A 109860-nucleotide genomic window follows, 5' to 3' on the forward strand; every position below is an offset into this window, starting at 1 on the left:
TATTGCTATGAGGCAACAGGCATGGGATCTCGCTAGGTGGGATGCCGGATACTCGCGATGGCGGAACAGATCAGGCGGGGCACTGGTGGCGGTTCAGGTTAATTCGCCGCGCCGCCACGACCGGGCCGCCGCTTCGAGATCCTCCGCCGTCTTCACCAGCAGGTCGGCGTTGCGGGTCAATCGGGTGGCCCGGTCGGCGCTGGAGGTCTCGGAGGCGTCGGCGTGCTCGGCTTGGCCCAAGGAGATGATCCGGCAGAACGCGGCAGTACGTTCCAGAGCCACGTCGAAATCACCGTCGAAGGCTCCGGTCAGGATCGAATCGGTCATCGCCGAGACTTCGTCCGCTCCCGGAGGTTCGGCCACCCCGGCGACGACCCGTGAAACGTCGGCGGTCTGTTGCCCGGCGGCGAAATACGCGGCGTAGCGTTGGGGGTCGCGCCGGGTGGCCGTTCCGAGGGCGTAGAGCCGCCACAGGGCGCCGGGGAGCGAACGGGCCGGGCTCTTGGCCCACAGTTCGGCCAGCACCTCCAGACCCTCCTGATCGGCCAGCTTGATGAGCCGGGCGGTGACTGCGGGATCGGAGTTGGCCCGCCCGTGGTGGACCAACGCCTCGGCCGCCAATTGGCCGGCCTCCGAAATGCGGGCGGGGTCGATACCACTGGCGAAGGGCTCGAAATCTGCCGGGGCAAAAGGTGTCGGGCGGTGGTGTCGGCGTCCACCCGAGCCCGCTGCGGATGTCTGGGCGTCACTCATGTACTCGACGATACTCCGGGCCCAAACACCCCGGCCACGACCTCACTGCAACGGAGAGCGCGGATTGCGTTAGGATATATACCGGCCATCATGGTCGCAGGGGGCCTTTAGCTCAGGTGGTAGAGCATCGGACTTTTAATCCGCTGGTCACGGGTTCGATCCCCGTAGGGCCCACCCGCATCTCGCCCCGTCCCGCATCAGCGGGGCGGGGCGAGATCCGTTTCGGGGTGTCCCCGGGGTGAACCGAATTGGTCCATCGAGCGAAGATTTCAATACGGCAACGATGCTCAGGCCTGCTGTTTCGCCCAGCATGGGCTACCGACTGGTAGCCAGATCGCCGGTATCTCGCTGAAGAGCGGGCGTGGGGCTGATTCGCCGGTACGGACCCGAGTCGGATCTCCGGGGGCGGATCGTGCCCAGAAAGCCACAAGGCAGTTCCCGTCGGGGGCCGGACGTCCTACGCTGGTGGGGTGCGTGTCATCAAGAGGGCCCTGGGGGCCGGTCTGCTAGCCGTCGGCCTGACGGCTGCCTCCATGGTGCCTGCGCTCGCCGAAGGAGCGGATGCCCCGGACTTCCTGACCCCCGACTATCAGCGCTTCCAAGCCCAGTTGAAGCCCGCGGGAGACTTGGCGGCGCCCACACACGACGGCGCACTGCGAGCCGCCGCGTTCAACTCCTCACTCAGCCGCGGGTACGCCGGCGGGTTGGCCCAGGACCTGTCCCAGCCCGGCGACGAGGCAGCCTCGGCCGTGGCGGAAGTCATCCAGCGGACCAACCCCGATGTCGTGCTGCTCAGCGACTTCGACTACGACGAAGACCATGAGGCCGCCGAGGGTTTCCGCACCAATTACCTGCAGCAGGACCAGAACGAACGGCATGCCACCGACTACCCGTACATGTACGTGGCACCGACGAACCACGGGATCCCCACCGGTGCCGATCTGGACGGCAATGGGACCGTCGGGGATGCGACCGACGGATTCGGCTACGGCGAGTTCCCCGGACAACACGGCATGGTCCTGTATTCCAAACACCCGATCCAGCGCGACGGGATCCGGACCTTCCAGAACCTGCTGTGGTCATCGATGCCTGACAACGGACTACCCACCGGGGAGTATTCACCGCTGGTGCGCAGCATCCTGCGGCTGAACAGCTCCACCACGTGGGATGTTCCCGTGAAGGTCAAGGGACATACCGTGCACGTCGTGGCCGCAGATCCCAGTGCCCCCGTCGACGAGGAGGGCAACCAGCAACATCTGCGCAACACGGACGAGATCCGGTTGGTCGCCGACTACGTCTCCGGCGGCGAAGATGCTCAATACATCACCGACGATCAGGGGCAGAGCGGCGGCCTGCCCAAGAATGCGCGCTTCGTGGTCCTCGGCGATCTCGGCGTGGACCCGGGCCAAGACGATGCCGCCCGCGGGTCCGTGAACCAGTTGTTGAGCAATCCATCGGTGAGCGATCCGCGTCCGACGTCGGAAGGCGCCGCGGAAATCGGCACCGACGAGTCCGCTACCTCTGAAACAGAGAAGGCCTCGGCCCCGAAGGCGCGGACGTCGAATGACGATGCTGCCGGCGCCTTGCGCACCGACTATGCCTTGGCCTCGACGACGGTGGACGTCGCAGGGGCCGGCGTGTTCTGGCCCTCAGCCAGGCAGCCGGGACGGGCCCTGGTCTACGGCGACCCGGGTCCCAGCGGGAATCACCGTCTGGTGTGGGTCGATATTGACCTCCCCGGCGCGGACTAGGGACGAAATCCACCGATCGGTTGATCACTGATCGGCAGTTGGTGGGAATAGTTGAAGGCAGGCAATCAGCCTGAACCATCAACGAAAGGTCACCGAAGTGCTCCGCCTTCTCTACACCTCCTTCACCTTCGCGATCGTTGGCGTCTTCTCCGGACTGTTCTATCGGGAGCTGACGAAGGCCAACGACTTCACGGACCGCTCCGCCACGCAACTACCCCTGGTTCACACCCACTTCCTGGTCCTGGGGTTCATCGTCTTGCTGATCGTGATGGTCCTGGAGCGAGTCCTGCACGTTTCCGCGGCAGCACCGAAGCTCTTTAGCTGGTTCTTTTGGATCTGGACCGTCGGCGTGGCGATCACCGGAGGCATGATGCTCGTCAAGGGCACCCTGGCCGTCAAGGGTTCAGATGTTTCCTCCCCGGCGCTGAGTGGGATCGCCGGACTGGGCCACATGCTCCTCACCGCGGGTGTCGTTCTACTTTTCCTGGCGCTGCGCAAGGCAGTTCTTTCCGCGCAACAGGCTCCCCGCGCGTCGGTTTCGCTCTGATGTTCCGGCACGGACGGTCTGTGGCGCCTAAAATCGGGGGATGAAGGAAAAAATTACCGCAGCGGTCCTGGGCCCGGACGGAAAACCCGTAGCCGGTATCCAGGGGGCGATCATCCGGGCCATCGGCGTCCAACGTCCCCTGGTGGTGGCCTACCTGCGCCGATTGCAGCGTAAGCACCCCCGGGCGGACGGCCCGGAAATGGCCCGCCTGCTCCGACGCGACTACCTGGTTGCGGTCACTGGCGGTGGCGCGGCCGTCGGGGCATCGGCGGTGGTTCCCGGGATCGGGACGGCGGCATCGCTGGGCCTCTCGGCGGCCGCTACGGTCGGCTTTCTGGAAGCTAGTGCCCTCTACGCCCAGTCATTGGCCGAATTGCACGGCATCACCACCGAAGACCCGGAAAAGGCCCGGGTGATGGTGATGGCGATCCTGATGGGTGAGGAAGGCAGCGCGATGATCGCCGCCCTGACCCATCAGGCGGCAGGGCGTGGTGTCGGCCCGGTCAAGGGTTGGGGGTCGGTCTTCAGCAACGGAAAATCGTCGGGGGCCTGGGGCGCCATCGGCGCCCAGGTGCAGAAACGCTTCCTGCGCAAGATCCTGGCCACCCAAGGTGCCTCGATCATCGGCCGGGCCATCCCCTTCGGGCTCGGTGCCGCCGTCGGCGGGGTCGGAAACCGGTTCCTGGGCCGCAAGGTCGTCGAATCCGCGTCCCTGGCCTTCGGGCCAGTCCCCACCACCATTCCCGGGGAACTGGAACCACGAAAAGTCATCAGCCAGGTGGTGGAGCCGAGTCGCGTCGCGGACGGTGAGGACCTGGAAGCTGCCCGGACCGCCGTCGAACGCGCGATCGAACAGGAGCGGCTCCGCCGCACCTCCGGCACCCCCTAGACGGCCTCAGCCCAACAGCGTGTTGGCGGCAATGAAGATCGCCAGGCCCGCCAGGGAGCCGACGACGGTGCCGTTGATCCTGATGAACTGCAGGTCCCGGCCCACCTGCAACTCGATTTTCCGGCTCGTCTCGGGTCCGTCCCACCGGGCCACGGTGTCACCGATCAGCGCCGAGATCTGCTCACGGTAGGTGTGGATCAGGTAGCCGGCAGCGGTGGTGATCCACCGGTCGATCTTTTCCGCCAGCACGGTATCGGTGCGCAACCGTGACCCCAGGTCCATGACCGCCCGCACGAAACCGCGGCGCAGTTCGGATTCCGGGTTCTCCAGGGCATCGAGCAGCGCCGCCTTGATGGATTCCCATCCGGTAGCCACCGCCTCGTGCAGTTGCGGATCATCCAGAATGCTGTGCTTGAGCCCTTCCACCTTGGCGATCGTGTCCGGGCTGTGCTGCATATCGCGGGCGAATTCGGCCAGCCAGTCGTCGATGTTGCGGCGCAGCCGATGGTCGGGGTCGGTCCGGACGGCGTCGGTGAAAGCCGCCAACTCGCGGTGTAGCCGTTCACCCACGAAGGTATCCATCATCGACGGCAGCCAGGTGGGGGAGCGCTCGGCGACGAGTTTGACCACTGTCTGACGGTTCACCGCCACCCAGTCGGCAACCCGTTCTGCCAGCAGGTCCACGAAGGGGCGCTGGTGTCCGTCGCGCAGGACCAGTTCGAGCATGCGGCCCAGGGTCGGGGACCATTCCGGTGCCAACATGTGCTTGCGGGCCAGGGACTCGGCCAAGGCCAATACGTCCTCGTCGTTCACCACCGAAAGCAGGGCACGGATCGCCGTCGCCCCTTCCACGGCGACGCGTTCGGCATTCTTGGCCTCGGTGAGCCACGCCCCGGCGGGCGCGGCGAAGGACAGCGAAGCGAGTTTGCTGCCCACGACCTCATCGGAGAGGAAGTTCTCCTCGATGAAGCCGCCCAGGCTCTCACCGATCTGGTCCTTCTTGCGCGGGATGATGGCCGTATGCGGGATCGGCAGACCCAGTGGGTGGCGGAAGAGCGCTGTGACGGCGAACCAGTCGGCCAGGGCACCGACCATCCCGCCCTCGGCCGCCGCCCTGACGTATTGGAGCCACCCATGGGACTCCTGCAGGGCGAAGGACACGGCGAACAGAACCGCCATCCCGATCAACAGTCCCGTGGCAATGGTCTTCATGCGCCGCAACGCTGCGGACCGTTCGACGTCGGAGATCAGCTGCATGGTGGTCCAATCGGTGAGATGTCTCGGTGGCGCGCTTCCACGATAGTTCACCGGCTCGCCAGCGGATCGCAGAAACGAGTCCGGGGCATCGCGTAGCGTATGGAACATGCACCATGTCTACGCACATCGCGGGTCCAGCGCCGCCTACGCGGAAAACACCAGGGCCGCCTATCTACAGGCGCTCGCCGACGGGGCCGATGGGATCGAATGCGACGTCCACCTCACCCGTGACGGCCGGATCGTCTGCCATCACGACCAGACGGTGGACCGGACCTCGAACGCGTCGGGGCGGATCTCCTCGTTCACACTGCAGGAACTGCGCGAGCTGGACTTCGCCTCCTGGAAGGGCCGGGAGATTCCCGCCGACTACGGGACACTGCAGGAACAACTCCTGACGTTGGGCGAACTGGTGGAGCTGGCCGCCTCCGCGGGACGTCCGATCGGCTTGGCCATCGAGATCAAGCACCCCAGCGAATTCGGGCGCCGACTCGAAGACGCCGTATTGGCGGAACTGACCCGGCTGGGTTGGGAGGCGGCCACCTCGAAGATCGGAGACGTCACTCTCAGCTTCATGTGCTTCGATCCCGGATCGGTCCGCCACCTCTCCTCCCGGGTTGCCCCGGACTTCCTGTGCCAACTGGTGACCGGAGCGAACCCCCGAAAGGTCGCAGCCCTCGAAGAGCGCGGGGACCACCTCGGCGCCCAGGTCGCGTCCGTCGTCTACGGGGCCGAACAGGAAGGCGTTCCAGCCATCGAGGCGGGAACAGCCGGCGTTGCGGGCCCGGGCGTTGCCTGGGTGCGCCGCCACGAGGACACCGTCAGGGCGTGGCTCCATCACGGAACCCGGCTGCGCGTGTGGACCGTGGACCGGGAGGAGGACATCGAATTCCTCGCCGGCGTGGGTGTCCAGGAAATGACCAGCAACGATCCGAAGCACACGCGCGACGTTTTGAATTCACTGGCCCGGGCGTGAACACCGGGTCCGAAACGGTGCGGGCCGTCGGCATCGACCGGCTGACCGATGCCGCGGGCATCCATCAGCTTCGGCTGCCGGCCCCGGAATGTGGGGCCGACCAGGTGGTCCTGGCCGTGGAGGCCGTCGCCGTGAACCACGTCGACACCTTCGTCCGCTCCGGGGTCTACGCCACGGAACTGGAATTTCCCGTGGCGGTCGGCCGGGACGCGGTGGGGACCATCGAGGCCGTGGGCGCCTCGGTGACCGGCCTGCAGGTCGGGCAGCGGGCCTGGACCAACAGCCTCGGTTTCGCAGGCCGGCCCGGAGCGACCGCCGAACGGGTCGCCGTCGACGCCGAACAGGCTTATCTACTTCCCCCTGACGTGGACCCGGTCACCGCCGCCGCTGCGCTGCATCCCTGCACGACGGCGGTCCTGGCTGTTCAGCGGCAGGGGAACCTCCAGCCCGGGGAGAGTATCTACATTGCCGGGGGTGCCGGGCAGGTCGGCTCGGCGGCCATCGTGCTCGCCGTGGCCCGCGGGGCCCGGGTGCTGGCCTCCGCCTCGGCCGACGATGCAGGCTATTGCCGCGGACTCGGCGCCCAGACGGTGCTGGACTACCGCGACCCCGACCTGGTGCCGCGACTGCTCCAGGCCGTCCCCGATGGCATCGACGTGCACATCGACACCGCAGGACATAACGACCTGGCGGCGGCGGTGAAACTCGCTGCGCCCCGCGGGCGGATCGTTCTCCTGGCCGGGCCCACCACGGAAGCTGTCTTGCCCGTGGGACAGCTCTACATGCGCGACGCGAGCCTGCGCGGTTTCGCGATCAGCAACGCCACCGTCGGCGAACTGGCCGACGCCGCAGCAACCGTCAACATGCTGCTGGCCAGCGGGGTCTGGACGCCCCGGCAGGTGAGCCTCGGGTCCTTCGACGACGCCGGGTGGGCCCACGCGCGACTGGAATCGGGGCAGAACCGCGGCACCCGGATCGTTTTGCGGCCGGCACCCTGACTCGGGAGGCCCCGCGCGTGGATAGACTGCCGAGGTGAAGTTCAGCCAGTCCCCGGCCGTGAAGACGGGCCTGTCCATCGCCGTGGCGACGGGCCTCTACGGCATCTCCTTCGGCGCGCTCGCCGTGGCTTCCGGGCTGAGCTTCTGGCAGACCGTGGCCTTGAGCGCGCTGATGTTCACCGGCGGCTCACAATTCGCGTTCATCGGGGTCGTGGCCGGCGGAGGTGCCGGTTCGGCGGCCTTCGGTGCCGCCACCCTGTTGGGGATCCGCAACATCATCTACGGGATGCAGATGAACTCCATGGCCCGCCCCACCGGATGGCGCAAGGCGGCCGCAGCCCACGTGACCATCGACGAATCCACGGCCACCGCCGTCGTCCAGGAGGAGCTGATAGAGGTCCGCCGCGGGTTTTGGACCGCCGGGCTGGGGACCTTCATCCTCTGGAACCTGTTCACGATCGCCGGGGCCCTACTCGGCGACGCGCTGGGAGATCCGAAGGCCTGGGGGTTGGACGGGGCCGCGGTCGCAGCCTTCCTGGCCTTGTTATGGCCCCGGCTGTCCTCGCGTGAACCCGTGGCCATTGCCGTGGTCTGCGCGGCGGCCACCGTGCTGGCCATCCCGTTCGTGCCACCGGGCATCCCGATCCTCATTGCTGCACTCGTTGCCGGGGTGTGGGGTTGGGTTGGACACCAGGGACGGGAGGCCCGCGCATGAGTCTGTGGTGGTGGATCCTGGCCGCCTGCGTGGTGGCCTACCTGTCCAAGCTTTCCGGTTATTTGGTGCCAGCCAGGATCCTGGACAAACCGCGCATGGGCCGGGTGGCCGGGACGCTGACCATCGGGCTGTTGGCTTCACTGACCGCTGTGAACACTTTTGCCAGCGGTCAGGAGCTCGTCCTCGACGCCCGGATCGGCGCCCTGCTGGCAGCGGCGATCGCTCTGCTGCTGCGGGCCCCGTTCCTGCTGGTCGTGATGGTTGGGGCGGTGGCCGCGGCATTGCTCCGGCTGGCTGGAATGCCCTAGGACGACGGAGCAGCAACGTTCAGTCGTGCTGCGCCCGGCGTTGTCGGGCGAGGGACACCAGCACGAAGAACACGGCGATGAATCCCAACTCCAGCAGGCATAACACGATCAACGGGATCCACGCGGACTGGCCGATGAAGATGATGGCTCCCATCAGCAATAAGAGGGTGGCCATCACCAGCACGAACCAGGCGAAACCCAAGACCGTGCGGGCACTCCGCATGCCGGTGCGGAAACCGAAACCGTCAGGGACGGGCCCGGCGCCGTGGAACTCGGTGGACCCATTGGCGTAGTGGTCTTCGGCCGGCCTGGGCGGCTGCCCTGTTCGGGCTCCGTATCTTGGTTCATCCGGTTCATCGGGTTCGTCAGGTGAGCGCGGATGCTCCAGCCATGACGGCATGACGATCGCCTCCTTGGGTGGCGTGCTTCATGGTCCAAGTCTGCCTCATCGGCGCTTCCCTGGCACGGGCGCGGCTCAAGCCCAATCGGCCGGCTTGCCAACCCGGCGGAAGGCCGCGGAGGAGAACAACAGCAGCAGCGCGGAGCCGAACAGGGCCACCGTCGCGTAGAGGGCGATCTGGAGGTTTCCTCCGTGGATCAACCAGCCGGCGGCCAACGGGGAGAGTGCCGACAGGCCCATGTTCAGGACCGTGAGGGTCGATCCAGCGCGGCCCTGGAAGTGGATGGGGATCACCGTGAAGACGTAGCCGCTGATGGCCGCACCCGTGGCGGGGGTGGCCAGGCCCAGGATGGTGAACCAGAGGAAGAGGAACGCGTATTCATGGAAGAACACCAGCCCGACGATGCCCGCCATGGCAGTGGTCAAGGAAATCAAGACCAGCGTCGGGACGCGCATCTTCGGCACGACGATGCCACCGAGGATGGCCCCACCGAGCATGGATGCGGCCATGGCGCCATTGAGCCAGCCGATGAGCAGGGGGTCCACTTCCCGGGACACCAGATCCAGTTGGATGGTGAAGACCGCCAGCGTCGTCGCGGCGTTTAGCGCCGTCGCGGCCAGTGCTGCGGCACGCAATGCGGGGTTGGAGAACACGATGCGAAACCCAGAGGAAATATCCTTCGGGATGACCTTGATGCCGGCCCCGATCCGGGACATCCGCCCCTGCCGGGGGGTGTGAGAAGGATCCTTCGTCTCGTCGCCATAAGGGAACAGGTCGGCTTGGATTCGTTGGGCCGAGAGCAGCAGGACCAGGAGTGCGACGGCGGAGAAGGCAAAGGGAAGCCAGGGAGCGAAGGCATAGAGCACGGCACCAAAGGGGCCACCGGCGATCTCGATGGCTGCGTCGCGGCCCTGATTGACGGATTGGGCGCGAGCGAAGTTGCCGCCGCTGACGATCGAACGCAGGGCGGCATTATCTGCCATGCCGAAGAGTGACCTGCCGATCGCGCCGAGCGCGACAAACAGAATCAGGGCGGGAAAGGTCAGCAGGTCCATCGCCTGCAGCAGCGCCACGATCCCCCAGGTCAATGCGCCCAGGCTTGCGCGCCAGATCATGCAGACGCGTCGGTCGGTCCGATCCACCAGGACCCCGCCGACCAGTACGAGCGTCACGAAGATCGCCGAGCTGATGGTGATCAACGATCCGGCCAGGACCGCCGATCCGGTGAGAGCGAACGCAAGCAGCGGCAGGGCGAAATCACGGACCGACACCGTGAGGGAGTCGCTGGTGGTGCCGGCGATCCACCACCGGTAGTCCTTGATGCTGAGGAGCTTCTCTTCGGGGGCGGAGTCGGTACTTTGGGACGACATCTACCGGGCAGCCTCAAGAAGCGGGATAACAGAATGGTTGTGAGTCACAGAATTCACCTTATTGCTATCGTGAATTTTGTCAATGCTGTGGAAAAACTGTAAATAACCGAAGAGTCCAGTCCTTGACGCGAGAGGGCGCGCCCCGCGGTGTAGGTGAACTACTGCTGGGCGGTGGCCAAGGCGGCGGTCTGGGCGGCGATTTCGGACTCCTCGTCGGTGGGGACCACCAGGACGGGGATGGCCGACTCGGGGGCAGAAATGACCCGCGGCTGCTTGCTGCGCTCGACATTGGACATCTCGTCGAGCTTGACGCCCAGGGCGCCGAGACCACCGACCACGCGCTGGCGGAACAACCAACCGTTTTCCCCGATGCCAGCGGTGAAGACGATGGCCTGCGCGCCGCCCACGGCCACGTGGTATCCGCCGATGTACTTCTGCAGCCGGTAGGCGGCGACCTCCAGAGCCAGCTCCGCGCCGTCGTCGCCTTGGGAGGCAGTCTCGACGACCGAACGCATGTCGTTTTCGCCCGAGAGCCCCTTCAGGCCCGAGTCCTGGTTGAGGATGTGGTCCATCTGCTCGGCCGTGTACTCGCCGCGGATGACCAACTGGGTGACGATCGAGGCATCGAGGTCACCGGACCGGGTGCCCATGACCAGTCCCTCGAGCGGGGTGTAGCCCATCGAGGTGTCGATGCTCTTGCCCTGGCGAATGGCGGTGATCGAGGCGCCGTTGCCCAGATGGGCGATGACCGCACGGAAGCGCTGGCGTTCGATGCCCAGCAGTTCGGCGGCTTTGCCGGCCACGTAGTCGTGGCTGGTTCCGTGGAAGCCGTAGCGGCGGACGCCATGACGCTTATAGAGGTCATCGGGCACGGCATAGCGCCAGGCGTATTCGGGCATGGTGCGGTGGAAGGCGGTGTCGAAGACGGCCACCTGGGGGAGTTTGGGCCACTTCTCCAACAGGGCGCGGATGCCCAGTGCGGCCGCGGGGTTGTGCAGGGGAGCCAGCGGTGCCAACCGCTCAATGGCGCGGACGATCTCGTGGGTGATCAGCACCGGCTCGGCGAAGCGCTCGCCACCGTGGACCACCCGGTGTCCGACGGCCTCGATCTGGCGCTCACCCAGAACCCCGTGCAGGTGTTCCTGCACGGTTTCCAAGGCGGCGGCGTGGTCGGGAACCTCCGGACCGCCGATTCGTTCGACCAGCCCGGCGAGCAGGATCTCATCGGTTCCGGTTTCACGGACCTGGTATTTCAGCGAGGATGATCCCGAGTTGATGACCAGTACGAGCATGGGTGGGACTCCTAGTGTTCCTGGGCCTGGATGGCGGTGATGGCCACCGTATTGACGACGTCGTCCACGGTGCAGCCGCGGGAGAGGTCGTTGACGGGTTGATTCAGTCCCTGCAGGACCGGGCCGACCGCGACGGCGCCAGCCGATTGCTGGACTGCCTTATAGGTGTTGTTCCCGGTGTTCAGGTTCGGGAAGATGAACACCGTTGCCTGCCCGGCCACCGAGGACCCCGGCAACTTGGAGGCACCGATGGAGGTGTCCACTGCGGCGTCGTACTGGATGGGCCCATCCACTGCCAGCCCGGGTTCGCGCCGGCGCACCAGATCGGTGGCGGTACGGACCTCGTCGACGGATCCTCCGGTGCCCGAGGCGCCCGTCGAGTAGGAGAGCATCGCCACCCGGGGGTTGACCCCGAACTGCCGGGCCGTCTGTGCCGAAGCCAGGGCTATATCGGCCAGCTGGTTCGCATCCGGGTCCGGGTTGACCGCACAATCGCCGTAGACCAGAACACGGTCCTCCATGAGCATCAAGAAGACCGAAGACACGATATCCACTCCGGGACGGGTCTTGATGAACTCCAATGAGGGGCGGATCGTGTTGGCGGTGGTGTGGGCGGCTCCGGAGACCATGCCATCCACGTGGCCCAGATGGACCATCATCGTGGCGAAATAGGAGCGGTCGAGCAGGCGCTCACGGGCCGATTCAACCGTGACACCTCGGTGGGCGCGCAACCGGGCGTATTCGGCGGCGAACCCCTCCAACAGATCGCTGCGGGCCGGATCGGTGATGGGGATGCCGTCCAGGTCGATGCCATGGGACGCAGCCAGTTCGCGGACCTCGTGGGTATTGCCCAGGATGACTAGATCGCAGATCCCGCGACGGCTGATGATCTCCGCCGCCCGCAGGATCCGCAGATCCTCGCCCTCGGGCAAGACGATCCGCTTACGCTCCGATCGTGCACGTTCCACCAGCTGGTGCAGGAACCGCAGCGGGGTCATGGTCTCCGGTGCCGGCAGCGAGAGCCGGGCCAGCAGTTCGTCCTCGTCGACGTCCCGATACCAGGCACCCAGGGCGGCTGCCGTCTTGCGCGGCTGCCCCGCGGTCAACGCCCCCGAGACCTCCCAGACCCGGTGCGCCGTGGAATAGGTGTCCTCCTCGACGGTGAAGACCGGGAAGGGGGCGGCAGCCAACAGCGGCAGGACAGAGTCCTCGATCGGCCGGGGGCCGGTGAGCAACAACCCGGCGGTGGTGGGAAAACCGGGGGTCCTGGAGGTCGCCACGGCGGTGGCCATGACGTCGGAACGGTCAGCCGGGGCGATCACCAACGAATCGTCCCGGTAGCGGTCGAGCAGATAACCCACGTTCATGGCCGCGACCAGGACATGGTCGATGTCGCGGTCCAGTTCCGGGGCACCGGCGACCAGCCGGGCGCCCAACGCCGAACTCACTTCCCCGACCGTGGGCCGGATGATCTCCGCGATCTCGGGCAGCACATACACCTTGCGGTGCCGCAGTCCCGGACGCACGGACTCCCGGATCTGATCCGCCAGCTCCGGGTCGGCCCGGTTCACGATCATCGACAGGAGGGAGACGTTTTCCTCGTAGAAACCCTTGCGGGCCAGGTCGACGGCGTCCACGGCCTCGGTGACGGTATGCTCCGCCGCGTTGATCACGCCCACCACATGGCAGCCCAGATGGTTGGCCAGTTGGGCGTTGAGCCCGAATTCCAGGGCGGCATCGTGATCGGATAGGTCGGTCCCCTCCACGATGACGACGTCGACATCGCGGGCGATCCGGCTGTAGGTATCCAGGGCCCGGGAATGGATTTCGTCGAGATTCCCGGCGACGATGAGTTCGCGGGCCTGCGCTCGGGTCATCGCGACGCCGACATGGGACTCGTCCAGATCGAAGAGATCGCGGATCAACGCGACAACGGGGTCGGTGTCCACATCGGGGCCGTCGGTGATGGGACGGAAAAAGCCGATCCTGTCGGCGTGGCGGTGCAAGAGGTCCGCCAGACCCAGGGTGACCAGTGACTTCCCGCTGGCGGGGGTGGATGCACTGACATAAATGCCGCGGGCCATGGGTCTCCTTCGAAGGCGGTCGCTGTGCCTGACCCATCGTGCCACGCCGGACGCGGCAATGCCCACGACCCCGATCACATCCGGGCGTGGGCATTGCCGCAATTTTTGGCTCAGGCCGCGGTGGTCTCAGGAGCCGTGAGCCGACCATCGCGCATCGTGGCGACGGCATCGGTCAGCGGAACGAATTCGGTGTCGTGGGTGACCATGACGGTGGCGACCTGGAATTCGTCGGTGACCTGGCGCAGCAGCCTTACGATCGAGTCACTGCGGTCGTGGTCCAGTGCCGCAGTCGGTTCGTCCACGAGCAGCACCTTCGGGTCCCCCATGAGGGCCCGGGCGATGTTCACGCGCTGACGTTGACCCCCGGAGAGCTGGTGCGGACGCTTATGGGATGCCTCGTCCAAGCCGACGATCCCCAGCAGTTCGGCGGCCCTCACCCGTGCTTCCTTCACCGATTTGCCGCGTAGGTGGTCCACGATGACCAGTTGTTCCAGCGAGGTCAACGAGGCCAAGAGGTTCGGCTGCTGGAAGACGATGCCGATCTTCTCGCGTCGCAGGGTGGTCAGGTCCTGATCGGAGAGTCCGGTCGCTTCGGCCCCGTCGACGAAGACCCGTCCGGCGGTGGGACGGACCAATGTGGCAGCGGTGGCCAGGAGGCTGGACTTCCCCGAGCCGGAGGGGCCGACGAGGGAGAGCATCTGACCGGGGCGGACGGTGAGGTCGACGCCGTCCAGTGCCTTGACGGTACCCTCGCCGTCCGGGTATTCGAGAGTGACGTCGATCAGGCTCAGCGAGCCGGTGTTGGCGGTGGTGGCGGCGGGGTCGTATTCGGTGGTGATGGTCATGGGGCGTTTTCCTTTAGGCAAAGACGGAGGGGTGGTTCGGAGGGGCCGTGCCGGGACGGCCCGGGGCGTTAGTTGCCGCCCAGGGCGATTAGCGCGTCGACCTTGGTGGTGCGCCGGACGGCCAAGGCCGATCCGGCCAGCCCCAGGACGACGATCCCGAGAATGGGGAGCAGCGTCGTCGTGGCGTCCACCAGGAAGGGCGCGGCTTGGGCGGCAAAGAATCCGCCGGCGACCCCCACGGCGCCACCCAGTGCGGCGCCGGCGATCAGGACGATGGCGGCCTGGGTGATGGCATCGCGGAGGATGTATTTGCCGGAGCCGCCCAGCGCCTTGAGCACCGCGATATCGCGGGTCCGCTGGACGGTCCAGACGGTGAGGAAGGCGACGATGACCAGTGCCGAAATGCCGTACAGGAAGGCCTGCATCATCAGCAGCGAGCCGTGCTCGCTCTGGTAGGCGCCCAGGGCTTGGAAGGCGCCGGTGCGGGTAGTGGTCACGGTATCGGCGGCGGAGTTCGCTGCCGCCTCGTCGACGGTGGCACCGTCGTCGTAGGTGATCGCGGTGACGGTGCCGACCTGATCGGGGTTGGTCAGATGGGCGAGCTTGGTCCACGTCGGCAGGGCGGTCCAGACGACGCTGGTATGTGAGTACCACTGGTCCTCGACGACGGAGGCGACCCGGAGTTCGGTTCCACCCAGGGTGACCTGATCGCCGGTGCCGACCGACAAATCCTCTGCGGCGGTCTGGCTCAGCACCACGGTGTCGTCCTCCACGGTGGCCGGAGCGAGCTGGCCTGTGGTTTCGACGCCGAAGACGGCGACGTTGGTGGTACCTCCCGCGGTATCGGCGGAGCCGGACTGCAGGCGGGTTTGGCTGATGCCCAGCGGCTCGGCATCCTTCACGCCGTCAGCGCCCCTCCAGGTATCGACTTGGGCCGCGGTGACTTCACTTTCGGTGAAGGACGCCTGGGGCTCCGCATTTCCGGCGGCGCCGAAGGCGATGCTGTCCACCGGCTTGGACGTTCCGCTGGCGTGGATTGAACCCAGTTTGGCGATGGACGATGTCGACTGGTCACCCAGTCCGGCAGTCAGGCCCGAGAGCATGACCAGCAGCAGGGTGATCAGGGCGACGACGCCGCCCATCAGGGCGAAGCGGCCCTTGGCGAAGCGGATGTCACGGATAGCGAGGAACACGGTGTACTACTTTCGGGGGTCGTGGTGGCCGGATGGCCTATATATCCACTGTCCCGCGGAGCGTTCCCCGTTCCATCAACCGATCGGTTGATCCTGATCCAGCCCTAGATTTTGGAGGTCTCCAACTCGATCCTGCGGCGGCCCTCCGGCCCGACGAAACGGTAGGCGACGAGCAGCATGAGGGTCCAGACGGCGCCGACCACCAACGCCGTCCGTCCGGCTTCGCTGAAGCCCAGGATGAACACGATAAAGACCATGAAGGCCAACCCCAGGTAGCTCAGCACGGGCCAGAACGGCAGGACGTAGTTGCCCGGTGCCTGGCCGGTAGCCCGCAGTTCTAGACGCATCCGGTGGTGAGCCAGCAGGATGGTCCCCCAGGTGAATACGGTGGCGAAGGTGGCGATGGAGGCGACGATGAGGAAGAGCTGGTCGGGGATCCAGAAGTAGAGACCCAGACCGATCAGCAAGCACACCGAAACCATGGCCACCGGCCAGAGCGGGATCCCGTTGCGGGAAAGACGCCCGAAGGAAGCCGGCGCATTGCCCTGCTCTGCCAGCCCGTACATGGTGCGGGTCGCTGCGTAGAAGATCGAGTTCATGGCGGAGAGGGCGGCGGTGAGGACGACGGCGTTGATGATGTGTTCCGCAGCCGGGATGCCCAGACCGGCGAAGACCTGCACGAAGGGGCTGCCCTCGGAGCCGATCTCGTTCCAGGGGAACAGGCAGAGCATCACCCCGATGGAGAGCACATAGAAGATCAGGATGCGCATCGGCACGGTGTTCACGGCCTTCGGAATGGCCTTCGCCGGGTCACCGGTCTCCCCAGCGGTCATGCCCAGGGTCTCGATGCCACCGAAGGAAAAGACCACGATGCCCAGGCTCATCACGATGCCCCAGACACCGAAGGGCGCGAAACCGCCGTGATCGAAGAGGTTGTGCAGACCCGGCTGGTAGCCGCCGACGTTGACAGCGAAGACGATGAGGTAGAGGCCGCCGATGATCATGGCGATGATGGTGACGATTTTGACGAGCGTGAACCAGAATTCCAGTTCCCCGAAGACGCTCACACGCAACAGGTTCAGCCCGCCGATGAGCAGCATGGCGGCCAGCATCCAGATCCAGCCCGGTGCCTCCGGATACCACATCCCCATGTACTGACCCACGGCCGTCATATCGGCAATGGCGACGACCACCATCTCGAAGGCGAAGGTCCACCCCACCAGGAATCCGGAGAGGGGGCTGATGTACCGGTTCGCGTACTGGGCGAAGGATCCGGCCACCGGGTGGCGAACGGCCATTTCGCCGAGGGCGCGCATGACCGTGAAGACCACGCAACCGGCGATGATGTAGGCCACCAGCACCGCAGGCCCGGCCGCCTGGATCGTCTCGGCGGACCCGTAGAACAGGCCGGTGCCGATCGCCGAACCGAGGGCGATGAAACGGATGTGCCGGAGGGAGAGCTTCCGCTCGAGGGAGGGCCCCGACGTCGTCGGCGGGGTGGAAGTCCGTGATTCTTGCATGGTCCTGCCTGGGGTAGCGGCTAAGGGAAGGCGGTCCACGGTGTCGGCGAACCGCATTAACTGTGGCACAGGATGTGCGTCTGAACACAATGCATGGGTGACAACCGGCTCCCGTGGTGGGATCCTGAGAGCATGATCGTTGCCTTCTCTGTTTCCACCAACATGCCGAACACCGACGGGTCGGTCCACGAAGCCGTGGCCGCTGCCGTGCAGGTCGTCAGGGATTCCGGCCTGCCGAACAACACGTCCTCGATGTTCACCGAGATCGAAGGGGAATGGGATGAGGTGATGGAGGTAGTCAAACGGGCCACCGAAGCGGTCGCCGCTTACGGCAACCGGGTCTCGCTGGTCCTCAAAGCCGATATCCGCCCCGGCCATACCGGTGAACTCACCGGCAAGATCGACCGTCTGCAAAAGGCGTTGGAACGTAGCCACGGCTAACCGGTGGCCGCGGGGTCTGCCGGCGGCATTAAGCTGGTGGGGTGCGAATCAACGACTACACCATCCGTCAGGCCACGGCCGAGGACATTGACGCGACGCTGTCCATGAAACTCGCGGCCTGGCGCGAGACCTACGCCGATCAGCGCCCCGCCTCCTTCTTCGAACTGCAGGAATCACGCCACGAGCGCCAAGTGGACTGGTGGACCCGCGGCCTCGCGGCCGGCGCAGAGCTCTGGATCGCCACCGATCCAGCCGGCCGGATCGTCGGCTGTGCCGGCGGCGCCCCCGTCCTGGACGAGGACGCCGCCACCGGAGCCACCGCCGAACTGCAGATGCTCTACGTCCTCTCCGAGGCTTACGGCAGCGGTCTGGGCGCAGGGCTGATGCGCGCCGCGATCGGCAACCTCCCGGCGGCGCTGTGGGTGCTCGAGCACAATCCGCGCGCCCAAGCCTTCTACCGCAAGCACGGCTTTGACTTCGACGGCACCCGTGAACTGCTGGCCGACGAGTGGGAGGGCCTGTACGAGCTGCGCATGGTCCGGCCGGGACCCCGTGGCTAAATCCCGCTCCCGCAAATCCTCGACGCCGGCGACTGCCGCCGAGACCGGGCCGGTCGCCGGGGACTACCCGATCGACACCGGCACCGCCACACTGGAACGCGACCCCTACGACGACGACGGCTGGATCCTCAAGGTCAACGGCGTCCCTTCATCCCATGTCGATCTCGCCGACCCGTTGCGCTTGGACTTCGAGTACATGCGTTGGATGGCAGCCCTGGTGGGTGCCCGCTTCCCGCAAGGGCACGACGGCGGTGGCCACCGGTTGCGGGCCCTGCACCTGGGAGGGGGCGCTTGTTCGATGGGACGGTGGGTCGCCGCTGCCTACCCGGATTCCCGCCAGGTGGTCGTCGAGCTGGATGGGCGCCTGGCCGAGCTGGTGCGCGGTTGGTTCGATCTGCCGCGCGCACCACTGCTGCGCCTGCGCACCGGCGAGGCGGGCGAGGTCCTGCGGTCCCTGACCGATGACACCCGGGATCTGCTCATCCGTGACGTCTTCGCCGGGGATAAGACCCCTGCGGACCTGACCACCGTGGGCTTCACCCGCGAGGCGGCCCGCGTCCTGGCCGGGGACGGGCTGTACATCGTGAACTGCGGGGACACCCCGAAATTGGAGACGGCCCGCCGGGAGGCTGCCACCATCGGTACCGTCTTCGCCCACACAGCGATCGTGGCCGACCCGGCGATGCTCAAGGGACGTCGCTACGGGAACATGGTCATTGCCGCCTCCAACGCCCCCATCCCGGCGGGCCCGGGCATGTTGCGCGAGCTACTCGGCGGTGCAGTGCCAGCCCAGCATTGGGATGACGCCCGCGTCCGCTCCTTCGCCGGGACCTCGGCGGTCATCGACGATGGACCGGGAACCCCCGGCTAGGAGGCCTGGAAGTCGCCCGTGCGCACGTATTCGAGGTAGAGCTCCAGCACCCGGGCGGCCGATCTGCTCATCGGCTGCGGAGGCTCAGTGAGTGGGTGGAAGGCGATTTCGGTGACCTCGGATTCCTCGGCATGCGTCGGCCCCCGGGTCCCGCGCCAGAGGAAACACAGGGCGAAGGCGTGCACGCGGTCCCCGTTGGGGTAGTGCAATTCGTGGTATTGCGGATCCGACAGCGCAGCAAAGGGGACCAGTTCCGTCGGCGGGGCGATCAGCCCGGTCTCCTCGGCCAGTTCGGTGCATGCAACGCCCCGGAAATTCTGTCCGGGTTCGGCAGCCCCTCCCGGGAACTCCCAGCGCCCGGTGTCGACCCGGCGTTGGAAGAGGGCCTGGCCGTCGTCGTCCAGGACCACCACCTGCGCGCCGGGAACCAGCAGCAGTCGTGAGCCCACGTCCTGGCGCAGTTGCCACAGATACGACCCTTCATGTCCCATCCGGCCAGCCTAGACGCTCTCCGGTGGTCTCGAAGAGGGCCTGGCTAGAGGCCGATGGCCTGGTCGATGACGCCGATGCCGAAGAAGACCACGAAGGCCGCGGCGACGACCCACATCAAGGGGTGGATTTCCTTCGTCCTGCCCTGGATGGTCCGCATGAAGACGTAGGCCACGAAACCGGCGCCGATGCCGTTGGCGATGGAGTAGGTGAACGGCATGAGGATGAACGTCAGGAACGCAGGCAGGGCCACGCCCCAGTCCGTCCAGTCGATTTTGGTGATTTGGGTGATCATCATGAATCCGACCACTACCAGTGCCGGGGCGACGGCTTCGAAGGGCACCAGGTGGATCAGCGGGGTCAGGAACATCGCGGCAATGAACAGCACCCCGGTGACGATCGAGGCCAGGCCGGTGCGCGCCCCTTCGCCGATGCCGGCACCGGACTCGACGAAGATCTGGCTCGAGGAGGACGAGGCTCCACCGCCGGCGATGGCGCCGAGCGAATCGACGAGCAGCACGCGGTTGACGTCGTAGATGTTGCCGTCCTTGTCGACGTTCCCGGCTTCGTTGGCGAGTCCGACCATGGTGCCCATGGCGTCGAAGAAGATCGAGAGCAGGATGACGAAGGCCAGCAGTAGCGCGGAGGTGGCGCCTAGGTGCTGGAAGGGTCCAACCACGTTGGCCTGGCCGATCAGGCTCAGGTCCGGCGCCTGCCAGTTGGGCATGGAAGGAACCACCAGCGACCAGCCCTGCGGGTTGGCTGTGGTCCCGTCGAAGGAGGGGCCGATATGGAAGATGGCCTCGAGGATGTTTGCCAGCACCGAGGTGGCGACGATCCCGATGAGGATCGCTCCCTTGGTCTTGCGGACCACCAGTGCCATGGTCAGCAACAGGCCGAACACGAAGACCAGGGTGGGCCAGCCGATCAGTTCGCCGTCGAAGCCCAGCCCGACAGGCACCGTGGTCCCTGCGGCGTCGGGGATGCGCCGCACGAAGCCGGCATTGACCAGGCCGATCAGGGCGATGAACATGCCGATTCCCACCACGATGGCCGTCTTCAGGCTCGCGGGCACGGCGTTGAACACCGCCGTCCGGAAGCCGGTCAGGACCAGGACGAACATGGTGGCACCGGAAATGACGACCAAACCCATGACGTCCGGCCAGGTCAGGCCGGGGTTCGTCGCCACCGTCACGGCCACGAAGGCGTTCACGCCCAACCCGGTGGCCAGGGCGAAGGGGTGCTTGGCCCAGGCTCCCATGAGGATCGTCAGGACACCGGCGACCAGAGCCGTGGCCGCCGCCACGCGGGCCGAGCCGAGCTCGGCGCCCGTGGAGTCCGCGCCGCTGAGGATCAGCGGGTTGAGCACCACGATGTAGCTCATGGCGAAGAAGGTCGCCAGTCCACCACGGATCTCACGGGAGTAGTTGGAACCACGTTCGGTGATCTTGAAATATCGATCGACGGTGCCGAGCGCGTTTTTAGCCATGCGCAGAATCCTAATGTGTGCAGTCGGCTCCAATCCACGTGGAAGTAGGTAGTGTGAAGAGAACCACTACGGTGGACTTTTAGCCGGAAGACAACAGTGGCCGACTGCCAAGGAGTGACCGTCATGAGCGAAGCAAACGTTCCACAGGAGGCCGCGGTGACGGCGGAGGGCATCGTCGTCGGTGTCGACGGCTCGGACCCCGCGCTATGTGCCCTGGATTGGGCAGCCGTCGAGGCCAAGCGACGCGGAGTTCCGCTGAACGTGGTCACCTGCTACACGATCCCCGTTTTCGCCGCTTCCAGCATGGACGCCGGCTACGCCACCCTGGATGACCAGGTCATCAGGGACGGTGCGCAGGAAGTCCTTGACGCCGCTAGGGATCGTATCGGTGAAACGGATGTGGAGGTGCGCCTGCGCATCGAATCGGGAGACCCCTCGGGTGTGCTGCTGGAACTCAGTGAAGAGGCCGACCTCATTGTGGTCGGGACCCGCGGCCGTGGCGGTTTCGTCGGACGGCTCCTCGGATCGGTCAGTAGTGCCTTGCCCGCCCACTCCAAATGCCCCACCGTCATCGTCCCGGTGTGTACAGCCAAGCGCTCCGATGCCGGCTCGGAGGTCCGAGACATCGTCGTGGTGGGTATTGATGGTTCGGACCGGGCCCGGCGGGCCGTCCTGGTGGCGGCGGAACAGGCCATGTCCCGGGCGGTACCGCTGCGCGTGGTTTGTGCGCTACCCCCTGTCAGTGGATCGCTGGCCTGGATGCCGGCCACCGTTGATCAGGAAGCCCTGACCCTGGATGTGCGCCGTCAATTGAGGGTTGGCACACGCTGGCTGGCCAGCCACTTCCCGGATCTGGTCATCGAGACTGACGTCATCCAAGGTGCCCCGATTGAGGTGCTCATCGAGGAGTCCGCGACGGCGGAGCTACTGGTCACCGGTTCACGTGGTCGCGGCGGATTCGCAGGCATGCTGCTGGGCTCCACCTCGCAGGGTGTCCTGCACCATTCCAAGGGCCCGGTTCTGGTGGTCCCCGATTCACCTGATCCCCGCCTGGAGGATCGCGCCGATTTCGATACCGACGACGTCGACTGAACCACCCACAAAAAAGGCCCTCTTCCCGCGGTGCGGGAAGAGGGCCTTTTCAGGTCCTGCGGCGCCGGATCAGTAGCGCATTCCGTAGGAGTAGATGTTGTTGACCCAGCTCAGTGGGGTGGTCGAGATACCTGAAGAGGGGTTCCGTGCGTGGACGACCTGCCCACCACCGAGGTAGATGGCGACGTGGTAAAACGACGCGCCACCGTTGCTGGTGGAGAACACCAGGTCACCGCGCTTGAGCTGGTTCAGCGGAACCTTGGTGCCGTTTCCGCGGGCCTGCTGCGACGAGGTGCGCGGCAGTGAGATGCCGCTTTGGGAAAAGGCCTTCTGGGTGAAGCTTGAGCAATCCCAGGCCTTGGGGCCGTTGGCGCCGTAGACGTAGTAGTTGCTGTTATCGGAGGCGGTCCCCATAGCCCAGGCGATAGCTGACTCCTTGGAGGAACCGGAGGAAGACTGAGCGGCCTCGGCTGCGGCCTTCTCCTTCGCCTGCTTTTCGGCTGCGGCCTTCTCTTGTTGACGCTTTACCGCGGCCCTCTTGTCAGCGGCGGCCTGTGCCTTGGCCTGGGCTGCTGCTTGTGCCTTTTTATTTGCGGAGGCCTGTGCTCGGACTGCTGCGTCGTGGGCCTTCTGGTCGGCAGCGGCCTGCGCCGCGTCGGCACTGGCCTTCTGAGCTGCCGCCTGCTCCCGTTCCCGCTTCTCAGCGGTGGCCTTCTTCTGCGCGGCCGTGGGCCCGGACTTCGAGGAGGAAACGGCTGCCGGCTTGGGCTCCGACGTCTCGGTGTTGGCTGGCTCTTGAGGGGCTTCCTTCACCGGGGAGGGGGCCGATGCGGCGACCGGCTTCGGTTCGGCAACCGGGGCCGGGGCCTCGGCAGCCACCGAGGCCTGGCTGGACTTCTTGGCCTTCGGCTGGGGTGCCGGCGCCAAGGACGTCTTGCCCGTTGCCTGCTCGGGCACTGCCGCCGGAGCAGCGGCCAGGGCCTGTGGTTCTTCGGCCGGTTCCTCCGGCGCGGGCTTGGCCGGCGCGGCGGCGATTTCGGTCTGGAGGGCCTCTTCGCGTTGGGCATCCTCCATCGCGGTGATGCGCTTGGCTTCATCGGCGCGTTCGGTGTCGCGGAGGTAGGCGAGCTGGTCGATGAGTTCGCTGCGCAGCTCCTTCTGGTCAGTCACGCGGTCGGCGTAGGCTATGCGGGTTCGCTCGGCGGCCTGCAGGGCCGTCTCGTTCGCATCGGCAGCGTCGGTGGCGGCGGTCTCGGCCGCGTCGGCGTAGTTCTGCCAGTCGGCCCACAGGGAAGCCGCCTCCTGGGCGGTGGTGAGCGTATTCGACCGGTTGGTGGCCAGCGTGTTCATCGTCGCGGCCTTGTACAACACGTCATTGTTCTCGGAATCGTTCACCAGCGACGTGATGCCGGAGTTGACCCCGCCGTTGCGGTAGAGGTCGCTGGCCAGTTGCCCGACCTGCTTCTTCACCGAGTCGTAGTACTTGGTGGCCCTGGCTGCTTCAGTGCGGGCCGCGTCGGCCGCCTCGTTGCGCTTGGCCAGGGTTTGGGAGGTCGTTTCGTAGGCGTCCTGGTCGTTGGCCGCGGAGGCCTCGGCATCCGTCAGATCCCGCGTCGAATCTCCGATGAGGTCCTCAATGCTGGAGACCATGGCCTTCAAGGCTGCGGGGTCCTTCTTGGCGGCGGTGACCTCGGCCTTGGAAGGCAGGGTGCGGGCCGTGGGGACGGCCTTGGCGAACGTGTTGCCGAAGGCGGAGCTGTTGATGGTCGTCTCGACCGGTGCAGCCGTTGCTGCGCCCCCGGTCATCAGGGTTCCCCCGATCAAGGCGACCGTGCACGTGGCTACGCCCAGAAATTGGCCCTTGGCCATATCGAATCCTCACTGCGAGTGGTGAACCGAATCGAGTCTCAAACGCCACCCTTCGGGGCGTGCGTCAGGTCACGGTTCGGTTACTGCTTCACCCGAGACTAGAGGAGAACAGGTAACAGTGGCAACACGAGTCACGCCATCATCATAAATAACATCAGTGTCATTTCGTTGCAGATTTCACGGCGTTGCGCAAATTAGTGGCCAGTTGGGACATTTTCTTGGCTCGCGAGGAGGTCTCGATCAGCCCCAGCCCAGCTGGTGGAGTGTCTCGTCGTCGATGCCGAAATGATGCGCGATCTCGTGCACCATCGTGATCTGGACTTCGGCGATGACCTCCGCGCGAGACGAGCAGGCCGCTAAAGTGTCCTCCTGGAAGATGATGATCTTGTCCGGCAAGGCCCCGGCGCCCCAACCGTCATCGCGTTCGGTGAGGGGGACGCCGTCGTATAGTCCCAGCAGTGAGGTCTCTGGGTCCTCATTCGGCAGTGGGATGTACTTGTCCTCGATGAAAACGACCACATTGTCCATCATGTCCAGCAGGCGTTCCGGAATGTTGTCCAGCGCCTCGGAGGCGGCGTTCTCGAAATCTTCATTCGACATGCTGTAGGCCATGAGGTGACTCTATCCACTGCGTCCTGCCCGTGGTCGGGGCGCGGTTTTGCACGAGGCGAAAGGTGCCTTATAGTTGATGACGTCGCTGAAGGACTCTGATGTTCTTCAGCCGTCCGGCCCCCATCGTCTAGCGGCCTAGGACACCGCCCTTTCACGGCGGCGGCACGGGTTCGAATCCCGTTGGGGGTACCAGCAGGTCCTGATTTCACCAGTATGAAATCATCTGGTATTATTTAGGACTTGTGAAGCGAGGGTCAAACCTTGTGAAACTAGGCCCTGTAGCGCAGCTGGTTAGCGCGCCGCCCTGTCACGGCGGAGGTCGCGGGTTCAAGTCCCGTCAGGGTCGCTTTGGTTTTCCTTTTTGATGGAAGATCACGGTGATCATCGCCTAGATGATGCCAGGCTCTGTAGCTCAGTTGGTAGAGCGTTCGACTGAAAATCGAAAGGTCACCGGATCGACGCCGGTCGGAGCCACCAGCTAGAACCCCTCGGGTATCCCGGGGGGTTTTCTGCATCCGCTCCTTGCGCCGCTGACGGTAGGCTGGATACGGGTCCGTGCGCTTCGAATGAAAGGCCGTCACCGATGAACCAGCCCGAGCAGACCTCCGCGCAGCCGGCGGCAACGGGAACGACGACGATCACCGATACCGCGGCTGCCAAGGTCGCGGCCAGTGCCGCCCGAAGCGTCGTCGGCGTGCATTCACTTGGTGTTGGTTCCAGCCGGGCTATGGGGGCACTCCGTGGCGCTGTCGGCGCCGGGGACGTGGCGCAGGGAGTCACCGCGGAAGTTGGTCAGGCCGAGGTGGCCGTGGACATCACCCTGACCGCCGAGCATGGCCGTCCACTGCAACAGATCGCCGAAGAAGTACGGGCTGCGGTCTACACGGCCGTCGAAGCGCTGACCGGATTGCAGGTGATCGAAGTGAATATCGAAATCGCCGATGTACGCTCCGCCGAAGCCGCCGGGCCGGCCGCCGCCGGCCCTGCAGTACCCGAAATGCCCTCGAGGGCGCCCACCACCGGCTCCGGGTCCACCGATGACCCCGACACCCCCGAAAGGCTGGAGCAGCCATGAATCCCACAGCGCTTGGCCTCGCCGTCGCCGCAGTCCTCGGCTGGGCCGCCCTGACCCATGGTTTCGGGGGTTTCCTGCTGATGGCCGTCTTCTTGGCCGTCGGCTCACTGGTCGGACGCTTCCTCGACGGCCGTTTAGATATGCGCCGGGTCCGTGACGCCCTGACCGGTCGGCGTTCCTCATCGTGAGTGATCAGAGCACCAGAGCAGGGCGGAACCTCCTCGCCGGGCACACGCGCATCAGCACGCAGGCCTTGACCAGTTCCGCGCGGATCATCGCCTCCGAAGTCTTCGACGTCCAGCCCGGCAGCATCAAGGTCTCGCTGAATGACGAGTTCGGGGCGCTGGCACTACGGCTGAGTTTGCCCCTGCCCATTGCCCCGCTGGCCTATGACCGGCCCGAGAAGCCGGACGCCTCGGAGTCGGTCATGGACCGCGCCCGCGATGCCAGGTCCATACTGCGCGACCGGTTTGTGGAACTGACCGGCTCTCATGTCAGCCGCGTAGACGTCCGGGTCACCGGCGTCGTCCTGCGCAGAAGGAGGACGTCATGAACGACGAGGAACGCCGCAAACTCCAGTCCCACGAATTGCATAGCGCCCGATCGACGGCCTCCATCATCGCCGCAGTACTGGTGACGGCGATCTGCCTCTACTTCATGTTCGAGGCGGCGCTGAAGTCGCTGGGTCAGGAGGTGTGGATCCGTTCTCCGGGCGAATGGGGTGACTGGCTGACCCGCCTTCCGGAGTCGGCCAACCCCCTGGTGCTGGCCGCCGGCTCGCTGGTGGTGTTGGCCCTGGGGTTGTTCTTCCTGCTCCATGGGGTGCTGCCCGGACGTCGAGCCCGGCACGCGATCCCCAACGACCGGGCGATCGTGGTCATCGACGATGGGGTGCTGGCTTCCACGCTGGCCCGCCGGGCTCGAACTCAAGCCGGCGTGGCCCCCGAACAGGTCGTGGTGATCGTCAGCCGCAACCACGTCGACGTCCAACTGCGCCCCACCTCTGGTATCGGCATCGACGCCGCGGCAGTCCACGCTGCCGTCCAGGACGAACTGGAGGCCAATAGGATCGACCCGTTCCCCGATGTGAAGATCCAGATTGCCGAGACGGGGGTGGTTGGACAATGAATCGGACCCCACGGGCCACCAACCGCATCGTGCTCACCTTCCTGGGCCTGCTCATGACCGGGGTGGGTATACACGGTCTGCTTTTGGCAGGTATTCCCGCCTACGCCGCCGGATGGCGTGGACTCGCCGATGAGATGCGGGGTGGTTTCATGCAACTACTGGATAACACCACCCTGGACGGTCAGCGTGACTCCTGGTTATGGATCGTCGTCTCGGTGGTGATGATCGCTTTGATCCTGTTGATGATCTGGTGGGTCGCCGTCCAGGGGCAGGGCAAAACCGGGATCTTTGCCCGCGAATACCGTGAGGAAGGAACCCGTGGCGTGGTCGAACTCGCCGCGGCTGTTCCCGAACAAGCCTTTAAGGCCTCCCTCGCGGGGCGGTCGGATCTGGTGTCGATATCGGTGACGTCGTGGGCCTCGCCACGTTCCAGTGCCGGACTGCGGATCAAGGTCCAACCCCGCCTCGGAGCCGCGCCCTACCGGATTGCCGAAGACCTCTCGGCGCTGGCCGTTGATTTGGACGGGGTTCTGGGCGCCAGCGGCCCGGTGGTCATCCACCTGGCCACCGGCGCCCGCACCCGTATGTCACGGGCCGAACGGGTCCGCTGACTTACTGCTCGGGCACCAGCCATAGCGCGGCGTCGGGTGAGAGCAGGCCGTGCTCGGTGCGGACTGCCGGGCCACTAGCTGCCAGCACCGACATCCCCGCGGGAACCTCCACCGGCTTGGTACCCAAGTTGGCCAGGACCTGCAGGGGGCCATTGGTGTAGGAGAGCACACCCTCGGCCGGGTCATTGGCCGGCGCCCAGTCCAACCGGCCGCGTCCCAATTCCCGTTCGGCACGCTGCGAGAGCAGCGAACGGTACAGCTCGAAGGCCGAACCTTCCACACCGACCTGTTGGTCAGCCGCGTAGCGGCCGTAGCTCTCCGGCTGAGGCAACCACGGGTCGGCGGCAGTGGATTCCTGGGTTCCGGCGTCGTTCCTCACGGCGGAGAAGCCCAATCCCGGCTCGTCCGCGGCCCACGGCATGGGGATCCGGCAACCGTCACGGCCACGTTCGGCCCCCTGGGTGCGGAAGAAGCTGGGGTCCTGGCGCAGTTCATCGGCCAGCGTGGTGTGTTCGGGCAACGTCAACTCATCGCCCTGGTAGATGTACGCGGAACCGGGAAGGGCGAACATGATCAGGGCAGCGGCCCGACCTCGGGCGGCGCCCAGGGCCTCGTCGGGCTGTTCGTCCTGGGCGGCGATGCCCTTGGGGAACGAGGTGGGATCGGTCAGGCCGAAGCGGGAGCAATGGCGCACGGTGTCGTGGTTGGAGAGCACCCAGGTCGGCGGGGCAGCCACGACGGCCGCCTCGGCCAGGGTCTCGGTCACGTTCTCCACGATGTTTTGCGCGTTCCATCCGGCCAGCAGGAAGCCGAAGTTGAAGGCCTGCTGCATTTCGCCCTCACGGACGTAACGGAAGATCCGCTCCATCGGCTCGACCCAGGCTTCGGCGACCATCATGCGATCGCCGTCGTACTCGGCGAGCACGGCATTCCACTCCTCGTAGATCGCGTGGACGCCCTCCTGATCGAAATACGGTGGGGTGGCCTGTGCCGCGGCCTCTTCGTTGCCCTGCACCATGCTGACCTTCTCCGACCAGTCGGGCAGGCCTTCGGCCTTGACCATGCCGTGGGCAACATCGACCCGGAAGCCATCCACCCCGCGGTCCAGCCAGAAACGCAGGACGGAGCGCATCTCGGCGTGGACCTCTTCGTTATCCCAGTTCAAATCGGGCTGCTTGGTATCGAAAAGGTGCAGATACCACTGGCCCGGGCTGCCGTCGGCGTTGGTAGTGCGGGTCCATGCCGGTCCGCCGAATAATGACTGCCAGTTATTGGGTTCCACGTCGCCTGCGGGGCCCTGGCCGTCGCGGAAGATATAGCGGTCCCGTTCGGGGGAGCCGGGGGATGCGGCGAGGGCCTGCTGGAACCACAGATGTTCGTCCGAGGTGTGGTTGGGCACCAGGTCCACAATGATGCGGATGTCCTCGGCATGGGCCCGGGCCAACATGTCGTCGAAGTCCTCCAGCGTGCCGAACAGGGGGTCGACCTGGCGGTAATCGGCGACGTCATAGCCGGCATCGGCCTGCGGTGACTGATAGAAGGGGGAGAGCCAGACGGCGTTCACGCCCAGGTCCTTCAGATACCCGATCTTGGAGGCCACTCCGCGCAGGTCGCCCATGCCGTTGGCGTCGGCATCGGCGAAGGAGCGGGGATACACCTGATAGATGACCGCATCCTGCCACCAGGGGACGTGCTGGGCGTGCTTGGACATGGAACTCCTCAGTGGGTCTCTGCCGGGATCGGGGCAGTGGGTATCAGGAACAAATGAATCGCCCCCAGCCTAGTGCAAGCGGTTCCAGGCTCCGCCGGCATTTCGACGGCACAGGGCGCTGCCAGAACACAGTGATCGATCAATCTTCGGTGAGTACTCGTCGGCAGGCGGCGAGGGCATGCCTAGAGCATGAGGGGATCGTGCCCGAAAATGGTGGCTTGAATGCGATCCTCGATCTGTAGGAAAACAGACGTCGACGGGGCCGGAGTAAAGATGGCCGCATTTCCTTGGTGGAAGAGCCGCTGGTGACCTACCGTCCCGCCATTGAAGTAGGCGATGTCTTCTGGCTCGGAATCGGCACCCGCGCTCGTCAGGGTCCAGGAGAACCAGGGTTCGTCCCAAAGTGAGCGCATGGCTTCGTTGGATCCTTCCGGTGGTCTCCGGTCGCCCCGCCAGCCACGCGCCAGATCATCAACGGGCAAAGGGGCGGGCTCCAGCTGGAGGTTCCAGGCTGGTTGCAATCCCACCCAGCGGGCCATGAGTGTGGAGAGCATGGTCAGTGGCACCAGTTGGAGGTTGAAGTGCTCGGGAGAGGGGCGCGGAACGGGCTCCTCGCCTAGGTTGCGGTGATATCCGGGTTCCACAAGAAGCAGGGCGGTGGGCCCGTATGTCCAGGCTTGGAACCAGCATTCGCCGCCGGTATCGAAACCGGTGATGCGGTACGAAGACTGCGGGTCAGTCAAGTGGGCGCCTATCATTTCCCCCACATCAGTCAGCCTGGTTCCCTTGACGAGCTCGAGTGCATCTAGCTCGTCGAGTTGTTCGGAGTGCTCCGCTTTGTTCAATGCTCCGAGACGGAGGCCGTCCGACAGCGAAGTGAGAGTGTCTATGGTTCTCCCATGGACCCATACGCCGTCGAATTCGAAGGGCTGTGCTCCGGCGAGGCCGGCGATCTTTTCAACGTCGTGGCCGAAAACAGCGGAGGCTACTGGGTCGACCGCCCCTGGGGGCAAGGAGGCCGGCCGGGCCGTGGCTTCGTTCTCCGTGGGCTGCCGGTTCAATCGTACGGTGGCAACAATTTCGCTCAGGAGAGGCCCGGCCGACTGCCAGTGGTTCACCGCCGTTGATGCCGTCACTTGTATGGCTAGTCCGGCTTCGATGAACAGGAACTCCGTGCTCAATAGACTGAGGCCTCGGCTTGGGGAGAGTTGTGTGTATGCGACGGCGCGTCCAGCCAATGCCTCGGCCGGGGTCAGCTCGATCCCTGCGGCGAGTCCAGGAGCACGGGTCCACCCTCGGATGTCGATGAACTGTGGGGCTGCGGTTCCCTCCATGACTCCATCGACAACGCGACGCATGAAGTCGGCGATGCTGCCGTCGAATGGATTCGCCGTGACCACGATCGTCGGAGCGAAAGACTCTTTGGGGGAAGGAAGATACGCCAGCAACTCGTATTCGGGACGCTCCGGACCGGTGAGCCATTCTGGAGGCAGATCCAGGCTGATGATTCCTGTTCGGCCTATTGCGGTGGTCATGCGCGGTAGTCCTCCTCGGGCTGGGGCGTAAAGGGCGTATTTCCGCAATCGGCGTCGGTCTGAGCGTGTAGGACCTCGGAACACCGGTGGATATCCTTGAGCTTCTTGCCCTTCGTCTTCGAATTCACTTCTCTTCTGACGGCAGCGATTTCATCCTCCGTCCAGGGGTTGGTCTGACGCGTTCCCCCGGACTGCCCCCACGACTTGTACCAGCGGGGGCTCAGCTGCAACGGCCACCACGCGAACGAAAGAATGACGAAGACCCAAGGAACGAAGAAGAGTCCCCAAACAGACACTCGGACCTGCTCCCAGCCAAGCAGTTCAGCCGGCAGGGAGAGCGTAGCGATCCATAAAGAGGTGGCGGCGGCAGCGAACATGAACGGCCAGGTATTACGGGCCGAGATTTGGAATGGAATGCCCGGGGCGAGGACCCAACTTCGCCACCTGCCGTTGAGGGCCCGACGTGCGATGGTGGTGGGCACCCAGCACATGAAAAGGACGACGGCGACGAAGACCCAGTAGAGCGGATTGAGCAGCAGGTAGGCGTTGTTGTCGTCAAACATCCTTGATTCTTTCAGTTGGAAAGTTCCGTACCGAGCCTACTAGCCCCATCCAAAAACCTTCCCGACGCCCTTCAGGGCCACGCTGCCGACTTCCTTGGCGGTATTGCCGATATCCTCCCCGATGTTCTCGACGGCTTCAGCCGTGTCCCCCAGGGCCTTGGTGGCACCGCCCTGGCGCCAGTCGTTTATGAATTCTCCGACACCCTTGCCGATCTTTCCGCCGACCCATTCGCCGGCCAAACCACCAACGAATCCGCCCACGGCAGCGCCGACGCCCGGAATGGGGATCAAAGCCTGTCCCGCGGCGGCTCCAAGGGCTCGCCCTGCGACGCCGCCCGCGATCTTGCCCGCGGTTTCGGCTGTCCCTTCGAATCCTGCTGAAATGCCGGCCTCCTTTCGGAGGTCCGCCATGGAGGCATTCGGGTCGTTCCGTTGTGCCTCTTCAAAGTTGCGTGAGTAGGAGTCGGAGTAGGTCATGCCTACATCGAGAATGCCCGCTGCCGGTCCCGCCAATTTGCCCAGGCGGCTGTTGCCGAGCTTCTTCAATCCCTTGCTGGCCTTGTCGAACTTCTTCAAGGCCTTGTCGGCGCGCCCAGGCTTACGGTGCCCTGTCAGGTATCCGTCGAACTTCGTTCTCCCGTGGGAGTTGGATTTCCAGTTGAACCGTCGGTTGTTCTGGGTGGCAAAGCCGCCCCGATTTCGACCCAGCGTGTTGGAGAGCCTGTCCCGGACCGCGGCGGGGAGCATCATCATCAGACCCGGGCGGGCGGTGACATCTCCCCAAACCTTGACATTATCAGTAAATTTAAGATATCGATTGTCGGCCCACTTGATGAGCGCTTTCCTGTTCGTCTGGAAAAAGCCGTCGGGGTCCCCGCCCAGCTTGCCCTCGACGAGATACTTCTTGAGCGTGGGGTTGCCGTCAAAAGCGAATTCCGATAAGGATTTTTCGTTAAGGTCCCAGGAGAATTTGATGCGGCCGCGGTCGTTGACTTTGAGGTCGGCCAAACGATCGACGTTCGTATTCACCATGTTGTATGAATTTTTGAATGCGGTCAGTGCCTTGCCGCCCGTGGCGATCTTGTCGGCGATCGGGTCCACACCTGCGGGGCTGGCAGCACGGATCGCATCGACACAGGTATCCACGTATCCCTCGTAGTCGTTTTTGGCCGTTTCCAGCAACCCGGTTATTCGCTGGTGCTCGGCGATGGTCCGAGTGGTGGGGAGTGTCTCGCCGGCTGCCTGTGCAGCTGCCTGCTCAGAGTCGGTATGAGGAGTCGTGGGAAGGGAGTTGAAGCCTTCAACATCCGATTTCAGGTTCGAGTGCCTGGTCTCAAACCCCTCGATGCTGTCCGCGAAGGCGTCGGTCGCGGATTTGACGTCGTTGATGCCGATGACGACGGCCTCCGCGATAGGCAGGATCTCCTTGACGAAGCCGTTGTTCACGGTCTCGTCGCTTGGGTAGGTAGCCGCCGTGGCCAGCTTGTTCCAATGCGCCGTCGTATTGGAGTACGTGGTATCGATCGTGGTGCCCTTGGCGTCGAAAGTACGCCCGGCCGAGCGGATTTCTTCTGCACTGGGCAAGGTGGTGGGTAGGTATTTCGTCAGATCGATGCCGGAGACGGGCGTGCTGCCTGGTGCCGTCACCAATCGTACCCCTCGCCTTCTGAACCATTACTGTCCTTGCCCCCGTGGGTGTTCGCCGCGGAGGTGGCAGAGGTCGTGGAGGACGAGCGGCTTGGATCGTAGGCAGGAAGATCGTCGATACTCTCGACCGCGGATTTGATGCTCCCGCGTTCGGCGAAACTGCCGGCGCCTTCCATTTTGCTGTCGGCGTCGATGAAAGCAGAAATGATCGAGTCGGCGGCGTCCAGCAGATTTCCCCCGTGATTAACAAAAGTGACGGTCCATGGCTTCAAGAACCCGGTGAAATTCTCTCGGAGGGCGTCGTTGATCTTGCTTTCTTCCACCGCATCGGCGAGTAGTTCGCCGGCCTCTTCGATCAGCCCTTCGTGACCATGCAGGTCGTCGAATTCACTGCGTGCGCTGGACGCCGCGGACCGAGCCGCAGCAACGTCGATCTTGTATTTGGTCATCTCTACCTCCTCGATATAAGAGCGTAGATGACCGGGGGACGCCATGCGATGGGGAGAACTCCCCATGGGGTGTGCCCGGGGCGGGAGTGGGGTCAGTTGGCGCGGGCCAGCTGACGGACCTTCAGCCATCTGTTGGTCAGGCGGCGGTAGGCGGCGGCCGCGCCGAGCATGTCCTGTTCGGCCAAGGACTCGATACCGTGCCGCAGGTCCTGGGCAGAGTCATCGGGCCACACATGTTCGGCGATCGGGCCGTAATCCAATTCGATGATCGAGTCCTCGTGGAAGAGGTGCAGCCATTCATCTAAGGCGGTGAGTTCATCCAGGATCTCCAGTTCCGGTGCGTGGATGGCCAGCGAGGCCGCTGCATGCCGGGTGCGCTCCAGGACTTGGACGGCCGGGGCGCTGAGCCGCACCGTTAACAAGGTCGTGCCGTCCTCTTCGATCTCATAATGGTCCTCATCGGTGATCAGGATGAACCACCCCAAGGGGATGCCCCACGTGGCACTGCGGGTATGCAGCGAGGCGAGGTCCTCGGCAAAGGTTTCCGGCGCGATGCGGGCGGCATTCGCCCCCCGGGCCGCGTCGGGGACGAGGAGTTCCAAAAGGGCCGGGCGCATGCTGGAATCGAGTTGCTCCGCGGCCACCGTCGCCCGGGCCGGTAACTGGTCGGGGCAGTAGTACGGGGCCGTCAGCCCGTCTGCCCCGGGGTAGTGCAGTTCCCGGTATCGCTCGGCCTGTTCCCGGGGGAAGGGGTCGGGGACACCGCGGGTCAACCGTTCCAGGGCTTCGGTAGCGGCGCGTTCTTCGAATGCGGCGCGCCCCACTCCACGTTGCGCGGCAATAGCTAGTTGAGCGTCGTCGTCGTAGGCACGCAGTGGTTCGAAGACCCGCAGATACGACGTCGGTGGAAGCCGACGCCGCGCCTGTGTCCCCGCCTGTGTCATCTAGTCCAACTCCACGACCACGGGGGCATGGTCGGAGGCACCCTTGCCCTTGCGTTCCTCGCGGTCGATCCAGGCGTCGGCCACTCGCTGGGCCAGCGCCGGGGAAGCCAAGGTGAAGTCGATGCGCATGCCCTCCTTCTTGGGGAAGCGCAGCTTCGTGTAGTCCCAGTAGGTATACACCCCCGGCCCGGGGGTGTGCGGGCGGACGACGTCGGAGAAGCCGGCCTCCAGAAAAGCCTCGAAGGCTGCTCGCTCGGGACGTGAGACGTGGGTCAACTCCTTCTCACGGAAATAGTCGATATCCCAGACGTCTTCATCCAACGGGGCGATATTCCAGTCGCCCATCAGGGCGATCTGTGCCTGGGGATCATCAGCGATCCAGCGGGCGGCGTTCTCCTTGAGCTGGCGCAGCCACTCGAGCTTATAGGGCATGTGTTCGTCCTCCAGGGCGCGGCCGTTGGGGACATAGAGGCTCCAGATACGCACCCCGTTGCAGGTCGCGCCGATGGCCCGCGCCTCCTGGACCGGGTCCTTGCCGCCCTTGCCGAAGGTGGGTTGTTCGGAGAATGTCCGCTCGACGTCATCGAGCCCGACGCGGGAGGCGATGGCCACCCCGTTCCACTGGCTGAAGCCGAAGTGGGCGACTTCGTAGCCGTTGTTCTCGAACAGTTCCCACGGGAAATTTTCGTCCTTGCATTTGGTCTCCTGGATGGCCAGCACGTCGGCATCGGTGCGGCGCAGCCAGTCTTCCACGCGGTCGGCGCGGGCTCGGAGGGAGTTCACATTCCACGTAGCAATCTTCACGACTCCAACCTATCAATCTGAGGGCGGTCCGGGTGCAGGGGTTGACGGACGGAAAACGAGGTGCTTTGGTTAGTTACATGACTAATGAACCAACTAACGGGGGGTGAGCAGGATGGACGACTCCAAGCCGATCTTCATCCAGCTCGCCGAGGAGATCGAGGGCCGCATCCTCGAAGGCACCTACCCGGAGGGGACCCAAGTCCCCTCGACCAACGAATTCGCGGCCTTCATGCGCATCAACCCGGCGACCGCCGGTAAAGGACTGAACCGGCTCGTTGACGCCGGCATCCTACAAAAAAGAAGAGGTATCGGCATGTTCGTAGCCACCGGGGCCCTCGACCGGCTCATGTCCGCCCGACGCGAAGCCTTCGGGGACCAGTTCCTCTCACCCCTCATCCACGAGGCCGCACGACTGGGCATCGACTCCGACGAACTCATTGCGATGATCGGCCAACGTGCCGCCGTCGCGGGAAAGTGAGAACACATCATGGGTCTCGCTATTGAAACCACCGACCTGACGAAGGTCTACCGGCACACCGCAGCGCTGGAGAACGTCAGTTTCGGCATCGAAAAGAACACCATCTGTGGCCTGCTGGGCCGCAATGGCGCCGGGAAGACGACCTTGATGTCCATCCTGGCTGGACAGGAACTCAAAACCTCGGGCCGGGCCCGGGTGTTGGGGGCGGAACCCTTCGAGAACGCCGCGGTACTGGCTCAACTCAGCTTTGCCCGCGAGAACCAGAAATACCCCGAGGAATTCAAGGTCTCCCACGTGCTGCGCGCAGCTCCTTGGTTCTATGCCGGCTGGGACGCCACTTTTGCCCAACGCCTGGTCGGAGAATTTCGGCTGCCCCTCAAAACGCCGATCAAGAAGCTCTCCCGCGGGCAACTCTCCGCAGTGGCCATCGTCGTGGGGCTGGCCTCCCGGGCACCGGTCACTTTTTTCGACGAGCCCTACCTCGGGCTCGACGCGACGGCACGTGGAATTTTCTACGACCTGCTCCTTGAGGACTACATGGAGCATCCACGCACCATCCTCATGTCCACGCACTTGATTGACGAGGCGGCGAACCTCCTGGAACACGTCGTGGTTCTACAAAATGGCCGGAAGATCCTGGACTCCTCCGTGGAGGAGGCCACCGCTTCGGCGTTCACCCTCTCGGGTACTGCGTCCGCCGTCGCCGAGGCGGCCGGAGATCGGCAAGTCCTGCGCACCCAGGCCCTGGGAGGCCTGCGCTCGGTGACGATCGAAGGCGCCCCCGACGAGCGTCTCTACGCCGATGCCCACGCCAGCGGACTAGAGGTTGGCCCGGTGACCCTGCAGGAACTCGTGGCAGCCCACGGGCTCCTTGAGAGCGGGGAGTCGGCCGCCGCGGCCCCACCAGCAAAGAAGATCCAGGCCGAGGCCAAGGAGGCCCTCCGATGAGCATGACCCAGCCGCGCCCCGTGGCGGGCGCACCGTCCACGCAGTCCACCCCGGTCACGCAGCGACCCGTCGGGCCCCTGATGAAGATCGTGCGCCTGCACTTCGCCGATCCGCAGCGCATGATCGGTGTCCCGCTGTTCATCTTCGGCAGTGTCATCGTCCTGTGCATCGTCATCATGGCACTGTTGCGCAACTTCGTCCCGGCAACCCCTGCCGAACTCTCCGAGGGGTTCCGCTACAACCAGGCAACCCTGTGGTGCTTCGCCGGCTACTTCGTGAGCATCGGCGTCATGGCCTACGCCCGAACCATGCCCTTCGCCCTGGGGATGGGGTCCACGCGGCGACAATACTTTGCGGGCACCTGCCTCGCGCTCTTGCTGGAGTCGGCGTTCATCGGGGTGACGATGACCGTGCTGCTGGCGTTGGAGAAGGCCACCGGTCACTGGTTCAACGGGGCCCGCGTCTTTGACGTCGTGGCCACCGGCGACGGCAACTACCTGAGCACCTTCCTGATGGGGTTCGGACTCAGTGCCGCGATGCTGTTCATCGGGGCGATGTTCGCCGTCGTGTTCCTGCGCTGGAACCAGAAGGGCGTCATCGCGGTCATCTTCGGCACGGTGGCGGTCCTGCTGGCACTGCTCTGGCTGCTCCTGACGGCGGGAGTGAACCCGTTCCTCTGGTTCGAGGGGGCGACCTTCGCGAAGATCGCGCTGGTCATGATCCTGGTGGCCCTCATCAGTGCCGTCGGGAGTTGGATGGTGCTCCGCCGGGCGCCGGTGGGCCAGTAAGCCGCTGGCGGGCGGGGGTTCCCTAGAAATTCCTAGGATGTCCGAGTACCTTGGAGTTCGGGTGATCTGGACCATGGTCGAATGCGCCAGGTCCGGGTCAACGAACTGCCACCTGCCGCTGGGCCGGACGAAGACCGTCGCACCAGCGCCGCACCGCCGGAAGGACAACCATGAGCGACGCCCCCACCGAACCCGAGGTCCTGTTCGAGGTCCGAGGAGCGCTGGGCATCATCACCCTGAACCGACCGCGAGCCGTCAACGCGCTCACCCACGGCATGGTCGAAGCCGCCCTGGACCAACTCACCGCATGGAGCGACGACGACTCGGTAGCTTGCGTCATGATCACCGGCGCCGGTGACCGTGGGCTCTGCGCCGGTGGCGACATCGTGGCCATCTACCGTGACATCCCCGAAGGCGGGGCCGGTACCGCCGCCTTCTGGCGCACCGAATACCGGCTCAACGCGCTGATCAGCAACTACCCCAAACCCTTTATCGCCTTCATGGACGGTCTGGTCCTTGGCGGGGGGGTGGGCATCTCGGCCCACGGTAGTCACCGGATCGTCACCGAACGGACCCGCAGCGGAATGCCCGAAACGACCATCGGCTTCGTCCCCGACGTCGGAGGGCTCTACCTGCTCTCCCGGGCACCGGGGGAGGCCGGCACCCATGCTGCGCTGACCAGCTCCCACCTCGACGCGGCCGACGCCCTGTTCCTGGGGTTGGCCGATACCTACGTCCCCTCGACGAAACTTGCCGACGTCGCGACGGCGCTCGAAGCCGTCCGCCGGGCAGAGGACGTCGACCGAATCATCGAACAGTTCGCCGAGACGGCTCCCGATTCGGCGCTCGCCGGCCAATCCACCTGGATGGCCAAGGACTATGCCGGGGACTCGATCGAACGGATCCTCGGTCGGCTACGCGTCCGTGGAGGCCACGGTGCCGAAGCTGCCGAACTGATTGCCGCGAAGTCACCGACGGCGGTGAAAACCACGCTGGCGGCCTTGCGCCGGGCCGCCGGGCTCTCAAGCCTGGAGGAGGCGCTGGACCAGGACTACCGGGTCGGCGCACGCATGCTCGCCTCCCATGACTTCCTGGAGGGCATCCGCGCCCAGGTCATCGACAAGGACCGGCAGCCGAAGTGGAGCCCGGCGAACTTCGAACAGATCAGCCCGGAAATGATCCGAGACTACTTCGAGCCGCTCGGCCCGGACGAACAAGGCGGTGAGCTCGGCCTCGCCACCGACGCGAAGGAGCGTGCATGATGACCACGGAAACCGGAACGATTGCCTTTCTCGGGCTCGGACACATGGGCGCCCCCATGGCGAAGAACCTGGTGGAAGCCGGCTACGACGTCCGTGCCTTCGACGTGGTCCCTGCCGCCGTCGAGGCCATTGCCGCCTCCGGGGTGCCGACCGCGCCCTCTGCGATGGAGGCCGTACGCGGCGCATCGGTGGTCCTGACCATGTTCCCCGGCGGGCAGCAACTACTGGACGCCTACCGTGGTGTCGACGGCCCGGGTCTGCTCGAATCAGTCGGCCCCGACACGCTGTTCCTGGACTGCTCGACCATCAACGTTGACGATGCCCGCGAAGCCGCCGGCCTCGCCGTGGAAGCCGGGCATCGCAGCGTCGATGCCCCGGTCTCCGGGGGTGTGGTCGGTGCCGAGGCCGGCACCTTGACGTTCATGATCGGGGCCCTGGAAGCCGACCTGGAATCGGTTCGCCCGCTGCTGGAGGTCATGGGCGGGAAACTCGTTCATTGCGGGGACCACGGCGCCGGGCAGGCGGCCAAGGTCTGCAACAACATGATTCTCGGTGTGAGCATGATCGCCGCCTCGGAGGCCTTCGTCCTGGGTGAGAAACTGGGCTTGAGCCACCAGGCACTCTATGACGTCGTCTCGACGGCCTCGGGCCAATGCTGGGCCGTGACCACCAACTGCCCGGTCCCCGGCCCAGTGCCGACCAGCCCGGCAAACCGCGACTACGAACCCGGATTTGCGGGGGCGCTGATGGCCAAGGACCTCGGTCTGGCCATGAGCGCCATCGAGAGCACCGGAGTCGCCGCCGAGCTGGGGCCGATGGCCGCGCACATTTATGAACGATTCCGCGATGAGGGCGGTGCCGGTCGCGACTTCTCCGGCATCATCACCGAGATCCGCGACCGCTCCCAGCGGGCTGACTGACCGCAGGTCACGAACCCGGCGATAGCGGCCCTCGGACATCAGGTGTCGGGGGTCGTTTCCTCGTCGAAGTCACCGGCATCGCGGCGGAACCTGCCGAGGATCTCGATCAACTCGTTGACGTCCGGGGTCGACATTCCCGGATCGGAGAACACCACGGAGTTCAGTTGTGCCGTCGATTGCGCCGCCACGTCCCGACCCCGCTCGGTCAGCGAGACCAGGGTTGTCCGCCCGTCGGTGGGATGCGGGCTGCGTTCGACGAAGCCGGCACGTTCGAGCCGATCCACCGCGTTGGTGACCGAGGTCGGGTGGACCTGCAACAGGGCGCTGACCTTGACCATGGGAAGCGAGCCGGTGCGGGAGAACCACAACAGGGCCAATAATTCGTAGCGGGCGAAGGTCAACCCGAAGGGTTTGACGACGGCTTCGCAACGGTGCAGCAGGATCTGCTGGGCACGCATGATCGCCGTGAAGGCGGCCATCGGGGCCGCCTCGGCTGTCCACCCTTGGCCTTCCCAGTTGCGCTGGGCCGCGGCGATGGGGTCGAAGGACAGGGGAGGCTTCATCCCCGCCCCTTCAGGGACGGGAAGTCGGTATCGGCGTATTCGACGCCCAGGCCCGTGGGTGGGGTGCCCGAACCGTGGCGCAGTTCTTCGTTCCTGCGCAGTTCAACCCGGCGGATCTTCCCCGAGATGGTTTTGGGCAGTTCCGCGAATTCCAGCCGGCGGATCCGTTTGAACGCCGGAAGATGCTCGCGGCAATATCCCAAGATATCCTCCGCCGTCCTGGCGTCTGCCGGGTAACCGGCCGCCAGGACCACGTAGGCCTTGGGCACGTTGAGTTTCATCGCTTCCGGTGAGGGCACGACGGCGGCTTCGGCGACCGCGGGATGCTCAATGAGCACCGACTCCAGCTCGAAGGGGCTGAGCCGGTAGTCGCTGGATTTGAAGACGTCATCGCCGCGGCCGACGTAGGTGAGAATGCCGCGGCCATCCCGTTCGGCAACATCTCCGGTGTGGTAATAGCCGTCGCGGAAGGCGGCGGCCGTCTTCTCTTCGTCACCGTAATAGGCCTTCATCAAGCCCAGCGGCCGGGGGTCCAGCCGCAGGCAGATTTCGCCGAGATCGCCTTCTTCGCCGGTGGCCTGATCGACCAGAACGACGTCGTATCCCGGCAGAGGGGTGCCCATGGCGCCGATTTTCATCGGCTGTCCGGGACAGTTGGCGATCTGCACGGTGGTTTCGGTTTGGCCGAAACCATCCCTGATCTGTTGGCCCCACGCGCGGTACACCTGGTCGATGACTTCGGCGTTGAGCGGCTCACCGGCGGAGACGACCTTGGTCGGTGGGGTCGTCAGTCGGGTCAGATCCGCCTGGATGAGCAGGCGCCAGACCGTGGGTGGGGCGCAGAAGCTGGTGACCTTCTCGGCTGCCATTTGATCCATCAGGGCTGCCGGGTCGAATTTATCGTAGTTGTAGATGAAGACGGTCGCCTCGGCGATCCACGGGGTGAAGACATTCGACCACGCATGCTTGGCCCAGCCGGGGGACGCAACATTGAGGTGTACGTCGCCGGGTTCCAAACCGATCCAGTACATCGTCGAGAGGTGCCCTACCGGGTAGGAGGTGTGCGTATGCTCCACGAGCTTGGCCTTCGACGTGGTCCCTGAGGTGAAGTACAGCAGCAGGGTCTCGTCTCCGCGGGTGGTCACGTCGGGGGTGAACACTGTCGGGGCGGCGGTGGAATCGGAGTAGGAGAGAACCTGGGTGCTGGCCGCGGGGGTTTGCCCGGAGGTGTCCCCCACGGAGATCAACCGATAGTCCCCGGGCACGTCGGCGAATTTGGGCAGATCGGTGGTGCCGGCGATGGCCCAGCTGGCACCTCCACGTTCCACACGGTCAGCTAGATCGGCCGGGCCCATCTGGGTGGTGGTCGGGATCATGACAATGCCCAGCTTGATCGCTGCCAGCATGATCTCCCACAATTCCACCTGGTTGCCGAGCATCAGGATCGCCTTATCGCCGCGGGAGAACCCCACACTGCGCATCCAGTTGGCGACCTGGCTTGAACGGGCGGATAGTTCGGCCCAGCTCCTGCGGGTGGAGGAGCCGTCCTTCTCGACGATGATCAAGGCCGGGGCGTCAGCCCGCTCCGTGGTGGCGGCGACGGCGTCGAACCAATCCAGTCCGAAGTTGAACTCGGCGAACTCAGGCCAACGGAATTCCTGCTGGGCCGTGGCATGGTCGCCCCGCAGGGAGACGAGTCGGTCGCGGGCTTCACGGAACTGGTCGGTGACGGTCATGTCCCACCTTTCGTCGGGGCGCCGGGGCCATCCCGACGTGGCGTTCCACAAAATATACGTGGACATCCTACTGTTTGGAAGGGGTGTGGCCGATCCGCCGCTTAGTCGGCGCCGGGAGTCCACCAATCGTCGAGAAGTGACACGGGGGTGGTGCGTTTATGACGGCTACGCAGGAACCGGATCTCGATCGCCTCGGCGACGGCCTCCGACACCGGACGCCCCTCAAGGTAGTCGTCGATATCGTTATAGGCCAGGCCCAGTTCGTCCTCGTCGGTACGCAGCGGGGTCCCGTCCAACAGATCCGCCGTCGGCGGTTTGGCCCAGAGCCGTTCGGCGGCCCCCAGCTGGCGGAGCAGCTGGCGGTTCTGGCGTTTATTCAGGCCGTAGAGCGGCAGGATATCGGCCCCTCCGTCACCAAATTTCGTGAAGAACCCGGTGACCGATTCGGCGGCATGGTCGGTGCCAATGACCAGATGCCCGTGCTGGCCGGCCAGCGCGTATTGGGCGGTCATCCGCAGGCGGGCCTTGATATTGCCCTTATTGAAGTCGCTGATCGTTTCGCCGGTGGTCGTCTCATATTGAGCGGCGAGGGCGTCCACACCCGGTTTGATGTCATATGTCCAGGCGGTCTTGGGAGCAATGAATTCCATGGCCGCTGCGGCGTCGTCTTCATCGGTCTGGGTGCCGTAGGGCAGGCGGACGGCCACAAAATCCAGCTCTGACCCGTCCGCCGCCGCGGCGTCGACGGCCAACTGGGCCAACCGCCCGGCGAGGGTGGAGTCCAAGCCTCCCGAAATGCCCAGCACGAAGCCTTCCGTGCCCGTTGCCGCCAGGTAATCCCGCAGGAACGCCACCCGCCGGGTGATCTCTTCTTCCGGGTCGATGGTGGCCTTGACGCCCATTTCACTGATGATCCGTGCCTGCAAATCGCGCATGCCATCAGCCTAGCCTGCCGTCGTTGTGCACCCGCCGTGGCGTTTCGCCGCCGAACCGGCACCGGATGGGGAATAGTAGGTGCGGTAAGGCGTACCACCTGCGTGAGGAAAGCGGTCATGGAACCCATCCGCCCGGAGCACCCCGCTCCGGACCGAGTGCTCATCCACCTGAGCGACACCCATGTTCGAGGCGGGGGCCATCTTCTGGCCGACACGCTGGACAGCATCGGACGACTCCGTTCGCTGGTGGACCGGCTGGAGGCCTCCGGGGTGCGCCCCGACGCCCTCGTGGTCACCGGAGACCTGGCCGATAAGGGGGAACCCGACGCCTACGCCACCCTGCGGTCCATCCTGGAACCGGCTGCCGAACGGTTGGGGACCCGGATCATCTGGGCCGCCGGCAACCATGATGACCGGTCGAACCTGCGTACCGAACTGCTCGGCGAGCCGGCAGGCACCACCCCGTTGGACCACGTCTCCTGGCTGGGCGGGCTACGCCTGATCACCCTGGATACCACGGTTCCCGGCTCCCACCATGGGCACCTTGAAGATACCCAGTTGCGGTGGCTCGAAGCCGAATTGGCCACCCCGGCCCCCGACGGGACCATCCTGTCCATGCATCACCCGCCGATCGCCAGCGTCCAACCACTGGCGATCCTGGTGGAACTACGGGGGCAAGCGCGGCTGGCCGAGGTGTTGGCCGGCAGCGATGTGCGCGCCATTCTGGCCGGGCACCTGCACTACTCGACGTTCGGGACCTTTGCAGGAATCCCTGTTTCGGTGGCCTCGGCGAGCTGTTACACCCAGGACCTGGCGGCACGAGCCGATCCGGTGCGCGGGATTCATACCACTCGCGGACGCGACGAGGCCCAAGGCTACAACCTGGTGCACGTGCTCCCCGAGACGGTGGTGCATTCGGTGGTCCCGGTGGCCAGCGGTGTCAGTGTCGGGGATGTCGTGGAACCTGAAGAGGTGGCCGCGATTCTGCGTGAACACGGGATCGACCCCGATACCGTGGGCCGGAGCCCCCACTCCATCGGCGCGCCCGCCCCCGGGGACGACGGCGGTGCCCCGGCGGAGCGGGATACTATCGGTCGGTCTGGGCCACCTCCCACGGGGCGGCCAGCGGGAAGTAGGCCTGCAGGAAGTCGGTAACGACTTCCTGGCGTTCCTTGGCCGGGACTTCGGGGAAGGACCCGTCGTTGAGGCAGAAGAAGTCCTGGTTGCGTTTCTTCAACAGTTTGCGCAGCGCGTCCAGACCCGAGTACATGGTGGTGTCCACATACTTCACCTTCGCCTTCTCCTTGGTGACGGCCCGGCCGGTCAGCAACGCGTAGTAGTGGTAGAGCGAATTGGTGACCGAGATGTTGTCCTTGGCGCGGAACCTGCTGGCGGCCGTTGCCGCGAACTCCTCGGAGAAGACCTCTTCGAGCTCCTTGAGCACGCTGCGGCGCAAGGGGGCAGCGGTGTGCTCCAGATGGCGGGTGGTGATGCGCCCGAACCGGTCGTTGAGCAGCCGCCGGTTCACCCGGGCCGAATTCTCGAAACCCGAACGGTCCAGATGGTTATCACCCAAGCCGATCCGGGTTCCTGCCTCGATGAACTTGGTGATCCCGCCGGGGGAGAAGAACATATCGGGTCCTAGCGGGCGACCCACGAACATATCGTCGTTGGAGTACAGGAAGTGCTCCGAGAGCCCATCGATATGCTGCAGCTGGGACTCCACGGCCTGCGAGTTGAACGTGGGCAGCACCGAGGGGTCGCGGAAATGATCGGGGGCCCGCACCACCGAGATGCGTGGATGGTCGGCATCCAACCAGGCGGGGACGGGAGAGTCCGTGGCGATATAGACATGCCTGACCCAGGGGGCGAACATGTAGACGCTGCGCAGGGCATACTTCAGCTCATCGATCTGCCGGTAGCGGGCCTCTGAATCGTCTCCCTCGCCGACCACGACCCCGTCCATGAAGGAGGCGCGATAGCGCTGGTGCTCGGGGTCGTTGCCATCGACCCAGGAGAAGACCATATCGATCGGGAAGGAAATATCCGCTGCATGGTCGGCGAACATGTTCTCGATGGTCGGCCACTCACGGCCGTACCGGTGGACCGTCCCACGGACTGCTTCCTCCGCCGGCAGCGTGGCCCGGGTCAACGAATTCTCCATGGGCAGATGCAGCAGCCCCGGATCCTTCCACTGCCATAATTCGATCTGCACCCCCGTGGACGCACCGAAAGCCAGCCCGCCAACAGGTTCGATCCGCGGACGGTAGAGCCGGTACATCCTGGCTTTCGGCTTCTCGGCCAACGCGCCATCGGCCACCAGCAGGGATTTGCCCTTGCGGGTATCAACGGCCAGCGAATAGAACGGTTCGTCCTGGCAGGCAGCCACGAGGGCGGCGCGCATCGCCTTGCGTTCATCCCAGGAGACGGCGATCACCGGGCGGGCATCGTTGCCACGCACCAGCAGGTAGGCCACCGAAGCGGCATCGAGGACGTCGCGGATGAACAGCAGATCGGTCACCATCGCCTCATGCGGGGTGATCGTCGAATTCACCAGGGCATAACGGCCGTCCGACCGCAGGATGTCGGTGCGCTCCATGAACCGGGCGATTGCCGCCGCCGAGGTGACTTCCCTGACCGGGGAGGCTGCGCCATCGTCCTCCGGGGTCCCGTGGAAAACCTCATCGGGATGCGGGGCCGTCCGGGTGGCCTCGAGTGGGTCGGTGGCGGGATCGGTTGGGTTCATGCGCGCTCCGCCTCGGACCAGCCGAGGTTGGTGGCCATGCGTTGCAGCGTCGCGATGGTTGTTTCGTACTGCTCCTGCGTGACTCCGGCGCTGGAGCGTTCCCGCATGCCCTCGACCAGCTCGGTGAGCCGTTCCAGACTGATGGTGCCGCGGTCGGTCAGGGTGTAGGCATCGCCCTCCTGAGAGACCCACCCGGATTCCAGCAGTTCGCTCAGATGCTCTGCCGGCGAGGCCGGCTCACCTTCGGGGGAGACCTCGTCGAAGAACGGGGCCAGGGCCAACATCAGTTCCTCCGAGGTATGGGATTTTGCCCCCAAGAGGTTCAGGAGCTGCCATTGCCGGCGCGTGACGCCGTGCTCCTCCAGAGAGGTGGCGAACTGCTCGGAAATGAGTGAGTCCACCAGCTTGAGCCAGTATCCGATCGGTCGTTGAGCGTTCATGGTTTCACCCTAGCTCGGGACGGGGCGGCTGTCGCGTCATCGGCGCGGACGTGACCTGCGAGGTCGAACGGGTCCTAGAATGAAGTCCATGACCCCGAACAACCACGCCCGCGCCCGCCTGCTCGAACTCATCACCGAACTCGCCGTGGTCCGCGGCCAGGTCATTCTTTCCTCCGGCAAGGAGGCCGACTACTACATCGACCTACGCCGCATCACCCTGCACCACGAGGCGGCACCGCTGGTTGGTGAGGTCATGCTCGATCTGCTCGATGATGCGGGCATCGACTTCGCCCATGCCGGTGGTCTCACCATGGGGGCCGACCCCGTGGGGACCGCCGTGATGCACGCGGCAGGGCAGGCCGGCCGCGCAGTGGATGCGTTCGTGGTCCGCAAGGCGCAGAAGTCCTACGGGATGGGCCGCCAGGTGGAGGGCCCCGAGGTGTCGGGGCGCAACGTCGTGGTCCTGGAGGACACCTCCACCACCGGCGGTTCGGCACTGACAGCCGTCGAAGGCGTCCGGGCAGCCGGCGGCCACGTCGTGGCCGTCGCCGTGATCGTGGACCGGGATACCGGGTCGAAGGAACGCATCGAGGCCGAGGCCGGAGTTCCCTACCTCTTCGCTTACGGCAAGGAAGAGCTCGGCCTCTAATCCGGGTGGGCTTCCGGCTCCCCGGTCGGGCTGGCGGGATCTGAATCGGGGGTGGGCCCGGTCCCGGCATGCGCGGTGGTGAAACCCTCGGGGTTCGCCGCACGGATGATGGTCTGCTGGACCAACGGAATCCGTACGCCTGCTGCATCGAGGTCGGTTTTGAGCTGGGTCCGCATCGCCCGGGCCACCGCCCACTGCTGCAGGGGTCGGGTGCGGAAGACCAGCCGAATGGTGATGGACTCCCCACTGAGATCCTGCACGCCCCAGATTTCGGGATCGTCCAGGATTTCGTGGGACCACTTCGGGTCGGCCTGGAGTTTTTGTGCGGAGGCGAGGATCAGGTCGTTGACCTCGGGCATCTTCGAATCGTAGGGGACCGGGATATCCAGGACCGCGCGGGCCCACCCCTGGGAGAAGTTGCCGACACGCAGGATTTCGCCGTTGCGGACGTGCCAGAGGCTGCCATCGACGTCACGGACCTGGGTAATGCGCAAGCCCACGGCTTCGACCTCGCCGGAGGCCTCGCCGAGGTCCACGTAGTCGCCGATGCCGAACTGGTCCTCGGCGACCAGGAAGATCCCCGAGAGGTAGTCCTTCACCAACGCCTGGGCACCGAAACCCAACGCAACACCGACGACGCCGGCACTGGCCAGGACCGGGGCCATGTTGATGCCGATCTGGGAGAGCACGGTCAGCAGCACCACCGCGGTAATGACGATTGTGGTCACCGAGCGCAGGACCGAACCGACGGTCTGGGCACGCTGCGTCCGCCGGGCCACGGCGATCGGGGATTCCTGCACCAGCCAGCGTCGCCCGTTCTTCTCTGACTTCCGCTGTTCCTTCGATAATGCTGCGGCCTCACCGGCGGCAATATGCTCGGTGGTTCTGCGGATGACACGGCGGATGATGTAGTTCAACAGCACGCCGATGACGATGACGATCGCGACCTTCAGCGGGCGGTCCAACCAGAAGGACCAGTCCAAAAGGGGAGAAGCGTCGGTGGTGGGAGCAAGGGAAAACGACAAGGGCATGTGTCGAAACTAGGGGCTTTCCTCGGGGTGGGGCAAGCTGAAGCGGGCCAGAGGTGAGCAGATCAACAGGATCGGCAGGCCATCCGGTCCCCTAGAGCCGGGGGAGGAGCTCGGCCACCGAGGGGAAGACGGTGTCCGGGCGGAAGGGGAAGCGTTCGATGTCCTCGGGCTGGGTGATCCCCGAGTGGACCAGCACCGTATACAGTCCCGCCTCCATGCCGGCGACGATATCGGTGTCCATCCGGTCCCCGATCATCGCGGTGGTCTCCGAATGGGCTTGGATCCGGTTCAGCGCGGAACGGAACATCATCGGGTTCGGTTTGCCCACCACGTAGGGCTGCCGCTCAGTGGCCTGGCTGATCAGGGCGGCGACGGCCCCGGTGGCCGGCATGACGCCCTCGGGGGAGGGGCCCGTGGCGTCGGGGTTGGTCGTGATGAAACGGGCGCCCTGGGAGATCAACCGGATCGCCCGCGTAATGGCCTCGAAGGAATAGGTGCGGGTTTCCCCCAACACCACGAAATCGGGGTTACGGTCCGTGAGGATGAAACCGGCGTCGTGCAATGCCGTGGTCAGTCCCGCCTCGCCGATGACGAAGGCCTTGCCCCCCGGTGATTGGCGGCGGAGGAACTCGGCGGTGGCCATGGCCGAGGTCCAGATGTTTTCCTCGGGGATCACCAGGCCGGCGGCTTCCAGACGGGCGCAGAGATCGCGCGGGGTGTAGATCGAATTATTGGTCAGCACGAGGAAACGCTTGGAGGTGGACACCCAGCGTTCGATCAACTCGGCAGCGCCGGGTATGGCCTTGTTCTCGTGGACCAGGACACCGTCCATATCGGTGAGCCAGCATTCAATATCGGCGGGGGTGCGGTCGTCGGTACTCATTCTCAGCCTCTTTTGCCTCGTGGTGGTTCCACGGTTCACGCTATCCCGTCAGGGGAAGGGGCGCCGTACCGGGGCTCACAGCCACCTGTTGTGCTTGAACACCACGTAGAGACCGACGCTCAGCCCCACCATCAGCGCCAGGGCCGCCGGATATCCCCAGACAAAGGCAAGTTCGGGCATATGGGTGAAGTTCATCCCGTAGATGCTGCCGATCAGACTGGGAGCGAAAAGGATGGCGGCCCAGGAGGAGATCTTCTTCATTTGTTCGTTCTGGGCGACCCCCGCCTGGGCGGCCTGCTGGGAGACGAGGGTCGCCGACAAGGACAGGGCGTTGGTCAGCAGGGCCCTGAAGGAGGCGATGCGTTCTGAAACACGGATGGCGTGATCCTGGACGTCGGCGAACCGGTGGTCCAGTTCGAGCAGCTGCTCGTCCCGGGCGACGGCCGGTGCCGGTCGGCCGCCGGGCCCCACCGGCTGCCCGCCGGCCAGGTCCCGACGCAGGATGGACAGGATCCGTTCCAACGGTACGGTGGCCCGCTGCAGTTCGATGACTTCGCCGGAGAGCTCGTAGATCCGCCGGGACACGTCGGGGGTGCCGGAGAAGAGCTGGTCGTCGATTTCGTCGATGTCGTTGGAGAGTCCGTCGACGACCGGCTCATATTCGTCGACGACCTGGTCGAGCACCGCATAGAGCACGGCTCGCGGGCCCATGGCCAGCAGTTCGGGTTCCTCTTCCATCCGGTGGCGGACCCGGGCCAGGTCGGGGGATTCGGCGTGGCGGACCGTGACGACGAAGTCCTCCCCGATGTAGACGTGCAGCTCCCCGAATTCGACCTTCTCGGTGGCGTCCAGATAGCGGGCAGGCCGCAGCACCAGCAGGGAATGGTCCCCATAATGGTCCAGCTTGGCCCGCTGGTGGCCCTTCAGGGTGTCCTCGAGGGCCAGCGGATGCAGTTCGAGCTCCTCGGCCACGGCCCGCAGTTCTTCTTCGGTGGGCCGGTAGAGTCCGAGCCAGGCCATCCCCTCGTGCTCGCGCAGTCGCTGCATCGTATGCCCCAACTGCGACGGATCGTGCACCCGGCGTCCGTTGACGTAGATCCCGTTATCGATAATGGACATGACCACCTCCAGCGCATATTCTGCCATCTGCGCCGCCGACCGGCGTGCCCTGCGTGGCGCGGCGGACGCACTAGGCTGGGGCGGTGGACCAAACATCGCAAGAACCTGCCGCCCCACCACGCCCGGACGCGCTTCCGGCCACCGAAGCCGACGCCGCGGAACGACCCGAAGTCGGTGTGGGCCCCTGGGAAGGGCAATGGCCCGAGGGGGAGCATTGGGATCCGGAATTGCTGCGTGAGGGGGACCGCCGCAATGTCGGGGACCGGTACCGGTACTGGTTGCATGAGGCGATCGTCGCGGACCTGGATACCCGGCGCCATGATTTCCATATTGCCATCGAGAACTGGCAGCACGATATGAACATCGGCACCGTCGTACGCACCGCCAACGCCTTCCTGGCCAAGGAAGTGCACATCATTGGACGACGCCGGTGGAACCGTCGTGGGGCCATGGTCACCGACCGCTACCAGCATGTGCGCCACCATCCAACGGTGGAGGAATTCGTGCAGTGGGCCCAGGGAGAGGGCCTAGCCATCATTGGCATCGACATCTTCCCGGATTCGGAGCAGTTGGAGACCTATGATCTGCCCCGCAATTGTGTGCTGGTGTTCGGGCAGGAAGGCCCGGGGCTCAGCGACGAGGTTCACGCGGTGGCGGATACCACGCTGAGCATCGAACAGTTTGGTTCCACCCGCTCCATCAATGCCGCCTCCGCAGCTGGGATCGCCATGCATGCCTGGATCCGGCGCCACGTCTTCGGACAATTGCCGGTCTAGACGTATCGCTGTGCCGCTTCCGGTGGGATTCTTGACCTAGTAAAGGTCGTGCCCCCACCAGGGAGGTGGACGATGTCCGTACCGGCTGGGCCCACTGCAGAGACGGGGAATGTCTCGACCCTGGAACTTTTCTTTGATCTGGTCTTCGTTTTCACCGTCACCCAGGTGACGCAGGTGATCGACCTGCATCCGGACCCGGCAGGAATCGCCCAGGCGATCCTGATCCTGGCGATCCTGTTTTGGATGTACGGAGGATTCGCCTGGTTGACGAACGCCATGGGGACCGATGGCACCCTGCAACGCCTGATCGTCCTGACCGGAATGGCTGCGTTATTCGTCTGCTCACAGGCGATACCCCAGGCTTTTGGCGAGGCGGGCATCGTGTTGGGGATTGGTTTCCTGTTGCTGACCCTGGTGCATCTGGCGGGGTTCTTGTGGTTGCAGGGCCCGCGGGAGGACGTCTCCATCCGACTCGTGGCGCCGGTTAATCTCACCGGCGCGCTGATGGTCCTCGCCGCGGGATGGGTGACCGGGGCGGGGGACTGGATCCTGTTCGGCGGTGCGGCGCTCCTGTTCGCCTCCTCCCATCTGCGACCATCCGGCCACCGTCTGGCGGTCCGACCCGGGAATTTCGCCGAACGGCATGGGCTGATGATCATCATCGTGCTGGGGGAGTCGATTATTTCCGTCGCGCTCGCGGCCCAGTCACAAGAGCTCGACCTCCCGCTCATCACCGGCGGGTTGCTGGGGGTGGCCGCCATCGCCGCCATGTGGTGGGCCTACTTCGTCGGTGATGACGATCTCGCGGCGAAGCACTTCGCTGCGGCGTCCGGGGCGCAACAGTCGTGGATGGCCCGGATCGGCTATGACATCTCGCATCTGCTGATGATCATCGGAATCATTGGTGTCGCGGCCGGCATCAGACTTGATCTGGGTCATCTGTCATCTCCTGCCCCGGTGGTGTCGGCATGGCTCGTCGGCGGTGGGGTAGCCGTGTATTTGGGCGCGACCGGGCTTTTCCGGTGGGCGTTGCAGGTCGGGCCCGCCTGGGTGAGGTTGATTGCGGCGGCCGGATGCCTGGGTACCGTCCCCGTGGGGGTGGGCCTCGGAACGGCGCAGCAACTCGGCGCCGTCGCGGCGATCACCGTGGTGGCCATCGCCGCGGGGCACCGCCGTCGCAGAACTATGGCCGGTACACCTGGACGACCGAGGGGCGTGGTGCCCTGACCTCACCGGGGCCCGGACGGGCCTCCGCAGGGACGTAGTCGGGGAAACGCGAGCGTAGGTCCGTGAAGGAACCGTCCTCGCCCGGGTGTTGGACCGCAACAAAGACCATCGACTCCTCGTCGTGGATGACCGGCCCGCAGGTTTCACCATCCCGGGGGACCGAGAGGAACTGCTCGACCTTCCCGCGGTCGCTGCCCTCCACGGTGACCTTGAACAGGCCGTCGTTGTAGCCGATGCCGCTGGGGGCGCCATCGGTGGAGATCCAGAGGTTTCCGCGGGTATCGAAGGCCACGTTGTCCGGGCAGGAGATCGGACTGACCTTCTCGGCGGGGAAGCCGCTGAAGTACGTCGCGTCCCCCTGCGCCGGATCGCCACACAGCATCAGCAGGTCCCAGGTGAACCGGTCCCCGCTGTGCCCGCCCCGGTGCTCGGTGATCTCCACGATATGCCCGTCCCGGTTTTCGCTCCGTGGGTTGACCTCATCGGCCGCCGCTTGGCCGGAGGTGCCACGCTGGGAGTTGTTGGTGCACGCGACGTAGATCTTGCCGCTTTTCAGGCTCGGTTCCACGTCCTCGCACCGGTCCATCTTGGTGGGCCCGACCTGGTCGGCGGCCAGCCGGGTGTGGACCAGGACCTGCTCAACGCTCATCCCCGGGACATGGCTCGTGCCGTCCTTGACCAGGGGCAGCCAGCGACCTGTCCCGTCGAACCCGCCATCGGAGGGGACGTCACCGGAGCCGTCGATCTCGTCGTCTGAGGCCCCCGTGAAGCGGGCCACGTAGAGGTCGCCCTCGGTCAGCAAGGTCATGTTGTGGTGGCGGTTGTTCTTGCGGTATTTGCGTTTGGACACGAATTTATAGAGGTAGTCGAAGCGTTCGTCGTCCCCCATATAGGCCACGACGTGCCCGTTGTCGGCGACGATGACATTGGCGCCCTCATGTTTGAACCGGCCCATGCTGGTATGTTTGCGCGGCGTCGAATCAGGGTTCTCGGGGTCGATCTCCACGATGTACCCAAAACGGTTCGGCTCGTTGGCGAAGCGTTCCGAGCGGGCGTCAAAGCGAGCGTCCTCCTGCTCCCAGCCCATGGAGGTGGCCTTGTTCTCCAGCCCATAGCGCCGGTCCTCGGGGGAGGTGCCATTGGTGCGGAAGAAGCCATTGAAGTTCTCTTCGCCGGACAGGATGGTGCCCCACGGGGTGGTCCCGCCCGAGCAGTTGCCCAGCGTGCCCTCGACGAAGCGGCCGCGCTGATCACGCCGGGTCTTTACCAGTTCCGAACCGGCCACGGGGCCGGTCAGCTCGAATTCTGTGTCCAGGGTGATTCTGCGGTTCCGTCGCCCGCCCCGGATGTATTCCCAGGGTGTCCCCTTCTTCTGGCGTTCTAGTTCCACCACGCTCAGGCCCACCGCCTGACGGAAGATATTGCGGCGACGGCGCTCCTCGGCGGTGGTCCCCGGGGCCGCCGGGAACATGATGCCCGGGTTGACGTATTCGTGGTTGCACACCAGGACGGCCTTCTTGCCGTTCTTCGAACGGAGGATGTCGGTGTAGTCGTTGTTGTAGCCGAACTGCTGGGCCTGGGCCCGGGGGCTCTGATCATCGAAGTCGAAATCCGGTGTGTGACGGAACAGGGGATCGCCCCAGCGGATGATCGGGGTCCATTCGAAGCCTGCGGGGACATCGAACACGTCGATGGCGGCGTCAACCGGTTTGATGGGGGCGAATTCCAGCCGTCCATGCCGGGCCGGGTGACCGGTGGGCACCGGCCCGGCCATGGCCGTGTCGACCCCACCGAAGGCCACGACGGCTGCGCTGAGGGCTCCCGCCGCACCCAGCCCCAGCGCCGAACGACGGGTCATCTGCGCTGAAACGATATCGCGGAAATATTCGTTCGCGGAGGTGTTGCAGACGGCCTTCGAGCAGGCGTTGTCGCATTTCAGGGCGCAGGTGACCGGGCTGCGCTTGCCGCGCGTGTGGCCGAGCATGGGCAGGAGGGTCCGGTTATCGGGGGTCATCGTGAACCTTTCGGCGGTGGGAACTGGAATCGACTTCACCGTGTCAGCGGCGGGTGAACGCCGGGAGACGGGAATGAGAAATGGGGAAAGACAGGGGTCTTCCATTTAGTCAACCGGCACTTTAGGGTGTGAAGTGCATCACTAGTTACTCGCCAGTAATGTTCGGTTCTTGTCAATGCGTTGTCATTCTGTGCGCCGGTCTCTGGTCCCCCTCAAAAGGAGCGAACATGTCCCCTGTCAGCAAACCCCCCCGTGTCGCAGCACAGCAGGCTGCGTGTGCTGTTCTCCTGTGTTGCCGCCTCCTCGCTATTGTTCGCCGGGCTCGGCCCGGCAGCTGCCGCGGCGACCGCCCCCTCGGATGCCGCCTCCATCGAGAAGACCGATGCCGCCGATCCCGGTGATGTGCAGCGCCAGGAAAAGCTCGAGCAGCTCTCGCGCAGCGTGGACTCAGATTTCTACACCCCACCGGCGTCACTGCCGTCAGCAGACGGGGCTTTGGTGCGCAGCGAACCGGCCGACTTCTTCCTGGATCCGGTCAAGCTCATCCGCCCGGACGCGACCGTGACGCGGATGATGTACAAATCCACCGACTCCCACGGGGAAGCGATGGCCGTCACCGGCACGGTGCTGGTGCCGACGAAGAAGTGGTCCGGAGCCGGTGAACGCCCGGTGATCGGTTACGCCGTGGGCACTCAGGGGCTGGCGGATAAATGCGCTCCCTCCCGTCAGATGGGCGTGGGCCAGGAATATGAGGGGCCGATGATGACGGCCCTGCTGGAGTCCGGCTACGCGTTGGCGATCACCGACTACGAGGGGCTGGGGACCCCCGGTTCCCACACCTTCATGGCGCGAGCCTCGCAAGGCCATGCGCTGCTTGACGGGGTCCGCGCCGCCCAGGACCTGGGAGTGAAAGGCCTCGACGTGGACAACCCGGTCGCCCTCATGGGTTACTCGCAGGGTGGTGGCGCCAGCGCGGCGGCGGCCGAGCTGGCCCCCGAATATGCGCCGGAGATGAAACTCAAGGGAGCCTTCGCCGGTGCTGTTCCGGCCGATCTGAGCGAGGTGGCCGACAGTCTCGATTCCGGGCTCTACACGGCGTTCCTGTTGTTCGCTATCGATGGGGTGGGCACCTCCAACGGTCTGGAACCCGAGTCGTACCTGAATGCCCAGGGCATGAAGGAGATGGAAGCGGCCCGGAGCGAGTGCACGGTCGAAGCCATTGGAAGCCACGCCTTCGTCGATACAACGAAATTGACGAAGAGCGGCAAGAAGCTCAGCGAAGTGGCTGACGAACCCCAGTTCCAGGCGGCGTTGAAGGAACAAGAAATTGGTGCCGGCCGTAAACCTGAGGTTCCGGTCCTGCTCTCCCACAGCTTGCTCGACGACGTCATTCCCTATGCCACGGGACGGGACCTGGCGAAGCGCTGGTGCGCCCAAGGTGTTAACGTCTCCTGGGATGCAACGGCCGGCCCGACCCATATTGGCGGCTATGTCGCCGCCGTCCCGCAGGCCCTGTACTTCCTGAAGAGCCGATTCGACGGTAAACGTCCGCTGTCCAGCTGCTGGCGTCTCTGAGCCCCGTCACACGCTGGTGTGGCTTTGGTCGCATGTCGGTAGGATGGACCTAGCCAACGATGTCTACTCCCAGCCCAACTCATAAGGAGTCAGCATGCCCCTTGCAACCCCGGACAAATACAACGCCATGATCGACGCGGCGAAGGCCGGTTCCTACGCTTTCCCCGCCGTCAACGTGACGTCCTCGCAGACGCTGAATGCCGCCATCCGCGGATTCGCTGAAGCCGAGTCCGACGGGATCATCCAGGTCTCGACCGGTGGCGCAGCCTACTGGTCGGGATCCTCGATCAAGGACATGGTGGTGGGCTCCCTGGGCTTCGCCGCCTTCGCCAAGGAAGTGGCCAAAAGCTACGGCGTGAACATCGCCCTGCATACGGACCACTGCCCAGCAGACAAGCTCGATGGATTCGTGCTGCCGTTGCTGGCCGCTTCCGAGGCGGAGGTCAAGGCCGGCCGCGACCCGATCTTCAATTCGCATATGTGGGACGGCTCGGCCGAAACACTGGAGGAGAACCTCCGCATCGCCAAGGAACTGCTGCCGCGCTCCGCCGCTGCCAAGCAAATCCTCGAAGTCGAGATCGGCGCCGTCGGCGGTGAAGAGGACGGCGTGGAAAACGCCATCAACGACAAGCTCTACAGCACCGTCGAGGACGCACTGGCCACGGTCGAAGCGCTGGGTGCCGGTGAACACGGCCGCTACATCACCGCCCTGACCTTCGGCAACGTCCACGGGGTCTACAAGCCCGGCGGGGTGAAGCTGCGCCCGGAGATCCTCAAGGACATCCAGGCACAGATCGGCGCCAAGCTCGGCCAGGACAAGCCCTTCGACCTGGTCTTCCACGGTGGTTCGGGATCCTCCGAGCAGGAGATCTCCGACGCGGTCTCCTACGGCGTCATCAAGATGAACATCGACACCGATACCCAGTACGCCTTCACCCGCCCGGTCGCCGGGCACATGCTCTCCAACTACGACGGCGTCCTGAAGATCGACGGCGAAGTCGGAAATAAGAAGGTCTACGACCCCCGCGTCTGGGGTGCGGCCGCGGAGACCTCCATGGCCGAACGTATCGTTGAGGCGGCCCGCCAGCTCGGTTCCGCTGGAAAGAGCCTGAAATAATATGAGCGAAGCACTCGGACGCAACCTCTTGGCCATTCCGGAGACCCTTCTGGCTCCGGACGAGGACGTCAACGCGCGCCTCGAAGCCGGCGATGAAGCCGTGGACCTGGCGGCCAGGTTCCCGGCGTCATCGCTGCCGTGGGCGATGCTCGCCGACGAAGCCTACGACGACGGCCGCACCGTCGAGTCCTATGCCTACGCGCGGGTGGGCTACCACCGTGGGCTCGACGCCCTGCGCCAGGCCGGCTGGCGTGGCCAGGGGCCCGTGCCGTACTCGCACGAACCCAACCGCGGTTTCCTGCGCTCGCTCTATGCCCTCCAGCGGGCCGCGGCAGCGATCGGCGAAGCCGAGGAAGTCGACCGGATCGGAACGTTCCTCAACGACTCCGACCCGGCGGCGGCGCCAGCCATCGAAGCGAAGTAGGTCGACTTCCGGCCCCTGCTAAGTAAAGAGTGGACGTTCGTGCCGACCTCATGGTCGACACGAACATCCACTCTTACTTTAACGGCCTCGGCGGCAAGACCCGTGATGACTATGACCCCCGCGGGCGGGTTATTGCCATCACCGACCCGTTGGGTGCCACCATGCGCCGGAGCTATAGCGAAGCGGATGAGGTCGTGGCGGAAACTGATCCGTTGGGCCGGACGACGACGGCAGGTTATGACGGCGCTGGGCGTCAGATGTGGCCGTGCGATCCTCAGCGGTGACCGACAGATCCCGTGGCGCTGTGTCTTGCGCATAGACTCGGTGCGCACACCGCAACGAAAAGGAACGCATTGGCCAAGCTTTATTTCCGCTACGGAGCCATGAACTCCGGCAAATCCACGGGGTTGCTGCAGGTTGCCTTCAACTACGAGGAGCGTGGACAACGCGTTCTGTTGGCCAAGCCGGATGTCGATACCAAGGGCGATGACCAGATCGTCTCCCGGCTCGGCGTCAGCCGTACCGTCGACTTCCTCATCCCGCCCGGGGAATCCGCCGTCGAACTGTTCAACGCCCACGCCGCCGGTGATGATCCGGATGCCCTGCTGGAGCACGTGGACCAGCAGCCGGTGGCCTGTCTGCTCATTGATGAGGCCCAGTTCCTCTCCGCCGATCAGGTGGATGACCTCTTCCGCATCGCCGTGCGGCAGAACGTCCCGGTCCTGGCCTTCGGCATCCGTACCGACTTCAAGACCCGGATGTTCCCCGGTTCGCTGCGGCTCATGGAACTGGCGCACACCCTCGAAGAGCTCAAGACGATCTGTCGGTGCGGGCGCAAGGCCATCTTCAATACCCGGAGGATCGGTGACACGGTGGTCTTCGACGGCGACCAGGTCGCCATCGACGGGCAGGACGTCTGGTACGAATCGCTGTGCGGCGCCTGCTACCTCGAGGCCTCGGAAGGCCGGCTGGGGAGCTGATCCGGCCTGCCCAGGGCCTCAGGGCGATGACCCCGCGCTGCGAAGTCTTCACTTCCGCGTCCACGCAGGGCATGCTGCAGTCATGGGCACCGCAGCGAAGAATGACGAGAACACCGCCTACCAGGCCAGCGAACACATCAGCCTGCCCGTCCAACGCGTCTGGGCCCTGCTGACCGACTTCACCGCGGCACCACTGTGGCTCACCGGTGTGACGGAGATGCACGCGGATGCCCCGCTGGGCCTCGGCGTGGAACTGGAGGTCCGGATGGGAGAGCATATGCGGACCTATACCTTGGCCGGTTTCGCCCCGGAGCGGGAGCTGGTGATCTCCACCGGTGACGGTGATGTGCACACCATCTACGAATATCAGCTATCCCCGGACGCCGGTGGCACACTGCTGACACTCACGGTGCAGGTGGTGATCAGCTCCCAGGTGCCGGGAGATGGTTGGGACATCCGCCGGGCCGTGGCGGATGCCGAATCAAGCCAGCTCCCTGCCTTTAAGGGGTATGCGGAACTCGCCCCCTGAGGTTCGTGGTCCCGATGGCGGGACCGGCGGGGGCTACTGGCCCATGTTGTCCTTGAAGTTCTTCTCGTAGATCTCATCCAGCTGTGGAGCCCAGTCGGATTCGGCCCCGGATAGACGAGTGGCTATTTCGATAGCCAAGTCCGGGTTGGTAAGGACTGTGGTGTCCGAGAAGCCATCCTCTTGGCCCTCTGCGGCATGGATGAGGACGGCGGAGGTCGTCGCGCCGTCGTCGAAACAATGCCAGGCAGCCTGCAGGTCCACCGCCGCGATGCCCCCGGGAATGGGGTTTGCCTTCACGCCGTGCTTGGTGACCGTGGAAACACCGTTCTCGTCCGTTTCGACATCGTCCGCGCATTGGTTGTGCTTCAGGTACCCGGATTCGTCCAGGGCCCGGTTGTATTCCTCATCGGTGGCGAGGTAATACCTGCGGATCTCCACCTCCGCGGCGGCCTGAAGCAGGTCTTCGTCCTGCAATTCGGTGGCGGTGAAGGCGCAACCGGCATAGGTGAACAGGCCATTGAGGCTCATTTCGCCGACTTCGGGCAGCGCCGTGGCGATGCCGTCCAGGGTCTGTTGGTCCAGCAGTCCGTCCACACATGTGGCGGCGTCCACCCCGCTGCGCTTCGAGGCGACCTTCCGGGCCTGGTCCTTCCAGGCTTCGTCGGCGGCTCCTTCGGTGATCACCCCGGTGTCCGGACTTGCTGAGGCCTGTGCTTCGGAACTTTCCGCGGTCCCGTCGGTGCTCGACGAGTCGCTGGGCTCCCCGGCGCCGTCGGCAGTGCTGCAGGCCGTCAGGCCCAAGAGCCCCACGGCGGTGACGGCCATCAGGCGCCGAAGGACTGTGGTGCGTTTGCGTCCCGGCATTGCTGCTGGGGTGTGGCTGGACTGCGAGGTGTTGAACATGCTGTTCCCTTCGACTGCTGAGACCGAACCCGGAAAACCAGGTTCCTCCATCGAAAGTACGGAATTGGTGGCATGGCCCGCAACGGGTCCGGTGACTTCGTTATGTGTTCGACGCTTCGGGATCAAGCCGCCGAAGGAGGGCGGGGGCTACTGGCCCATGTTGTCCTTGAAGTGCTTCTCGTAGGCCGCATCCATCTGCGGGGCCCAGTCCGCTTCCGCTTCGTACAGATGCGTGGCCATGTCGGTAGCCAGGTCCGGCTCGGTGAGGACCGTGGGGTCCGAGAAGCCGTCTTCCTGGCCTTCCGCCGCGTGGATGAGGACGGCTGAGGTCGTGGAGTTGTCCTCGGAGCAGTGCCAGGCGGCCTGTAGCTCCACGGCGGCGGAGGCCCCGGGAAGATTGCTTTCCTTCACGCCGTGCTTGTTGATCGTGGAGACGCCGTTTTCATCCTTTTTGACGTCGTCCGCGCACTGGCCGTGCTTGAGAAATCCGGATTCGTTCAGGGTCTTGTATTCCTCGTCGTTGGAGAGGTAGTACCTGCGGATCTGGACCATCGCCGACGCCTGATGAGGGTCTTCGTCCAGATTGGTGGCGGTGAAGGTGCAGCCGGCGTGAGAGTAGAGGCCACTGAGGTACATCCCCCCGACGTCCGGCAGGGCGGTGGCCACGGCGTCCAGGGTCTTCTGGTCCAAGAGCTCGTCGACACAGCGGGTGGCATCCGCCTCGCTGCCTTTCGCGCCCGCCTTCCGGGCCTGTTCCTTCCACGCCTCGTCAGCAGCACCGGGGTCGATCGCCCCCGTGTCCTGGCTTGCAGATGCCGGTGCTTCGGAACTGCCGGAGGCTCCGCCGGGGCTCGATGATGCACTGGCCTCTCCGGCGCCATTGGCATTGCTGCAGGCTGTCAGGGAGAGGAGTCCGACCGCGGCAACGGCGAGCAAGCGGGGGCCGGCCGAGCGGCTTACCGGGGCGGATGAAGCTGTGGCGTCGGCGCGGCGACGGGTGGTCTGCGAGATGTTGATCATGCTGTACCCCTTCGAAAGTGCTGAGACCGAACCCGGAGAACCTGGTTCCTCCATCGAAGGTACGGAAACAGTTGCGAGCCCACAATGCACCCGGTTGCTTCGTTATGCGTTCGACGCTTCGCGGGCCGGGAGGGCGCCGTCGAGGATGACGACCAAACCCCAGGCGAAGGCGTCGGCGCCCAATTGGGGGCCTCCGGGGATCGAGGGGTCCGTGGCGGCGAGGGCCGCGAGTTTGGCGTATTCCTGTCCTGCGGCGACGGAGCCCAGGATGTGGTTGAGGATCAGATGCTGTGCCCAGGCCGAATGCGCCGGGGTGATGCCGGCGGTCTCGAGCAGGTCACGCAGTCCGGTCAGCGGGAGCAGGGCCGCCGGTTGCATGGATTGGGCCAGTTGCACCACTTCGGCGCTGTCGGGCACCGGCAGGAGGGCCGAGCGGATGGCCGTGGCCACCTCGATGATTGCCGCGCGGGATGCGGCGGCCTCGTCGGGGGAGGTGGTGTTGGTTGGGGCTGGGAGCGCGATCCCGCCCAGCAGGCGGGCGGCGACATCAACGAGCAGGTCCTGTTTATTCTTCACATGCCAATACAGGGCGCCGACCTGCACCTCGAGTTCCCGGGCGAGGCGACGCATGGACAGGTCGGCCAGACCGAACTCGGTGAGGATGCCGACGGCGGAGCCCACCACCTGTTCCCGAGTCAACGCCATGCCCGTAGTCTACGGTGCCTCCACCGTTGCTGAACACCGTTCAATTTATTGTACGCTGGATCGACTGCACCGCTGAACGGTGTTCAAGTATGACTCATGAGGGAGACGCAACGTGGCAATGCCAACAGGAACACCCGAGGCCCAGAGTGCTGAACCGACCGATGGGCAGTGCGTAGCCAGCGGGACTCCGGGGGGATGGCACCGCGCCGTCGACGAGGTGGTCGCCGGACGCAGGCTCGACGCCGCGGGGGCGGCAACCATCCTGGCCACTCCCGACGAGGAGACCCTGGCGCTCGTCGGTGCCGCGGGTGAGCTGCGCCGTCGTCATTTCTCGAACACGGTCAAGGTCAACTACCTGGTGAACCTGAAATCGGGTCTGTGCCCCGAAGACTGCACCTACTGTTCCCAACGGCTGGGCTCCGCCGCCCAGATCCTGAAATACACCTGGATCGACGCCGATGAAGCGGTCAGGCAGGCCGAACTGGGCATCCAAGGCGGCGCCAGCCGCGTCTGCATGGTGGCCAGTGGCAAGGGACCGGCGAATCGCGACGTCGACCGCGTCGCCGGAATGGTCGGACAGCTCAAGGAACGCAACCCCGAGGTGGAGGTTTGCGCCTGCCTGGGAATCCTGAAATCCGGCCAGGCCGAAAAACTGCGCGACGCCGGGGTCGACGCCTATAACCACAACCTGAACACCGCCGAATCCAAATATGAGGACATCTGCACCACCCACGAGTTCTCCGACCGGGTCGCCACCGTTCAGGCCGCCAAAACGGCAGGACTCTCCCCGTGCTCCGGACTTATTGTCGGCATGGGCGAAACCGACGAGCAGCTCGTCGAGGCCGTCTTCGCGCTACGCGATCTGGACGCCGATTCCATCCCCGTGAACTTCCTCATGCCCTTCGATGGCACGCCGTTGGAAGGGACCTGGGAACTGACCCCGCTCAAATGCCTGCGCATCCTGGCCCTGGTCCGGCTCGCGGCACCGGCCTCCGAAGTCCGGATGGCCGCGGGACGCGAAATGCATTTGCGCTCCCTGCAGCCGTTCGCCCTGCAGGTCGCCAACTCGCTCTTCCTGGGCGACTACCTCACCAGTGAAGGCCAGGAGGCCGAAGCGGATCTGGCCATGATCGCCGATGCGGGCTTCGAGGTCCTGGGCGCTAGTAGGGAAAACGTCGGGGCGAACCCGACCATCCGGCGTCGTGGTGCCGGGACGGAAGTGGCCCCCAACGCATGAGTGAGAACCACACCGGCACTGCTGCGCCCACGTTGCTTGAACGGGACGCGGGCCTGCTCTGGCACCCCTATGCGAACCTGGATGCCGGGGCGCTGTACTGCGTCAACTCCGCCGCCGGCAGCCAGCTGGAACTCGCGGGCCCCGGAGGCAGCCACCGGGTGATCGATGGGATGTCCTCCTGGTGGTCGGCAGTCCACGGCTACAACCATCCGACGCTGAACGCCGCGGCCCACGCCCAGATCGAGGACTACAGCCATGTCATGTTCGGTGGGCTCACCCATGCCCCGGCGGTGGAGCTGGCCGAACGCCTGCGGGCGGCGGCCCCACCCGGGCTCGAGCATGTTTTCCTGGCCGATTCCGGATCGGTCAGCATCGAGGTGGCGTTGAAGACCGCGGTGCAATACCAGGGGGCCCGCCGCCGTGCCGGCCGCCACCGTTTCCTGGCCCTGCGGGGCGGCTACCACGGCGACACCCTCGGGGCGATGGGTGTCTGCGACCCGGTGGATGGCATGCATTCGGCCTTCCCCGGTCTGGTGGCGGATCATCTCTTCGCCTCCCGTCCACCTCCGGCCCGCTTCGAACCCGACGCCGGGAACGCGGAGGGCGGGATATGGGCCTATGACACCGAGGCACTCGAGGCCTGGGAAGGACAGGTCCGTCGACAGGTGGCCGAAACGACCGACACCCTGGCGGGAATCGTGGTGGAACCGGTGCTCCAGGGTGCCGGTGGCATGTACGTCTACCCACCGCAGGTCCTGCGGATCCTGCGAGCCATCGCCGACGAGGAGGATCTGGTGTTCATCCTGGACGAGATCGCCACCGGCTTCGGACGCACCGGAAAGTACTTCGCCGGCGAATGGGCCGGCGTCGTCCCGGATCTGATGTGCGTGGGCAAGGCGTTGACCGGAGGCTACGTGACCCTGGCGGCACTGCTGGTCGGGCAGAGAGTGGCCCGCGTCATCGCCGCCTCCGATACCGACACGATCCTGCATGGGCCGACGTTCATGGGCAACCCGCTGGCCTGCCGCATCGCCGCCGCCTCGATGGACCTGCTCGCCATCCCGGACGCAGGCGGGGCCCCCGCCTGGAAGATGGCGGTTACTGCCCTGCAGACCGGTTTGCACACCGGACTGCAACCGGCCCTGGAGCTGGCCTGCGTCAGCGACGTCAGGGTGCTGGGAGGCATTGGCGTCATTGCGTTGGACCGGCCCGTCGACGTCACCGCGCTCACCCACGCCGCCGTCCGGGCCGGTGCCTGGGTGCGCCCCTTCAGGAACCTCGTCTACCTCATGCCGCCCTACGTCGCCGAGCCGGAGGAGCTCTCCCGTCTCTGCTCAGCGGTGACCGGGGCGCTCGCCGAGGTCCACGCATGAGCGCGTGGCAGCAGTGGCTCCAGGAACGCGCCCGGGTCCGCGAGCTGCGTGGATTGACCCGCGCCACCGACGAAGCCACCGGGCTCTACGATCTGGCCTCCAACGACTACCTGGGCCTGGCCCGCGACCCCCGTTTGGTCGGGGCGGCGCACCGGGCGACCCGGCGCTACGGGACCGGCGCCTCCGCCAGCCGCGTGGTCACCGGCACACATCCGGTGCATCGGGAACTCGAAGGCGGGCTCTGCCGGCTGACCGGCAGGGACGAGGCGCTGGTCTTCTCCAGCGGTTACCTGGCCAACCTGGGGATCCTCGGCGCGCTCGGCGGACCCGGCACGCTGCTGGTGGTGGATGAGCAGGCCCATGCCAGCCTCATCGACGGGGCACGACTGGCCCGCAGCCCGCTGGCCTGGACCTCCCATCATGGCGTGCAGGAAACCATCGACCTGCTGGCGAACCGCAGCCAACCGCGGGCCGTGGTCGTCGTGGAATCCGTGTATTCCGTCGGTGGGGACGCCGCCCCACTGGCCGAACTCGCCGCCGCCTGCCGTCAGTACGACGCCTTGCTGCTGGTCGACGAGGCCCATTCACTCGGTGTGGGCACCGCCGGTGGGGCCGTACGGGCCGCCTCGCTGGGCGGGGACCCCTCGGTGGTGGTCACCGCGACGCTGTCCAAGGCGCTCGGTGCCGCCGGCGGGGCCGTTCTGTTCGGTGGGGAGCCAGCAGGAATGTTGCGCACCCACTTGGCCAGTACCGCCAGAAGCTTCATCTTCGATACTGCCCTGGCCCCCGGCTGCGCGGCGGCCGCCGGCGAAGCCGTGCGGATCCTGGAGGAGGAGCCCGTACTGGCCGGGCTAGTCCCGGAGCGCGTGGGGATGATGACCGACACGCTGGGCCGGCTGCTGCCTGCCGGGTCGCGGTCGGGGCAGAGGAACCCGGCCGAGGCCGGGGTCATCGAATCCGGGGCCGGAGCGGTGGTCTCCCTCCGGGTGGGCTCGGCCGAAACGGCCACCAGCATTGCGGCCGAACTGCGTGAAGCCGGGATCGCCGTCGGATGCTTCAGACCGCCCAGTGTCCCGGACGGGGTGTCCCGCATCCGGTTGACGGCCCGGGCCAACCAGCACCCCGAAGAGCTGGAGGACGCTCTGGCCACGGTGGCCGCCACCGTGTCACGCCATGCCGGGGTTCCTGCGTGAAAACCGCCGACTACTTCACCGTCACCGACCCGCAGCAGGTGCGCGAGGTTCTCGAGCGCACCACGGAATTCCTGCCCACCAATGCCCTGACCGCCGTCGAACCCCTGGGGCCGGAGGCGCTGCGTGTCCTGGCCCAGGTCGGCTTCGCCCTGCCGCCGGTACTGGCCTCGGCCGTGGGGGACGAACATCTGCGCGTCAGGAAGATCGTCGCCGGGTTCTTCAGCCCGGCCAAGGTCGCAGCCGTCGCCGACCGGGTTGCGTCGCTGACCCGCGAACAGGCAGCCGAAGCCCGGTCCACGCTGGAGAAGGGGTCTCCCGGGGATCTCGGCGAACGCGTGGGCGGGATCCCCGCGCAGATCATGTGGAAGCTCATCGGGGTGTCGGGACCGCCACAGGAATCCTTGCGGCGGTGGAGTCGCGACTCGTTGGAACTGTTCTGGGGGTGGCCCGGGACCGGCCGCCAGGTCGAACTCGCCCACGGTGCCGCCGAATTCTATGCCTGGCTCAAGCAAGCGGTCACCGCCAGCGTGGGCAGGGAGAACCTGTTCGGGGTCCTGCATGCGGCGGGGCTGGGGGGACGGCAGATCTGTTCGCTGGGCTACTTCCTGGTCATCGCCGGACAGGAAACGACGGCGTTGTTGATCAACACCGTCCTCTACCGCGCCCTGGCCGATCCCGGTGCCTGGGCCGATTGCGCCGGAACCGACGGACTGGCGGCCAGCAAGCGTCTGGTCCGGCGGGTGCTGGCGACCGAATCCTCGGTCCCCACCTGGCGACGCAGAACGGTGGAGGGGGCCATGCTGGGTGGCCGTCAGCTACCGGCGGGGGCCGAGATCCTGCTGGAACTGACCGGTCACCACGACCCGGAGACGGTGGCCGACGGAGGCGCAGGCTACGGGCTGGCCTTCGGTCACGGATTGCACCGCTGCCTGGGCGCCCGCCTGGCCGAACTCGAAGCGGGACTGGTGCTCCACGAGGTGGCCAGCACCCTGCCGGATGCGGTGCCTTCCGGCCCCGAGCCCGAGTGGCTGCGGCTGCTCTCCTTTCAAGCGCCTCGGCGAGTCCAGGCACGGATCGATGGAGGAACATGAAGATCCTGATGGTCACCGGAACCGATACCGGTGTGGGCAAAACGGTCGCCACGGCGGCGTTGGCCGCCCGCTGGCAGCACGAGGGGCTGCGTGTGGGCGTCTATAAGGCGGTGCAGACCGGAATCCCCGCCACGGGAAGCGGGCCGGAGCCGGCGGATATCTCCGAGGTGCACCGGCTGGCCGGGGAAGACGTCGTCGTCCGGGAGGGGATCCGGCTGCCCCTGCCCTTGGCCCCGGTGCCAGCGGCCCGGGACGCGGGGGTGGCGCTACCGCCGTTGAGCGAGCATGTGGCCACGATCCGGGACCTGGCCTCGAGTGTGGACATCGTCCTGGTCGAAGGCTCAGGGGGACTGCTGGTGGAACTCACCGCCGCCGGGGAAACCCTGGCGGACCTGTGTGCCGCAGTGGATGGTGAGCTGATCTTGGTGGCCCGCCCCGATCTGGGCACGCTGAACCACACCCTGCTCACCCTCGAAGCCGCCCACGCCCGCGGCCTGCCGTTGGACGGAGTGCTGTTGGGAAGCTGGCCAGAAGACCCCGGAATCCTCCATGCCACCAACGAGGAGTATCTACGCCACCGGTGCGCCACCACCTCGACCCCCTGGCTCGGGCGCATCCCCGGGCGTGCGGGCTCACTGTCCGGACGTCGATTCCGGGCCGGGGCCGTCCACTGGCTCTGCCCGGAGGTCACCACCGCTTCATGACTGGTCCATTATGTGGAAAAAGTCGCATGTTGGCAGGCACTTGGGTAACCTTGATGCGTAAGAGCCCCTTTCACTCTTACGCTCCAGCCCGATTTCTGGGCGGGGTACGGAGGACAGGGGCGTTCTTGTGTCCGGCACCGCCGGAACCCGGCGCAAGCCGGCCGCTGACCCACGCAAGGGGGAGGATCCCATGCCAGCAATCGTGATCGTCGGAGCCCAATGGGGTGACGAGGGAAAAGGCAAGGCCACTGACCTGCTCGGAGGCCGCGTCGACTACGTGGTCAAGCCCAACGGCGGCAACAACGCCGGGCATACCGTCGTCGTCGGCGGCGAGAAGTACGAGCTGAAGCTCCTTCCCGCGGGCATCCTTTCCCAGAACGCGACCCCCATCATCGGCAATGGCTGCGTGGTGAACCTGGAAGCCCTGTTCGAGGAGATCGACGGGCTCGAGGCCCGCGGTGCCGACACCTCGAAACTGCGCATCTCGGCCAACGCCCACCTGGTGGCTCCCTACCACCAGACCATGGACAAGGTCACCGAACGGTTCCTGGGCAAACGGGCCATCGGCACCACCGGGCGTGGCATCGGCCCCGCCTACATGGACAAGATCGGCCGGCTGGGCATCCGCGTCCAGGACGTCTTCGACGAATCCATCCTGCGCCAGAAGGTCGAAGGGGCCCTGCGGCAGAAGAACGAACTGCTGGTCAAGGTCTACAACCGCCGCTCGGTCGAGGTCGACGAGATCGTCGAGTACTTCCTGGGCTTCGTGGAGCGGCTGCGCCCGCTGGTGATCGACTCCACCTTCGTGCTCAACGAGGCCCTCGACGCCGGCAAGGTGGTGCTCATGGAAGGCGGGCAGGCCACGTTCCTGGACGTGGACCACGGCACCTACCCGTTCGTGACCTCCTCGAACCCGACGGCAGGCGGCGCCTCCGTCGGCTCGGGGATCGGCCCGACCCGGATCACCCGCTCGGTCGGAATCATCAAGGCCTACACCACCCGTGTCGGGGCCGGCCCGTTCCCCACCGAGCTCTTCGACGAGATGGGCGAGTACCTGCAAAAGACCGGCGGCGAGTTCGGAGTCAACACCGGACGGGCCCGCCGTTGCGGCTGGTACGACGCCGTACTGGCTCGCCACGCTTCGCGGGTCAATGGCTTCACCGACTATTTTGTGACCAAACTCGACGTGCTCTCGAACATCGAAAGAATCCCGGTGTGCGTGGCCTACGACGTCGACGGGGTCCGCCACGATGAAATGCCCATGACGCAGACCGACTTCCACCATGCGAAGCCGATCTTCGAGTACTTCGACGGCTGGACCGAGGACATTACGAAGGCCAGGACCATGGAGGATCTGCCAGAGAACGCGCGGAACTACATCCTGGCGCTGGAGAAGATCTCTGGAACCCGGATTTCGGCCATCGGTGTCGGCCCCGACCGCGAGCAGACGATCGTGCGGTACGACCTGATCGACGACACGCTCTAAGCTCCGTGGCGGTTCGTCCCGACCCGTTGCCGCACGGCAACAAAACCGTCCGGGCGGACCACCACCACCGTTCCGTCGGGTAGCCCGCGCCGCGGTGACGCACCGAAGGTGTGCAACTCGAAGTCATACTGTTGCGCCGTGATGGCTCCCCGGCCTGCTGCCCGCGGCCCGTAGGCATGGACCTGCCAATGGGCGGAGGCCAGCGGCGCATGGTTATCCTCGCCCGGATTCGTTGCCCCGATCCATGGCAGGCGACGGCCCACCACCGGATCCCGGCGTCGGGCCCGGGCAGGACCACGCAGCGCCTCGGCCCTGACCCGTGCCCCCTCCGTCATCCAGTAGTGGATGCGCAGCTGGGAGACGTAGCCGAAGATCCGGGCACCCAGAGGGCCGCGAGGCACCAACCGCACCAAGACCGGCCATACCAGTGGCATCACGCGGCTACGGATGAACCGGGCCCGCGCCGTGGAGGACGTGACCCGGGCGAAGAGTCGGTCGGTGGTGGCGACCAGCCGCAGGGCCACCGGCCGACGTTCTGCCTCGTAGCGCTCGAGATAGTCCTCGGGCATCCGACCGGACAGGACATCTGCGAGCTTGCACGCAAGATTATGGGCATCCTGCAGCCCGGTGTTCATGCCCTGGGCCCCGATGGGAGAGTGCACGTGCCCGGCATCACCGGCCAGGAAGACCCGTCCGACGCGGAAGGCCTCGGCCACCCGGTGGTGCACCCGGTAGGTCGCGAACCACCCGGCACGGGAGTAGGTCACCCCGAAATCCGTGTCCAGGGCGGCCCGGGCGCGGGACTCGTCGAGGGTCACGGTGTCTGGGCCTGAGGGTTCGGCCGTCGGGGAGGGGCCGTCGGGAACATCGCGCAGGATACCCAGCAATCTGACCCGCCGGGCGCCCGGGGCCGCGTCGGACATGGGAAAGGTCAGCAGGAAGTCATCGCCGGCCAGGCGCACGTTGATGCCCGAATCCGTGCCATGGACGTCGCGGGCGTCGATGACGTAGAAGACCTTCGCGTTGGTCTGGCCGTCGAAGCCGATGCCCAGCTGGCCGCGGGTCGGGGAGGAAGCCCCATCGGCGGCGATGACGTAGCGGGCCCGGAGGGTCTCCCGGGTTTCGCCTGCGGATTCGACGTCAACGTCGACCCCGTCGCCGTCTTGGTGAAGGGCGAGCACCCTGGTGTTCCAGCGCACGGGCCGCCCCCGGGTGACGAGTCGATCTGCCAGGATCCGTTCGTTGGCGTGCTGTTCGAGGATGGTGATCCCCGGATAGGGGGTCTGCCCCTTCCCGATCCGGTTCAGCGGGACCGCACTCCACGAGGTGCGTCCGACCCCCGGACGCATCTCGTTCGCCGGTACCGCCTGGGCCAGCACCTGGTCCACGACCCCTAATTGGGCGTAGATCTCCATGGTGCGGGCCTGGACGCCCAGCGCCCGCGATTCCCGGGTGGGGCCGGCCTTGCCGTCGATGATGACCGCTTCCACACCGAGACGTTCCAGCCAATTGGCCGCCATCAGACCGGTGGGTCCGGCGCCGATGACGCAGACGTCCACGGAGCGGGGGCGGGCTTCCATGGGCTCAGGCTACTCCTGGCTGAGCCCCGCGTCTGCGCCCGTTGCCCCCTTGCCGGTCAACCGGGCCGCGGAGGCGACCCGGAAGGAGGCAATCAGCCCGAGGAGGAGGAATGCCGCAGCGCCGAAGAGGGACCACTGCACCCCCGTGGCGAAGCCCGCGGTCAGGGCATCATGCAACGGACTGGCGGCGTTCACGCTGGAGATCAGGCCGCCAGCGGAATCGCTGAGCCCTGAGGCCATTTTTGTGGCTGTCGCATCATCGGCACCGGCATCGCGCAGCAGACCCATGGTGCTGGCTGCCGTGGCGACGGCCAGGATGGTTCCGGCGATGGCTGAGCCGAGCCCGGAGCCGATCTGACGCACGGTGGACTGGGTGGCCGAGGCCTCGCCCGAGGCTTCGGTGGGGATGTCCCGCAGGACGGTGCCCGTCAGTTGCGCCGACGCCAGGCCGAGCCCCAGCCCGTAGACGACCAGCACTGGAACCAACAGGGCGATGGGCAGGCTGTTGCTGGTGAAGATGGCCAGCACCAGCACGCCGGCGACCTCCAGGGCCAGGCCGAGGATGACCACACGTGCCGCGCCCATCAGATCCGCCAGATGCCGTGCCGCCGCTCCCGAACCGAAGGCGCCCAACGCCATGGCCGCCAGGATCAGGCCGGCGCCGAGGGTGCCGGTCTCGAGCACATTGACCAGGAAGAGGGGCAAGACCAGCAGCAGGCCGAATTCGCCCACGGCGACCGCAGCCGCAGCGGTATTCCCCCAGGAGAACGTGCTGATCTTGAAGAGCTTCAAATCCAGCAGGGCGGCGTGGCCCAGTTTGGCGCGGTGTGCCTGCCAGCCCAGGAACGCCGCGAGGAGTACGACGCCGGCGATCGCCAGCGGAATGACCGGAGAACTGCCCGCGGGCCAGGAAACGGGGCCGATAGCCAAGGGTTGCTGAGGGGTCCACCAGCCCAGAGTGGGGCCCTCGATCAGTGCGAAGACCAGCAGGCCGAATGCGGAGGCGCTGAGCAGTAGCCCGACGACGTCGAATCCCGGAGCCGAATGCGTGTCACTGGTTTCGGGAACGAAGAGCAGGGTGCCCACGAGGACCAGGAGACCGAAGGGCAGGTTGACCAGGAAGATCCACCGCCAGTCGACGCTGGAGGAGAGCCAGCCGCCCAGCAGCGGGCCGACGGCTGCCATCCCCGACATCACGGCGCCCCAGACCCCGAAGGCTGCAGCGCGATCGCGTCCCTGGAAGTTGGCGTTGACGCTGGCCAGGGTGGACGGCAGCACGGCTGCGCCGCCGACGCCCTGGATGGCACGGCCCAGGATGAGCGAGGACGAGGAATCGGCCATCGCGGAGAACAGGCTGCCGGCCATGAACAGCACGACGCCGGCGATGAAGAGTTTGCGCCGTCCGACCCGGTCGCCCAATCGGCCGGCACTGAGTAGCAGGGCGGCCAGCACCACCGAGTACAGGCTGTTCACCCATTGGGCATCACCCAGATCCAGTCCGAGGTCGTCAATGATCGTCGGTAAGGAGACGCCGACGATGGTGCCGTCGAGCACGATCATGGATAGGCCGGCGGCCAGAACGGCCAGGGCGGCCCATTTATTAGGTGGGGGCTTCTTCACGTCGTTAACGTTACGGGTCACACCCACCGAGGCCATCCACCTTTTGGTCGATCGTGGGTAGGCTGGAGGGACGCACAGCGGAAGGCGAAAACCATGAAGATCAGTGTTGGACAGCTCTCACCCAGCGGCGATATGGCAGAGAACCTGCAGGTGGTTCGCCGGTTGGTCGCCCGCGCCAAGGATTCGGGTGCGGAACTGGTGCTTTTCCCCGAGGAAACGATGTTCACGGTCCGCAAGGTCGAGGGGAACCTGACCACCGCCGTGGAGCGGGACTGGAGCACCTTCGTCCAGCAGCTTTCCTTGGTGGCCGCGGAATTCGGGGTGGCGATCGTCGCCGGGGGATACGAGCCCAGCGAGGATCCCCAGCCCTACAACACACTGGTGACCATCGACGGTAGCGGTGCCATTTTGGGTACCTACCGGAAGATCCACCTCTACGACGCCTTCTCCTACCAGGAGTCCAGCCGGATTAAATCAGGCGATGTCGAGGCGGTCCCCGTCTTCGAGATCGGCGGCCTGAACGTGGGGATCATGACCTGCTACGACATCCGCTTCCCCGAGGTGGCCCGCCGGCTAGCGGTCGCCGGTGCCGACGTGGTCCTCGTGGCTGCCGCCTGGTTCAAGGGCGATCACAAGATCGACCACTGGGAAACCCTGCTCAAGGCCCGCGCCGTGGAGAACACCGTCTGGGTGGCTGCCGCCGGAACGAGCTCAACGAACACCGTTGGCCACTCGGCGATCCTGGACCCGCTGGGCATCCCGGTGGCCTTCCTGGGAGAGGAAACCGAGGCGCTGGTCACCGTGGATGTCACCCGTCGACGGGTCGAGGAAGTGCGCCGATTCCTGCCGGTACTGGCCAACCGGAGGATCGGCACCGACATCAACGCCTGAGGGCGGCCTCGCGGGCGTTGTCCGCTGCATGGTCTTCCCAGCCGGGTGAGGCGGGGATGGCTAGGAGCCGACGGCTGGCAAAAGCCAGAATGACAGCGATGCAGCAGATGCCCGCACAGAGGGCCAGCACGCCAGACCAGCCCCAGGCCGCGTAGCCGAATCCGGCGACCAACGGGGCCAAGGGGATGGCGCCCATGGCCAGCAGGTCAAGCGCGCTGTTGGCCCGCCCCAGCAAATGGGTGGGTACCGCGACCGTGAAGTAGCCCAGCAGCGAGGCATTGATGGCGGGGGCGGCGAACATGCTGGCCCCCAAGACGGCGCACACTGCAGGAATCGAGTGCACGAATGGCAAGGCGGCCACCGCAGCCGTACACGTCGCCAGCCCGAGGGCTCCGAGCCAGCCGGTCGATATCCGCCGCACCAGTGGGGGCGCCAGAAGGGCTCCAGCGAGCATCCCGGCACCGACCGAGGCGGTCGTCACGCCGATGCTGGCCGGTGATTCGCCCCGCTGCTGCAAGCCGAAGACGACGGCGGTGATGGAGGCGTTCATGCCGAGGTTCACGATGGTGGAGATGGCCATGACCCCGCGCAGTTCCGGCCGGTGCAATATCCAGGAGAAACCCTCCCACGCCTCACGCAGATAGCCGGTCCGGACGGGGGAGGCATCGTCGTCGTGCTCCGGGGTGCCGCGCAACGGACGGAGGTCGGCGCGGATGCGCAGGACAGAGAAGAGGCCCAGCAGGTTCAGCATTGCGGTTGCGGCGAACGGCACCGCATGGCCGATGACCATCAACACGCCGCCGACCGGACCGCCGGCCAGGCTCACGACGGCGTCGCGGCCCTGGTTGGCGGCCATGGCCGAGCCGATGGAGTGGGGCTCGACGACGGACTTCAGCGCGGCATTGGGGACGCCGTCGAATAAACCGCTGCGCACGTTCATCAGCAGGTTCAGGATGGTCAGCAGCCAGAAGCCGAGCAAACCGGCCAGCTGGAAGGCGGCCAACGCGCCCGCCATGGCCACGCCGGTGGCGGTGCCCAGCAGGATGAGCCGGCGGCGGTCGTGCCGGTCGGCCAGGACGCCGCCGGGAAGGGTGGCTACGACGCGACCGACCTGTCCGATGGCCGCGATGATGCCTGCCTGGGCGGGGTCGCCGGTGACGTAGAGCGCCAGGAGTGGGACGGCGAAGTTGTGTAGGGCGCGTCCGAGTCCGGTGGAGGTGTCCGTGGCCAGCCACCACCGGTAGTCGCCGTTGCGCCATAGTGCCGGCGGGCGCCCGGACGTCGTAGCCGACGGGTTCGGGCCACGGGTGGATGGTTCGTGCTGGAGCGGTTCCATGGGATGAGCCTAGATCCGCAAGAATAATTGCGCAAGAGAAGTTGCGCAACTTTTGTCGCAGGTTTGTAGACTAGTCCCATGGAAGCCGAACGCCACAGTGCCCGCGCGCCGGAACGTGAACCACGGGTCATGACCTCACCCATGCTCAAGGCCATGGCGCACCCCTTGCGCCGGCGGATCGTGGCCGTGCTCGGCGCCCAGGAGTCTGCCCGTGCCGCCGATCTGGCACAGCAGCTCGGGGTTGCGGCGAACACGCTGAGCTTCCATCTGCGCACGCTGGCGGACGCAGGGTTCGTTCAGGAGGCTCCCGAGTTCGCACGCGATCGCCGGGACCGGGTCTGGAAGGCTGCGGTCCAGTCCTTCAGGGTCGGGTCGCCGGAGACGCCGATTGGCCCGGAAGACGAAGCGCCGCTGACTGCTTATCTGGACCAGTTGACCATGGACCAGCAGGAGATGGTCGCTAAGGTGACGGCCTGGGCCCCGGGTTTTGCGACCGGCCGCGAGCCGGAAGCGAAGGCGGACTTGAGTCTGGGGACGTTACGGTTGACGCCGGCGGAGGCCGATGAGCTCTTCACCGAGGTCTGCGCGGTCCTGGATCGCGCCCGCTCGTTGCACCATGTGCCCGCGGCTTCCGATGAGGCAGACGGCGTGCGGGCTTGGGACTACACCTTCATGGCCGCGCGCGAGGACCTGTAGCACCGCGGCCTCCGTCGTGCGGGAAGGCGGAAAGCTAAGCCAGGACCTGCCGTTTGGAGGAGATGACGCCGGTGTTGAAGCCGGCCAGATGGAGGCCTCCGTGGAAGCGGGCGTGCTCGATCTTCACGCAGCGGTCCATGATCACGTTCATTCCCGCGGCTTCGGCCTTCGTCGCGACGTCTTCGTGCCAAGCGCCGAGCTGTAGCCACAGCGTCTTCGCCCCGACCGCAATAGCCTCATCCAGGACGCCGGGCAGGTCGTCGTTCTTGCGGAACACCTCGACCAGATCGGGGACCTCCGGCAAATCGGCCAACGATGCGTAGACCGGCCGGCCCAGGATCTCGTCCAGGACCGGGTTCACGAAGTAGACCGTGTAGCTGGTGGAGGAGAGCAGGTAGGTTGCCACGAAGTAGGAGGCGCGTGCCGTCTTGTTCGAGGCTCCCACGATCGCGATGGACTGCGTGGAGCGCAGGATGTTCAGCCGCTCGGGGGCCGAGGGGCCGACCCAGCTGCGTTCGGTGGTTGCGGTGCTCATGAGAAGACTCCGATCTCTTCGGCGACCGGCGCCGCGGGCGTGCCGGAGTCTTCGTGTTCCTCGAAGCCTGACTGGGAGACCGTGAGGGCCTGGTCCAGATCCCAGATGATGTCCTCGACGTCTTCGAGCCCCACCGAGAGACGGATCAGGTCCTCCGGCACTCCGGCGGCGGCCAGCTGCTCGGGGTTCAACTGCTGGTGCGTGGTCGAACCCGGATGCAGGACCAGCGTGCGGGCGTCACCGATATTGGCCAGATGGCTGGCCAGTTGCAGCGCCTCGATGAATCGGCTGCCAGCTGCGCGTCCGCCGGCAACCCCGAAGCTGAAGACCGATCCAACGCCGTCGGGCAGCAGTTCCTTGGCCCGGGCGTGCTGCGGGTGGGAGGGCAGCCCGGCGTGGTTGACGTAGGTGACGCGGGGGTCGGCCTCGAGCCAGGCGGCGATCTTGGCGGTATTGGCCAGATGGGCGTCCATGCGCTGCGGGAGTGTCTCGACCCCCTGCAGCAGTTGGAAGGCCGACTGGGCGGAGAGGGCAGGACCAATATCGCGCAACTGTTCGGAGCGCAGCTTCGTCAGGAATCCGTATTCGCCGAAGTTCCCCCACCAGGAGACATTGCCGTAGGAGGGCACCGGTTCGGTCAGGGTCGGGAAGTTTCCGTTGCCCCAGTTGAACCTCCCGGATTCGACGACGACACCGCCCATCGTCGTGCCGTGCCCGCCGAGGAATTTGGTGGCCGAATGGATGACAATATCGGCACCATGTTCGATGGGGCGCAGGATATATGGCGGGGTCAGGGTGGAATCGACGACCAGCGGAATACCCGCTTCCCGGGCGACGGCGGCCAGACCCTTGAGGTCGGCGATGTCGCCGGAGGGGTTGGCGACCACCTCGGTGTAGATGGCCTTGGTTTCCGGGCGGAGGGCTGCGGCGAAATCGGCGGCCTCATTGCTGTCCACAAAGGTGGTGTCCACGCCGAAGCGGCGCAGCGTCACGTCCAGCTGGGTGATGGTGCCGCCATAGAGCTTCGACGAGGCGACGATATGGTCCCCGGCACCGGTCAGTGCGGCAAAGGTGATGAACTCGGCGGCCATACCCGAGGCGGTAGCCACGGCGCCGATGCCGCCCTCCAAGGAGGCGACGCGTTCCTCGAAGGCCGCGACGGTCGGGTTGCCGATCCGGGAGTAGATATTCCCGTACTTCTGCAAGGCGAACAGATTGGCCGCATCGTCGGTGTCCTTGAAGACGAACGAGGTGGACTGGTAGATCGGTACCGCGCGAGCGCCGTGCTCGGCGTCGGGGGTGCCCCCGGCGTGCAGGGCGCGGGTACGGAATCCAAACCGATGTTCCGACATCTCCGTGGTGGCTCCTTCGAAGTGGGGGTCGGGAAGTTCCCGATGCCTTCCATCGTGACAAATCATCACCTTTCATCAAAGAATGTTTCGTCACGTGGCAGCTGATCGAGTGTAGTCCGAATAAACTGCGCCTCAGGACCCCCGGATAGGATGGGTGTATGGGAACACGCATTGCGCTGGTGCGCCACGGGGAAACCGCATGGAACGCCGAGGGCCGTCTTCAGGGGCAGACCGACATCCCCCTGAATGAGACCGGCAGGGCCCAGGCCCGGGCCGCCGGAAAACGGCTGACAGAACACGACGGCGGCTGGGGCGCCCTGGTCTCCTCCCCGCTGGGCCGTGCGGTGGAAACTGCCGCACTGATCGGCGCCCAGCTGGGCCTGGAGGCGGTGGAGCCTGTCGTGGGGCTCCAGGAACGCCACTACGGCAACGGGGAAGGCCGGGCAGTGGTCGGGATGCCGCGCCCCCAGATCGACGAACTATTGCTCAGCGCCGAGCCCGAAGCCGAGGTCGTCGAACGGGGCCTGGCCGCGTTGGTCAGTCTGGCCCGGGAGTACCCGGACACCGATCTGGTGGTCGTCGCTCACGGAACCCTCATCCGCCTGGTCATGAGCGTCCTGCAAGACTGTAGCCATCCTCGGTTGGAGAACGGGGAGATCGTGCTCACCGATACCTGCCAGCTCGAGCGCACGACGGCGAGACGGGATTCGGCCCCCGTCCACTAAGTCAGTGATGTGCGCCACAGGTTCTGATACGGTTTTTCAATGACTCTCGCGAACCTGAATGACTGGCTCGGTACCTCCGAAGGTTGGCTATGGACCTTCATCGGCATGCCCGTCGTCGTCGTCTTGGCCATCTACTTCACCTTTCGAACCAAGGCCGTTCAGTTCCGCATGCTGCCGGCCATGTTCAAATCGATCACGGAAAAGGCGCAGCGCGACGAGGACAGGAACACGAAATCGCTGTCGGCGTTCCAGGCTTTCATCGTCTCGGCGGCAGCCCGCGTCGGGACCGGCAACGTCTCGGGCGTTGCGGGCGCCTTGTTCATCGGCGGGCCGGGTGCCGTGATGTGGATGTGGATCATGGCCCTGTTCACCAGTTCCGCGAGCTTCATCGAGTCCACGCTGGCCCAGCTCTATAAGACCCGCGGTGAAGACACGTATAAGGGTGGGCCGGCCTTCTACATTCATCGCGGTCTGGGGAGCCGTGGCTTCGGCGTTTTCTTCGCAACCCTGTTTATCTTCTGCTTCGCGCTGGCCTTCACCTCGCTGCAGTCCAACACCATTGTCGATGCCGTCAGTGGTGCGGTCGGCGCCTATACGGACCCCGAGTCCGTGACCTGGCTTCCCTGGGGCCTCGGGCTGGTGCTCGCGACCATGACCGCCGTCATCGTCTTGGGCGGGATGCGCCGCGTCGCCTTCGTCGCCCAGAACCTCGTGCCGTTGATGGCACTGATCTACGTCAGCTTCGGCCTCGTGATCGTGCTCATGAACATCGAAGAACTCCCTCGCGTCATCGGCCAGATCGTCGATGGGGCCTTCAACGTCAAGGCAGCCGTCGGTGGCGGCATCGGCGTGGCCATCGTCCAGGGTGTCCAGCGCGGCATGCTCTCCAACGAAGCCGGTATGGGCTCCGTTCCCAACGTTGCGGCCACCGCCTCGGTCAGCCACCCGGTGAAACAGGGGTTGACCCAGACGCTGGGCGTCTACTTCGATACGTTGCTCATCTGCTCGATCACCGCGTTCATCGTTCTCATCGCCTTCCCCGACCTCGGTCAGGGCGGTGAAGGATTGGCGATGGTGCAGGAGTCCCTGGTCGGCAACCTCGGGGCGTGGGCGGCGATCGCCCTGGCGGTGATCATGTTCCTGCTGGCCTTCACCTCGGTGCTGGGCAACTTCTCCTACGGGGAAGCCAACGTCAACTTCATCACCCGCAATAAGCGGGTGCGGACCCTCTTCGCGCTCGCCGTCACCGCCGTCGTCTTCCTCGGCGCCGTCATCTCCGTTGACCTGGCCTGGTCACTGGCGGGGGTCACGATGGTGTTCATTGCCATGATCAACCTGGTGGTGATCACGATTCTGGCGCCCACAGCGCTCAAGCTCCTGCGCCATTACAACGCCCAGCGGGCCCAGGGGCTGGACCCGGTCTTCCTGGCCACCGATATGCCGGAAATCAAGAACATTGATTGCTGGACCGAAGAGGACGTCAGCGACCATCTGACCCAGCGCGGATACCAACGGAAGGTGTCGGTGTCGGACACCGAATGATCAGCGGGCCGAGCACATCCGTTTCAGGGCGGGCAGGCACTCTTCGTTCTGCAGGCTCGTCGTATCACCCAAGGCGGTTCCCTCGAACAGTTGGGTCAGCAGCCGGCGCATGATCTTCCCCGACCGCGTCTTGGGCACGTCGGGCACGAAGATGACGTCGCGCGGTTTGGCGATCGGGCCGATCTGGGTTGCCACGTGGGCGCGGAGTGCGGCCGCGGCGGCCAGTTGCGAGGGCGTCGACCCGGAACTGGTGACGCCGCCGAGGAGCGCCCTGTCGCGGGGCACGACGAAGGCCGTTGCCGCATGGCCGGTCGTGGCATCGACGGTCGGGCAGACCCCCGCCTCGACGACCCCCGGATGGGAGACCAACGCCGATTCGATCTCGATGGTCGAAAGCAGGTGACCCGAAATATTCACGGCATCATCGGTGCGCCCCAGGATCCACGTGTCGCCGTCGTCGTCGTACTTCGCGCCGTCACCGGCGAGGAACCAGCCCTGCGCGGCGTACTTCTGCCAATAGCTGGTGAAGTAGCGTTCCGGGTTGCCCCAGACGGTGCGGGCCATTCCCGGCCCGGTGGCGGTGAGCACGATATTGCCCTGGACGTTGGCAGTGACCCGGGCGCCGGCGTCGTCCACGATGTCGGTGGTCATCCCGGGCAGGGCGCGCGTGCCACAGCCGGGCTTGAAGTCCTTGTCGGTGGTGCGGGGGGAGAGGACCGTGGCACCGGTTTCGGATTGCCACCACGTGTCGACCATCGGGATGCCGGTGTTGGGCTCACCGGGGACCAGGGAATCGCGGCCGACCTGGGTGCGCAGCCAACGCCACGCCTCGGGATTGACCGCCTCGCCAACGGTGCCGGCCATCCGGATGGAAGAGAGGTCGTGATCGGCGGGGATGCCGTCCGGGAACCATCCCATGAGCGAGCGCACCAGCGTGGGGGCCGTGTAGTAACTGGTCACGGAGTAACGTTCGATGATCTCGAAGTGCCGGCCCGGATGTGGGGTATTGGGCACCCCCTCGTAGATGACCTGGGTGACACCGTTGGACAGCGGTCCGTAGATCTCGTAGGTGTGGGCGGTGACCCAGGCCAGATCGGCGGTGCACCAGTGCACGTCCAGGTCCCGTTGGCCGGGGTCCGGATGGCTGAAGAGGAACTCATGGCTCCAGGAGGCCTGGGTCAGGTAGCCGCCGGTGGTGTGCACCAGGCCCTTGGGCTTCCCGGTGGTGCCGGAGGTATACATGATGAACAGTGGCGTCTCGGCGTCGAAGGCCTCGGCCGCGTGGGTGCGCGGCTGGGTTTCCACCGTTTCGTGCCACCACAGATCCCGGCCTTCGGTCCAGGCGATCTCACTGCCGGTGCGGCGGATGACAAGCACGTGTTTGATCGCGTTGTCCCCGGCGACCGCGGCATCGGCATTGTCCTTCACCGGCACCGCGGTTCCGCGACGGAACTGGCCGTCCGTGGTGACCAGTAGTTTCGCCCCGGTGTCTTCAACTCGGAAACGTAGGGCCTCGGCGGAGAAGCCACCGAAGACCAGCGAATGCACCGCACCGATACGGGCGCAGGCCAAGGTGATGACGACGGTTTCCACCAGCACCGGCAGGTAGATGACCACGCGGTCCCCGACGCCGATGCCCAAGGATGTCAGGGCGTTGGCCGCCTGGCTGACCAGCCCGGTCAGTTCGGCGTAGGTGACGGTGCGGCGGTCCCCGGGTTCGCCCTCGAAATGCAAGGCCACCTTCTCGCCCCGGCCGGCGGCCACATGGCGGTCGGCGCAGTTCACCGCCGCATTGAGTTTCCCGCCCTCAAACCAGCGCAGTTCGGGGCCCCGACGGGCTAGCGGGTCCACGGGAGTGGTGCTGTGGACCGTATGCCAGGGGTCGGCCCAGTCCAGACGTGCCGCGGCATCGGCCCAAAAGTCTAGGCGTTCGGATTCGGTGGTCGTGGCCGGTCCGGGGTACGGGGCAATGCTCATGAAATCAGCTCCATCGTTCCTGGCGGAAGCACCTTCGCCGGTGACGGACTCCGCGGGGTTGCGGGGACGTATTCGGCGTGGTTGCTGCGGCGTCACGGAGCCAGATCTCTCGGCCGCTCGGGATGGGTACCGTTCCACTTAAGGCCACCGTGACGCGATGAAGCAACTTCAGGAACGTGTTGCGTAATATTTCATCAAGGATTCAGATGCCGGGTCGTCATAGAACTTTTATGTCAGAAAACCTTGAAAATGGCAGGATTATTCGATGTTTTGAGGTCCTCGGCAACCCAGATTTCCGGCTGTAAACGCGTCACATTGCAGGTCGACGTTCCTTCCTGCGGTGGCGCTGAAGGTTCCGAATGTGGCCCAATGGAGGTAACAACCATCCAGAGCGGCCGAGAGATCTGGCTCGATGACGCCGCAGCAACCCCTTCCCGAATCATCGGGAGGAAGGTGCTCACGCCGGAACCGATGGAGTGATGTTTTGTGGCAGCCCTGACGATCGATGACGTGACACCGCGACACCTGATCAAACTGACCCCCGGTGTGCCCGCGGACGGGCACTACGACGAACTCGCAGCGGTCTTCCGCCCCGTCTTCGCGAGCATTGCCGACGGGGCAGCCGAACGCGATGCCCGCCGGATCTTGCCCTTCGAGCAGGTCGGCTGGCTCAACCGGGCCCGCTTCGGTGCCTTGCGGGTGCCCCGCGAGGCCGGCGGTTTCGGCGCCTCGCTGGTGGATTCCTTCCGACTGCTCATCGAATTGGGGGAGGCCGACTCGCAGATTGCCCAATTGCTACGTGCCCATATCGGCTTCGTCGAATCGGTGCTGCTGCTTCACGACGAGGAAGTCAAGACCCGCTGGTTCGCCCGCTTCGTGGCCGGGCAGATCGTCGGCAACGCCTACACCGAGCGCGGCGGCAACGACCTGGGCCAACTCAATACCGCCGTCGAACATTCCGAGGCCGGCTGGTTGCTCACGGGGGAGAAGTACTACTGCACCGGGACGATCTTCGCCGACTGGGTCGCCGTGACGGCCATGGCACCGGCGATCGAAGGGCGCCACATTGCGGTGGTGTCCACCCAGCATTCGGGGGTGGTCATCCACGACGATTGGGACGGGTTCGGTCAACAACTCACCGGAACAGGTTCCACCGGCTTCGCGCGGGTTCCGGTGGATACCTTATTGGACCCTGAGGTGCTGGATATTCATCCGGAATCTGCCATCTTCCAGTTGGTCCTGCTCGCCGTGCAGGCGGGTATTGCCCGGGCAGTGCTCGCCGACGTCCGTGCTCATACCCAACTGCGTGAGCGCGCCTTTACGACGGGAACCGGGCTGCCCTCCCGGCACGAACCGCAGATCCTGCAGGTCGTCGGAGAAATCTCGTCGACCGCCTTTGCCATCGACGCCATCTTGTTGGCCGCCGTCGCCGAACTCGAATCCGTGATCGGCCAACCGGGCCTGAGTGCCGCCGAGCAATACGCTGTCTGCGAGCTGGCCGCCAACCGCGCCCAGTCGGCCATCCAACCGCTGGTGCTCGAGGTGACCAGCCAGCTCTTCGACGGCCTCGGCGCCTCGGCGACCTCCGCCGCCTGCAACCTGGACCGCCACTGGCGAAATGCGCGCACCGTAGCGACCCACAACCCCGCCATGTACAAGTCCCGCATCGTCGGCGACTACGAGGTCAACGCCGCGGCGCCGCGCAAACTCGGCGCCGTCGGTGACCTCAAGACCCCTGAAGGAGAAAAATGAGCACCACACCAGCACGCCGTCGGATCCGCCTGAACGCCTTCGACATGAACTGCGTGGTCCACCAATCGCCGGGACTGTGGCGTCATCCGCAGGACCAGGCGTGGCGCTATAAGGAACTGGGCTACTGGACCGAGCTGGCCAAGACGCTGGAGAAGGGCCTGTTCGACGGGATCTTCATCGCGGACGTCTTGGGCACCTACGACGTCTACGGATCCACCAACTCCACTCCGCTCTCCGCCGGCGCCCAGGTCCCGGTCAACGACCCGTTCCTGCTGGTCTCCGCGATGGCTTCCGTCACCGAGAACCTGGGCTTCGGGGTCACCGCCGGAACCGCCTACGAACACCCCTACCCGTTCGCCCGCCGACTGGCGACCCTGGACCACCTGACCAACGGCCGCGTCGGCTGGAACGTCGTGACCGGTTACCTGCCCTCGGCGGCGAGGAACATGGGCCAAGAGGACCAGATGGAACACGACGAACGCTACGACCACGCCGATGAGTACCTCGAAGTCGTCTATAAGCTGCTCGAGGGCTCCTGGGAGGACGACGCCGTGCTCCGCGACCGTGAAACGGGGGTCTATACCGACCCGTCGAAGGTCCACGAAATCGGCCACGAGGGCAAGTACTTCAAGGTCCCCGGCATCGCCATCACCGAACCCTCGGTGCAGCGCACCCCGGTCATCTATCAGGCCGGCGCCTCGCCGCGCGGCCTGGAATTCGCGGGGGCGAACGCCGAATCGGTTTTCGTGAACAGTCCCACCAAAGAAATCCTCACCGACACCGTGCGGAGGATCCGGGACAACGTCGAGGCCGCCGGCCGCGACCGCTACGACGTGAAGATCTACACGATGCAGACGATCATCACCGCTGCCACGGACGAGGAGGCGCAGAACAAATACGCCGACTATGCCTCCTACGCCGACATCAACGGGTCGCTGGCCCTGCTCTCGGGCTGGACCGGAATCGACATGTCACAGTACGACCTTGACGACGTGATCGGTGAGGACGTGAAGTCCAATGCCATCCAGTCCTCGGTGGAGACGTTCAAGAAGGCCTCCGGGGATGACGGCAAACCGTGGACCATCCGCCAGTTGGCCGAATGGATCGGCGTCGGCGGTTTCGGCCCGGTCACCGTCGGTGACGGGGCCCAGGTCGCCGCGAAGCTCGTTGAGTGGGTCCAGGACACCGACGTGGACGGCTTCAATATTGCCTACGCCATCACCCCGGGAACCTTCGAGGACGTCGTCGAGTTCGTCATCCCCGAACTGCAGGCCCTGGGTGCCTACCCCACCGAATACGCGCCGGGGACCCTGCGCCAGAAGCTCTTCGGCGCCGGGGACCGGGTCAAGGACAGCCACCGGGCTGCCGACTACCGGCTCGCGGGAGCACAACTGGCCACCAGCTAGACCGCAGTACCGAAAACCACCATCCAGAGCGGACGAGAGACCTGGCTCGTTGACTCCGCAGCAACCACCCGTTTCGGGCAGGTGCTTCCGCCGGGACCGATGGAAAGGACCCCTCATGACTATCTCCACCCCCACCCCGCCAACCCGCAGGATGCGTTCTCGCGTCGCCGTCGCCAGTTTCATCGGCACCACGATCGAGGGCTACGACTTCGTGCTCTACGGGCTCGCTGCGGCGACCGTCTTCGGCCCGCTGTTCTTCGCCCCGGCAGATCCCCTGGTCGGGACGATGGCCGCCTTCGCGACCTACGCCGTCGGCTTCATCGCCCGCCCCATCGGTGGGCTGCTCGGAGGGCACTACGGGGACCGGATCGGACGCAAGACCGTGCTGGTTGCCTCCCTGCTGCTGACAGGAATCGCCACCACGGCGATCGGTTTGCTGCCCACCCACGACACCGCCGGATGGATTGCGCCGGCCCTCCTGCTGATCCTGCGGGTGGCCCAGGGCATCGGCTACGGGGCCGAATGGGCCGGAGCGGCCCTGATGACCGTCGAACACGCTGCCCCCGGGCGTCGCGGGCTGACCAGCAGCGCCACCCAGATCGGTCCGAGCGCGGGAATGCTGCTGGCCACCGCGGTGCTGTTGGGTCTGGAATCGGCTCTGCCGGATGCCGCCTATCTGGCCTGGGGGTGGAGGCTGCCGTTCCTGGCGAGCATCCTGCTGGTCGCCGTCGGGCTCGTGGTGCGGCTGAAGATCGAGGACAGCGCCTCCTTCAAGCAGGTCGTTCAAACGCAGCAGGTCTCCCGCCGCCCGGTGCTGGAATCGCTGCGCACCCATCCCCGCCAGGTCGCCCTGACCACCGGGCTGCGCATCGCCCAGAACGCGTTCTACTACGTCTACACGGTCTTCATCCTGACCTACCTGGCCCAGGGCGGAATCAGCCGCGAAACCGGGTTGCAGGCCATTCTCATCGCCTCCGCCCTCGGACTGGTCACCGTCCCGTTCTGGGGCTGGGTATCGGACAGGATCGGGCGCCGGCGCACCTACCTCTTCGGCGGGATATTCAGCATCCTGGTTGCCCTGATCGCCTTCCCGCTGCTCGATACCGGCAGCTTCGTGCTGATCGTGCTGACCGTCGTGCTGGGCATGAACATCGGCCACGATGCGATGTATGGCCCGCAGGCGGCGTTCTTCTCCGAACTCTTCGACACCCGGGTCCGCTTTTCCGGGGTGTCCATCGGCTATCAGATCGGTTCAGTCCTGGGCGGTGGCCTGGCCCCGCTGGTGGCCACCGCGCTGCTGGCCGCCGGCGGCGGCAGCCCGTTCTGGGTCATCGCCTACTTCGTTGCCGTCGGCGCGCTCACCGTCGTCACCACCCTGCTTTCCCCCGAAACCAGTGCGCGGGATCTGGACGCACGCCAAGACGCCTGCACCGTCTCTGAGCCCGAACATACCCTCGTCAGTTAGGAACGACCATGAGTGAAACCACCACCACCCCACCGGCCTTCGACACCCCCGTTCCGGAGGGCTCCGAAGCCCGCTATCTTGCCCTGGCCGCACGCTTCCGCCCCGTCTTCGAGGCCATCGCCGTCGACGCCGTCGCCCGCGAACAGGACCATGTGCTTCCCTTCGAACAAGTCGGGTGGCTGCAGGAGGCCGGTTTCACCACCTTGCGGGTGCCGGCCGAATACGGCGGGGACCCGGTGAACCATGAACACCTGTTCCGGCTGCTGGTGGAATTGGCTGCCGCCGATTCCAACGTGGCCCATCTGCTGCGATCACATTTTTCCTTCGTCGAAACCATCGCCTTGCAGCCGAGGGACTTCCGCAACACCTGGTTCCCGCGGGTACTGGCCGGGCAGATCTTCGGCAATGCGGCCACCGAACGCGGTGGCAACGCCCTGGGCACCACGGCAACGAAACTGAGCGAGCACGACGGCGGATGGGTCCTCAACGGTGCGAAGTACTACACCACCGGCAGCATCTTCGCCGACTGGGTGGTCGTGATGGCCAGCACCGAAGGTGTCGAAGGCCGGCAGTACGCCGTCGTTCCGGTCGGGGCCGACGGGGTGACCATCCACGATGACTGGGACGGCTTCGGCCAACCGTTGACCGGCACCGGAACCGCGATCTTCGACAACGTGGCCGTCGAGTCTGCAAACATCATTTCCCGCAAGGTCACCAGCACGCTGGAACCGGCGTTCTTCCAGCTCGTGCTGCTCGCCGTGCTGGCCGGGATTGGGCGGGCCGCGCTGCGCGACGCCTCCGAACTCGTCGCCGCCCGCACCCGGACGTTCAATACCGGATCCGGTGGACTCTTCCGCGATGACGCACAGATCCAGGAACATGTCGGCACCCTCGCCGCACGGGTCTATGCCGCCGAAGCAGTGGTTGCTGCAGCGGCCCGCGACCTGGACGCCGCCGTCGATCCGGCTTTGGCCCTGGACACGGAAGCGGCGTTCCTGCGCGCCGAAATCGCCGTGCAGAAAGCCCAGGTGACTGTCCCGCCGCTGGTTCTCGATGCCGCAGGGGCCCTTTTCGACGTGACCGGGGCCTCCGCCACCAGCCGCGGGAAATCCTTGGACCGGCACTGGCGCAACGCCCGCACGGTGGCCACCCACAACCCGGCGGCCTTCAAGGCCCGCTCCGTCGGTGACTTCCACATCAACGGCACCATCCCCATCGGCCTGAACAGCATCGGTGAAGCCACCACGACTCCGAAGGACACCACCCGAGCATGAGCACCAACCAACGCCCGCGCCTGCTGCTGAGCGCCTTTTTGATGAACACCCCGAGCCACATCCTGGGAGGCCAGTGGCGTCACCCCGAGGCCCAACAGCACCGCTATAACGAGCTCGGTCTGTGGGTGGATCTAGCCCGGCAACTCGAGGACGCAAAATTCGATGCCCTGTTCTTCGCCGACGTGGTGGGCCTCTACGGCGACCATGAGGGAGGGTGGGCCTCGCTGGTGGAGAAGGGGCTGCAGGTACCCTCCAATGACCCTCTGGTGCTGGCCTCCGCCCTGGCCGCGACCACCTCTCAGATCGGGTTGGCGCTGACCAGCTCAGTGGTGCAGTCCGACCCGTTCCAGATGGCCCGCCAGTTCTCCACCCTCGATCACCTCTCCGGAGGCCGGGTCGCCTGGAACATCGTGACCAGCGTGTTGGAGAACTCCCACCGCAACTTCGGGGCCACGGGTCTGGCCGCCCATGCAGACCGCTATGACTGGGCCGAGGAATACGTCTCCGCCGTCTATAAACTATGGGAAGGCTCCTGGGCGGATGGGGCTGTGCTGGCCGATAAGCAGACCGGTCGCTATGCCGACCCGGCCCTGGTGAACAAGATCCACCATGAAGGCCCCCGCTATTCCATCGAAGGCCCGCATTTGTCCTCGCCGAGCCCGCAGCGCACCCCGTTCCTCTTCCAAGCCGGCAGCTCACCGCGTGGTAAGGCCTTCGCCGCGGCCCATGCCGAGGCCACGTTCCTGTTCGCCCCGAACACCGAATACGTGCGCAAACAATCAACGGCCATCCGGGCGGCCGAAGCCGCAGCGGGAAGGTCGCCGGGGGACGCGAAGATCTTTGCCGGGCTGTCCTTCGTCGTGGGCAGCACCGAGGCAGAGGTCAAGCGCAAGGAGGCCGAATATGACCAGTACCTGGACCCCCACGCCCTGATCGCGCATATCGGCGGGGGCATCGGCGTGGACCTCGGGGGCCTGGACTTGGACACCCCGCTGGGCGATATCGAAACCGAAGGGGCACGCGGGGTCCTCGAGGCGGTCATCGCCTCGGTACCCGGCGGTAAGCCGACCGTCGGAGATCTGGCCCGCTCGCGGGCGAAAGCACAACAGATCGCCGGCACCCCGGAACAAATCGTCGACGAACTTGAGCGGTGGCAGGATGCCGGGATCAATGGGGTCAACATCATCAACCAGATCCTTCCCGGCTCCTATACCGACTTCATCGAGGGGGTCCTTCCAGAACTGCGGGCCCGCGGTCTGGCCCAAAGCGAGTACGCACCCGGGACCCTGCGGGAAAAGGTCTTCGGCAGGAAGGCCACCCTGGAGGACAACCACCCGGCCGCCGCCTACCGGGGAGCGTTCTCCAAGCACTCGGCAGCTGCCACCCAGCAGACGGCCCCGGTGGGCTGACGGGCGCCGGTGGGCCTTGTAAGGTGGGGGCCATGACGGAACCAGCACCGCAGAACCAACCGTCCGATGCCGAGCTGGCAGGGATCCCCGATCTGGAGATCCCCGCAGCCGATATCCCGGAGGCCGATATTGCCGATGTCGACATCCCCGCGGCACCGGTCCGTCCGCCGTCCACCCCCGGGGAATCGGCACCGCCAGGTCTCGATCTTGCGGGGACCGGCCGTCGCGGAGCCGTCGTTGAACCGGAGGTTCCCGAGGTCGAAGGACCACCGTTGGGCACCACCGATCCGCAGCTGCGCACCACTGAGCCGGTCCTGAACGTGTCCGATCCGGTGCTTTCCGAACCGGTGCTGCGCGAGCCGGTACTCGGTGATGGCGGGACCGACGGTCCACAGCTGCGCCAGCACCACATCAACGATCCGGACACCATCCGGCGTCTGCTCACCACCCCGGCCCGTTGGGCCATCGTCGGTCTGTCCAATAATCCGATGCGAGCCGCCGTCGGGGTGGCGCGGATCGTGCGTGATGACCTGGGCATGGACATCGTCCCGGTCTCGCTGAAGGGGGACACCGTCCACGGGGAGCGGGGCTACACCCGGCTCGATGAGATCCCCGGGACCATCGACGTCGTGGACTGCTTCGTGAACTCGCAGAAGGTCGGCGCCATCGTCGACCAGGCCATCGACATCGGCGCGAAGGCCGTGTGGCTCCAGGTCGGGGTCATCGATGAAGCCGCCGCGGCCCGCGCCACGGCCGCCGGACTGGATGTGGTCATGGACGCCTGCCCGGCGATCGAGCGGCGCAACCTGATGCGCTCCTAGAGCCCGGCACCCTGTTTCATCTCGTCATAGCGCGAGCGCATGAACAAGAAGACCGCGTAGGCCATCAGGCCGACGGCGATCGCGATGAGGGCGAAGGAACCAAACGGCTGATCGCGCACTGCCTTGAGGGCACCATCGAGGCCGGTGGAATCCTCGGGGTCGTGTTGCGCCGTGGAGACGACGATCAGCAGTCCCAGCGCGGCCAGAGTCAGCCCCTTGGCCACGTAACCCGCGGTGCCCAGGATCATCAGGGTTCGCTGCACCGTGGGGCTGGAGGGCCGGCGCAGGCTCTTGGTGAACTTTCTGGCCACGCCGGAGTAGATGAAATAGATCCCGACGCCGATGACGACCAGGCCGGCGATGATCAGGGCGACGCTTCCGGCGGGTGAGGACATGAGGGTGGCCGAAATGGACGTGCTCTGTTGGGAGGAGTCCTTTCCGGCGCCGAGGGCGTAGCTGCCGAACGTGGTGCCGATGGCCGCGAAGACGACGCCGGTGCCCGCCTGTTTGACGATGAAACCGAGGCCCTTCTGGCTGGGAACGATGGCCTGGGCCAGGCTCCAGACCGCCAACAGGAGGCAGCCCAGGAAGCAGATCCAGATCAGGATCTCGCCACCGGGTTGTGCGGAGAGCGTCCTCATGGCGCCCGACTGGTCGGCATCCCCGCCACGCGCCAAGGCGACATTCAAGGTCAGGAAGCCCAGCATGGCATGCAGGATGCCGTTGGCCACGAAGCCAAGCCGTGCCGCGCGTTCGAACCATTCGCTGCGGACTGCCTTGCGGGCCTCGACGGCCGCCTTGTCGGTGTTCTTCATCCCCTGAGTTTAGGCCGAAGGAGCCGCGCGTTGGCGCATCAGCGCCAGCGGCAGAGTGGCCAGCGAGATTCCGGCGGCCACCAACAGGGCGATGGGGAAGGACAGCCCCGCGGCCAGGGCTCCCACGAGCACCGATCCCAGACCGGTTCCGGCATCAAAGCCCATGTTCCAGACGGCGCTCGCCGTCCCATACTGTGCTGGCCGTACTGCCGAAAGGGAGAGCAGCAAGGTGAGGTTCTGTAGGCCGCCATAGGTGATGCCGATGATCGTCATGGCCACCAGGAGCAGGGGGACCCGGGTCGCGTCGGGATCCTTCACCGCGAGGGCTGCCAGCACGAGTCCGAGACAGGTGAGCAGCACCAGCGGCCAGAGGAAGGCTTTCGTCCCGTGCCGATCGGCCAGGGCTCCCAGGCGCCACCGGCTGACGGCAGCGGTGGCGGTCAGCAGGGCCAGACCCCCGGTCGTTGCGGTGGGGGAGGAGCTCATTTGCGGGACGAAGGTGATCAATGCGCCACCCGCGAGGGTCACGGCAAGGAGCAGGATCATCGGTTGGAAGAGTCCACCCGGAAGCCGGGGGAGCCGCCGCCCGGTTGTCGCCGTGGTGCCCTCGGCGGGCAGGTCGCGCTCCTGGGCCGGGCGGCGACGGGACTGTTCGGCTGCGCGGACACGTAGGGCCTGGGCCAACCGGGGGGCTGCCACGATACCCAGCAGCGGCAGGGTTCCCAGGGCGAAAACCGCCCAGAAACCGATCGTGTCGGCCAGCCACGGACCGGCAGGTAACAGGAGCAGTTGGGGTACGGCGATTGCCGCGCCATAGGCCCCGATGGCTGCGCCATGCCTCGCCGGTGCCACCAGATGGGCGACCGCAGCGGAACCGGTGACCGTCAAGATTCCGAACCCCACCCCACGGATCAACGACAGCGCCAGGATCCAACCGAGCTGATCGGAGATGAGCATCAGGAGGGAGGGCCCGCCGAGGAGCAGCAGACCCGCGGCGAGAACTCGGCCCGTTCCCAGTCGTTGCAGTAACCGCGGGACGAAACCCTGGGTGAGGACGGTGGCCAGCAGGAGGGCGCCATTAACGAGGCCGGAACCGGCCTCATCAGCTCCACCGTGGACTGCCCAGAGCGGGGCCATGGGCAGCAGGGCGGCGAAACCTGCGAAACCGGCGGCCGTCAGGGACAGTAGCGCCGGCATTCCGGGGGCGCGCCACACCGATTTCTGGCGGGAAGGATCAGAGCTGTTCACGAAGCCCCACCCTAGCAAGGGAGACCATCAGCACATCGCGCTCATTTGAGTCCAACTATTTGCTCATATGTTATGCTCGGATTTGTTAGCTACATCACGATCGGAGCACATCATGACGCGTCTGCAGGCCGGGGCCCTAGCCGAACTCAACGACCTGGTCGCAGTGCCCGGGTATCCACTGGGGCAACGACGCATCGGCATCGTGCACTTTGGTGTCGGAGGCTTCCATCGGGCCCATCAGGCGATGTATCTCGACGCGTTGATGAACTCGGGTCAGGATCTGGACTGGGCCATCTGCGGCGTCGGGCTCATGCCCCACGACCAGCGCATGCGCGATGTCATGGCCGAGCAGGACGGCCTGTATACCTTGGTGGCCAAGGCCCCCGATGGAACGCGCGATGCCCGGGTCGTCGGTTCGATCGCCCGCTACCTTTATGCCCCGGACGGTCCCGAGCTGGTCCTGGCGCAGCTCACCGACCCGATGGTGCGGATCGTGTCGCTCACCGTGACCGAGGGGGGCTACAACTACAACCCCTCCACCGGGGAATTCGACGCCACTACCCCTGCGGTCGCCGCCGATCTGGCCGAGGATGCCGTACCAACCACCACGTTCGGGTTCGTCACCGAGGCGCTGCGTCGCCGCCGAGCCGCCGGAGTCGCGCCGTTCACGGTGATGAGTTGCGACAACATCCAAGGCAACGGCCACCTGGCCGCAAAGGTCTTCACCGCCTTCGCCCGGTTGAAGGATCCGGAGCTCGGAGCGTGGGTGGCCGAGCAGGTGCCCTTCCCGAACTCCATGGTCGATCGGATCACCCCGGTCACCACCGATGCCGACCGGGCTGACATTGCGGCCGAATACGGTGTGGAAGACGCCTGGCCGGTGGTCTGCGAGGACTTCATCCAATGGGTCCTGGAGGACAGATTCCCCGCCGGGCGCCCCGACTGGGGGTCGGTAGGAGTCCAGCTCGTCGACGACGTTGAACCCTATGAGCTGATGAAACTACGCCTGCTCAACTGCAGCCACCAGGGCATCGCCTACCTTGGCTACCTCGCCGGGTACCGCTTCGCCCACGAGGCCTGCTCCGACCCGCTGCTCGTCGAGTTCCTCCTCGCCTATATGGAACGCGAGGCCACCCCCACACTCAAGCCCGTGCCGGGGATCGACCTGGACGCCTACCGGCACGAGCTCATCGAACGTTTCGCCAACGAACAGGTCCAGGACACCCTGGCCCGGCTGGCCGCTGAATCCTCCGATCGGATCCCCACCTGGCTGGTCCCGGTCATCCGGGCGAACCTGTCCGACGGCGGAGCGGTGCGCCTGAGTGCCGCGATCGTCGCTTCCTGGGCCCGCTACGCCCGCGGGGTCGACGAGGCAGGGCAGCCCATCGAGGTCGTCGACCGGCTCCGGGATCGCGTCCTCGCCGCCGCGGCCGCCCAGGATGAGGACCCGTTGGCGTTCCTGCGCGACCGGGAACTCTTCGGCGATCTGGTCGACCACGAGGACTTCACCAAGCCCTATCTGCAGGCCTTGGCCATCCTGGACGACGGCGGGGCGCTGGCCCTGCTGCGCACCCTCCGTGAGGACGGCTGGAACTAGGACTCCGCCTCCCTGCGGCAGCCTCGAGAAGGGGCCTACACCCCATAGAGGCGGGTGCGTTCGGCGGCGTACAGGGTGCGCGATTCCCGCCCCCAGCCGTCGCCCGACGGACTGAGGCGGGCCTGGGCGTGCCGCTCGAAGACCGGCAATTCCCCGGTGGCCGCCCACGCGGCCTGCCGGGCGGCGCCCAGGGCCACGTATTCGCCGGCTTCCAGGACGTCCACGTTGATTCCCAGCAGTTCGGGGGCCACCGCCCGCAAGGATGCCGAGCGGGCGCCACCGCCGATCAGTAGTGCCCGTTGGGCCGGACGCGACACCTCGGAGAGGGCTTCGGCGGCATCGGCCAGCGAATTCATCACGGCCAGGACGGAGGATCGGGCCAGATTCTCCCGGGTCAACGAGGCCCGGCTCATACCGGTCAGGGACCCGGAGGCTCCCGGAAGATTGGGCGTGCGTTCGCCATCGAAATAGGGCATGAGGTTCAGTCCTCCGGCCAACGGGTCCCCGGAGGAGGCGAGCCGGTCGAATTCAGCCAGCCCAACGCCGAGCAGTTCGGCGGTGGTGGCCATCACCCGGGCCGAATTGATCACCGCGAGCAAGGGGAGGTAGCCGCCGGTGGCGTCGGCGAATCCGGCCACCGCCCCCGTGGGGTCCGCGGTGGGGCGATCCGGTACGGAGGCGAAAACGGTGCCCGAGGTGCCGATGGACACCGCAATTTCCCTGGATTGCAGGCCCAGGCCCAGGGCGGCTGCGGCATTGTCGCCGGCGCCCGCCGAGACAACCGCCCCGTCGGCCCCGAACTCGGGCAGGAGGTGGCCGCCGACGGCGTCCGGGGCGATCACCTCGGGTAGCTCGGGGGCGCGACCGAAATATTCGGTCAGCAGTTCGGGGAGGTATCCGGTAGCAGGGTGGTAATAGGCGGTGCCGCTGGTATCGGAGCGATCCGTGAACCAGCTGCCCGTGAGCACGTGGTTCAGATAATCGTGGGGCAGCACCACGCGGTGCACCCGTGCCGCGGCTTCGGGCTCGTTCCGGGCCAGCCAGGCCAGCTTCGTCAGGGTGAAGGAGGCCACCGGGACCGACCCCACCTCGCGGGCCCAGAAATCGGCCCCGTGGTCGGAGACCATGGCCGCGGCCTCGGGAGCGCTGCGGGTGTCGTTCCACAACAGCGCATCGAAGACCGGTTCCCCGGCCGCGTCCAGGGCGACCATGCCATGCTGTTGGGCGGCCAGCCCGACGCCGATGACTGTACCCGCCCCCGCCGGGTCTGCTTCTTTCCAGGCGCGGTGCAGGGCGGCGGCCCAGATCCGCGGATCGATGCTGGTCCCATCGGGATGGGCCACCTTGGCCGAGCGCAATTCGGCCCCGGTGGCGGCATCCAGGACCAGCACCTTGCAGGACTGGGTCGAGGAATCAATGCCGACGACGACGTCGCTCATGCCGGATCCTCCGTCGCGGTTGCTTCAATCAGGTCAAGCTCTGTGGCCAGGGCGTGGGCCAGTGACGGGCCGAGGACCAAGTGGTTCACGATTCCGGCGGCCACCGCAGCGCGGACCCCCGCGACACCGTCCGGGCTGGGGGCGACCATCACCACTTGCGGGGTGGCTTTCAGCTGGGCCAGTGAGACGGCGATGACACAATCATCGACCCCTGCCGCTGCCGCCGAACCGTCGGCGGCCAGCAGTCGGCCCGAACATTCGGCGACGGTGCCCGCCGCGGTGGCGGCCCGACGCTGGGTGGGGGAGAGGCGTTCATAGACGGTCGACTTCCCGGGGGCCCAATCGCCCAGGGCGACGACGGCGACATCGAGATCCTCCGCTGCCTTCAGGGCGTCGGAGATCTCCGGCTGGCGGCGCAGGCTCGCGGCCGTCTCGGCCGTTTCAAGGATGAGCGGGGCCGGCAGGGGCCAGGTCCGGCCACCGGCTGCTGCTCCGAGCCGATGGATCAGCGCCCCCGAACCGCTGCCGCCGGTGACGGTGATGGAGCCGGCGAGCTGGACGACGTCGCAACCGGGCAGTGTTGGCAGGTGTCCGGCCATGGCCTGCAAGGTGCGCGACCAGGAGACCCCCAGTCGGCATCCCTCGGTGACGACCCGGGCGACGACTCCTGCCGCGGCACGGGCCAGCCGGTCGCGTTCGTCGAGGGCCCCCGTCGGGGTCGGGGCGATGGTCACCGTCGTGATGCCGAGGGCGCGGGCCAGTTCCGCTTCTTCGACGGGTACGGCTGCGGGGCGACGGATGGTGATCTGCACGATTCCTTCGTGGCGTGCCTCATCAAGATAGCGGGCGACCTGGAAGCGGGAGATCCCGTGGGTCTTGGCGATCTCGACCTTGGAGGTGTTTTCGAGGTAATACTCGCTGGCGATCTGCGCCAACATTTCCTCGTGCCGTTCGGGCATGGGGTGGCTTCCTTCGTTTAGGCCGGCACTCCGTCGTGTCGGACTCATGTGAGTTGAATGTCTTGCTCAAATGATCTTATATGACTAGAGTCACATAACAAATGAGCAGTTGGTAGATATCACATGAGCGAAATGATCGCTCGGGCGAGGAGCACATCATGGCGATACGGGATTTCTCCCTCAGCCGCCGAGGATTCATGGGGGCAGGGCTCGGTGCCATGGCCGCTGCAGGGCTCAGTGCCTGTTCGGGACAGGCGACGGCGGGAGGGAAGACCAGCCTGATCGTCGCCATCGTCTCCAACCCGCAGATGACCGATGCGATCTCCTTGATGGATGACTTCCGGTCCAAGCACCCGGGGATCGATGTCCGTTTCGTCTCGCTTCCCGAAAACGAGGCCCGCGCGAAGATCACCGCCTCCGTAGCCACCGAAGGCGGGGAGTTCGATGTCGTGATGATCTCCAACTACGAGACGCCGATGTGGGCAGAAAACGGCTGGATCACCGATCTGAGTCCCTATATGGAACAGACCGAAGGCTACGATGCCAAAGATTTCATTCCGACCATCCGTGAGGCACTGACCCATCGGGGGGGCCAATACTCGGTGCCGTTCTACGGAGAGTCCTCGTTCGTGGTCTACCGCGAAGACCTCTTCGAGAAGGCGGGGCTGAGCATGCCCGAACAGCCGACCTGGGAACAGATCCGCGGATTCGCGCAGAAACTTCACGCGCCGGAGAAGGGTTTCTCGGGGATTTGCCTGCGCGGACTGGCCGGCTGGGGCGAAGTGATGGCACCGCTGGACACCGTCATCAACACCTACGGTGGCCGCTGGTTCGACGAGGACTGGAACGCCACCCTGGATAGCCCCGAGGTCCACGAGGCAGTCGCCGGCTATGTGGACCTGGTGCGCAGCTACGGTCAGCCCGGGGCAGCGACCTCGGGCTACGGCGACTGCATTACCCGCTTCTCCCAAGGAAATGCGGCCATGTGGTATGACGCCACGGCCATGGTCTCCTCCATTGAGGACCCGTCCTCATCGAAGGTCACCGGCAAGACCAACTATGCCCTGGCACCGGTCAAGGAGACCGATTCGGCCGGCTGGCTCTACACCTGGGCGCTGGCCATCCCCGAAACCAGCCGGAAGAAGCAGGCCGCCTGGGATTTCATCGCCTGGATGACCAATAAGGAATACCTGAAACTGGTCGGCAACTCCATCGGTTGGGAACGGCTGCCCCCGGGCAGCCGCACCTCCACCTATGAAATCCCCGAATATGCCGCGATCGCCAAGGACTATGCGACACCGACCTTGAAGGCCATGGGCAATGCCACCCAGGACAAGTCCATGGTCCATCCGGTGCCCTATACCGGACTGCAGTTCGTGGGAATCCCCGAATTTCAGGACCTCGGCACCCGGGTGGCGCAGCAGATCTCAGCCTCCATCGCCGGAAGCCAAAGCGTCGAAGAGGCGCTGCGCCAATCGCAGGACTTCGCGGCCACCGTGGCCCGGACCTACCAGAAGAAGGGCTAGGCCATGAGCACGTTGACCCAGCCGGACCGCCAGCAAGCGGCCGCCGGCTCCGAAACGCACGCAGCGCAACAGCGTCGCGCCCAGCGTCGGGAGGGGTGGAGCCGCCGGCTGCCGCTACTTCCCGCACTGATCTTCACGATCGTCGTCACCCAGCTGCCCTTCCTGCTGACCATCTGGTATTCGCTGCGTTCCTGGAACCTGTTGCGTCCTGACGGCAATATCTTCGTGGGACTGCAGAACTTCGTGGACATCTTCTCCGATTCCACGTTCCGGGTCGCCGCGGTGAACTCGGTGGTGATCACCTTGGGCTGTGTTGCCGTGGCCCTGGTCCTGGGCACGTTCTTCGCGATTCTCCTGGACCGGGAATTCTTGGGCCGGGGGATCGTGCGGACCCTGCTGATCACCCCGTTCCTGATCATGCCGGTGGCCTCCTCGCTGCTGTGGAGCGTTTCGATGCTCAACCCCAGTTACGGGATGGTCAACTGGGTGCTCGGACTCGTCGGGATCGGACCGATCGACTTCACCTCATCCGCACCGCTGCTGTCGGTGGTGATCGCCCTGGTGTGGCAGTGGACCCCCTTCATGATGCTGCTGGTCCTAGCCGGGCTGCAGGCCCAATCCAAGGACGTCCTGGAAGCCGCTTCGCTGGATGGCGCCGGCTGGTGGAAGACCTTCACCTGGGTGACCATGCCGCAACTGCGCAGGTATATGGAACTGGCCGTGTTGCTGGGTTCGATCTACGTGGTCAACACTTTCGACCAGATCTACCTGATGACCGCCGGCGGGCCCGGCACGGCTAGCGCGAACCTGCCGTTCTACATCTACCAACGTGCCTTCCTCGGTTTCGATATCGGCCAGGCGGCCGCCATGGGCGTCGTGGTCGTCATCGCGACGATCCTCATCGCCACCTTTGCGCTGCGCTTGATCTTCCGCAGCTTCGACGACAAGGAGCTGTCATGAGCACCACGACCCAACAAGCCGCAGGGCCCGGCACCCGGGCCGAGAATCCTGAAGTCTATAAACCGCGCCGGAAGGGGGTGATCAGCGGGAGTCTGCTGACCACGTTCACCTGGATCGCCGCACTGGTGTTCTTCGCCCCGATCGCGTGGATGGTGATGACCTCCTTCAAACAGGAGAACGTGGCCGCTTCGAGTCCGCCCAGCTTCTTCTTCGAACCCACGCTGGATCAGTACAAGGCGGTTCTGGGCTCGGATGCCGCCCCCTACTTCCTGAACTCGCTTATTGCCACCGGTGTTTCGACGCTGTTGGTGATCCTCCTGGCCATTCCGGCGTCCTACGCGTTGAGTATCCGGCCGGTGAAGAAGACCAATGACGTGTTGTTCTTCTTCATCTCCACCAAGATGCTCCCGATCGTCGCGGTGATCATGCCGATCTATGTGATCTCCGGTCAGTTGCGGGCCCTGGACAGCATCTGGACGTTGGTCATCCTCTACACGGCCATGAACCTGCCGATCGCCGTGTGGATGATGCGTTCCTTCTTCCAGGAGGTCCCCGGGGAGGTGCTGGAAGCCGCATCGGTGGACGGTGCCGGGCTGATCAAGACGTTGCGCTCCGTGTTGATCCCGATGGTCACCCCGGGTATCGCGGCGACCGCGCTGATTTGTGTGATCTTCTCCTGGAACGAGTTCTTCTTTGCCCTGAACCTCACCGCCGCGAAGGCGGCGACGGTCCCGGTGTTCCTGATATCGCAGATGACCAGTGAGGGGCTGTTCCTGGCCCAGCTGTCGGCGGCCTCGGTGTTGGCTTCGTTGCCGGTGGTCCTGGCCGGTTGGTTGGCGCAGAAGCAGCTGGTCCGTGGCCTGTCGATGGGTGCGGTGAAATAAACAGCAGCCACTTCTTCCTGCGGCACGACGCCGGCGCCCCTCGGGTGCCGGCGTCGTGCCGCGTAGGATGCCGGGTATGGACGACTCAGCCTTCCGTGCCTATTGCCTCGGGTTGCCGGGTGCCTTCGAGGACCACCCGTTCGGTCCCGGTGCGACCGTGTTCAAGGTGGCCGGATCACCCGAAGGGCGGGTGAAGATGTTCGCCCTGCTCTGGGACGGATCGGACCCGGCGCGGGCGAACCTGAAATGCGAGCCGATCCTGGCAGACCAGCTGCGTGCTGCGCACCCGGAAATCACTCCCGGATACCATATGAGCAAAAAACACTGGAACACCGTGGCCTGCGCCGGATCCCTTGACGACGCCACGGTGCGCGACCTGATCGAGGACTCCTACGACCTGGTCGTCGAATCACTGCCGAAGGCCGAGCGCGAACGCCTGGGGTGGAAGGGCCTGACTCGGGGATAGGCTGGTCGCATGATTTTCATTGTCGTGAAATACAAGGTCAAGCACGAATTCGTCGACTCGTTCCTCGAGATCACCCGACCCTTCACCGAGGCCACGCGTGCCGAGGAAGGCAACCTCTGGTTCGAGTGGTCGCGCAGCGTTGAAACGGAAAACGAGTTCGTACTCGTCGAGGCTTTCCAGGACGGAGCCGGTGAGGCCCACGTCCGCAGCCAGCACTTCGCCGACGGTCTGGAGGCCATGCGGCCGACCTTGGCCGAGACCCCGCAGATCGTCAGCCGTCAGATCGAAGGCGAAGGCTGGGAGCAGATGGGCGAACTCCAGGTCGACGCCTGAAGCACGCACCCTACGAGGTGCCCGGATTTAAACCGATTCGCCCGTCGAGACCTCAACGTCGAAACCGACAGGGGTTCCCTGTTCAACGGTGCGTGAGACCGTGCAGTGCTTATCGTGGGAGAGCTTGACCAGGCGTTCGACCATGCTGGCCGCCTTCTGGCCGGCGGCGTCATCGCCGAAGGCCAGCTTGAAAGCCAGATTCAGGTTCTCCATCCGGCTGGCACCGCCCTCGTCGGCGACCTTGTCGCCCGAGGCGGCGACCTCAAATCTGGTCGGTTCAGCGCTGCGTGAGGTGGCGACGTCCACGTCGATGGCGGAGCAGCCGGCGATGGCTGCCAAGAGGAGTTCCACGGGGGAGAGCAACCCCTCTCCCTGGCCGAATTCGACCTCGGCTCCTGCCGCATTCCGTGCGGTGTAGTGGCCCGTTTTATTACGGGATAACTCGATGGAACGGGTGTTGGAATCCTGGGTTTCACTCATGCAACCATCATGCCATCGGCGGGTGGGTCCCGACGGCGGCGGGATACGCTGGCGCTGTCGTCGTCTTCTAGGAGGAACCCCATGAATCGCCCGCACTCGGTCGCCGGGATGTTCGTTGCCACCCTTGTGCTGTGGTTGGTATCCATCGGCTGTGGAATCGCCGCCGGACTCACGCTGAACTGGAGCGCAGATCAGGGGCAGCAAATGCAGCCGCTGGTCATCATCGGGGCCGTGGCCGCGGTGGGGTCGGCCATTTTTGCCCTCTGGACCGGGTGGCGGGCCTGTCGGGCGCTGGATTATCTGGTGGCCAACGCCCGATAGGGCGTTGGCCACCGCATCATCCCATCGCCCAGGGTCAGCCCTGTGCCGGGGAGGTCTCCGCAACCGAGGTGCGTCGCATCCGCTTGCCGTTGATCAGGCCGATGGACACCGAGGCGACCAGCAGGACGCCCATGCCGATCAGCAAAGGGTAGGGCCCAAACTGGTAGATCAGGGGCATTGCGGCTGCGGTGATCAGGCCGCCGCCAAAGAACGGTTCAAAGACCAATTGCTTATATCCGAAGGCCTCGTAGGCGGGGCTCTTTCCCTCGGGGTCGGCGATCCGCATGAGAATCAGGCCCGTCGCCGTGACACCCATGGACTGCCCGAAGTCGCCGATCCCGCGTTCAAACCAGTACTTCGGGATGTAGCGCCGAGCCAGGAAGAATAGTACGACGACGTTCCACACGATGCCCACACCGGCCAGGAGCAGGAAGGGGCCGATGTTGGCGGCGATCGCCTTCAACGACAAGGATGCCAGGGCGCTGACGATGAGCAGGTCCAGGGCCAGGCCTTGGATGCGCATCATGGAGCCACGGTCGATGAGATGGAGCTTCCCGGTCTTGTCCAGCACGAGCTGGATGATGACCCCACCGAGCATCGCCAACGGGAAGAGTGGAACGTATTCGAACACCTTGACGGAGTCGGCCCAGGTGACGCTCTCGATCCACTGAAGCGCTGAGAGCAGTAGCTGGCCGACGAGGATGGCCAGCGCGATGAACGCCACATGCAGGGTCATGCTTTCCACCGAGGAGGAGCGCACGGTCAATTGGCCAGCCGAGGGCTGATTGTCCTTGGAGTAGAGGCCCTTGAGCTCGTCGTCCGGAAGTTTGGTCGAAGCGGAGATGACCTCGGTCCTGCCCGTGCGTACCGCCCAGTTGATGGCAGCAATACCGATGACGATGCCGCTGACGATCCCGATGGTGGCCATGCCCAGTGCCAGATCCGGGCCTTCGGTAAAGCCCAGTTCGTTCATGACGGGGGCCATGCCAGCTGCCGTGCCGTGGCCGCCCTCGAAGCCGATCTCGATCAGCGCCCCGGCCATGGGGGTCATCCCGAAGATCGGGACCAAGACCAGGACGGCCAAGGCCAGGCCGAAGACGTATTGCCCGGAAGCGAAGGTGACCCCGAGGCTCAGCTGCGGCCCCAGGAGTCGTGCCGCCCGTTTGGGTGAGGGGATCGATTCACCCATGAACAGCGCCGCGAAAACCACGCTGATGAGCAGGCCGGGCAAGGTGCCCCAGACTTCAAGGATCTGCGTTCCGAAGAGGCCACCTTCGGCGAACCTGTCGGTACCGGCTAGTGATGCCAGATTGCCGAACACGTAGGGGCCCAGCAGCAACGCCAGGAATCCTCCGAGGATCGAGGCCGGCAGGAACAACTTTTGTGCGATCTTGCTACGTACCCGGATCAGCTTGCCGAGAAGGACGATGAGTCCCAACAGGACAAGAGCCAGGCCCACGACGTCTGCCGACATGGTTCTCCGATTCTTGGTGGGCGGACGCTGTCACAGCAGCGGCGCGGTGGTCGATCGGCAATTATTGCGTGATGCAGGCCTCGCGGTCCACTTGATTGGTCGGCCCTGAGAGCAGGTTCCGCGTCGCTGCGTGACAAATAGTCGCAATGCGTGAACAAGATCACAGGATTTTCGTTGAATCTGAGTGAATTCTGTGCATGGCTCGTGGACTCTTGGTTGGATCGCAGCGGAGGAATGACTTACTTCTGGTGGATCTGCACGCGGTGCCCGTCGGGGCTCTCGACGAAAGCGAAAGAGCCCCACGACTGGATATCGGGGTCGGTAACCGTGGCACCACGCTCGCGGAGCCAGTCGACGGTCGCCTCGATGTCGTCGCATGCATACGTCAGGTAGGCCCCCTCTCCGACCTGTTTGCTGGCCTGACCAGCGTCGAGCAGTGCCATCGTGGTCGCTCCCTCCGCTGGCGCCAGCTCAAGCCAGCGGGCGCCGTGGCCCATGTCCTGATCGGTGACGACCGAGAACCCCAGCAGGTCGCGGTAGAACCTCAGGGATGCTTCCTGATCCGAGACGTACAACATGGCGGTGCCGATGTGGGTGATCATGCGGTCACGGTACTCGGAAGGGGTCTGCCGGCCAATAGGTCAGGCGGGTCCCGCTAGAGTCACGGGATGCGATTTTCTGCTTTCGACTGGTATGTCGAGCACGTCTTGGGTCCACGGACAGACCTTGCTTCCGTTGAGCCGGAGGAACAAAACGGCGACTACGAATCAGGCCTCGTGGTGCTTTCCGGGCAGCGCTGGCGGTTGCGTGCCGCACGCCTCACCCCGACGAAGCCGGGAGCCTTCGTGGCTGTATGGCGTCGATCCGCGCAGGGCGACACCGAGCCCTTTCCGGCAGACGATGCGGTAGCGGGGCTCGCAGTGTTCGTGGCGGGGGAGGACCAACGCCGTGGAGTCTTCTGGTTCACCGCCGAACACTTGCGCGAGCTGGGCATCACCAGTTCCGGTAGACACCCCGGCAAACGCGGGTTCCGTGTCTATCCTGCCTGGTGCACCGGCCTGAATCGGCAGGCGTCGAGAACCCAGGCTGCGCAGTCGGCCGCGTTTGTCCAGCTCTGGCCAGCTTCGGGGCCCTGACCCCTGTCCGGGCGGAAATTGCGACAGAATGGCAGCATGGACGCCAACGCATCGGAAACCGCTCCGGCCCAGGGATCCCTCAAGCGCAGCCTGACGCTGGGCCAACTGGTCTTCTACGGTCTGGTCTTCATTGGCCCGGCGGCTGCCGTCGGGATTTATGGCACCCTCGACGCCAAGTCCGGGGGAGCTGTGGCGTCGGTCTACGTCATCGCTACCCTGGTCATGGCCTTTACCGCCTCCAGCTACATGCGCATGTCCCGGGAGATTCCCCGGGCCGGCTCCGTCTTCGCTTATGCCGGGGCGGGGATCGGGCCCCGCGCCGGGTATGTCTCGGGGTGGATGATCCTGCTGGACTACCTGCTCATCCCCTCGGTCGCCTACATGTTCACCGGCATCGCACTGAACTCGTTGTTCCCGGCAGTGCCCATCTGGGTTTTCGTGGCCGTCGCCGTGGTGGGGACCACGGCGCTGAACCTCGCCGGGGTACGCGTCGCCTCCAAGGTGATCACCGCAGTCGTCCTCCTGGAGGTCCTGGTCCTGCTCATCGTGTTGGTCTGCGGTGCCTACGTGTTGGCGACGGCCGGCCCGGAGCGGCCCTGGCTGAGCCCCTTCGTCGGGATCGGAGGGTTCTCGCTGGTGGCTGTCCTGGCTGCCGTCTCCGTCGCTGTGCTTTCCTTCCTGGGGTTCGACGCGTTGGCCACCTTCGCCGAAGAGACCAAGGGCACCGTCCGGCTCGTCGGCCGGGCGACGCTGATCTGCCTGGTGGTCGCTGGACTGCTCTTCGTGGCACAAACCTACGTCGGAGCCTTGCTCTCCAGCACGACACCGGCGCAGCTGGCCGCTGACCCGAGCCTGGAAGGTGCTGCCTATTATGTGGCTGTCGAGGAGAGTGTCGGTGAATGGCTGCACTGGCTGCTGGCCCTGTCCAAGGCGGCGGGCGCGGCCTTCGCTGCGATGGTCGGGCAAGGCGCCGGTAGCCGAATCATCATGGACATGGCCCGGGAGCGGCGTCTGCCCCACGCGCTGGCCCATGTCTCTGAGCGGACCGGGGTGCCGGTACGCAGCATCCTGATCACCGCAGCCGGGAACATTGTCGTCGCCGTCTGGGCGGCCACCCGGGCCGATGGGCTCGATATTCTCAGCTCCATTGTGAACGTCGGGGCGCTGACGGCGTTCATCCTGCTGCACGTCTCGGTCATCGGCTACTACCTGGTCCGCCAAAAGGCCGCCGCGCGCGGGACCTGGTTCGCCCATGGAGTCATCCCCGCCGTTGGGGCCGTGCTGCTGGTCATTGTCCTGGCCTCGGCCACCGAACTGGCGCTGCTCGTCGGAATCGTCTGGTTCGGGGTCGGCCTCATCGTCGCCTTCGCCTCGCACCGGAACAGTCGAGCCCGAGGCGGGGTCAGACCGTCAGCGCCAGGATCTCCACGCGGTTTCCGAAACCATCGCGGCAGTGGAAACGCTCAAACCCCTCCAATGAAACCCGTTCCACCCAGGACACCTCGAAACCGGCGGCAGTGATCGAGTCGGCGCGTTGCTCGAGTTCGACGACGGATCCCACCAGCAGGGCCGGGTGCGCTTTCTTCGCTGGGACGAATGGATCGTCGACCCCCACATGGATCTCCGCCTCCACGGTGCGACCGTCGGCAGCCACGGAACGGAACCAGCATCCTCCGCGGCCCGCCAGCGAATCCGGCTTCTCGACTTCCTGGAAGCCGAGGGCATCGGCATAGAAGCGGCGCGCCTGGTCCTCCGCGCCGCGTGGCATCGACACCTGGACATGGTGCAGCAGCATTCTCGGCTCCCGTTCGTTTGCTTCGTTGGGGTCCAACCTAGTCGCCAAGGCCTGCCCGGCGTCGAACTTCGCGCGCCGGAAGACGCACACCCGAGGCGGGAGTAGGCTCGGGGCATGAACCTGTTGGCACCGCTGAGAACCCGCCTGCGGATGACGTTCGCCGGCCAAGCCGAAAGCGTTCCTGCCTGGGAAAACGCGTTGGAGAACGGCGAAGACGCCGGATACTTCGACGCCGGGTCTGCCGTCTGGCAGGTGAACGGGGGGACGACGCCGATTGCCGCCGGAATCCGCGCACTCCTGATTCAGGCACTGCATCCGGGCGCGCTCGCCGGCGTCGCCGAGCATTCGAACTACCGCGAGGACCCGCTGGGACGGCTCGCAGGAACCATCCGGTGGATCTTCACGCTGACCTACGGCGATACGGTCGCCGCCCACGAAGCCTGCAGGTATGTGCGCAAACTCCACGTTCCGGTCCACGGGGACTATACGGATGGGCACGGTACGGACCAGCGGTATTCAGCGAACGACCCCGGCCTGTCCGAATGGGTCCACCTGGCTTTCACCGACGCGTTCCTACGTTCGTACGAACTCTTCCGTGGCCCCGTGCCGGCACGGCTCGGCGGCGCCGACGCCTATGTCGGCCAATGGGCGAAGGCCGGTGAACTCATGGGGGTCATCAATCCGCCGCGCACCGACGCCGAACTGCGGGAGCGTCTGCAGGGATACGACGACGAAGGCCTCCTGACTGGTGGACACCGCGTGGATGAGGTGGTTTCCTTCCTGAGGAACCCGCCGCTGGATCCGATGCTGCTGCCCGGCTACCGTCTGCTCTTCGCTGCTGTGGTCGATTCACTCCCTGACCGTTATCGTGAACTGCTCGGACTGCAGGCTCCCGCGGTGAGGCTGCCCGGCGGGCGGCAGCTCCATGTGCCGGTACGCCCCGCGGCGAAGGCGTCGTTGGCCGTCATCGGGGCCGCCTTGGACAAACAGGTTCCCAGTGAACTGGCGGCTCTCCGTCGCCTTGCCCGGATCGGCCGGCCAGGGGACCTCACCTACACCGACTTCGGTTTGACCGAACTCGGCCGCGCCCCGGCGGGTTACCGCACCGTCAGGCGTCGAGCGCGTGTGGGGAACGGCGAGGACGCGTTCCGCCGGCTGGCCGACGGGATCCTGGGCTGGGAGATGCACCGCGGTGCCGGGCTGAGGGTGCCGGAGGAGACCCCGCGGGCAGCTCCTGGCGTCCGTGTCGTCTCGGGAATGGGGGCCGGGCCGGTGCGGTTGCCGGCACCCTGCCGCGTGCTCTGGAGCCAAGAGCCCGAAGCGGCTGATCCAACAACAGGCCCGCGCAGGGCGGGCTTCGGGTACGGAACCCTCCAAGGTCACCCCGTGGCGGGGGAAGAAGCCTTCACCGCCGTGCTCGATGACGACGGCACCGTCTGGTTCGAGGTCCTGGCCTATTCGCGGCCAGCCAACTGGTTGATGCGGGCCGCGGCACCGGTGACTCAACGAACCCAGGAGTGGGTGACTCGGGCCTACTTCAGGTCGGCCGAACGGTTGGCCGACGCCCGGCTGTTCTGAGAATGGAAGACCTGAGACTCCTGAGGAATCAGGGCCGGGGCGTCCGGCGGCGGAGAGGACTGTTGACCACCCGGCGGGAGGACCTAGACACCGGGGGGCTCGAGATGACGATCTGGGACCCTTGGTCGTTGCGCTCGGTCCTGGCGATCAGATCCGGGAGGGTTGGTGCTTCACCGCCGTCGATTTCGTCGCGGAGCTGCGGCAACGGTGGCGATTGCGGTCGGCCCATACCTTGGCGGCCTAGGGCCAGCGAGATCAACAAGGTGGCGACCCCGGCCACTGCCAGGATGGTCGCCCAGAGCCAGGTGCTCTGGAACGCGCCGGAGAGCAGGAGCAGGGCAGGGATCGTCGCCGAAAGATGGGCGATGATCACGGTGAACCAGCCGGTGGCTGCGGTCAGCGACTCCATGCCCAGCGCGAGCACCAGGTAGAACATCAGCCACAGGATGGCCCACAACAGCCAGATCACCCCGAAGACCGGATCCCCGACCAGGGAGAACTGCAGGTAGGACATGACGACGGCGACGCCGGAGACGAACAGTGAAAACCAGCCGACCCCTTCGCCATCGAGCCCGAAGGTGATGTTGAAGGCGATGTAGAGGTAGGTGAATCCGAACAGGTACAGGCCCGAGGCGGAGAGCGTCATGGCCGGATCACCACCGGATTGGGCGATGATGATGGTCGGGAAGATGACCTGCATGGCCCCGACGAAGTAGTTCATCGGTGCCGCTGCTCTTCCGGGCACGAAACCCAGCAGCATGAGGCCGTTGATGAAGAGTACGGCGCCGACATACAGCAGTCCTACGTTTCCCATGGGGAACTCCTCGAGAAGTCGTGTTGACCGGTGGAGGTCCCCGATGGGTGGGCCAGCAGGTGGTGGCGCACGCGAGGGTGGTCGATGAGGCTCATTATAGTCTCGAATCCGAGACCCGCCAACGCGGATTCAGGTACTTGGCAGGTGTCGCGGACGCACAGAATTGTCTTTCCCGAACGGCAAGACAGATGTAATGTGGCCGCATGGATCCCGATCACCACTTGAGCGCAACCGAAGCCAGGGAATCGCTGGAAGCCCTGGATGCCGTCGGCGACCTCAACGCCGAACGCCTGCACCGTCCGCGACGCTACTGGCCGATGGTCGGCGCCCTGCTGGCAGTCCTTGCCTTGGTGCCCCTGGCCACCGACCTGCTGCCTCCGTTGGTGGTGTTCCTCCTGATGCCGGGGATGATCGTGGTGATCTTCAGCGTCGCTGCGCGGAAGCAGCCCCCTGCTGTCCGTCATATCCGCCTGCAGGGTTCCATGTGGCTTCCTTATCTTGGTGGTGTTCTGGTGATCGGGGTGGTCGGTGGCCTCAACGCCGCCCTCTACGACCTCCACGGCTGGTGGTGGAGCCCCGTCATCGCCGCCGTCGGGATGTTCCTGTTCTGCGCTGTCGGCGGACCGGCGCTGGACCGTTGCTGGATCGGACGTGCTCGGAGTCGGCGGGACTGAGACTCCATGAACGACGACGGTTTCGACCCGGTGATTCATCCTCTGGCACGACTGCGGATCTGTGCACTGTTGGATCCGGTCCATCATGAGGCCTTCGCGACGGTCCGGGGCCTGCTCGGATTCACCGACTCGACGCTGAGCAAGCACATCCGAGTGCTGATCGACGCCGGTTACCTCGAACCGACGAACGCCGGACGCTCGGGACGCCGTCCCGTCACCCTCGCCATGACTCGAGCGGGCCGAGAGTCCTTTCACCGCCACATCGAAGCACTCAACCAGTTAGCCGGAACACCGAAGGAGACCAACCCATGACAGGAACCACCACACCAGCCCCGGTCCGTCGAACCCCCGCCGGATTACTCGGTCGCGCCGGCGCCAGCGGAGCCGCGGTCGGGCTCTGGTACGCACTGCCAGACTATGTGGACCGCCGCAGCTCGCGCGTTCTTGCCAAGCTGGGAATCCTTGCGGCGGCGGGTGTCTTCTTCGCCCGCCGACAGGATCCGAATTCAGTACCGACTGCGCCGTTGGCAGGGGGAATGCCGCCGGGGCGCGGCTCCGGGCATCGGGATACTGCCTATGGGTACTCCGCCGACAAGACGGCAGGAGCCAGGGCTCGGCTCATGAGCCCGAGCCCCGGGCTACTGATCGGACTGGGTGCCACGGTCCTGGTGGCGGGCGTTGGTGCGAACGTTGCCACCGAACGGTGGATCCACCGGTTCGGGAACCGTTTGGCCCGGAAGGGGACGCTTCTTCCCCACACCGCGATCGGCCTGGTGGCAGGAAGCCTGACAGTTCTGGCCGGTTTTGACGAATTGCCAGACCGGCAGCGGATCGACCGTCCAGAAAACACCGCCTGACATGGACGTAGACGTGAAGGCCATGGCCCTCAACGTGGTCATCCCCAATGACCTGCGATGGACCGATGTCCGACGCGGAGAAGAGTTCGAGCTGCAGACGCTGACCATCCGTTTGCTGCCCGATGGTGGGTTGGCAGCCAAGGCCTACGGCAAACCCGTTGAGGGGGGACGCGGCACCTACGTTTCCTTTCCCGTGCGTGATGAGCCGGGTATCCGCGAACTCATTGACGCGGCGGCACGTCGTGGTGGCGCATTGTGGGCGCAACACCGCGGCTGGGGAGCTTGACGACCAGCCCGCGCACTGGTTGACGGCTCATTTCCGGTTCTCCAAATTTGCTCCAAATCAAAATTTGGATTTGGAGCAAATTTGAAATTGACGATGGATACAGCAGTGGCCCGGCGGAAAACCGCCGGGCCACTGCTCAGGATGCGCTAACCTATCAGAATTACTCCGGCAGGGCGCGCACGTGGGCGGCGCAGTCCTTCTCGGACTACGATGAACCCGGTCTCCTCGCAGAGGCAACGCACAGGGCACTTATGTGGTCGTTGAAGACACGGCGCAAAAGAAGTCGCTTGCCCCTGGGCAAGCGTGCTCTACTTCCAGTTTGCGGTGTTGGGGTCGATGCCGTGGTCCCGGGCGTTGGCGTCGATGCTTTGACGGAACCATGCCGCAAGACCGGCGCGGACGCCGTCGTAGTGAGCAGCGAATGCCGGATCGGACTCATACATGCGACCGAGACAGACCTGCATCTGCCGGGTGAGGGGAAAGTATGAGGCCGTGAACACCGCGCGGTGACGCTCGACGAGTTGCTGCGCTTCCGGACTGCCGGGTCTGAAACCTGCCCCCATTGCCTCCCCCAGGGAACGATCGAGGTCGGCCATGGTATCGGCGATGGATTGCCATTCAGCCGGACTACGGGAGGCTGATTGCTCGGCATACTGCTGCCATTGGGGAGTGCCTTCGTAGCGTTGGTGTGCTTGAGCCGACCAGTCCGGGTTCCACCGCGGACCGAAAATCGCCGTCTGCTCCTGGACGGTCAGCAGCAGACCGTGCTCGTGGGCGTCGATCATCCGATCCAGCCCGGCACCGAGCTGCTGCAGATGCTCGATCCGGTCGGCGACCTGCTGGCGTTGGGTCCGCAAGGCTTCTGGCACGTCCGTATCCGCGTCGTCCAGGATGGCCCGGATCCGTTCCAGGCCGAGGCCGAGTTCACGGTAGACGGTAATTCTGTGGAGGCGCTCCAGATCACCGGCGGTGTAGAGCCGATATCCGGTAGCCGTACTGAGCGAGGACCGTGCCAGGCCGATGTCATCCCAGTGGTGTAGCGCGCGGATGGTCACGCCCAGTCGCGTTGAGACCTGACCGACGGTCAGGCCATCGGCAGAAGTTCCATCAGGCATGCTCACGATTGTCCTCGGGACGGCCATCCGGTGGGGTGATCCCGATACCTTCAAGATTTCGTGCCTCCTGGCTGGCTGGGTCAAAGGGTTTGGCCGCGGTGAAGACGATCCGGGCGTTTTCTGGGGTGATCACCTCGACATCACGAGTGTTCCATGGGGTATCCCATGGTCCTTCGACCGATTCCGGCCGCAATGCGCGGCAGGCCTCGACCAGGGCATCGACCTGGCTGAGGACGCCCGCGAAGCTGAAGCTCATGGCGGGTGCCTGGTCCGGAATGCTCTGCGCATGGACGAGAAGCACGTCCTGGAAAGCCCAGCGGCGGAGGTGCACCAGCGTGCCGGGGATGCTGAAGAGTTCGAAGAACCCGAGCCCACGAATCCAGAAATTCACGGACTCCTCCAAATCGCCCGACGGAATCGTGACGAAGGCGGGCATCCCATAGATGCCGCGGAAGGGTTCCGGCGGCACCGCATCCGGTGTGGGCACGGGCACGGGGCTGATGTCGAATGCGTTGTAGTAGTCGCTCATGTACCCCAGCCTCCGGCCTCACACTACGTGAGGGTCAAGCCGGGGCCACCGCTCACGCCCGGCGGCAAGGCTGCCATCCCATCCGTCTACGTGGGCGCGATTCCTAACTGGTCGTACCCGGCCCCGCCGAAGCCGCGGTCCCGATGCGCCTGGATGATCCGCTTTGCCGCAGCCTCTCCACCGACCACCAAGGACACGATACGGACAGCCTCGTCAGCCGACATCTGTTCCGGGACGAAGGCTGCATCCAGGGCCGGGTGATCCAGATGGTTCGGATCCGGGCGGGGTAGGAGCAGCTGACCATTAGCCCGGTCGAGGATGGCGCCCAGCACGAGATTCAGCACCACACGATCACGTCCGTGCAGCATGAGGCGGCTGACTTCAGCGTCGAAGGGTTCATCGTCCTGATACTGGACACAGAGGACCAACGTGTGGAGTCGGTCTTCGAGGGCCGAGACCCTGGCCTCCAAATCGGCGATTCGTTGTTCCGCGGCTGGTGACATGGTGGCTCCTTTACTCTCGGCCCCGGTTCCGGAAGCGCTGTGTGGCAGGACA

111 protein-coding genes, 4 tRNA genes and 3 riboswitches are annotated in these 109860 nt (G+C 65.5%); of the genes, 65 read left to right on the plus strand and 50 right to left on the minus strand.

What is annotated here, in order from left to right:
- Positions 1–93 precede the first annotated feature (93 nt).
- Positions 94–753, minus strand: coding sequence for a hypothetical protein (locus tag CIK75_RS08615; protein ID WP_086997590.1), 660 nt, complete (start codon positions 751–753; stop codon positions 94–96).
- 101 nt (positions 754–854) lie between these two features.
- On the opposite strand from CIK75_RS08615, the gene CIK75_RS08620 reads away from it, so the two are divergent.
- From CIK75_RS08620 to CIK75_RS08635, 4 genes are all read left to right on the plus strand, one after another.
- A tRNA-Lys gene (locus tag CIK75_RS08620) sits at positions 855–927 on the plus strand.
- Positions 928–1223: 296 nt separating this feature from the next.
- Positions 1224–2504 carry an endonuclease/exonuclease/phosphatase family protein gene (locus tag CIK75_RS08625; RefSeq protein WP_086997587.1) on the plus strand — a complete coding sequence of 427 codons (1281 nt, stop codon included), beginning with the start codon at positions 1224–1226 and terminating at the stop codon, positions 2502–2504.
- Positions 2505–2601: 97 nt separating this feature from the next.
- Positions 2602–3051, plus strand: a complete 450-nt coding sequence (locus CIK75_RS08630; RefSeq protein ID WP_086997584.1) for a DUF2871 domain-containing protein — start codon at positions 2602–2604, stop codon at positions 3049–3051.
- 40 nt (positions 3052–3091) lie between these two features.
- The gene (locus CIK75_RS08635) at positions 3092–3940 is read left to right on the plus strand and encodes a hypothetical protein (protein ID WP_086997581.1); all 849 of its coding nucleotides are present in this window, start codon (positions 3092–3094) and stop codon (positions 3938–3940) included.
- 6 nt (positions 3941–3946) lie between these two features.
- On the opposite strand, the gene CIK75_RS08640 is transcribed toward CIK75_RS08635, so the two are convergent.
- Entirely contained in the window at positions 3947–5305 is a 1359-nt protein-coding gene (locus CIK75_RS08640; protein WP_241895377.1) for a DUF445 family protein, read from the minus strand.
- Between CIK75_RS08640 and CIK75_RS08645 the strand changes: the two genes are divergently transcribed.
- Genes CIK75_RS08645 through CIK75_RS08660 form a run of 4 tightly spaced genes read left to right on the plus strand, consistent with a single transcriptional unit; the run spans position 5304 to position 8191 of the window.
- Positions 5304–6170, plus strand: coding sequence for a glycerophosphodiester phosphodiesterase family protein (locus CIK75_RS08645; protein ID WP_086997578.1), 867 nt, complete (start codon positions 5304–5306; stop codon positions 6168–6170). The genes CIK75_RS08640 and CIK75_RS08645 overlap by 2 nt on opposite strands.
- Positions 6167–7168 carry an NADPH:quinone reductase gene (locus tag CIK75_RS08650; protein ID WP_198962420.1) on the plus strand — a complete coding sequence of 334 codons (1002 nt, stop codon included), beginning with the start codon at positions 6167–6169 and terminating at the stop codon, positions 7166–7168. The genes CIK75_RS08645 and CIK75_RS08650 overlap by 4 nt, the downstream gene beginning before the upstream one ends.
- Positions 7169–7202: 34 nt before the next feature.
- Positions 7203–7883, plus strand: a complete 681-nt coding sequence (locus tag CIK75_RS08655; protein ID WP_086997576.1) for an AzlC family ABC transporter permease — start codon at positions 7203–7205, stop codon at positions 7881–7883.
- On the plus strand, positions 7880–8191 hold the full coding sequence (locus CIK75_RS08660) for an AzlD domain-containing protein (protein ID WP_086997573.1): 312 nt from the start codon (positions 7880–7882) through the stop codon (positions 8189–8191). Before CIK75_RS08655 ends, CIK75_RS08660 begins: the two co-directional genes overlap by 4 nt.
- A gap of 19 nt (positions 8192–8210) precedes the next feature.
- Here CIK75_RS08660 and CIK75_RS08665 read toward each other — a convergent pair whose 3' ends face one another.
- From CIK75_RS08665 to CIK75_RS08695, 7 genes are all read right to left on the minus strand, one after another.
- A complete protein-coding gene (locus CIK75_RS08665; RefSeq protein ID WP_086997570.1) occupies positions 8211–8591 on the minus strand; it encodes a hypothetical protein in 381 nt (126 codons plus the stop codon).
- Between the two features lie 75 nt (positions 8592–8666).
- The gene (locus CIK75_RS08670) at positions 8667–9962 is read right to left on the minus strand and encodes an MFS transporter (RefSeq protein WP_086997568.1); all 1296 of its coding nucleotides are present in this window, start codon (positions 9960–9962) and stop codon (positions 8667–8669) included.
- Between the two features lie 158 nt (positions 9963–10120).
- Positions 10121–11254, minus strand: coding sequence for an acetate kinase (locus CIK75_RS08675; protein WP_086997565.1), 1134 nt, complete (start codon positions 11252–11254; stop codon positions 10121–10123).
- Between the two features lie 11 nt (positions 11255–11265).
- Positions 11266–13338 carry a phosphate acetyltransferase gene (gene pta / locus CIK75_RS08680; RefSeq protein WP_086997562.1) on the minus strand — a complete coding sequence of 691 codons (2073 nt, stop codon included), beginning with the start codon at positions 13336–13338 and terminating at the stop codon, positions 11266–11268.
- A 110-nt stretch (positions 13339–13448) separates the two neighbouring features.
- Complete coding sequence (locus tag CIK75_RS08685) at positions 13449–14183, minus strand: ABC transporter ATP-binding protein (protein ID WP_086997559.1); 735 nt, start codon at positions 14181–14183, stop codon at positions 13449–13451.
- Positions 14184–14251: 68 nt separating this feature from the next.
- Complete coding sequence (locus CIK75_RS08690; RefSeq protein ID WP_086997557.1) at positions 14252–15376, minus strand: ABC transporter permease; 1125 nt, start codon at positions 15374–15376, stop codon at positions 14252–14254.
- A 104-nt stretch (positions 15377–15480) separates the two neighbouring features.
- Entirely contained in the window at positions 15481–16896 is a 1416-nt protein-coding gene (locus tag CIK75_RS08695; RefSeq protein ID WP_086997555.1) for an amino acid permease, read from the minus strand.
- A 132-nt stretch (positions 16897–17028) separates the two neighbouring features.
- Here CIK75_RS08695 and CIK75_RS08700 point away from each other — a divergent pair, with 132 nt between their 5' ends.
- From CIK75_RS08700 to CIK75_RS08710, 3 genes are read left to right on the plus strand one after another with little or no spacing between them, the layout of a single operon-like run.
- The gene (locus tag CIK75_RS08700; protein ID WP_086997647.1) at positions 17029–17337 is read left to right on the plus strand and encodes a thiamine-binding protein; all 309 of its coding nucleotides are present in this window, start codon (positions 17029–17031) and stop codon (positions 17335–17337) included.
- A 41-nt stretch (positions 17338–17378) separates the two neighbouring features.
- On the plus strand, positions 17379–17897 hold the full coding sequence (locus CIK75_RS08705; RefSeq protein ID WP_086997552.1) for a GNAT family N-acetyltransferase: 519 nt from the start codon (positions 17379–17381) through the stop codon (positions 17895–17897).
- Positions 17890–18768 (plus strand): fused MFS/spermidine synthase, encoded by an 879-nt coding sequence (locus CIK75_RS08710; protein WP_086997550.1) that lies wholly within the window; start codon positions 17890–17892, stop codon positions 18766–18768. The genes CIK75_RS08705 and CIK75_RS08710 overlap by 8 nt, the downstream gene beginning before the upstream one ends.
- Here CIK75_RS08710 and CIK75_RS08715 read toward each other — a convergent pair.
- Both CIK75_RS08715 and CIK75_RS08720 read right to left on the minus strand, forming a co-directional pair.
- Positions 18765–19259, minus strand: coding sequence for an NUDIX domain-containing protein (locus CIK75_RS08715; RefSeq protein WP_086997547.1), 495 nt, complete (start codon positions 19257–19259; stop codon positions 18765–18767). The two genes, CIK75_RS08710 and CIK75_RS08715, sit on opposite strands and share 4 nt — an antisense overlap.
- Before the next feature lie 44 nt (positions 19260–19303).
- Positions 19304–20746: an NCS2 family permease gene (locus tag CIK75_RS08720; RefSeq protein ID WP_096223687.1), complete on the minus strand. Its 1443-nt coding sequence runs from the start codon at positions 20744–20746 to the stop codon at positions 19304–19306.
- 123 nt (positions 20747–20869) lie between these two features.
- Here CIK75_RS08720 and CIK75_RS08725 point away from each other — a divergent pair, with 123 nt between their 5' ends.
- Entirely contained in the window at positions 20870–21838 is a 969-nt protein-coding gene (locus CIK75_RS08725) for a universal stress protein (protein WP_096223688.1), read from the plus strand.
- A 69-nt stretch (positions 21839–21907) separates the two neighbouring features.
- Here CIK75_RS08725 and CIK75_RS08730 read toward each other — a convergent pair whose 3' ends face one another.
- Together CIK75_RS08730 and CIK75_RS08735 are read right to left on the minus strand one after the other, a co-directional pair.
- Positions 21908–23707 carry a C40 family peptidase gene (locus CIK75_RS08730; protein ID WP_096223689.1) on the minus strand — a complete coding sequence of 600 codons (1800 nt, stop codon included), beginning with the start codon at positions 23705–23707 and terminating at the stop codon, positions 21908–21910.
- A gap of 240 nt (positions 23708–23947) precedes the next feature.
- A complete protein-coding gene (locus CIK75_RS08735; protein WP_096223690.1) occupies positions 23948–24319 on the minus strand; it encodes a metallopeptidase family protein in 372 nt (123 codons plus the stop codon).
- A gap of 116 nt (positions 24320–24435) precedes the next feature.
- On the opposite strand from CIK75_RS08735, the gene CIK75_RS08740 reads away from it, so the two are divergent.
- From CIK75_RS08740 to CIK75_RS08775, 8 genes are all read left to right on the plus strand, one after another.
- Positions 24436–24511: transfer RNA gene (locus tag CIK75_RS08740), tRNA-Glu, on the plus strand.
- Between the two features lie 80 nt (positions 24512–24591).
- Positions 24592–24665: transfer RNA gene (locus CIK75_RS08745), tRNA-Asp, on the plus strand.
- 55 nt (positions 24666–24720) lie between these two features.
- Positions 24721–24796, plus strand: a tRNA-Phe gene (locus CIK75_RS08750).
- Between the two features lie 106 nt (positions 24797–24902).
- Complete coding sequence (locus CIK75_RS08755) at positions 24903–25394, plus strand: Asp23/Gls24 family envelope stress response protein (protein ID WP_096223691.1); 492 nt, start codon at positions 24903–24905, stop codon at positions 25392–25394.
- Positions 25391–25582 carry a DUF2273 domain-containing protein gene (locus tag CIK75_RS08760; protein WP_096223692.1) on the plus strand — a complete coding sequence of 64 codons (192 nt, stop codon included), beginning with the start codon at positions 25391–25393 and terminating at the stop codon, positions 25580–25582. Before CIK75_RS08755 ends, CIK75_RS08760 begins: the two co-directional genes overlap by 4 nt.
- Positions 25579–25947: a hypothetical protein gene (locus CIK75_RS08765; RefSeq protein ID WP_086997528.1), complete on the plus strand. Its 369-nt coding sequence runs from the start codon at positions 25579–25581 to the stop codon at positions 25945–25947. Before CIK75_RS08760 ends, CIK75_RS08765 begins: the two co-directional genes overlap by 4 nt.
- Positions 25944–26522 (plus strand): DUF6286 domain-containing protein, encoded by a 579-nt coding sequence (locus CIK75_RS08770; protein ID WP_096223694.1) that lies wholly within the window; start codon positions 25944–25946, stop codon positions 26520–26522. Before CIK75_RS08765 ends, CIK75_RS08770 begins: the two co-directional genes overlap by 4 nt.
- Positions 26519–27133: a hypothetical protein gene (locus CIK75_RS08775; protein WP_086997523.1), complete on the plus strand. Its 615-nt coding sequence runs from the start codon at positions 26519–26521 to the stop codon at positions 27131–27133. The genes CIK75_RS08770 and CIK75_RS08775 overlap by 4 nt, the downstream gene beginning before the upstream one ends.
- A gap of 1 nt (position 27134) precedes the next feature.
- On the opposite strand, the gene CIK75_RS08780 is transcribed toward CIK75_RS08775, so the two are convergent.
- The 7 genes from CIK75_RS08780 to CIK75_RS08810 form a co-directional block, all read right to left on the minus strand.
- Entirely contained in the window at positions 27135–28844 is a 1710-nt protein-coding gene (locus CIK75_RS08780) for a glycoside hydrolase family 13 protein (protein WP_241895378.1), read from the minus strand.
- 182 nt (positions 28845–29026) lie between these two features.
- Positions 29027–30379: a hypothetical protein gene (locus tag CIK75_RS08785; RefSeq protein WP_096223696.1), complete on the minus strand. Its 1353-nt coding sequence runs from the start codon at positions 30377–30379 to the stop codon at positions 29027–29029.
- Positions 30376–30942: a hypothetical protein gene (locus tag CIK75_RS08790; protein WP_096223698.1), complete on the minus strand. Its 567-nt coding sequence runs from the start codon at positions 30940–30942 to the stop codon at positions 30376–30378. Before CIK75_RS08790 ends, CIK75_RS08785 begins: the two co-directional genes overlap by 4 nt.
- A 39-nt stretch (positions 30943–30981) precedes the next feature.
- Positions 30982–32589: a hypothetical protein gene (locus tag CIK75_RS08795; protein WP_086997514.1), complete on the minus strand. Its 1608-nt coding sequence runs from the start codon at positions 32587–32589 to the stop codon at positions 30982–30984.
- On the minus strand, positions 32586–33038 hold the full coding sequence (locus CIK75_RS08800; RefSeq protein ID WP_096223699.1) for a hypothetical protein: 453 nt from the start codon (positions 33036–33038) through the stop codon (positions 32586–32588). Before CIK75_RS08800 ends, CIK75_RS08795 begins: the two co-directional genes overlap by 4 nt.
- 92 nt (positions 33039–33130) lie before the next feature.
- A complete protein-coding gene (locus CIK75_RS08805; protein WP_096223701.1) occupies positions 33131–33982 on the minus strand; it encodes a hypothetical protein in 852 nt (283 codons plus the stop codon).
- Entirely contained in the window at positions 33983–34786 is an 804-nt protein-coding gene (locus CIK75_RS08810) for an exodeoxyribonuclease III (protein ID WP_096223703.1), read from the minus strand.
- Between the two features lie 112 nt (positions 34787–34898).
- Between CIK75_RS08810 and CIK75_RS08815 the strand changes: the two genes are divergently transcribed.
- The 5 genes from CIK75_RS08815 to mmsB all read left to right on the plus strand — a co-directional run bounded on the left by CIK75_RS08815 (position 34899) and on the right by mmsB (position 39182).
- Positions 34899–35264, plus strand: coding sequence for a GntR family transcriptional regulator (locus CIK75_RS08815; protein ID WP_096223705.1), 366 nt, complete (start codon positions 34899–34901; stop codon positions 35262–35264).
- 9 nt (positions 35265–35273) lie between these two features.
- Positions 35274–36212, plus strand: a complete 939-nt coding sequence (locus tag CIK75_RS08820) for an ABC transporter ATP-binding protein (RefSeq protein ID WP_096223707.1) — start codon at positions 35274–35276, stop codon at positions 36210–36212.
- Positions 36209–37000, plus strand: a complete 792-nt coding sequence (locus tag CIK75_RS08825; RefSeq protein ID WP_096223709.1) for a hypothetical protein — start codon at positions 36209–36211, stop codon at positions 36998–37000. The genes CIK75_RS08820 and CIK75_RS08825 overlap by 4 nt, the downstream gene beginning before the upstream one ends.
- A gap of 170 nt (positions 37001–37170) precedes the next feature.
- A complete protein-coding gene (locus CIK75_RS08830; protein ID WP_096223711.1) occupies positions 37171–38262 on the plus strand; it encodes an enoyl-CoA hydratase/isomerase family protein in 1092 nt (363 codons plus the stop codon).
- A complete protein-coding gene (gene mmsB, locus CIK75_RS08835; RefSeq protein WP_096224034.1) occupies positions 38262–39182 on the plus strand; it encodes a 3-hydroxyisobutyrate dehydrogenase in 921 nt (306 codons plus the stop codon). Before CIK75_RS08830 ends, mmsB begins: the two co-directional genes overlap by 1 nt.
- Positions 39183–39220: 38 nt before the next feature.
- Here the strand turns inward: mmsB and CIK75_RS08840 are convergent, their stop codons facing one another.
- The 3 genes from CIK75_RS08840 to nadE all read right to left on the minus strand — a co-directional run bounded on the left by CIK75_RS08840 (position 39221) and on the right by nadE (position 42416).
- Positions 39221–39745, minus strand: coding sequence for a MarR family transcriptional regulator (locus CIK75_RS08840; RefSeq protein ID WP_086997488.1), 525 nt, complete (start codon positions 39743–39745; stop codon positions 39221–39223).
- A complete protein-coding gene (locus tag CIK75_RS08845; RefSeq protein WP_096223713.1) occupies positions 39742–41481 on the minus strand; it encodes an AMP-binding protein in 1740 nt (579 codons plus the stop codon). Before CIK75_RS08845 ends, CIK75_RS08840 begins: the two co-directional genes overlap by 4 nt.
- A 101-nt stretch (positions 41482–41582) precedes the next feature.
- Entirely contained in the window at positions 41583–42416 is an 834-nt protein-coding gene (nadE, locus tag CIK75_RS08850; protein WP_086997483.1) for an ammonia-dependent NAD(+) synthetase, read from the minus strand.
- A gap of 117 nt (positions 42417–42533) precedes the next feature.
- Between nadE and CIK75_RS08855 the strand changes: the two genes are divergently transcribed.
- Entirely contained in the window at positions 42534–43571 is a 1038-nt protein-coding gene (locus CIK75_RS08855; RefSeq protein ID WP_096223716.1) for a phosphodiesterase, read from the plus strand.
- On the opposite strand, the gene CIK75_RS08860 is transcribed toward CIK75_RS08855, so the two are convergent.
- Both CIK75_RS08860 and CIK75_RS08865 read right to left on the minus strand, forming a co-directional pair.
- On the minus strand, positions 43504–45162 hold the full coding sequence (locus CIK75_RS08860; protein WP_096223718.1) for a stealth family protein: 1659 nt from the start codon (positions 45160–45162) through the stop codon (positions 43504–43506). The two genes, CIK75_RS08855 and CIK75_RS08860, sit on opposite strands and share 68 nt — an antisense overlap.
- The gene (locus CIK75_RS08865) at positions 45159–45602 is read right to left on the minus strand and encodes a transcriptional regulator (protein ID WP_096223720.1); all 444 of its coding nucleotides are present in this window, start codon (positions 45600–45602) and stop codon (positions 45159–45161) included. The genes CIK75_RS08860 and CIK75_RS08865 overlap by 4 nt, the downstream gene beginning before the upstream one ends.
- An 88-nt stretch (positions 45603–45690) precedes the next feature.
- On the opposite strand from CIK75_RS08865, the gene pyrE reads away from it, so the two are divergent.
- Positions 45691–46251 (plus strand): orotate phosphoribosyltransferase, encoded by a 561-nt coding sequence (pyrE, locus tag CIK75_RS08870; protein WP_198962421.1) that lies wholly within the window; start codon positions 45691–45693, stop codon positions 46249–46251.
- Here pyrE and CIK75_RS08875 read toward each other — a convergent pair.
- The 3 genes from CIK75_RS08875 to CIK75_RS08885 all read right to left on the minus strand — a co-directional run bounded on the left by CIK75_RS08875 (position 46248) and on the right by CIK75_RS08885 (position 49284).
- Entirely contained in the window at positions 46248–47282 is a 1035-nt protein-coding gene (locus CIK75_RS08875; RefSeq protein ID WP_096223724.1) for a mechanosensitive ion channel family protein, read from the minus strand. The two genes, pyrE and CIK75_RS08875, sit on opposite strands and share 4 nt — an antisense overlap.
- A 91-nt stretch (positions 47283–47373) precedes the next feature.
- Entirely contained in the window at positions 47374–48165 is a 792-nt protein-coding gene (locus CIK75_RS08880; protein ID WP_087000099.1) for an HAD-IIA family hydrolase, read from the minus strand.
- 75 nt (positions 48166–48240) lie between these two features.
- The gene (locus tag CIK75_RS08885; RefSeq protein ID WP_096224036.1) at positions 48241–49284 is read right to left on the minus strand and encodes a magnesium and cobalt transport protein CorA; all 1044 of its coding nucleotides are present in this window, start codon (positions 49282–49284) and stop codon (positions 48241–48243) included.
- Between the two features lie 83 nt (positions 49285–49367).
- On the opposite strand from CIK75_RS08885, the gene CIK75_RS08890 reads away from it, so the two are divergent.
- The gene (locus CIK75_RS08890) at positions 49368–50060 is read left to right on the plus strand and encodes an RNA methyltransferase (RefSeq protein WP_096223726.1); all 693 of its coding nucleotides are present in this window, start codon (positions 49368–49370) and stop codon (positions 50058–50060) included.
- A gap of 72 nt (positions 50061–50132) precedes the next feature.
- A complete protein-coding gene (locus tag CIK75_RS08895; RefSeq protein WP_096223728.1) occupies positions 50133–51287 on the plus strand; it encodes a low temperature requirement protein A in 1155 nt (384 codons plus the stop codon).
- Here CIK75_RS08895 and CIK75_RS08900 read toward each other — a convergent pair.
- A complete protein-coding gene (locus CIK75_RS08900; protein ID WP_096223730.1) occupies positions 51244–53301 on the minus strand; it encodes a PhoX family phosphatase in 2058 nt (685 codons plus the stop codon). The genes CIK75_RS08895 and CIK75_RS08900 overlap by 44 nt on opposite strands.
- A 252-nt stretch (positions 53302–53553) precedes the next feature.
- On the opposite strand from CIK75_RS08900, the gene CIK75_RS08905 reads away from it, so the two are divergent.
- From CIK75_RS08905 to CIK75_RS08930, 6 genes are all read left to right on the plus strand, one after another.
- The gene (locus tag CIK75_RS08905; RefSeq protein WP_158225931.1) at positions 53554–54876 is read left to right on the plus strand and encodes a lipase family protein; all 1323 of its coding nucleotides are present in this window, start codon (positions 53554–53556) and stop codon (positions 54874–54876) included.
- A gap of 94 nt (positions 54877–54970) precedes the next feature.
- Positions 54971–55993, plus strand: a complete 1023-nt coding sequence (gene fbaA / locus CIK75_RS08910) for a class II fructose-bisphosphate aldolase (RefSeq protein ID WP_087000125.1) — start codon at positions 54971–54973, stop codon at positions 55991–55993.
- Position 55994: 1 nt separating this feature from the next.
- The gene (locus CIK75_RS08915; RefSeq protein ID WP_096223732.1) at positions 55995–56417 is read left to right on the plus strand and encodes a DUF3151 domain-containing protein; all 423 of its coding nucleotides are present in this window, start codon (positions 55995–55997) and stop codon (positions 56415–56417) included.
- Positions 56418–56446: 29 nt separating this feature from the next.
- Entirely contained in the window at positions 56447–56701 is a 255-nt protein-coding gene (locus tag CIK75_RS08920; protein ID WP_096223734.1) for an RHS repeat domain-containing protein, read from the plus strand.
- Between the two features lie 69 nt (positions 56702–56770).
- On the plus strand, positions 56771–57397 hold the full coding sequence (locus tag CIK75_RS08925) for a thymidine kinase (protein ID WP_096223736.1): 627 nt from the start codon (positions 56771–56773) through the stop codon (positions 57395–57397).
- Between the two features lie 82 nt (positions 57398–57479).
- The gene (locus CIK75_RS08930) at positions 57480–57926 is read left to right on the plus strand and encodes an SRPBCC family protein (protein ID WP_087000133.1); all 447 of its coding nucleotides are present in this window, start codon (positions 57480–57482) and stop codon (positions 57924–57926) included.
- Between the two features lie 33 nt (positions 57927–57959).
- Here the strand turns inward: CIK75_RS08930 and CIK75_RS08935 are convergent, their stop codons facing one another.
- From CIK75_RS08935 to CIK75_RS08945, 3 genes are all read right to left on the minus strand, one after another.
- Positions 57960–58829 carry a hypothetical protein gene (locus tag CIK75_RS08935; RefSeq protein ID WP_096223738.1) on the minus strand — a complete coding sequence of 290 codons (870 nt, stop codon included), beginning with the start codon at positions 58827–58829 and terminating at the stop codon, positions 57960–57962.
- A gap of 147 nt (positions 58830–58976) precedes the next feature.
- Complete coding sequence (locus tag CIK75_RS08940) at positions 58977–59849, minus strand: hypothetical protein (RefSeq protein ID WP_096223740.1); 873 nt, start codon at positions 59847–59849, stop codon at positions 58977–58979.
- Positions 59850–59951: 102 nt separating this feature from the next.
- Positions 59952–60554, minus strand: coding sequence for a TetR family transcriptional regulator (locus tag CIK75_RS08945; RefSeq protein WP_096223742.1), 603 nt, complete (start codon positions 60552–60554; stop codon positions 59952–59954).
- A gap of 112 nt (positions 60555–60666) precedes the next feature.
- On the opposite strand from CIK75_RS08945, the gene bioB reads away from it, so the two are divergent.
- From bioB to CIK75_RS08975, 6 genes are all read left to right on the plus strand, one after another.
- The gene (gene bioB / locus CIK75_RS08950) at positions 60667–61791 is read left to right on the plus strand and encodes a biotin synthase BioB (RefSeq protein WP_241895379.1); all 1125 of its coding nucleotides are present in this window, start codon (positions 60667–60669) and stop codon (positions 61789–61791) included.
- Positions 61788–63164, plus strand: a complete 1377-nt coding sequence (gene bioA, locus CIK75_RS08955) for an adenosylmethionine--8-amino-7-oxononanoate transaminase (protein ID WP_096223746.1) — start codon at positions 61788–61790, stop codon at positions 63162–63164. The genes bioB and bioA overlap by 4 nt, the downstream gene beginning before the upstream one ends.
- Positions 63161–64357 carry an aminotransferase class I/II-fold pyridoxal phosphate-dependent enzyme gene (locus CIK75_RS08960; protein ID WP_096223748.1) on the plus strand — a complete coding sequence of 399 codons (1197 nt, stop codon included), beginning with the start codon at positions 63161–63163 and terminating at the stop codon, positions 64355–64357. Before bioA ends, CIK75_RS08960 begins: the two co-directional genes overlap by 4 nt.
- Positions 64354–65448 (plus strand): cytochrome P450, encoded by a 1095-nt coding sequence (locus tag CIK75_RS08965; protein WP_096223749.1) that lies wholly within the window; start codon positions 64354–64356, stop codon positions 65446–65448. Before CIK75_RS08960 ends, CIK75_RS08965 begins: the two co-directional genes overlap by 4 nt.
- Positions 65445–66152: a dethiobiotin synthase gene (gene bioD, locus CIK75_RS08970; RefSeq protein ID WP_096223751.1), complete on the plus strand. Its 708-nt coding sequence runs from the start codon at positions 65445–65447 to the stop codon at positions 66150–66152. Before CIK75_RS08965 ends, bioD begins: the two co-directional genes overlap by 4 nt.
- Positions 66153–66342: 190 nt before the next feature.
- On the plus strand, positions 66343–67638 hold the full coding sequence (locus tag CIK75_RS08975; RefSeq protein ID WP_096224040.1) for an adenylosuccinate synthase: 1296 nt from the start codon (positions 66343–66345) through the stop codon (positions 67636–67638).
- Here CIK75_RS08975 and CIK75_RS08980 read toward each other — a convergent pair.
- A complete protein-coding gene (locus tag CIK75_RS08980) occupies positions 67635–69218 on the minus strand; it encodes an FAD-dependent monooxygenase (protein ID WP_096223753.1) in 1584 nt (527 codons plus the stop codon). The two genes, CIK75_RS08975 and CIK75_RS08980, sit on opposite strands and share 4 nt — an antisense overlap.
- A gap of 9 nt (positions 69219–69227) precedes the next feature.
- Positions 69228–70838: a DHA2 family efflux MFS transporter permease subunit gene (locus tag CIK75_RS08985; protein WP_256382355.1), complete on the minus strand. Its 1611-nt coding sequence runs from the start codon at positions 70836–70838 to the stop codon at positions 69228–69230.
- Between the two features lie 93 nt (positions 70839–70931).
- On the opposite strand from CIK75_RS08985, the gene CIK75_RS08990 reads away from it, so the two are divergent.
- Positions 70932–71729, plus strand: a complete 798-nt coding sequence (locus CIK75_RS08990; protein ID WP_096223757.1) for a carbon-nitrogen hydrolase family protein — start codon at positions 70932–70934, stop codon at positions 71727–71729.
- Here the strand turns inward: CIK75_RS08990 and CIK75_RS08995 are convergent.
- Positions 71719–73065, minus strand: coding sequence for an MFS transporter (locus tag CIK75_RS08995; protein WP_096223759.1), 1347 nt, complete (start codon positions 73063–73065; stop codon positions 71719–71721). The two genes, CIK75_RS08990 and CIK75_RS08995, sit on opposite strands and share 11 nt — an antisense overlap.
- Positions 73066–73143: 78 nt before the next feature.
- Between CIK75_RS08995 and CIK75_RS09000 the strand changes: the two genes are divergently transcribed.
- Complete coding sequence (locus CIK75_RS09000; RefSeq protein WP_096223761.1) at positions 73144–73761, plus strand: helix-turn-helix domain-containing protein; 618 nt, start codon at positions 73144–73146, stop codon at positions 73759–73761.
- Positions 73762–73795: 34 nt separating this feature from the next.
- Here CIK75_RS09000 and CIK75_RS09005 read toward each other — a convergent pair whose 3' ends face one another.
- Positions 73796–74296: a CoA-binding protein gene (locus CIK75_RS09005; protein WP_096223763.1), complete on the minus strand. Its 501-nt coding sequence runs from the start codon at positions 74294–74296 to the stop codon at positions 73796–73798.
- Positions 74293–75648: an O-acetylhomoserine aminocarboxypropyltransferase/cysteine synthase family protein gene (locus tag CIK75_RS09010; protein WP_096223765.1), complete on the minus strand. Its 1356-nt coding sequence runs from the start codon at positions 75646–75648 to the stop codon at positions 74293–74295. Before CIK75_RS09010 ends, CIK75_RS09005 begins: the two co-directional genes overlap by 4 nt.
- A 158-nt stretch (positions 75649–75806) precedes the next feature.
- Here CIK75_RS09010 and CIK75_RS09015 point away from each other — a divergent pair, with 158 nt between their 5' ends.
- On the plus strand, positions 75807–76373 hold the full coding sequence (locus CIK75_RS09015) for a histidine phosphatase family protein (RefSeq protein ID WP_096223767.1): 567 nt from the start codon (positions 75807–75809) through the stop codon (positions 76371–76373).
- Positions 76374–76412: 39 nt separating this feature from the next.
- A complete protein-coding gene (locus tag CIK75_RS09020) occupies positions 76413–77915 on the plus strand; it encodes an alanine/glycine:cation symporter family protein (RefSeq protein ID WP_096223768.1) in 1503 nt (500 codons plus the stop codon).
- Here CIK75_RS09020 and acs read toward each other — a convergent pair whose 3' ends face one another.
- On the minus strand, positions 77916–79892 hold the full coding sequence (gene acs, locus CIK75_RS09025; RefSeq protein ID WP_096223769.1) for an acetate--CoA ligase: 1977 nt from the start codon (positions 79890–79892) through the stop codon (positions 77916–77918).
- 7 nt (positions 79893–79899) lie between these two features.
- Positions 79900–80021, minus strand: a riboswitch (SAM riboswitch).
- Between the two features lie 250 nt (positions 80022–80271).
- Positions 80272–80370: riboswitch (SAM riboswitch) on the plus strand.
- A gap of 8 nt (positions 80371–80378) precedes the next feature.
- Between acs and CIK75_RS09030 the strand changes: the two genes are divergently transcribed.
- The 6 genes from CIK75_RS09030 (at position 80379) to CIK75_RS16530 (ending at position 88019) form a co-directional block, all read left to right on the plus strand.
- Positions 80379–81644, plus strand: coding sequence for an acyl-CoA dehydrogenase family protein (locus CIK75_RS09030; protein ID WP_086999357.1), 1266 nt, complete (start codon positions 80379–80381; stop codon positions 81642–81644).
- On the plus strand, positions 81641–83050 hold the full coding sequence (locus CIK75_RS09035) for an LLM class flavin-dependent oxidoreductase (RefSeq protein WP_086999354.1): 1410 nt from the start codon (positions 81641–81643) through the stop codon (positions 83048–83050). The genes CIK75_RS09030 and CIK75_RS09035 overlap by 4 nt, the downstream gene beginning before the upstream one ends.
- 16 nt (positions 83051–83066) lie before the next feature.
- Positions 83067–83156: riboswitch (SAM riboswitch) on the plus strand.
- Between the two features lie 9 nt (positions 83157–83165).
- The gene (locus tag CIK75_RS09040; RefSeq protein WP_096223770.1) at positions 83166–84515 is read left to right on the plus strand and encodes an MFS transporter; all 1350 of its coding nucleotides are present in this window, start codon (positions 83166–83168) and stop codon (positions 84513–84515) included.
- An 8-nt stretch (positions 84516–84523) separates the two neighbouring features.
- The gene (locus tag CIK75_RS09045) at positions 84524–85789 is read left to right on the plus strand and encodes an acyl-CoA dehydrogenase family protein (RefSeq protein ID WP_096223772.1); all 1266 of its coding nucleotides are present in this window, start codon (positions 84524–84526) and stop codon (positions 85787–85789) included.
- Positions 85786–87198 (plus strand): NtaA/DmoA family FMN-dependent monooxygenase, encoded by a 1413-nt coding sequence (locus CIK75_RS09050; RefSeq protein ID WP_096223774.1) that lies wholly within the window; start codon positions 85786–85788, stop codon positions 87196–87198. Before CIK75_RS09045 ends, CIK75_RS09050 begins: the two co-directional genes overlap by 4 nt.
- A gap of 395 nt (positions 87199–87593) precedes the next feature.
- A complete protein-coding gene (locus tag CIK75_RS16530) occupies positions 87594–88019 on the plus strand; it encodes a CoA-binding protein (RefSeq protein ID WP_241895395.1) in 426 nt (141 codons plus the stop codon).
- Here the strand turns inward: CIK75_RS16530 and CIK75_RS09060 are convergent.
- Both CIK75_RS09060 and CIK75_RS09065 read right to left on the minus strand, forming a co-directional pair.
- On the minus strand, positions 88016–88834 hold the full coding sequence (locus CIK75_RS09060; protein ID WP_096223778.1) for a DUF1206 domain-containing protein: 819 nt from the start codon (positions 88832–88834) through the stop codon (positions 88016–88018). The two genes, CIK75_RS16530 and CIK75_RS09060, sit on opposite strands and share 4 nt — an antisense overlap.
- Positions 88835–88843: 9 nt before the next feature.
- Positions 88844–90082, minus strand: coding sequence for an MFS transporter (locus tag CIK75_RS09065; RefSeq protein ID WP_241895380.1), 1239 nt, complete (start codon positions 90080–90082; stop codon positions 88844–88846).
- 112 nt (positions 90083–90194) lie between these two features.
- Between CIK75_RS09065 and CIK75_RS09070 the strand changes: the two genes are divergently transcribed.
- Positions 90195–91679, plus strand: coding sequence for a mannitol dehydrogenase family protein (locus CIK75_RS09070; protein ID WP_096223782.1), 1485 nt, complete (start codon positions 90195–90197; stop codon positions 91677–91679).
- 35 nt (positions 91680–91714) lie between these two features.
- Here CIK75_RS09070 and CIK75_RS09075 read toward each other — a convergent pair whose 3' ends face one another.
- Positions 91715–93118, minus strand: a complete 1404-nt coding sequence (locus CIK75_RS09075; RefSeq protein WP_086999333.1) for an FGGY family carbohydrate kinase — start codon at positions 93116–93118, stop codon at positions 91715–91717.
- A complete protein-coding gene (locus CIK75_RS09080) occupies positions 93115–94077 on the minus strand; it encodes a sugar-binding domain-containing protein (RefSeq protein ID WP_158225932.1) in 963 nt (320 codons plus the stop codon). The genes CIK75_RS09075 and CIK75_RS09080 overlap by 4 nt, the downstream gene beginning before the upstream one ends.
- 218 nt (positions 94078–94295) lie before the next feature.
- On the opposite strand from CIK75_RS09080, the gene CIK75_RS09085 reads away from it, so the two are divergent.
- The 5 genes from CIK75_RS09085 (at position 94296) to CIK75_RS09105 (ending at position 98246) form a co-directional block, all read left to right on the plus strand.
- On the plus strand, positions 94296–95603 hold the full coding sequence (locus tag CIK75_RS09085) for a sugar ABC transporter substrate-binding protein (protein ID WP_342744382.1): 1308 nt from the start codon (positions 94296–94298) through the stop codon (positions 95601–95603).
- A gap of 3 nt (positions 95604–95606) precedes the next feature.
- Entirely contained in the window at positions 95607–96563 is a 957-nt protein-coding gene (locus CIK75_RS09090) for a sugar ABC transporter permease (protein WP_086999327.1), read from the plus strand.
- Complete coding sequence (locus CIK75_RS09095; RefSeq protein WP_086999324.1) at positions 96560–97447, plus strand: carbohydrate ABC transporter permease; 888 nt, start codon at positions 96560–96562, stop codon at positions 97445–97447. Before CIK75_RS09090 ends, CIK75_RS09095 begins: the two co-directional genes overlap by 4 nt.
- A 76-nt stretch (positions 97448–97523) precedes the next feature.
- Entirely contained in the window at positions 97524–97913 is a 390-nt protein-coding gene (locus CIK75_RS09100) for an MmcQ/YjbR family DNA-binding protein (protein ID WP_096223784.1), read from the plus strand.
- A 9-nt stretch (positions 97914–97922) separates the two neighbouring features.
- Positions 97923–98246, plus strand: coding sequence for a putative quinol monooxygenase (locus CIK75_RS09105; protein WP_096223786.1), 324 nt, complete (start codon positions 97923–97925; stop codon positions 98244–98246).
- Between the two features lie 27 nt (positions 98247–98273).
- Here CIK75_RS09105 and CIK75_RS09110 read toward each other — a convergent pair whose 3' ends face one another.
- Complete coding sequence (locus tag CIK75_RS09110) at positions 98274–98726, minus strand: OsmC family protein (RefSeq protein ID WP_086999316.1); 453 nt, start codon at positions 98724–98726, stop codon at positions 98274–98276.
- Between the two features lie 81 nt (positions 98727–98807).
- Here CIK75_RS09110 and CIK75_RS09115 point away from each other — a divergent pair, with 81 nt between their 5' ends.
- A complete protein-coding gene (locus CIK75_RS09115; protein ID WP_096223788.1) occupies positions 98808–99047 on the plus strand; it encodes a hypothetical protein in 240 nt (79 codons plus the stop codon).
- 34 nt (positions 99048–99081) lie between these two features.
- Here the strand turns inward: CIK75_RS09115 and CIK75_RS09120 are convergent, their stop codons facing one another.
- A complete protein-coding gene (locus CIK75_RS09120) occupies positions 99082–100521 on the minus strand; it encodes a sodium/glutamate symporter (RefSeq protein ID WP_096223790.1) in 1440 nt (479 codons plus the stop codon).
- Positions 100522–100760: 239 nt separating this feature from the next.
- The gene (locus CIK75_RS09125; protein ID WP_096223792.1) at positions 100761–101123 is read right to left on the minus strand and encodes a VOC family protein; all 363 of its coding nucleotides are present in this window, start codon (positions 101121–101123) and stop codon (positions 100761–100763) included.
- A 66-nt stretch (positions 101124–101189) separates the two neighbouring features.
- On the opposite strand from CIK75_RS09125, the gene CIK75_RS09130 reads away from it, so the two are divergent.
- Both CIK75_RS09130 and CIK75_RS09135 read left to right on the plus strand, forming a co-directional pair.
- Positions 101190–101657, plus strand: coding sequence for a MepB family protein (locus tag CIK75_RS09130; RefSeq protein WP_096223794.1), 468 nt, complete (start codon positions 101190–101192; stop codon positions 101655–101657).
- 36 nt (positions 101658–101693) lie between these two features.
- The gene (locus CIK75_RS09135; protein ID WP_096223796.1) at positions 101694–103178 is read left to right on the plus strand and encodes an APC family permease; all 1485 of its coding nucleotides are present in this window, start codon (positions 101694–101696) and stop codon (positions 103176–103178) included.
- Here the strand turns inward: CIK75_RS09135 and CIK75_RS09140 are convergent.
- Entirely contained in the window at positions 103060–103452 is a 393-nt protein-coding gene (locus CIK75_RS09140; RefSeq protein WP_096223798.1) for a VOC family protein, read from the minus strand. The genes CIK75_RS09135 and CIK75_RS09140 overlap by 119 nt on opposite strands.
- 114 nt (positions 103453–103566) lie before the next feature.
- Here CIK75_RS09140 and CIK75_RS16650 point away from each other — a divergent pair, with 114 nt between their 5' ends.
- A complete protein-coding gene (locus tag CIK75_RS16650) occupies positions 103567–105030 on the plus strand; it encodes a DUF1990 family protein (protein WP_343251896.1) in 1464 nt (487 codons plus the stop codon).
- 28 nt (positions 105031–105058) lie between these two features.
- Here the strand turns inward: CIK75_RS16650 and CIK75_RS09150 are convergent, their stop codons facing one another.
- Positions 105059–105844: an AmiS/UreI family transporter gene (locus CIK75_RS09150; RefSeq protein ID WP_096223800.1), complete on the minus strand. Its 786-nt coding sequence runs from the start codon at positions 105842–105844 to the stop codon at positions 105059–105061.
- Between the two features lie 203 nt (positions 105845–106047).
- Between CIK75_RS09150 and CIK75_RS09155 the strand changes: the two genes are divergently transcribed.
- Genes CIK75_RS09155 through CIK75_RS09170 form a run of 4 tightly spaced genes read left to right on the plus strand, consistent with a single transcriptional unit; the run spans position 106048 to position 107661 of the window.
- Positions 106048–106518 (plus strand): hypothetical protein, encoded by a 471-nt coding sequence (locus CIK75_RS09155; protein WP_096223802.1) that lies wholly within the window; start codon positions 106048–106050, stop codon positions 106516–106518.
- A 6-nt stretch (positions 106519–106524) separates the two neighbouring features.
- Positions 106525–106830 carry a transcriptional regulator gene (locus tag CIK75_RS09160; RefSeq protein ID WP_096223804.1) on the plus strand — a complete coding sequence of 102 codons (306 nt, stop codon included), beginning with the start codon at positions 106525–106527 and terminating at the stop codon, positions 106828–106830.
- A complete protein-coding gene (locus tag CIK75_RS09165; RefSeq protein WP_096223806.1) occupies positions 106827–107375 on the plus strand; it encodes a hypothetical protein in 549 nt (182 codons plus the stop codon). Before CIK75_RS09160 ends, CIK75_RS09165 begins: the two co-directional genes overlap by 4 nt.
- A 1-nt stretch (position 107376) precedes the next feature.
- Positions 107377–107661 carry a hypothetical protein gene (locus CIK75_RS09170; protein ID WP_096223807.1) on the plus strand — a complete coding sequence of 95 codons (285 nt, stop codon included), beginning with the start codon at positions 107377–107379 and terminating at the stop codon, positions 107659–107661.
- A gap of 308 nt (positions 107662–107969) precedes the next feature.
- On the opposite strand, the gene CIK75_RS09175 is transcribed toward CIK75_RS09170, so the two are convergent.
- The 3 genes from CIK75_RS09175 to CIK75_RS09185 form a co-directional block, all read right to left on the minus strand.
- Complete coding sequence (locus tag CIK75_RS09175) at positions 107970–108776, minus strand: MerR family transcriptional regulator (RefSeq protein WP_096223808.1); 807 nt, start codon at positions 108774–108776, stop codon at positions 107970–107972.
- Entirely contained in the window at positions 108769–109305 is a 537-nt protein-coding gene (locus CIK75_RS09180; protein WP_096223809.1) for a VOC family protein, read from the minus strand. Before CIK75_RS09180 ends, CIK75_RS09175 begins: the two co-directional genes overlap by 8 nt.
- A gap of 86 nt (positions 109306–109391) precedes the next feature.
- Positions 109392–109808, minus strand: coding sequence for a hypothetical protein (locus CIK75_RS09185; RefSeq protein WP_096223811.1), 417 nt, complete (start codon positions 109806–109808; stop codon positions 109392–109394).
- Positions 109809–109860: the final 52 nt, after the last annotated feature.

The sequence above is a fragment of the Glutamicibacter sp. BW78 genome (genome assembly GCF_002332245.1).
Taxonomy (GTDB): Bacteria; Actinomycetota; Actinomycetes; order Actinomycetales; family Micrococcaceae; genus Arthrobacter_H; species Arthrobacter_H rhombi_A.

What these genes read in the sequence shown, in the direction of transcription:
- CIK75_RS08615 (WP_086997590.1), bottom strand. Translation starts at nt 753, where the DNA reads ATGAGTGACGCCCAGACATCCGCAGCGGGCTCGGGTGGACGCCGACAC.
- CIK75_RS08635 (WP_086997581.1), top strand. Translation starts at nt 3,092, where the DNA reads ATGAAGGAAAAAATTACCGCAGCGGTCCTGGGCCCGGACGGAAAACCC.
- CIK75_RS08645 (WP_086997578.1), top strand. Translation starts at nt 5,304, where the DNA reads ATGCACCATGTCTACGCACATCGCGGGTCCAGCGCCGCCTACGCGGAA.
- CIK75_RS08640 (WP_241895377.1), bottom strand. Translation starts at nt 5,305, where the DNA reads ATGTTCCATACGCTACGCGATGCCCCGGACTCGTTTCTGCGATCCGCT.
- CIK75_RS08660 (WP_086997573.1), top strand. Translation starts at nt 7,880, where the DNA reads ATGAGTCTGTGGTGGTGGATCCTGGCCGCCTGCGTGGTGGCCTACCTG.
- CIK75_RS08665 (WP_086997570.1), bottom strand. Translation starts at nt 8,591, where the DNA reads ATGCCGTCATGGCTGGAGCATCCGCGCTCACCTGACGAACCCGATGAA.
- CIK75_RS08670 (WP_086997568.1), bottom strand. Translation starts at nt 9,962, where the DNA reads ATGTCGTCCCAAAGTACCGACTCCGCCCCCGAAGAGAAGCTCCTCAGC.
- CIK75_RS08675 (WP_086997565.1), bottom strand. Translation starts at nt 11,254, where the DNA reads ATGCTCGTACTGGTCATCAACTCGGGATCATCCTCGCTGAAATACCAG.
- pta (WP_086997562.1), bottom strand. Translation starts at nt 13,338, where the DNA reads ATGGCCCGCGGCATTTATGTCAGTGCATCCACCCCCGCCAGCGGGAAG.
- CIK75_RS08685 (WP_086997559.1), bottom strand. Translation starts at nt 14,183, where the DNA reads ATGACCATCACCACCGAATACGACCCCGCCGCCACCACCGCCAACACC.
- CIK75_RS08695 (WP_086997555.1), bottom strand. Translation starts at nt 16,896, where the DNA reads ATGCAAGAATCACGGACTTCCACCCCGCCGACGACGTCGGGGCCCTCC.
- CIK75_RS08700 (WP_086997647.1), top strand. Translation starts at nt 17,029, where the DNA reads ATGATCGTTGCCTTCTCTGTTTCCACCAACATGCCGAACACCGACGGG.
- CIK75_RS08715 (WP_086997547.1), bottom strand. Translation starts at nt 19,259, where the DNA reads ATGGGACATGAAGGGTCGTATCTGTGGCAACTGCGCCAGGACGTGGGC.
- CIK75_RS08720 (WP_096223687.1), bottom strand. Translation starts at nt 20,746, where the DNA reads ATGGCTAAAAACGCGCTCGGCACCGTCGATCGATATTTCAAGATCACC.
- CIK75_RS08725 (WP_096223688.1), top strand. Translation starts at nt 20,870, where the DNA reads ATGAGCGAAGCAAACGTTCCACAGGAGGCCGCGGTGACGGCGGAGGGC.
- CIK75_RS08730 (WP_096223689.1), bottom strand. Translation starts at nt 23,707, where the DNA reads ATGGCCAAGGGCCAATTTCTGGGCGTAGCCACGTGCACGGTCGCCTTG.
- CIK75_RS08735 (WP_096223690.1), bottom strand. Translation starts at nt 24,319, where the DNA reads ATGGCCTACAGCATGTCGAATGAAGATTTCGAGAACGCCGCCTCCGAG.
- CIK75_RS08755 (WP_096223691.1), top strand. Translation starts at nt 24,903, where the DNA reads ATGAACCAGCCCGAGCAGACCTCCGCGCAGCCGGCGGCAACGGGAACG.
- CIK75_RS08760 (WP_096223692.1), top strand. Translation starts at nt 25,391, where the DNA reads ATGAATCCCACAGCGCTTGGCCTCGCCGTCGCCGCAGTCCTCGGCTGG.
- CIK75_RS08770 (WP_096223694.1), top strand. Translation starts at nt 25,944, where the DNA reads ATGAACGACGAGGAACGCCGCAAACTCCAGTCCCACGAATTGCATAGC.
- CIK75_RS08775 (WP_086997523.1), top strand. Translation starts at nt 26,519, where the DNA reads ATGAATCGGACCCCACGGGCCACCAACCGCATCGTGCTCACCTTCCTG.
- CIK75_RS08780 (WP_241895378.1), bottom strand. Translation starts at nt 28,844, where the DNA reads ATGTCCAAGCACGCCCAGCACGTCCCCTGGTGGCAGGATGCGGTCATC.
- CIK75_RS08785 (WP_096223696.1), bottom strand. Translation starts at nt 30,379, where the DNA reads ATGACCACCGCAATAGGCCGAACAGGAATCATCAGCCTGGATCTGCCT.
- CIK75_RS08790 (WP_096223698.1), bottom strand. Translation starts at nt 30,942, where the DNA reads ATGTTTGACGACAACAACGCCTACCTGCTGCTCAATCCGCTCTACTGG.
- CIK75_RS08800 (WP_096223699.1), bottom strand. Translation starts at nt 33,038, where the DNA reads ATGACCAAATACAAGATCGACGTTGCTGCGGCTCGGTCCGCGGCGTCC.
- CIK75_RS08805 (WP_096223701.1), bottom strand. Translation starts at nt 33,982, where the DNA reads ATGACACAGGCGGGGACACAGGCGCGGCGTCGGCTTCCACCGACGTCG.
- CIK75_RS08815 (WP_096223705.1), top strand. Translation starts at nt 34,899, where the DNA reads ATGGACGACTCCAAGCCGATCTTCATCCAGCTCGCCGAGGAGATCGAG.
- CIK75_RS08820 (WP_096223707.1), top strand. Translation starts at nt 35,274, where the DNA reads ATGGGTCTCGCTATTGAAACCACCGACCTGACGAAGGTCTACCGGCAC.
- CIK75_RS08825 (WP_096223709.1), top strand. Translation starts at nt 36,209, where the DNA reads ATGAGCATGACCCAGCCGCGCCCCGTGGCGGGCGCACCGTCCACGCAG.
- CIK75_RS08830 (WP_096223711.1), top strand. Translation starts at nt 37,171, where the DNA reads ATGAGCGACGCCCCCACCGAACCCGAGGTCCTGTTCGAGGTCCGAGGA.
- mmsB (WP_096224034.1), top strand. Translation starts at nt 38,262, where the DNA reads ATGACCACGGAAACCGGAACGATTGCCTTTCTCGGGCTCGGACACATG.
- CIK75_RS08840 (WP_086997488.1), bottom strand. Translation starts at nt 39,745, where the DNA reads ATGAAGCCTCCCCTGTCCTTCGACCCCATCGCCGCGGCCCAGCGCAAC.
- CIK75_RS08845 (WP_096223713.1), bottom strand. Translation starts at nt 41,481, where the DNA reads ATGACCGTCACCGACCAGTTCCGTGAAGCCCGCGACCGACTCGTCTCC.
- nadE (WP_086997483.1), bottom strand. Translation starts at nt 42,416, where the DNA reads ATGCGCGATTTGCAGGCACGGATCATCAGTGAAATGGGCGTCAAGGCC.
- CIK75_RS08855 (WP_096223716.1), top strand. Translation starts at nt 42,534, where the DNA reads ATGGAACCCATCCGCCCGGAGCACCCCGCTCCGGACCGAGTGCTCATC.
- CIK75_RS08860 (WP_096223718.1), bottom strand. Translation starts at nt 45,162, where the DNA reads ATGAACCCAACCGATCCCGCCACCGACCCACTCGAGGCCACCCGGACG.
- CIK75_RS08865 (WP_096223720.1), bottom strand. Translation starts at nt 45,602, where the DNA reads ATGAACGCTCAACGACCGATCGGATACTGGCTCAAGCTGGTGGACTCA.
- pyrE (WP_198962421.1), top strand. Translation starts at nt 45,691, where the DNA reads ATGACCCCGAACAACCACGCCCGCGCCCGCCTGCTCGAACTCATCACC.
- CIK75_RS08875 (WP_096223724.1), bottom strand. Translation starts at nt 47,282, where the DNA reads ATGCCCTTGTCGTTTTCCCTTGCTCCCACCACCGACGCTTCTCCCCTT.
- CIK75_RS08880 (WP_087000099.1), bottom strand. Translation starts at nt 48,165, where the DNA reads ATGAGTACCGACGACCGCACCCCCGCCGATATTGAATGCTGGCTCACC.
- CIK75_RS08885 (WP_096224036.1), bottom strand. Translation starts at nt 49,284, where the DNA reads ATGTCCATTATCGATAACGGGATCTACGTCAACGGACGCCGGGTGCAC.
- CIK75_RS08895 (WP_096223728.1), top strand. Translation starts at nt 50,133, where the DNA reads ATGTCCGTACCGGCTGGGCCCACTGCAGAGACGGGGAATGTCTCGACC.
- CIK75_RS08900 (WP_096223730.1), bottom strand. Translation starts at nt 53,301, where the DNA reads ATGACCCCCGATAACCGGACCCTCCTGCCCATGCTCGGCCACACGCGC.
- fbaA (WP_087000125.1), top strand. Translation starts at nt 54,971, where the DNA reads ATGCCCCTTGCAACCCCGGACAAATACAACGCCATGATCGACGCGGCG.
- CIK75_RS08915 (WP_096223732.1), top strand. Translation starts at nt 55,995, where the DNA reads ATGAGCGAAGCACTCGGACGCAACCTCTTGGCCATTCCGGAGACCCTT.
- CIK75_RS08930 (WP_087000133.1), top strand. Translation starts at nt 57,480, where the DNA reads ATGGGCACCGCAGCGAAGAATGACGAGAACACCGCCTACCAGGCCAGC.
- CIK75_RS08935 (WP_096223738.1), bottom strand. Translation starts at nt 58,829, where the DNA reads ATGTTCAACACCTCGCAGTCCAGCCACACCCCAGCAGCAATGCCGGGA.
- CIK75_RS08940 (WP_096223740.1), bottom strand. Translation starts at nt 59,849, where the DNA reads ATGATCAACATCTCGCAGACCACCCGTCGCCGCGCCGACGCCACAGCT.
- CIK75_RS08945 (WP_096223742.1), bottom strand. Translation starts at nt 60,554, where the DNA reads ATGGCGTTGACTCGGGAACAGGTGGTGGGCTCCGCCGTCGGCATCCTC.
- bioA (WP_096223746.1), top strand. Translation starts at nt 61,788, where the DNA reads ATGAGTGAGAACCACACCGGCACTGCTGCGCCCACGTTGCTTGAACGG.
- CIK75_RS08960 (WP_096223748.1), top strand. Translation starts at nt 63,161, where the DNA reads ATGAGCGCGTGGCAGCAGTGGCTCCAGGAACGCGCCCGGGTCCGCGAG.
- bioD (WP_096223751.1), top strand. Translation starts at nt 65,445, where the DNA reads ATGAAGATCCTGATGGTCACCGGAACCGATACCGGTGTGGGCAAAACG.
- CIK75_RS08975 (WP_096224040.1), top strand. Translation starts at nt 66,343, where the DNA reads ATGCCAGCAATCGTGATCGTCGGAGCCCAATGGGGTGACGAGGGAAAA.
- CIK75_RS08980 (WP_096223753.1), bottom strand. Translation starts at nt 69,218, where the DNA reads ATGGAAGCCCGCCCCCGCTCCGTGGACGTCTGCGTCATCGGCGCCGGA.
- CIK75_RS08990 (WP_096223757.1), top strand. Translation starts at nt 70,932, where the DNA reads ATGAAGATCAGTGTTGGACAGCTCTCACCCAGCGGCGATATGGCAGAG.
- CIK75_RS08995 (WP_096223759.1), bottom strand. Translation starts at nt 73,065, where the DNA reads ATGGAACCGCTCCAGCACGAACCATCCACCCGTGGCCCGAACCCGTCG.
- CIK75_RS09000 (WP_096223761.1), top strand. Translation starts at nt 73,144, where the DNA reads ATGGAAGCCGAACGCCACAGTGCCCGCGCGCCGGAACGTGAACCACGG.
- CIK75_RS09005 (WP_096223763.1), bottom strand. Translation starts at nt 74,296, where the DNA reads ATGAGCACCGCAACCACCGAACGCAGCTGGGTCGGCCCCTCGGCCCCC.
- CIK75_RS09010 (WP_096223765.1), bottom strand. Translation starts at nt 75,648, where the DNA reads ATGTCGGAACATCGGTTTGGATTCCGTACCCGCGCCCTGCACGCCGGG.
- CIK75_RS09015 (WP_096223767.1), top strand. Translation starts at nt 75,807, where the DNA reads ATGGGAACACGCATTGCGCTGGTGCGCCACGGGGAAACCGCATGGAAC.
- CIK75_RS09020 (WP_096223768.1), top strand. Translation starts at nt 76,413, where the DNA reads ATGACTCTCGCGAACCTGAATGACTGGCTCGGTACCTCCGAAGGTTGG.
- acs (WP_096223769.1), bottom strand. Translation starts at nt 79,892, where the DNA reads ATGAGCATTGCCCCGTACCCCGGACCGGCCACGACCACCGAATCCGAA.
- CIK75_RS09035 (WP_086999354.1), top strand. Translation starts at nt 81,641, where the DNA reads ATGAGCACCACACCAGCACGCCGTCGGATCCGCCTGAACGCCTTCGAC.
- CIK75_RS09040 (WP_096223770.1), top strand. Translation starts at nt 83,166, where the DNA reads ATGACTATCTCCACCCCCACCCCGCCAACCCGCAGGATGCGTTCTCGC.
- CIK75_RS09045 (WP_096223772.1), top strand. Translation starts at nt 84,524, where the DNA reads ATGAGTGAAACCACCACCACCCCACCGGCCTTCGACACCCCCGTTCCG.
- CIK75_RS09050 (WP_096223774.1), top strand. Translation starts at nt 85,786, where the DNA reads ATGAGCACCAACCAACGCCCGCGCCTGCTGCTGAGCGCCTTTTTGATG.
- CIK75_RS09060 (WP_096223778.1), bottom strand. Translation starts at nt 88,834, where the DNA reads ATGAAGAACACCGACAAGGCGGCCGTCGAGGCCCGCAAGGCAGTCCGC.
- CIK75_RS09070 (WP_096223782.1), top strand. Translation starts at nt 90,195, where the DNA reads ATGACGCGTCTGCAGGCCGGGGCCCTAGCCGAACTCAACGACCTGGTC.
- CIK75_RS09075 (WP_086999333.1), bottom strand. Translation starts at nt 93,118, where the DNA reads ATGAGCGACGTCGTCGTCGGCATTGATTCCTCGACCCAGTCCTGCAAG.
- CIK75_RS09080 (WP_158225932.1), bottom strand. Translation starts at nt 94,077, where the DNA reads ATGCCCGAACGGCACGAGGAAATGTTGGCGCAGATCGCCAGCGAGTAT.
- CIK75_RS09085 (WP_342744382.1), top strand. Translation starts at nt 94,296, where the DNA reads ATGGCCGCTGCAGGGCTCAGTGCCTGTTCGGGACAGGCGACGGCGGGA.
- CIK75_RS09090 (WP_086999327.1), top strand. Translation starts at nt 95,607, where the DNA reads ATGAGCACGTTGACCCAGCCGGACCGCCAGCAAGCGGCCGCCGGCTCC.
- CIK75_RS09095 (WP_086999324.1), top strand. Translation starts at nt 96,560, where the DNA reads ATGAGCACCACGACCCAACAAGCCGCAGGGCCCGGCACCCGGGCCGAG.
- CIK75_RS09100 (WP_096223784.1), top strand. Translation starts at nt 97,524, where the DNA reads ATGGACGACTCAGCCTTCCGTGCCTATTGCCTCGGGTTGCCGGGTGCC.
- CIK75_RS09105 (WP_096223786.1), top strand. Translation starts at nt 97,923, where the DNA reads ATGATTTTCATTGTCGTGAAATACAAGGTCAAGCACGAATTCGTCGAC.
- CIK75_RS09110 (WP_086999316.1), bottom strand. Translation starts at nt 98,726, where the DNA reads ATGAGTGAAACCCAGGATTCCAACACCCGTTCCATCGAGTTATCCCGT.
- CIK75_RS09115 (WP_096223788.1), top strand. Translation starts at nt 98,808, where the DNA reads ATGAATCGCCCGCACTCGGTCGCCGGGATGTTCGTTGCCACCCTTGTG.
- CIK75_RS09120 (WP_096223790.1), bottom strand. Translation starts at nt 100,521, where the DNA reads ATGTCGGCAGACGTCGTGGGCCTGGCTCTTGTCCTGTTGGGACTCATC.
- CIK75_RS09125 (WP_096223792.1), bottom strand. Translation starts at nt 101,123, where the DNA reads ATGATCACCCACATCGGCACCGCCATGTTGTACGTCTCGGATCAGGAA.
- CIK75_RS09130 (WP_096223794.1), top strand. Translation starts at nt 101,190, where the DNA reads ATGCGATTTTCTGCTTTCGACTGGTATGTCGAGCACGTCTTGGGTCCA.
- CIK75_RS09135 (WP_096223796.1), top strand. Translation starts at nt 101,694, where the DNA reads ATGGACGCCAACGCATCGGAAACCGCTCCGGCCCAGGGATCCCTCAAG.
- CIK75_RS09140 (WP_096223798.1), bottom strand. Translation starts at nt 103,452, where the DNA reads ATGCTGCTGCACCATGTCCAGGTGTCGATGCCACGCGGCGCGGAGGAC.
- CIK75_RS16650 (WP_343251896.1), top strand. Translation starts at nt 103,567, where the DNA reads ATGAACCTGTTGGCACCGCTGAGAACCCGCCTGCGGATGACGTTCGCC.
- CIK75_RS09150 (WP_096223800.1), bottom strand. Translation starts at nt 105,844, where the DNA reads ATGGGAAACGTAGGACTGCTGTATGTCGGCGCCGTACTCTTCATCAAC.
- CIK75_RS09155 (WP_096223802.1), top strand. Translation starts at nt 106,048, where the DNA reads ATGGATCCCGATCACCACTTGAGCGCAACCGAAGCCAGGGAATCGCTG.
- CIK75_RS09160 (WP_096223804.1), top strand. Translation starts at nt 106,525, where the DNA reads ATGAACGACGACGGTTTCGACCCGGTGATTCATCCTCTGGCACGACTG.
- CIK75_RS09165 (WP_096223806.1), top strand. Translation starts at nt 106,827, where the DNA reads ATGACAGGAACCACCACACCAGCCCCGGTCCGTCGAACCCCCGCCGGA.
- CIK75_RS09170 (WP_096223807.1), top strand. Translation starts at nt 107,377, where the DNA reads ATGGACGTAGACGTGAAGGCCATGGCCCTCAACGTGGTCATCCCCAAT.
- CIK75_RS09175 (WP_096223808.1), bottom strand. Translation starts at nt 108,776, where the DNA reads ATGCCTGATGGAACTTCTGCCGATGGCCTGACCGTCGGTCAGGTCTCA.
- CIK75_RS09180 (WP_096223809.1), bottom strand. Translation starts at nt 109,305, where the DNA reads ATGAGCGACTACTACAACGCATTCGACATCAGCCCCGTGCCCGTGCCC.
- CIK75_RS09185 (WP_096223811.1), bottom strand. Translation starts at nt 109,808, where the DNA reads ATGTCACCAGCCGCGGAACAACGAATCGCCGATTTGGAGGCCAGGGTC.